The sequence below is a fragment of the Herbaspirillum sp. SJZ107 genome (assembly GCF_006715485.1).
Taxonomy (GTDB): domain Bacteria; phylum Pseudomonadota; class Gammaproteobacteria; order Burkholderiales; family Burkholderiaceae_D; genus Telluria.
Window position 1 is genome coordinate 576,715 of the sequence record NZ_VFNH01000004.1, and the last position, 87,603, is coordinate 664,317.

Below are 87,603 nucleotides of genomic sequence, written 5' to 3' on the forward strand. Positions count from 1 at the left end.
GCCCAGTATCGGCGCGCCAGTGCGCATCTGGGTTGCCTTATGCGCGCAAATTGTTCGAAAATACTTATCGGGTGTTCCGCGTACGGACGGAACCGCTATCCTCCCTGTCCATGCCGGCCATTCAACTTCATCATCTGCGCGCATTCCAGCTCGTGGCCGCCACCGGCGGCATCCGCCGTTCTGCCGACGTGCTGTACCGGGCGTCGAGCGCCGTCACGCGTTCCGTCGCCACGCTGGAAGCATCTCTGGGTACCCAACTATTTGAACGCAAGGGCAGAGGCATGCTGCTGACCGCGGCCGGCGAGGTGGTGCGCCTGCGCACCCAGATCATCGAGGCCGAGTTGCGCGAGGTGCGCGACGACGCCGCCCGGCTCGGCGCGCGCGAAGGCTACCTGGTCAGCGGCATGGATGCGCTGTTCAACGAACGCCGCCTGCAAGTGGCGACGATGCTGGCCGACGTGCACCACATGCCGACCGTGGCGCAGGGGATGGGCATGTCGCAGTCCGCGGTCAGCCAGGCGTTGGCCAAGCTGGAGGAGGGCCTCGGCCAGAGCCTGTTCCGCCGCACCGCACGCGGCATGCTGCCCTCGGATGCGGGCAGCCGCTGGATCGTGCGCTTCAACCGGGTGCTGGTCGAACTCGATCACATCCTGGCCGACCTGGCGGCGCTGAACGGCGTGCTCGAAGGCGTGGTCACGGTCGGCGCGTTGCCGCTGGCGCGCACCCTGGTGCTGCCGGCGGCGATTGCCTCCCTGGTGAAAAAGTACCCGCGCGTGCGCGTGCGCTCGCTCGAAAGCCCGTACGAGGAACTGGCGGCCGGCCTCCTGAGCGGCAGGGTCGACTTCGTCATCGGCGCGCTGCGCGAGTCGGCGGGGCGGGAGCTGGAACGCACGGTGCTGATGCAGGACTCGAGCGCGGTGATCGCCCGCGCCGACCATCCGCTGGCGCGCAAGCGCGCGCTGTCGTTCGACGACTTCGATCCCTATCCGTGGGTGCTGTCGCGTGCCGATGCGCCGCTGCGCAAGTCGCTCGACCAGTTCTACCGCGAGCATGGACGGACCCCGCCGCAGGCGGCTGTCGAAACCGGCGACCTGGCGCTGCTGCGCGGCTTGCTGCTGTCGTCGGACATGCTGACGGTGCTGTCGCCGCATCAGCTGCATTATGAAATCGCGGCAGGGCAGCTTGCTGTGCTGCCGTTTCACGCGCCCGGCCTCTCGCGCCAGATCGGCGTGACCACCCGCGCGGGGGCGCACCTGTCGCCGGCTGCCAAGGCCTTGTTGGCCGAACTGAAAGATGTGGCGGCCGCCGTACAGACAGCCCATAAGTAAATTCGAGCGCGTTCGGTGGCCGAGAGTGTCCGGACCTTGGTTGAAAAGTGGAGTTCAGGTCAAAGTCTGCTGTAGGTGGGAAGCGGACGCTACAATACGTCGGCAAGCGGCCGAAACCGGACATTGCCAGGTACTCATCCCCAGGACCACAGACAAAACGTTACAGGAGTTCTGAATAAAGGATAAATGATCAAGCACATCGTTTTACTCATTGTTTTGCCTGTGCTATTTCAGAGCGTTTCATGGGCTGACAGCAGTCCAGTGTGCGGTGCCAGAAGCAACCAGGTGGCGCTGAATGCATGTGCAGACGCCGAACTCGCCAAAGCAGACAAGGCTCTCGACCTTGCCTACCGATCAGTCGTAACTCGAATGGCGGACGACCCTTTATTTTTGAAAAACCTTGGCGCTGCCCAGGCAGCCTGGCTGGCATTTCGCGATGCAGAGCTGAAAGCACGTTTCTCATGCTCTGAAGAGAGCGTTCAACAATGCTGGGGAAGTATGTATCCCATGCTGTGGAGCGCCCGCAAGGCTGAGCTAACAAAAGAAAGAACGCGACAACTTCGCCAAATTCTGAAAGACGGACCTGGGCAGTAGTCGAGCCTGAACGGCCTGGAATGGCCAGAAGCAGGCCGTCTGGTTGTCATTGCCGAGAATTGGATAATTGCTGTTCCGTAGTCGGTCTATCCAGGCAGCTGGCCGCGCTGCATCTTGACTTCCTGCATGAATCCTTCGAATTCAGCAGTCGTCTCGATGCGGCGCACGGCCTGGTCATTGCTGTCCTCGATGGTAAAAGTACCGTTCCGCTCCAGAACGCCCAGGATGGTAGCCCGAACATTCGCAAGCGACGTATCGCTCCCAGTCGTGACTAAAGCGGTCCAGGTGTCCTCGGCAATCGAGACGTCGTGTTCCAGAAAATTCAGTTCGAAGTTCATCGTAAATCTCCTTTGAATAAAACTTGTTACCAAGTTGGTGCACTGCTCATGGTTGTCGGGCAATGTCTGGCGTCGGCCAGTTCAACAAGGCCGCGACGCGCTGGATTACCCACCGTAATAATGGTGGTTCGCCCCATCCAAGCGCCTCGACCAGACGACACGATTTCAACAGGATGTCGATCGGCCTGACAGACCGGTCCGACTCCATCTGCACTTGAGCACACTCGCTTGCGAGTTGCAGTGCAAGTTCCTCGCATATATTCCAGGTCATGCAGCGATTCCAGTGCGACCCACCGGGTTCGTATGGAAAATCGAATGGAACAGCGGTGTCATCAGTTTTGGCTGCGCGCTGTTGCGTCATGCTGCTTCTCTTCAATAACCGAACACGGCCCGTGATACTGTATAAATGTACAGTGCCGGCGTATGCTAGCAATCTTGTCGCAGCGCTACCCCTCGCGCGAGGTCTTATGACGCTTTACGTACTTTGCGCGGCGATGCACCGAGAATGCGTTTGAACGCTGCACCGAAGGCACTGTCCGACGCGTAGCCGAGCGATGTTGCGACGCGGCTGATGGTGGCGCCTTCGACGGCCAGGCGCTCATAGGCCAGCAGCATGCGCCATCGTGTGACGTAAGCCATCGGTGCCTCACCCACCGTCGCGGCAAAGTGCGCGGCGAATGCCGAGCGCGACATGCCGGCGGCGGCGGCAAGCAGTGCGACGGTCCAGGGGCGTCCCGGTTCGGCATGCAGGGCGCTGAGCGCGGTGCTCAGCTTCCTGTCCTGCAGCGCATATAACCAGTTGCCCCGGCCCTGCGCGGCGCCGTCGAGGTGATGGCGCAGGGCTTCGATGAGCAGGGCCTGCGCCAAATGGCTGGCCATCAATTGTCCGCCCGGCCTCGGGCAGCGCAGTTCTTCCATCAGCCGTGCAATCGATAGTCGCAAGGCTTCACCTGCGCTAGAGGCGACGTGCAACACCTCCGGCAACATGGCGAGCAAGATACCGGCATGGGTATTGGCAAAGCCAAAGTAGCCGCCCAGCCCGGCGCAGTCGATGCCGGTCCCGATCCGCGCTACATTCCCGGGGCCGACTACCGTCAATGCCTCGGCAACATCGACCGGCTGTTGTTCCAGGTCGCTGCATAAACGGAAGGCAGTGCTGCCCGACATCATCACCACATCGCCTTGGCGCAACCGGCGCCGGCCGATCGGCGCATCGCCGTACAACCAGCAACTGCCCAGGCTGATGGCGAAGCACTTCAGCGAGCCGTCGGCGGGGTAATGGAGCGACCAGCTTCCGCCCGCTTCCAGGCCGCGAAAGGCGTAGTCGGTAGGACGCAACATCGACAACACATCGGACAAGGGATCCATCGATCAGGCCAGCGCGAGCATGCAAACCACCCATGATATCCGCTCGCGATGGCGTCCGGCGATTGTCACCAGCGTACTCGGCAAATAATTCTCAAGATGCTATTTCTGGACGAATGCGACGAACTCAGCGAGTTTTGCGCATTCTCATCCATTCATCTCTCCATAAAATGTGCGTTCTTCATCTCGGAGCGCATTATGCAAGAGACTGTCAACGACGCCCGGCACAGCGCGTCAAGGAACTGGACTGGTGGCACTCAGCCACGCCCGATGGGCTGGTTACCTTGGAGGGCGAAATAAGATGAGCGCGACAGCAGGCGCATTCAACAGGAAACCGGGATCGGCGTTATCGAAAGCGGTGCGATACGGCGGCGCGCTGCTCGGCGTGTGTGTTGGATTGCTTTCCTATCGCTATATCGTGCAAGTCGGACCAGTGCCGGCCAATGTGCTCGCCAACCGGTTCTTCGACCACTGGATCGTCGTGCATGCCGGTGCGGCGTCGACCGCCCTGATACTGGGCGCCATGCAACTGTCGAGCGTCGTGCGGCAGCGCTGGCGTGGACTGCATCGCGCGAGCGGGCGGGTGTATGTGGCGTCTTGCATCGCCGGCGGTGCCTCGGCAATGGTCCTGGCGGCGGGCGTGTCCACCGGCCCGGTAGCGGCGTGGGGTTTCGGCGCGCTCGGTACGCTGTGGCTCTACGCCACGATGCAGGGCTTGCGCAGCGCGCGCGCACGCGATTTTTCGCGACACCGGGCCTGGATGATCCGTTCCTACGCGCTGACGTTTGCGGCGGTCACGCTCAGGATCTACCTGCCGCTGTCCCAGATTATCGGTATCGATTTCGCCTTTGCCTACCGCTGCATCGCATGGCTGGCGTGGGTGCCGAATATGGTCATTGCCGAAATCTATCTCCGGCAACGTGGGCCGGGGCTGCGTGCTGGCAGTCAGCCCTTGCCCGCGCCCAGTTGTTCGAGCCACACGGACCGCATGTTGTAGCAGTGGAAGGCCTTGACCTTTCCTCCCTCCATGACGAACACGTCGCAGCACGGTACATCGAACCGTTTGCCGGTGGCACGCAGCACGCCGCCCGGGATCGGGAAATCGCCCGCATGGGTGCCTTGCAATCTGAGTTCAACAATGATGACGCCATCTGCTGCGGAATACACCTTCAGCAGTTCACGGTGAAAATCCGGAAAGGTCGATGCCAGACCTTCGAGCGGCTGACGAACCTCGGCCCCGGTCCATTTCTGGCCCGAAGACATATCCAGAAAATACCCGTCTTCGGCGAAAAGGGCGACGAACCTTTCCAGGTTCAGGCTCGCACCTTCTGCGACCGCATAAAGCTCCCTGATGATTTCTTCGTTGGTTGACATACTGGTTCCCGGTGAGGTCGCAAGGAATGCGAGAGATAAACAAGACGCCATGACGATATTGGGCGTGCCATCGCCGTGTTCGCCGTCGGCGCAAGAGCAGACGAAATGATTGTAGGGTCGTAGTTTCATCTACACTAGTACCTACCAAAAGGTAAGTATGGAGAAAGTATGGAACCGGTGTGCGGCCTCGATGTGGCACTGCACTACATCGGAGGGAAATGGAAGCCGCTATTACTGTTCTATTTGCAGGGGTCGCCGCGGCGTTTCGGCGAACTCAAGCGCCTGGTAAGCGGCATCAGCGAGAAAGTCCTGATCCAGCAGTTGCGCAGCCTGACTGAAGACGGAATCATCACGCGCCATGACTTCATGGAGGTCCCGCCGAGGGTGGAGTACACGATCACCGATTTTGGACGGACGCTCGCGCTTGCGTTGCAGCCCTTGTGTGAGTGGGGGAATCGCAACCGTGCGCACATCCACGCGCCGGCAGTTTCCGCAATGGACGATGAAACATCCGCGGGTAAAGCAGGCTGACCCCGGCACAGGTCTCCACGTCCACGCCCGAGCCTTCTTGATGGCCAGTCACCGTCCGCTATGCTGAGAGCATGTCATCGGCGCATGTCGTCGCCCTTGCATTGGGAGACAAATGATGAAACCTTCACTATGGCGGTATGCCGGACTGGCGCTGGCAGTCGCGCTGCCGGCGGCAGGCGCGCTGGCCCAGATCGACAGCCTGCTGGGCAAGGGCGAGCGCGGCGGTGACCTGAAAAGCATCGCCGGCATGGCGGGCGCCCCCATGACGTCCGGCAGCATCGGCAACGTCGCCGGCTTGCTGCAATACTGCATCGGCAACAATTATCTGAGCGGCGAGGGCGCGAGTTCGGTCAAGGACCAGTTGCTGGGCAAGCTGCCCGGCGGCGAGCGCACCCAGGACCGGGGCTACACCGACGGCATGAAGGGCTTGCTGCGGGGTAGTAACGGCAATGCGATGGACTTGCGCGGCGGTGGCGTGAAGGCCGAGCTCACCAGGAAAGCCTGCGACACGGTCCTGGCGCAGGCGAAATCCTTTCTCTGACATTCCGCGGCGGCGTGGCATGCATGGCCACGCGCCGCTTGTTGCGGCTGAGCGTGAAAGCGGACGCAGTATCGTTGTGCTATCTTGGCATGCCGGTTGCCCTGCCCGGGCGGCCATGCTTTGCAGCAGCAACGAATTCAACGTCAGGAAACTAATATGCGGCAACTTTCTCCCGCCGGACAGCAGCTCATCGACGACATCGCCAAGCGCTACGGCTACAGCACCGAGGCGGTCCTCGGGATGCTGCAAGCCGTCATCAACGGCAACGGCCGGATGGCCCAGTTCAACCATCCGGAGTTCTCGGGCTCGGGCCAATGGATGAGCGGCGGCATGACCATGGTGTCGGACATGTTCAACAACTCCCTCAAGGCCAGCATCGACAAGCTGTGCGCCGAACTGGCGCAACTGGTGGCAACCCAGCCCGACCTGCTCGGGAGCGGCAGTTTCCAGTCGCAGCAGCAGGGCGGCCAGCAGCAGGCCAGCCATGGCGCCGGCCGGGATGACGTGGCGTGGCACCAGGCGGCGGCCGGCAGCGGCGCCAGCCTGTTCGTCGCACCCGCGCCGGGCGGCGCGGCCGACTGGTGGGGACCTGGCCTGGGCCGCCCCGACAGCACCGGCGCCCAGAACGGCGTGCGCTACGCCTATTTCGCCCAGGCCCGCCGTTTGGCGATCGACGTCAACGGCAAGGTCACGGTCTACGACACCCAGGATCACCGGATCGGCGGCTTTTCGCAGCAACAGTCGCTTGGCGGCTCGCTCGGCTTCACCAGCCAGCACGGCCTGATCGACGTGGCGAAGCTCCCCGTGGTGTCGGTCGACGGCGCCGCGCCGGCGGTGCCACCAAGCCAGGCAGCGCCGGCAGCATCGCCAGCGCCGGCAGTATCGCCAGCGCCAGTAGCGTCGCCACCGTCAGCGGCGTCGCCGGCGCCCGCACCGTCCGCCGCGGCAGCGCAGCCTGCGAATGCCGTCAATGCGGCCGGCATGGACATCTTCGCGATGATCGACAGGCTCGCCGAACTGCGCAGCCGGAATATCCTGACCGAAGCGGAATTCAACGCCAAGAAGACGGAGCTGCTGGCGCGCCTGTAGCGCGCTTCAAGCTTCGCCCGACAGCGGCAGCGGCGTCACCGTGACTTCCACGGCCAGCGTCTGCATGCCGCCGCCGAGCACCACGCCGCGCATCGGGGTGACGTCGCTGAAGTCGCGGCCCCAGCCCAGCGTGATGTGTTCGTGCTGCACCAGGCAACGGTTGGTCGGATCGAAGTCGACCCATCCCAGCGCCGGGCAGAACACCGACACCCAGGCATGCGACGCGTCGGCGCCGACCAGGCGCGGCTTGCCGGGCGGCGGGTGGGTCAGGATGTAGCCGCTCATGTAGCGCGCCGGCAGGCCGATGCTGCGCAGGCAGCCGATCATGAGCTGGGCGAAGTCCTGGCAGACGCCGCGGCGGTTGCGCAGCACCTGTTCGAGCGGCGTCGAGATCTCGGTGGCCTTGCTGTCGAATTCGAAATCGTCGAAGATCCGCTGGGTCAGGTCGAGCGCCGCGTCGAGTTGCGGCCTGCCGGGCGTGTAGCTGTGGCGTGCATACGCTTCCAGCTCGGGGAACACGGTGACGTGCGGCGACGTGTACAGGTAGCGGCACGCCTCCAGCGTGGCGGCGCTTTTTTCCTTTCCCATCATGTCGCGCACGCTTTCCCAGGGCAGCGTCCCGGCGATCTGCGCCAGGGCGGGGCGCGGGCGCAGCGCGACCGTCGACTCGGCATGCACCAGCAGGCTGTCGTGCGGCTGGGTGAGCGCCACATGGCGGGTGTGGTTGCCGAAGTAATCGACGCCGTCCTGGCTGTCGCTGACGGGCGGGTCGAGCCAGATCAGGTGCGATTCAGTCTCCTGGAACGCAAACGAACGCGGCGTCATGTGCAGGTATTGCTGCGACAGGCTGACCGTGCTCTGGTAGGTATAGCGCGTTTCATGCACCACGCGGTAGCGCGCGCACACGTCGGCGCCCGGCCTCGGATCGTTCATGCGCGCTTCCTTTCCACGCCCTTGCTGCCGCCGTAATTGAAGAACTGGATGCCGAGCTGTTCGTACAAAGCCGCGCTGGCGGACTCGATCCGGGTCAACAGGTCGGTCAGCATCGCATTCCCATGGTTCAGGTCGGCGTCCGGCCGCAGCGCGACCAGTTCCTGCTTCAGGGGCAGCAGCAGGTGGGCGCCGCAGGGGCCATGGGTGTGCGCGATCTTGTCGAGGGTGCCCAGGATGCCGTTGATCTGGAACAGCACCGAGCGCGGATTGGTCTCGTCGCACAGCAGCAGGTCGAGCACCGGCAGCCATTCGGGCTGGGTCCGGTAACGCACGCGATAGGTGATGCTGCTGTCGGACAGCTCCAGCAGCCAGTCGAGGTTGCCGTTCTCGTCCATGGCCAGCGCACGCTGCAGCACCAGGCTCTGGAATTGCAGCCGCTCCAGGCGGCGCCCGAGCGACATGAAGCGCCAGCCGAGGTCGCGCGTCATGCCGTCGAGGGCGAAGCCGGCCAGCGTCATCAGTGCAGTAGCTGCTTCGTCCAGGATGGTCATCACTTCCGACTGCGACGGCCGCTCGCCGCTGACGGCGGCCGGTTGCGCCATCCGGCTCAGGGCGCGCCAGTTGTCGGCCGAGAAGCGTTCGTGCAGCTGGTCCGCGAGCCGGTGCAGCTCCTGCTGCTGGCGCGCCAGTCCCGGGACCGCCGGCGAGACCACCGCCTGCAGCAGGGCCGCTTCGATCGCGGCATCGGTGAAGATGCCGGCGCGGCGCACGCCCGGCGCCGGCATGATGGTCTGCACGTCGATCAGCTGGAACCAGATGCACAGCGCCTCGACGGTCGGCCATTCGGCGCCGCGCTCGTCGACGCGCACGTTGAACAGGATATTCAGGGCGACGCGCAGCAGGCGGCCGATATTGTCGCAGCGTTCCGCATGGCGCCCGAACCACAGCAGGTTTTCCGCCGTGCGGCTGGACAGGCTGGTGTCTTCGCGCACCAGGTCTTCACCGCGCACGCGGCGTTTGTGCATGCGGTGCGGCTCGGCGCGGGCGCGCGCCTGTACCCAGGTGTCCTTGCTGGCGCCGCCCTTCTGGATCGTCAGCACGCGCGCATCCGGCCCGGTGGCGACGCGGGTCAGGCCGCCGGGCATCACCACGTAGCCTTTCGGGGTGGCGCAGGCATACACGCGCAGGCCGACGGCGCGCGGCCTCAGGCTGGGCGAGGCGCCCGGCGCCGCGCCGTCGGTCCACACCGGCGCCAGCGACAGCCGCACCACTTCCTGGGCCACGTAGTTGTCCGGATTGGCGCGCAGCCTGGCGATGAAGCCGGCGCGCCCGGCGTCGTCCAGGTCCTGGCCGAACACCGCGAACGGCGGCAGATGGGGAAAGGCCGGCTTGATCACCAGCCGGTCGAGCCCGGCGATCACGGCTTCCAGCGCGGCCGGCTCGCCGCACCACCAGGTCGCCACCGAGGGCATCTTCAGCGGTTCGCCCAGCAGCCGCTTCGACAGCGCCGGCAGGAAGCCGAGCAGGGCGCCCGAGTCGAGCAGGCTCGAACCGAGGCTGTTGGCGACCAGCACATTGCCGCGCCGGGCGGCCTGGGTCAGCCCCGGCACGCCCAGCAGGGCGTCCTGGAGCGTGTTCTGCAGCTCCAGCGGATCGCAGGCCGCATCGTCGACCCGGCGCATGACCACGTGGACCCGGTGCAGGCCGTCCAGGGTCTTCAGGTAGACCACGCCGTCGCGCACGGTAAGGTCGTCGCCCTCGACCAGCGGCAAGCCGAGATAGCGCGCCAGGTAGGCCTGTTCATAATAGGTTTCGGCGGCCGGGCCCGGGGTCAGCAGCACGATCAGCGGCATTTCGCCTTCGCGCAGCGGCGCCGGTGCGTCGCCCTCGGCTGCGCACAGGCGGCCCCAGTGCACCAGGCTCTCGTGCATGCTGCGGAAGAACGCCGCCGGCGAGCGCACCTTCAGGTGGCGCAGCAGGTCGGGGAAGATGGGCGTCATGATGGCGCGGTTTTCCAGCGCATAGCCGGCGCCCGAGGGCGCCTGGGTGCGGTCGGCGATCACCCACCAGCGGCCGTCGGACGCGCGCGCCAGGTCGACCGCATAGAAATGCAGGGCGATGTCGTCATGGTGCCGCATGCCGTGGCAGGGGCGCAGGAAACCGCCATTGCCGTGCACCAGCGCCGGCGGCAGCAGGCCTTCGCGCAGCAGGTCCTCGTTGCCGTAGACGTCGCACAGGATCTTGTTGAGCAGCGTGGCGCGCTGGACCACGGCCGCTTCGATCGCGCTCCATTCCTCGTGCGGCAGGATCAGCGGCAGCGGGTTCAGGTCCCATGGCCGTTGCCGGCCGCCGGCGTCGCCCTGGACGTTGTAGGTGATGCCGTTTTCGCGCACCTGGCGCTGCACCGCTTCGCGGCGCTGGCGCATCAGGTCCGGCGCTTCGTTTTCCAGGCTGGCGAGCAGGGCGCGCCAGTGCGCGCGCGGCACCCCGGCCGCGTCGAGCATTTCATCAAAACCATCCGGTGCGCCCAGATAGTGGTCAAGTAGTCGATTCGGCATGGGCGCGGCTGCGGCTGCGGTAGAAGTGGAACATCATAACCGGTCAGTCCGGCTGCCAGCGCAGGTCGAGCGTCATCGGGAAGCCGGGGTTGAGCTCCTCCTTGCGTACCGTCATGGGTCCCGGCGTGTGGCCGTGCGGCCAGAAGCGCGCGACACGGCGTGCCTCGGCGGCGTTGGCATTCACCGGCGCACCCGTCTCGTTGCGTCCGCCGGGGTGCGCCACATGGTAGGTGCAGCCGCCGATCGCGCGCCCGCTCCAGGTGTCGACCAGGTCGAACACCAGCGGCGCCTGCACCCCGATGCTCGGGTGCAGGGCCGACCACGGGCTCCAGGCGCGGAAGCGCACGCCGGCCACGTATTCGCCCGGGATACCGGTCGGATGCAGCGGCAGCGGGCGTCCGTTGCAGGTGACCACGTGGCGGCCGTCGGTCAGGCCGCGCACCCGCAGCTGCATCCGCTCCACCGACGAATCGACATAGCGCGCCGTGCCCCCGGCGCCCACTTCCTCGCCGAGCACGTTCCAGGGCTCGATCGCCTGGCGCAGCTCCATCTCGACGCCTTCGTAGACGACGGTGCCGAAGCGCGGGAAGCGGAATTCGATGAAGGGATCGAACCAGTGGTCTTCGAAGGCGTAGCCGGCCGCGCGCAGGTCGCGGGCGACGTCGCGGATATCCTGGGCGACGAAATGCGGCAGCATCCAGCGGTCGTGCAGGGCGGTACCCCAGTGCACCAGCTTGGCCTGGAAGGGCTGCTGCCAGAAGCGCGCCACCAGGGCGCGCAGCAGCAGCATCTGCAGCAGGCTCATGCGTTCATGCGGCGGCATCTCGAAGGCGCGGAATTCGACCAGGCCGAGGCGGCCGGTCGGGCCGTCGGGCGAATACAGCTTGTCGATCGAGAATTCCGAGCGGTGCGTATTGCCGGTCAGGTCGACCAGCAGATTGCGCAGCAGGCGGTCCACCATCCATGGCTTGTCGCCAGGGTGCAGGGTCGGCAGCACCTTGTCCATTTGCTGGAATGCGATCGCCAGCTCGTACAGGTTGTCGTCGCGCGCTTCGTCCACCCGCGGCGCCTGGCTGGTCGGGCCAATGAAGGTGCCCGAGAACAGGTAGGACAGGGCCGGGTGCACCTGCCAGTAGGTGATCAGACTTTTCAGCAGGTCCGGCCGGCGCAGCATCGGGCTGTCTTCGGCGGTAGCGCCGCCCAGGGTAGCGTGGTTGCCGCCGCCGGTGCCGGTGTGGCGCCCGTCGTACATGAATTTCTCGGTGCCCAGGCGGGTCAGGCGCGCTTCCTGGTACAGGGTCGACATGTTGTAGACCAGTTCATTCCAGCTGGCGGCCGGATGGATGTTGACCTCGATCACGCCAGGGTCGGGCGTGACGCTGAGCAGCTTGATGCGCGGGTCGCGCGGCGGCGCATAGCCTTCGATGCGCAGCTTCATTTTCAGCCTGGCGGCGGTGTTCTCGACTGCCGTGACCAGTGCCAGGTAATCCTCGATCCGCTTCAGGGGCGGCATGAAGATGTACAGGCGGCCGGCGCGTACTTCGACGCACAGCGCGGTATGGATGACCTCGCGCGCGCTCGGGTCGGCCGGTTGGGCCGGTGCGGCTGGCTTGGCGGTCTTGTGCGCCGATCTGTTGCCCGGCTTGTGGGCGGATTTGTCCGCTGTCCTGTCCGCTGCTCTGTCTGCGGATTTGCCGGCAGAGAGGGCCAGGATTGGCCGCTTGTCCTTTTTCTCGACCGCCAGCGCGCCGCGCGGCGCAAACGGATCGACATCGAACTCGACCTCGCGCTCTTCCGGCAGCACCCACGGCAGCGTGGCCAACGGCAGCCGCAAGCCGATCGGCGAGTCGCCCTCGATCAGGTACAGGTGCTCGCGCCGGATCGGCCAGGCAGAGGTTTGCCAGGTGGTGCCGAGCATGACGGCCGGATCGTACTCCCTGGCCTTCAGGGGCAGCACGTAGCCGGCCACCTGTCCCAGGCCACGCTCCAGCAGGCGCGCCAGCCGGCGCCGCTCTTCCGGCGCCTTCAGGTCGGCCTGCAAGGGGTCGATGTTGCGCGGCAGCGCCTGCTCGCGCTGGGACTGCAGCAGCACGTCTTCATACGCCGGGATGGCACTGCCGGCAGGCAGACCGAGCGACTTGACCAGTTCCGCGATGAAGCGTCCGGCTTCGTCGCTGCCGTAGCCGTCGTCCACGTCTTCGTCCGAGAACAGGCTTGGATCGAACCACATGGGCTGGCCGTCGACGCGCCAGTAGATATTCAGCGCCCAGCGCGGCAACGGTTCGCCTGGATACCATTTGCCCTGGCCGTAGTGCAGCATGCCGCCCGGCGCAAAGTGGTTCTTCAGCCGGTGCATCAGCTGGCCCGCCAGTTCGCGCTTCTTGTCGCCATGTGCGAGGGTGTTCCATTCGGCCCCGTCCATGTCGTCGATCGAGACGAAGGTGGGTTCACCGCCCTGGGTCAGGCGCACGTCCTGGCGTTTCAGGTCGGCATCGACCTGCTGGCCCAGCTGGTCGATTTTCTGCCAGTCCGCTTCCGAGTACGGCTTGGTCACGCGCGGGTCCTCGTGGATGCGGGTGACGGTCATTTCGTGGAAGAATTCGACCTCGGCCGGGTCGGTGAAGCCGCTGACCGGCGCCGCCGATGACGGCATCGCCGTGCAGGCGAGCGGAATATGGCCTTCGCCGGCCATCATGCCTGAAGTGGGATCGAGCCCGATCCAGCCGGCGCCGGGAATGTACACCTCGGTCCATGCGTGCAGGTCGGTGAAGTCTTCGGCGGGGCCACTGGGTCCGTCCAGCGCCTCCTGGTCGGCGCGCAGCTGGATCAGGTAGCCGGACACGAAACGCGCCGCCAAACCCAGCTCGCGCAGGATGTGCACCAGCAGCCAGCCGCTGTCGCGGCAGGAGCCGGAGCACAGCTGCAGGGTGTCTTCCGGCGTCTGGACGCCGGGTTCCATCCGCAGCAGGTAGCCGATGCGGCCTTGCAGGCGCTGGTTGATGGCCACCAGGAAGTCGATCGTCGACATCGGATCGGCCAGCAGCTCGCGCCGGACGGCCGCCACGAATTCGGTCAGGAGCGGCCCCGCCGGGTCCTTGTGCAGATAGGCGCCCAGTTCGGTCTTCAGCTGCTCCGGATACGCGAACGGAAATTTTTCGGCATAGCTCTCGATGAAGAAATCGAATGGATTGATGACGGTCATGTCCGCCACCAGGTCGACCGTGAACTCGAGCTTGTCCGCTTTCTCCGGGAATACAAAACGGCCGATGTAATTACCGTAAGGGTCTTGCTGCCAGTTGATGAAATGCGTCTCCGGCTCGACCTTCAGCGAATACGACAGGATCGGCGTGCGCGCATGGGGCGCCGGCCGCAGGCGCACTTCATGCGGCGACAGGGCGACCGGCCGGTCGTAACGGTAACTGGTCTTGTGGTGGAGCGCGATACGGATTGCCATGCGGGGCTGCCTTTCGATGTGGACGCGTTCGACGTTGAATGTTCGTAATACTGACTATTTAATCATGTTTATCCGCGATCCGATTGAATTGCCATTCGTATCATAGTTTTGGGACGTTTCTTGTTACTATCCCGGCATAGGAGGAGACGATGCCGAATTTTTACGATGAGATGTATTCCACGACGGCGACCGTGCGGCCTCATTACACCGCGTTCGCCGAGTGGCTGGCGCAACAGGCGCCGCAAGTGATCGAACAAAAAAGAGCGGAAGCCGAGCTGAATTTCCAGCGCGTCGGGATCACGTTCGCGGTGTATGGCGACAACGCGGGCAAGGAGCGCCTGATCCCGTTCGATATCATTCCGCGCGTGATCAATGCCGCCGAGTGGAGCCGGCTGCAGGCTGGCCTGGTGCAGCGCGTGACAGCGCTGAACCTCTTCCTGCACGACGTCTACCACGACCAGGCGATCCTGAAGGCCGGTGTGATCCCGCGCGAGCAGGTGCTGAACAACGCCCAGTACCGCCCCGCCATGCAGGGCGTCAAGCTTCCTTCGGACATCTACGCGCACATTGCCGGGGTCGACATCGTGCGTGCAGGCGAGGGCGAGTTCTACGTACTCGAAGACAACCTGCGCGTGCCGTCCGGCGTCTCGTACATGCTGGAAAACCGCAAGATGATGATGCGCCTGTTCCCCGACCTGTTCGCGCGCAACCGCGTGGCCCCGGTCGACCACTATCCCGACCTGCTGCTCGACAACCTGCGCAGCGTGGCGCCCCCTGGCGTCGACGACCCCACCGTGGTCGTGCTCACGCCGGGCATGTACAACTCGGCCTACTTCGAGCACGCCTTCCTGGCCCAGCAGATGGGCGTGGCGCTGGTGCAGGGGCAGGACCTGTACGTGCGCGACAACACCGTCTGGATGCGTTCCACGCGCGGACCGCAGCGCGTCGACGTCATCTACCGCCGCATCGACGACGATTACCTGGACCCGCGCGCCTTCCGTCCGGAATCGACCCTCGGCGTGCCGGGCCTGCTCGACGCCGTACGCGCCGGCCGGGTCGGCCTGGCGAACGCGATCGGCACCGGGGTTGCCGACGACAAGTCGATCTACCCGTTCGTGCCCGACATGATCGAGTTCTACCTGGGCGAAAAGCCGATCCTGAACAACGTGCCGACTTACCAGTGCCGCAAAAAGGACGAGCTGCAGTACACCCTCGACAACCTGTCCGAGCTGGTGGTCAAGGAAGTGCACGGCGCCGGCGGCTACGGCATGCTGATCGGGCCGGCGTCGACCAAGGCCGAGATCGAAGCCTTCCGCCAGCGCTTGCTGGCCAAGCCGGAAGGCTATATCGCCCAGCCCACGCTGGCCCTGTCGGCTTGCCCCACCTTCGTCGAATCGGGCATCGCCCCGCGCCATATCGACCTGCGCCCCTTCGTCCTGTCCGGCAAGAACGTGACCATGGTCCCGGGCGGCCTGACGCGCGTGGCCCTGAAGGAAGGCTCGCTGGTGGTGAATTCGTCGCAGGGCGGCGGCACCAAAGATACCTGGATATTGGAGAATTAGTATGTTGAGCCGTACCGCAGATCATTTGTACTGGATGGCCCGTTATACCGAACGGGCCGAGAACACCGCGCGCATGCTCGACGTGCGCGTCCAGTACTCGCTGATGCCGCAATCCGAGCTCGCCGAGCAGCAGGGCTGGCGCACGATGCTGGGCGTGTCCGAGCTCCAGTCGCAGTTCGATGCCAAATACAGCACGCTGAGCCAGAAAGAGGTGATCGACTTCATGGTGCGCGACCCGGACAATCCGTCCTCGATCGCCAGCTGCCTGCGCGCCGCGCGCGAGAATGCACGGGCCGTGCGCGGCAGCCTGACCACGGAAGTCTGGGAAACCAAGAACACCACCTGGCTGACGCTGCAGCAGCACCTCAAGAGCCGCATGTTCGAAACCCATCCGGGCAAGTTCCTGGAGTGGGTGAAGTACCGCTCGCACATGTCGCGCGGGGTCACGCTGGGCACCATGTTCCAGGACGAGGCCTTCAACTTTATCCGCCTCGGCACCTTCCTGGAACGGGCCGACAACACGGCACGCATCCTCGACGTCAAGTTCCGCTTCCTGGATGCCGACGCGATCCGGGCCGATGCGCAGGTCGAATTCTATTACCTGGCCGCCTTGCTGCGTTCGGTGTCCGCCTTCGAGACCTACCGCAAGGTGTACCGCGACGCCATTACCCTGAACCGGGTGGCCGAGCTCCTGATCCTGCAGCCGAAGATGCCGCGTTCGCTGATCGCCTGCATGTGCGCCGTCGTCGCCAACCTGCAGGAAGTGCGCAATGACTTGTCAGCGGACACCGAGCGCCTGGCCGAAAAGCTGTACGGCGAGCTGCAAACGGCGCAGATCGGCGACATCCTGCAAGAAGGCCTGCACCCCTACCTGACGCGCTTCCTGGCGTCGATTGCGGAACTGGGCAACGGCATCGGCCGCGATTTCCTGCTGCCGGTGGCGCCGGAACTGCCGGAGGAAGCGCCGGCGCCGGTGCAGGGCCAGACGCAGACCCAGAGCCAGACGCAAACCCAGACGCAAACGCAGACGCAGACGGGTTGAACGCCCGGCGTAACAGATGGCGGCGCCCCGGCTGCATGGCCGGGGCGCCGTTTTTTTATGGCTGGACCAGGCCCGGCACCGCCACCGGCGCCTTGATCTGCGCGCGCACCACCTTGTGCACGAATCCGAGCTTCTCCAGCACCGGCGTGCTGAGCGTGAACGGGTACGAGTCCGGCATCCCGATGCTGCGGTTCAGGCTGTTGAGCACGTAGGTCAGCGCGAACCAGTCGCGCTGGATGTCGTCGAAGTCATCCGTCTTGCTGGGCAGGGTGATCTTTTCGATCTCCGGCTCGTCGGCCTTGACCGGATGGAGCGACAGGCCGCAGGCGTTCGCCGTTTCCAGCGTATCGAGCATGTGCAGGTAATGGGCCCAGGTCTCGGCCCAGTCTTCCCATGGGTGCGAACTGGCGTAGGTACTCACGAAGCGCGACGCCCAGTCGGCAGGCGGGCCTTCGTTATAGTGATGTTTCAGGGCCTCGCCGTAATCCTGGCGCTCGTCGCCGAACAGGGCACGGTATTCGTCGATCCACTCGCTGTCGGCGACCAACCGGTCGAAATAGTAGTGCCCGCTTTCGTGGCGGAAGTGTCCCAGCAGCGTGCGATAACGCTCGTGCATCTGTTCGCGCGTGCGTTCACGCTCGGCCGGATCGGCTTCGGCAATGTTCAGGGTAATCAGGCCGTTGTCGTGGCCGGTCATGACGTGCTGATCCGATACGCCGTCTTCCAGGAACTGGAAGGCGAGGCCGGTTTCAGGCTCGGTTTCTTTCGACGCCGGGGTCAGGTTGAGCGTTGCCAGCGAAAACAGCAGACGGCGCTTGGCCGCTTCGAGGCGCGACCAGAGGATGTGGTTTTTTTCCGACGTCAACGCCGGAATCACGACGGTCAGCTGGCACGACTCGCACAGATCGTGTTCGTCGTCGGCAGGCAGCATCCAGTTGCAAACATTGTGTTCGACATAATTCTGGCACTTTTTATAGAGCTTGCCCTCGTCCCTGCGGTGCAGGCTGCGCCACAAGCCATTTTCGGCCTCTGCGAAGGCGTTGATGCTGCGCGTCGCCGTCTGATAGCCGAGCGTGCTGTTGCAATGGAAGCAGAGCGTGTTTTCAAAAAATATTTGGTTTGAACACTTGTCGCAGTGAAACGTTTTCATGGTAGATGAGCGATGAATGGTTTAAGTTGTAATGACAATCTAACACTAAATCCAGTTGCGCTCCGCACGTGTCAGACAATGCCTCATATCGTGCTCGTGCATCGTGCTCGCAGGCCTGTGTTGAAGGGTTCTGAAAGGTATTGCGTGATTGTTTGACGATAAGGAAATGACTAACGGTCCCGATAAATTTCTTCATGGAAAAATCCTATAGGAAATTTTTAGTGAAATGTTATAAACTTTCGGCTCGTTCGCTGTACAACTTTTGAGGGCCGATGCCACTGCCATGAACAAGAAATACCTGAATGCAGCCGCCGCGTTGGGAGTCGCCACCGTAGGCGGTCCCCTGTTGGGTTTGTTTCCCATGCTTAGGCTGGCAGCAGCCACAGTAGACTGGTACGCCGAAAACTACGGCGATAGCGCCCGGCGCAAGCAGGAGCAGGACATCGAAAAGGCAAAGAGCAAAGCGCGCGAGGAGGGCCGTAACGAAGTCAAGGCGGAGTACGCCGTCAGGATGGAGGCCCTGAAGCGGACTGCCGAGCAGCGCGCCGCCTACGACGACCTGAATCTTGCCCTGTACACGGTCGGTATCGCTTGCCTGGCGCGCTGCGACGCCGCCCACGCGGCGAATGTCACGACGATCAAGGAAATCGTGTTCGGCATGAGCCACGGCGCGCTGCCGGCAAAGTTGCACAAGGCTGTCATGAAAGTCGACGGGGCACGGCCGAACCTGGCGACGGCCAAAGCGCGTGCGAGCAAGCTTGCACCCGGCAAGGAGGCGTTGTTCGAAGACATGGTCGCCTTGGCTGCCACCCTGGTCGACGACGACCGCGAACACGGCCTGGAAGCAGCATGGGCCGCGTGCCGCGCCGCGTGAGGAGACTGGCATGAACGATGCAGTCGCTCGATTCCAGCAGCGCCGCCAGCTGCAGCAAGCCGCCGCCAAGCGCAGCAGGCTGGTCGCGCTGCCGGCACTGGATGCAAAGCACCCACTGGCCCAATCCCTGGACCAGGCGTTCATCGACGCGCCGAGCCTGGCCGAACTGGAAGCGGCCGAACACGGTGCCGATGTCGGCGCGCAGGCCCGGGCACTGCTGGCCGAACTGGCTGATGGCCATCACCAGCAACGCTTCGACGCCATGCTGAACGACATGCGGGGCGCGGTCCTGCATACCGTCGCCGGCGCATTCGGCCTTGGCAAACTGGCCAGCGCCTACGACCGCGAGGGCGGCGCCGTCGACACGGTCCATAACGTGCGTCAGGGCGTATTTGCCACCGACGGCGAACGCCAACGGTTCGATGGCCGCGATGCATACGACACCACCGCGGCGCACTCGCACAAAACGTACAAGGACGCCAATGCGGCGATGAAGCGCCAACGCGATGCCGGTACGCTGGTCGACAGCTACACCGGGCAGGCGATCGGTGCGCACCACAAGAACGATGCGCAGCTGGGGGCGAGCCTGGACCACGTGGTCGCCGCGAAGAATGTCCACGACGATGCAGGCCGTGTCCTGGCTGGCCTCGACACGGCGAACCTTGCCAACGTCGAGGACAACCTGACGGCCACCACACGCACGGTCAATTCCAAGAAGCGGACCTTGCGCGCCGCCGAGCTGTCCGATCGGCTGGCGCACGAGACAGGCGTACGGCAGGCGCGGCTCGCCGAACTGGACGCGCGCAAGGCATCCTGGACCGACAAGGAGCGCAAGGAACACGCGAAGCTCAAGGCGCAGGATACAGTCGACGGCCAGCGTTTGCTGGACAAGGAACGCAAGGCGCAGGCTGCGATCGACGGCGAGGTCAATCGCGCTTACTACACCAGCGGCAAATTCGTGCGCGCCGCGGCCACGGCCGGCGTCACCGAGGGCGCCAGGATGGGCGTGCAGCAGGCGATCGGTGTTGTCGTGGTCGAGTTCCTTGCCGCTGCGCTCGCGGAAGTGAAAGACCTGTACCGCAATGGCCGCAGCGAAGCGACCTTCATGGCAGAAATCGGGGTGCGCCTGCGCCGTGTCGGGGAGCGTATTGCCGGCAAATGGAAAAACGCCCTGGCCGGGATGCGCGACGGTTTCATCGCCGGTCTGCTGTCGAGCATCGCGACGACCCTCATCAATACCTTCGTGACCACTGCACAGCGGGCCGGGCGCATGATCCGCGAGGGGCTGATGTCGCTGCTGCGCGCGGTGAAGCTGCTCCTGGTGCAACCCGAAGGCATGACCAGACAGGAAGCGATGCACGAAGCGTCGAAGATCCTGGTCGGCACGGCCATCCTGGTCGGTGGTCTCGCGCTGGAGGAGGTGGTCAGCAAGCAGCTGGCGCTGGTGCCGGGCCTGGGCGTCGTGGCCGAGGCAGGCGCGGCCGCCGTGGTTGGCGCGGTGACCGCGATCGCCACCGGTTTCGCGGTGTATCTGATCGACAAGGCTGACCTGTTCAACGTCAACGAGGCCAAGCGTACGGCTGCCATTGGACGCGCCCTCGACGAGCGGCTGGCAGCCTCCCTGCTGGCGCTGGAATCCGGCGCCGTGTCCTGGCCGCACGCCTGATTCCAATCCGTCTTTGAAATGCCGTCGATCGTCGTGTGAACGATCGACGGCTTTTTATCGTTCGGCGGAAAACGGGCCAGCGCACGCCGGCCGGACCCGGGCGCTGATGAATGTTGGCCATCCATTATAATTTTTCCATCAAGACCAACAAGGCACCGCCATGACCACCGCCCCATCCGCTATTTCCACACCCTGGTGGCGCGAAGCCATCATCTACCAGGTCTACCCGCGTAGCTACCTCGACACGGATGGCGACGGCGTCGGCGACCTGCCGGGCATCACGAATAAGCTCGACTACATCGCCAGCCTGGGCGTGGACATCGTCTGGCTGTCGCCGTTCTTCAAGTCGCCGATGAAGGATTTCGGCTACGACATCTCGGACTATTGCGACGTCGACCCGCTGTTCGGCACCCTGGACGACTTCGACAAGCTCATCGAAAAAGCCCACGGCCTCAAACTGAAGATCATGATCGACCAGGTCATGTCGCACACCTCCGACGCCCACCCGTGGTTTGTCGAGAGCCGCGCCAGCCGCGACAACCCGAAGGCCGACTGGTACGTCTGGGCCGACCCGCGTCCGGACGGGAATCCGCCCAACAACTGGCTGTCGGTGTTCGGCGGCTCGGCCTGGCAGTGGGATACGCGGCGGCGCCAGTACTACCTGCACAACTTCCTCACCAGCCAGCCGGACCTGAACTTCCACAACCCGGACGTGCAGCAGGCCGAGCTCGACGCGCTGCGCTTCTGGCTCGCGCGCGGCGTCGACGGCGTGCGCATGGATGCCTGCAATTTCCATTTCCACGACCGCCAGCTGCGCAGCAATCCGCCGGCGACCCGGGCCGACAACATGATGGCCACCGACGTGAACCCGTACGGCATGCAGTCGCACCGCTACGACAAGACCCAGCCCGAGAACCTGGCCTTCCTGCAGAAGATCAGGAAGCTGCTCGACGAATACGGCGCGATCTCGATCGGGGAAGTGGGCGCCGACGATTCGCTGGCGGTGATGGCCGACTACACCTCGGGCGGCGACAAGCTGCACATGGCCTACAGCTTCAACCTGCTGACGCCGGACTTTTCGGCGGCGCACATCCGCTCCCAGGTCGAGGAATTCGAGGCGCGCGTGCGCGGCGGCTGGGTCTCGTGGTCGGTCGGGAACCACGACAGCGTGCGCGTGATGACGCGCTGGGGCGGCGAGGATCCGCCGCGGGCACTGGCGAAGCTGGTGCTGGCGATGCAGCTGTCGCTGAAGGGCACCCCTTGCCTGTACCAGGGCGACGAGCTGGCGCTGACGGAAGCGGATGTGCCGTATGAGCTGCTGCAGGACCCCTACGGCATCGCCTTCTGGCCCGAGTTCAAGGGGCGCGACGGTTGCCGCACGCCGATGCCGTGGGCGTCGGATGCGCCGAATGCAGGGTTTACGACCGGCACGCCATGGCTGCCCGTGGTGGCGCCGCATGTCGAAGCGGCCGTGTCGGCGCAGGAAGAGAACGAGGATTCGCCGCTGAACTTTGCGCGGCGCTTTATCGCATGGCGCCGTAGCCAGCCGCAGCTCGTGCGCGGCGACATCGCATTCTTCGATGCGCCCGAAGCGGTGCTGGCATTGCGGCGCGACCTGGAAGGCGAGCCAGCCCTGCTGGCTGCATTCAACCTGTCGAATGAGGCGGTGGACTTCGACTGGCCCGAAGCGGGCCACGCCGATGACGTGCAAGGCCATGGCTTGCCGAGTACCCGTGCGCGCAGCAGGATACAGCTGCCGCCTTACGGTGCCTGGTACGGCACCGTCAAGGCGGGGTAGGACATCAAGCCACGGTGCTGCGCTGCGCCTGGGCGCGGCGGTCGGTACCGCGGCGCTCTTCCGGCTCCGCCAGGCTGACCGGCTGCGCCTGCCAGATCTCGTCGGCATATTCGCCGATCGCGCGGTCGGACGAGAAGGTGCCCATGCCGGCCACGTTCAGGATCGCCTTGCGGGTCCAGGCGTCGGGCTGGCGATAGAGTTCGTCGACCTCGTCCTGGGTGGCGACATAGCTGGCGTAGTCGGCCAGCAGCAGGTAATGGTCGCCCCAGGTGACCAGCGCATCGTAGATGCCGGAGAAGCGGCCCTTGTCGTCCGGCGAGAAGGCGCCGTCGCGGATCTGTTCGAGCACCTGCTTCAGTTCCGCATTCTGCTCGACGATCCGGCCCGGCTGGTAGCCCTGGGCACGCAAGGCATCGACCTCGGGGGTGGTGTTCCCGAAGATGAAGATGTTGTCCGGGCCGATGTGTTCGCGCATCTCGACGTTGGCGCCATCCAGCGTGCCGATGGTCAGCGCGCCGTTCAGGGCGAACTTCATGTTGCCGGTGCCCGAGGCTTCGGTGCCGGCGGTCGAGATCTGCTCCGACAGGTCGGCCGCCGGCATGATGATCTCCGCCAGGCTGACGCTGTAGTTCGGGATGAACACGACTTTCAGCTTGTCGCCGACGCGCGGATCGTTGTTGATCGTGGTGGCGACGTCGTTGATCAGCTTGATGATCTGCTTGGCCATGTGATAGGCCGATGCCGCCTTGCCGGCGAAGATCACGGTGCGCGGCACCCAGCCGGCATCCGGATTGGCCAGGATGCGGTTGTAGCGCGTGATCACGTGCAGCACGTTGAGCAGCTGGCGCTTGTATTCGTGGATGCGCTTGACCTGCACGTCGAACAGCGAGGTCGGGTCGATCACGATGCCGAGGTTGTCCGCGATCCAGCCGGCCAGGCGCTGCTTGTTGACCAGCTTGGCGGCGCGGAAGTGCAGGGCGAACACCGGGTCGTCGGCGGCCTCGCGCAGGTCCGAGATCTGGTCGAGGTGGCGGCGCCAGGTGCGGCCGATGCGCTCGTCGATCAGCGCGGACAGCGACGGGTTGGCCTGCGACAGCCAGCGGCGCGGCGTAATGCCGTTGGTCTTGTTGTTGAAGCGGTCCGGGAACAGGCGCGCGAAGTCGGCGAAGATCGATTGCTTCATCAGGTCCGAGTGCAGGGCCGAGACGCCGTTGACCTTGTGGCTGGCCACGACCGCCAGGTAGCCCATGCGCACGCGGCGCTCGCCGTTCTCGTCGATCAGCGACACGCGGCGCATCAGCTCGACGTCGGCGCCGAATTCGGCGGTGATGCTGTCGATGAAGATCTTGTTGATGTCGAAGATGATCTGCAGGTGGCGCGGCAGGATGTGGCCGAGCATGTCCACCGGCCAGGTTTCCAGCGCTTCCTGCATCAGCGTGTGGTTGGTGTACGAGAACACCTTTTGCGTGATCGCCCAGGCGCGCGGGAAGGCGATGCCGTGGTCGTCGATCAGGAGGCGCATCAGTTCGGGCACCGCCAGCACCGGGTGGGTGTCGTTCAGGTGGATCGCGACGTGCTGCGGCAGCTGGTCGAAATCGTCGTGCTTTTCCAGGAAGCGCCCGATGATGTCCTGCAGGCTGGCGGCGCAGAAGAAGTATTCCTGGCGCACGCGCAGTTCGCGCCCGGCCAGCGTCGAGTCGTCCGGGTACAGCACGCGCGACACGTTTTCGGACGCGTTCTTTTCCTCGACCGCACCGACGTAATTGCCCCCGTTGAAGGCGGACAGGTTGAATTCCTGGTCGGCCTTGGCCGACCACAGGCGCAGCAGATTGGTCGCTTCGGTGGCGTAGCCGGGCACGATGGTGTCGTAGGCCAGCGCCATCACGTCATGGGTGTCGACCCACTCGACCTTGTCGCCATGTTGTTCGATGCGGCCGCCGAAGCGCACGCGGTACTGCACGTCCGGGCGCGCGATTTCCCACGGATTGCCGCCAGCGAGCCAGTAGTCGGGCAGTTCGACCTGGCGGCCGTCGACGATCTGCTGCTTGAACATGCCGTAGTCGTAGCGGATGCCGTAGCCGACGCCGGACAGGGCCAGCGTGGCCATCGAATCGAGGAAGCAGGCGGCCAGGCGGCCCAGGCCGCCGTTGCCGAGGGCGGCATCCGGCTCGAGGTCGGGCAGCGCCTCGAGGTCGACGCCCAGCTCGGCCAGTGCCTGGCGCACGTCTTCATGGATGTCCAGCGCCAGCAGGGCGTTGGTGAAGGTGCGGCCGATCAGGAATTCGATCGACATGTAGTACACGCGCTTGGCATCCTGCTGGGACTGGGCGCGCTCGGTCTTCATGCGGCGCTCGACCAGGCGGTCGCGTACCGCCAGGGCGGAGGCATGCAGCCAGTCGCGCGGCTGCGCGGTCGAGGCATCCTTGCCCATCGTGTACATCAGTTTGTTGGCGATTGAACGCTTGAGGTCGGCGACGCCGCCGGATGGATCGTCTTGATTAAGGTCGGTAAGATTCATTGCTGTTGCGTTCAGTGATTTTGTTATTGGTCAGTGGCGATTTGCCGGTAAAGCGCGAGATAGTGAGCCGCGGCTGTATCCCAGCCAAATTGTTGCCGCATGCCATGTTCTTGTACCTGCTTCCAGTCAGCTTCACGTTGATACAGCGCGAAGGCGCGGCGCAGGGCGGCGTGGATGCCGGCGTCGTCGAAGCTGTCGAAGACGAGACCGGTGGCCAGTTCCTCGCCCAGGTTCTCGATCGAGGCATCGACCACGGTGTCGGCCAGTCCGCCAACCTTGCGCACCAGCGGCAGGGTGCCGTACTTGAGCCCGTAGAGCTGGGTCAGCCCGCAGGGTTCGAAACGGGATGGCACCAGGATCACGTCGGCGCCCGCGATCAGGCGGTGCGCAAGCTGCTCGTCGTAGCCGATGCGCACCGCCACCGACTGCGGATGGGCCGTGGCGGCGGCGCGGAAGGCGGCTTCCAGCGGCGCATCGCCGGCGCCCAGCAGCATGATCTGGCCGCCGCGCTGGACGATCAGGGGCAGGGCGGCCAGTACCAGGTGCAGGCCCTTCTGTTCGGTCAGGCGGCTGACGACGCAGAACAGCGGCGCCTCGTCCTGCACCGCGAGGCCCGCTTCCTGCTGCAGCGCCGTCTTGCACGCGCGTTTACCGCTGACGTTTCGCAGGTCGTAGTGCCTGGCGATCAGCGGGTCCGTCGACGGATTCCATACCGCATCGTCGACACCGTTGAGGATGCCGGCGAGATCGGCGGAACGGGTGCGCAGCAGGCCATCCAGGCCGCAGCCCTGTTCGCTGTCCTGGACTTCGCGCGCGTAGGTCGGGCTGACCGTCGAGATTTTGTCCGCGAAGAACAGCCCGGCTTTCAGGAAAGAGACCTGGCCGTGGAATTCGACACCGTTGATGTCGAAGAAATGGGCGGGCAAGCCCAGGTAGCCGAATACGTGGCTGGGGAAATTGCCCTGGTAAGCCAGGTTGTGGATGGTCTGCACGCTGGCGGCCAGCTTGCGGCCGGTCGACTGTTCGGCAGCCTTCAGGTAAGCCGGGGCCAGGCCGGCGTGCCAGTCGTGCGCATGCACGACCTGCGGCTGCCAGGACGGATCGAGGCCTTCGGCCAGGCGCGCCGCCATCCAGCCGAGCAGGGCGAAACGCTGGAAATTGTCGGGGTAGGCCTGGTTGCCGGCGTCGGCATACGGGTTGCCCGGGCGGTCGTACAGGTTCGGGGCATCGATGACGTAGGCGGCGACACCGCTGTCGGGCAGGGTGCCGCGATACAGGCGCAGCGTCTCGGCGCCGAAGGCCGGCGCCAGTTCGGTCACCAGTTCCTGGTTCAGGATGCCGGCGCGCAGGGCCGGAAAGCCCGGCACCAGCACGCGCGCATCGCAGCCGGTCTTGCTCTGCGCGGCCGGCAGGGCGCCCGCCACATCCGCGAGGCCCCCGGTTTTCAGCAGTGGATAGATTTCAGTACAAACGTGTAATACGCGCATCATGGTTCCTGTGTCCGTGCGTTCGCCAGCTTGCCGCACGGACGCGCCCGCGTCCGTGCGCCGTCTTACGTAACTCGAAGTTTATTTACAGCTTGTTCAGCATGTCGGTGGTGACCAGCACCACGCCGCTCTCGCTGCGGTGGAAGCGTTCCGCATCCAGTTCCGGATCTTCGCCGATCACCATCCCGGCCGGGATCTTGCAGCCGCGGTCGATGACGACCTTGGTCAGGCGGCAGCCTTCGCCGATCTCGCAGTGCGGCAGGATCACCGCCTGGTCGATATGGCAGAACGAATCGACCCGCACGTTGGAGAACAGCACCGAGGCCGCGACGTGCGAACCCGACACGATGCAGCCACCCGACACCAGCACGTTGACCGCCATGCCATGGTCGCCGTTACGGTCGTGCACGAACTTGGCCGGCGGCAGCTGTTCCTGGTGGGTCCAGATCGGCCAGTCGGCGTCGTAGATATTGAGTTCCGGCGAAATCGAGGCCAGGTCGAGATTGGCGGACCAGAAGGCGTCGACGGTACCGACGTCGCGCCAATAGGCCGGGACGCCGTCGCCGTTCGGGATGCACGACATGCCGAACGGATGCGCCACCGCGCCGCCTTCGCTCACCACGCGCGGGATGATGTCCTTGCCGAAGTCGTGGGTGGAGGCGGCATTCGCGACGTCGTCGTTCAGCAGCTGGTACAGATAGTCGGCATTGAAGATGTAGATGCCCATGCTGGCCAGCGTGGTGTCCGGCTTGCCGGGCATGGTCGGCGGATCGGCCGGCTTTTCGACGAAGTCGGTGATGCGGCGCTCTTCGTCGACCGCCATCACGCCGAATGCCGAGGCCTCCGCCTTCGGCACCTCGATGCAGCCGATGGTGCAGGTGGCGCCGGTCGCCACGTGGTCCTGCAGCATCAGCGAATAATCCATCTTGTAGATATGGTCGCCGGCCAGCACGACCACGAACTCCGGATGATAGGAGCTCAGGATATCGATGTTCTGGTACACCGCGTCGGCGGTGCCGCGGTACCAGTGATCCTCGTTGACGCGCTGCTGGGCCGGCAGCAGGTCGATGAATTCGTTCTGGTCGCCGCGCAGGAAGCTCCAGCCGCGCTGCAGGTGGCGCAGCAGCGAGTGCGATTTGTACTGCGTCACCACACCGATGCGGCGGAAGCCGGAGTTGATGCAGTTGGACAGGACGAAATCGATGATACGGAACTTGCCGCCGAAATAGACCGCCGGCTTGGCGCGCTTGTCGGTCAGCTGCTGCAGGCGCGACCCGCGGCCGCCGGCCAGTACCAGCGCGACGGCGCGTTCCGGCAAGCGGTGGGTGAGCTGGTTCTTCCTTCGTTCAGGTTGCCGATGGATCAGCGTTTTCATGTTGCCTCCACTATTTTTATGGTCGATGACCTAACTAACAAGCTTGGGTTGGATGCTCAGTTCCACGGCAAGGCCAGCAGCAGCACCGCGTGCGCCGGGACCTCCACCGTGCCGTCGGCATCATGCGGCGGCAATTCGGGAAACGCACTGTTCGTCAGCGCACGCCAGGTGCCCGGCGGCAGCGTGAAATCGGCCGGCTGCGCCTGGGCATTCACCAGCAGCAGGCAGGTTTCGTCGGCGTCCTGGCCGTCGGCCGGCGCGCACATCCGGATGCCGATGCAATGGCTGCCCCCGTTCCAGGCCGCGTCATCCATCACGGCACCGTCCGGCTTGAGCCAGGCGATGTCTGCGTGGCCATCCGCCCCCACCGCACCGGTGTACCAGTCCGCACGGCGCAGGGCGCGGTAGCGCCGCCGCAGCCCGGTCAGCGCGCCGACGAAGCCGGCCAGCGCATCGTCGGCGCGGCGCCAGTCCAGCCAGCATACGGCATTGTCCTGGCAGTAGGCGTTATTGTTGCCCTGCTGGGAATGACCGATGTCGTCGCCGGCCAGCAGCATCGGCGTGCCCTGCGAGAAGAACAGCGTCGCCAGCAGGGCGCGCTGCAGGCGTGCCCGCAGTTGCAGCACGGCGCGGTCGTCGGTGGCGCCTTCCACGCCGCAGTTCCAGCTGAGGTTATGGGCATGGCCGTCGCGGTTCTGCTCGCCGTTGGCCTCGTTGTGCTTGTCGTTGTAGCTCACCAGGTCGCGCAGCGTGAAACCATCGTGGGCGGTGATGAAATTCACGCTGGCGGTGGGTTGGCGGCCGTCGTGATGGAAGACGTCGCTGGAACCGGCGAAGCGGCGTGCGAATTCGCCCAGCGCTCCGGCCGGCTCATGTGACTGCAGCCAGAATGCACGCATGGTGTCGCGGTACTTGTCGTTCCATTCGAACCAGCCTGGTGGGAACTGGCCGAGGCGGTAGCCGCCCGGACCGATGTCCCATGGTTCGGCGATCAGCTTGACCCGCGCCAGCACCGGATCCTGGCGCAGCGCCGCCAGGAAGGTGGCGGCGCCGGAAAACCCATCGGCACTGCGCGCCAGGACCGGTGCCAGGTCGAAGCGGAAGCCGTCGACGTGCATCGCTTCGACCCAGTAGCGCAGCGAATCCATCACCAGCTGCAGCACGCGCGGCTCGGCCAGGTTCAGGCAGTTGCCGCAGCCGGTCCAGTTTTCGTACAGGGCCGGATTGTCTTTCCGCAGGTGGTAGTAGAGCTGGTTGTCGATGCCCCGGAAGCTCAGCGTCGGCCCGAATTCGTCGGTCTCGGCGGTATGGTTGTAGACCACGTCGAGCACGACCTCGATGCCGCGGCCGTGGACCGCCTTGACCATGTCGCGGAACTCGGAAATCGGCGTGCTGCCGGGCTGCCCCGACCAGTAGCGGCGCTCGGGCGCGAAGAAGCCGATGCTCGAATACCCCCAGTAATTCGACAGGCCCATCTTCTGCAGGCGCATCTCGTCGGCGCGCGCATGCGCCGGCAGCAGGCTGAGCGTGGTGACGCCGAGCCGCTGCAGGGTGTCCAGCACGGCGGGCTGCGCCAGCCCGGCGTAGGTGCCGCGCAGCGCCTCGGGCACGTCGGGGTGCAGCCGGGTGTAGCCCTTGACGTGGACTTCGTACAGGATGGTGTCGGCTGCCGGCACCCGCGGCGGCTGGTCGCCGCCCCAGTCGTAGGCGTCGTCGATCACCTGCGCCTTGAGCGCGATCGCGGCATTGTCGGCCGGGTCGGGCTGGTCCGCGGCGCCGGCGGCATGGCCGTCGAAGCCCGGCTGCGCCAGGTACTCGCCCACGACCGCGCGCGCGTAGGGGTCGAGCAGGACCTTGTTCGGGTTGAAGCGCTGGCCCTGCTGCGGCGCATACGGTCCGGCGACCCGGTAGCCGTAGACCTGGCCCGTCGCCGCACCCTCGAGGTAGCCGTGCCAGACGCCGTCCTCGCAGGCCGGCATGCGCAGGCGCGCCAGTTCCTGTTTGCCCTCGGGATCGAACAGGCACAGCTCCACCGATGCCGCATGCGGCGCCACCAGCGCGAAATTCACGCCATCGCCGTCCGTGTGCGCGCCCAGCGGGTAGGGGCGGCCTGCATGCAATGCATCTGCCACCGTCATTGTGTAGGCTCCAGCTTCAGCATGATGGTCGCCAGCGGCGGCACGGTCAGGCTCAGCGACTGGTCGCGACCATGCAGCGCGGCCGGCTCGGTGTGCAGTTCACCGTTGCCCATTCCGCTGCCGCCATACTGCGTGGCGTCGGTATTCAGGATTTCGACATAGCGTCCGGGCTGGCCGACGCCGATGCGATAGCCGTGCCGCGGCACCGGCGTGAAATTCGACACCACCACCACCGTATCGCCATTGCCCGCCTTGCGGATGAACGAAAACACGGAATTGTCGCGGTCTTCGTGCGTGATCCATTCGAACCCGCGCGCCTCGACGTCGAGCTGGTGCAAGGCCGGGTAACGCTGCTGGACCGCATTCAGGTCGCGTATCAGCTGCTGGATGCCCTGGTGGCGCGGGTTGTCGAGCAGGTGCCAGTCGAGGCTGCGGTCGACATTCCATTCGCGCTCCTGCGCAAACTCGCCACCCATGAACAACAGCTTCTTGCCGGGATGGCCCCACATGAAACCGTAATACGCGCGCAGGTTGGCGAAGCGCTGCCAGTCGTCGCCGGGCATGCGGTCCAGCAGCGACCCCTTGCCGTGCACTACCTCGTCGTGCGACAGCGGCAGCACGAAGTTTTCGGTAAAGGCATACACCAGCCCGAAGGTCATCTTGTCGTGATGGTAGCGACGGTTGATCGGGTCTTCCTGCATGTAGCGCAGCGTGTCGTTCATCCAGCCCATGTTCCATTTATAGTGGAAGCCCAGGCCGCCCATTTCGAGCGGACGCGACACGTTCGGAAAACTGGTCGATTCTTCCGCAGCCATGACGGCTTCGGGGCGCTCGGCGCACACCACCCCATTGGCGCGGCGCAGGAAGTCGATCGCCTCCAGGTTTTCGCGACCGCCGAACTGGTTCGGAATCCATTCGCCTTCCTTGCGGCTGTAATCGCGATACAGCATCGACGCCACCGCATCGACGCGCAAGCCGTCGATCCCGAAACGCTCGATCCAGTACAGCGCATTGCCGACCAGGTAATTCAGGACTTCCTTGCGCCCGTAGTTATAGATCAGGGTGTTCCAGTCCTGGTGAAATCCTTCGCGCGGATCGGCATGCTCGTACAGGTGGCTGCCGTCGAAACGCGCCAGTCCGTGCGGATCGGAGGGGAAATGCCCCGGCACCCAGTCCAGCAGCACGCCGATGCCGTTGGCATGCGCGGTTTCGACGAAATAGCGGAAATCTTCCGGCGTGCCGAAACGCGAGGTTGGCGCATACATCCCGACCGGCTGGTAACCCCAGGAGCCATCGAACGGGTGCTCGCTGACCGGCATCAGTTCGATGTGCGTGAAGCCGAGGTCTTTCGCATACGGAATCAGCTGGTCCGCGAGTTCGCGGTAGCTCAGCCAGCGGTTGCCGTCTTCGGGCACGCGGCGCCAGGACCCCAGATGCACCTCGTAGATGCTGACCGGCGCGCCGAGCGCATTGGCCGCCTGGCGCGCGCTCGACGATGGAAACACCGGCGGCAAGGCATTCACCACCGAGGCCGTGTCCGGGCGCAGTTCGGCGCGGAAGGCGAACGGATCGGCTTTCAGCAGGATCTCGCCGCTCTGCGCCTTGATTTCGAATTTGTACAGGTCGCCGGTGGCCAGCTGCGGAATGAAGATTTCCCACACGCCGGATGCGCCGCGCGACCGCATCGCATGGCGCCGGCCGTCCCAGTTATTGAAACTGCCGACCACCGAGACCCGGCGCGCATTCGGCGCCCACACCGCGAAGGCAACGCCGGGGACACCGGCGATCTCGGTCGGATGGGCACCCAGTTTTTCGTAGGGCCGGTGGTGCGTCCCCTCCGACAGCAGCCAGACATCCATGTCGCCGAGGATGGGCGGGAAGCGGTAGGCGTCCTCCATCTCCTGGCGGTGCGTGCCCCAGTCGACCCGCAGGCGGTAGGGGAACGGGTTCTTGCGCCGGGGGATGGCGGCGTAAAACACGTCGCTGTCTTCGACCCGCTTGAGACTGGCCAGCTTGCGGCCGGTCTTGGTGTCGATCAGCTCGACCGCGGCTGCACCAGGCAGCAGGGCGCGTACCACCAGTTCGCCATGGTGGCGATGCATGCCGAGAACGGAAAACGGGTCGTGATGGTCGCCGTGCATCAGCGTGGCGACGCTTGCCTGGTCAAATGTCATACGTATTTTTATCTTGGTTGCCGGCGGCGGAACGTAGCCTGGCGTGGGCTGGCGTTTGCGGCGCGAGGGGGGAGTGTGTGACGAACGACACGATCCGGGCGGGGTGACTGCACGACGACATGGCCAACATATTTCTTCCGGATCGAGAACCGAGGCCGCCCTTGGAACAAGTTTGCCGCTCCGGGAGCGGCAGGCGCCTGCCGGGATCGGCTTCGGTGGTGCCTTGTTGTTTTCGCAATGACTCTATTTTAACGATTAAGCGTACTGGATGGTAAAAATTTGATATCAATTGTGCGGCACGCTCGTATGGGATAACTTAGCCGATCTCCGGCAACGCTCGCGATTAATACCATTATCTGGACAATGTTGAGTTCATGAGCGCACTTGCGGAGTTTGACGAGGCGTGGAGTCAGGCAGGAATGGCAGCAAGATACGATGATGCGGCGGCGTGAGATTGGCGCTCTAAGAGTCTCTGCTCGGAATCTAAAGCCCTGTTTTTACAGGGCTTTTTTATTTTCACCTAGGCGATGAGGCGGAAACCACGGATAATGGCGGCCAACTCATTTTTGCGCATCAATCTGGAATTCTCATGGAAATCAAGGTCAACTTCCTCGACAAGCTTCGCCTCGAAGCCAAGTTCGACGACTTCACGGTCATCGCCGACCAGCCGATCCGCTACAAGGGCGACGGCTCGGCGCCGGGGCCGTTCGATTACTTCCTGGCCTCGTCGGCCCTGTGTGCGGCCTACTTCGTGAAGCTGTACTGTGACACCCGCAACATCCCGACCGAAAACATCCGCCTGTCGCAGAATAATATCGTCGATCCGGAAAACCGCTACCAGCAGATCTTCAAGATCCAGGTCGAACTGCCGGCGGATATCTCGGACAAGGACCGCCAAGGCATCCTGCGTTCGATCGACCGCTGCACCGTCAAGAAGGTCGTGCAGCAGGGTCCCGAATTCGTCATCGAGGAAGTCGAGAACCTGGACGCCGACGCCCAGGCGCTGCTGACCGTGCAGCCATCGAGCGAATCGGCCACCTATATCCCGGGCAAGGACCTGCCGCTGGAGCAGACCATCGCCAACATGTCCGGCCTGCTGGCCAACCTGGGCATCAAGATCGAAATCGCGTCGTGGCGCAACATCGTGCCGAACGTGTGGTCGCTGCACATCCGCGACGCGCATTCGCCGATGTGCTTCACCAACGGCAAGGGCGCAACCAAGGAAAGCGCGCTGGCCTCGGCGCTGGGCGAATACATCGAACGCCTGAGCAACAACCACTTTTATGCGGGCAGCTACTGGGGCGAGGACATCGCCAACGCCGACTTCGTGCATTACCCGAACGAGCGCTGGTTCCAGCCCGGCCCGGACGATGCAGTGCCGAGCGAAATCCTCGACGAGTACAGCCTCGGCATCTACGATCCGGACGGCGAGCTGCGTGGCTCGCACCTGGTCGACACCAATTCCGGCAACGTCGAACGCGGCATCGTGTCGTTCCCGTATATCCGCCAGTCGGACGGCGCGACCGTGTACTTCCCGTCCAACCTGATCGAGAACCTGTATGCCAGCAACGGCATGAGTGCCGGTAACACGCTGGCCGAAGCCCAGGTGCAGTGCCTGTCCGAGATTTTCGAGCGCGCGGTCAAGCGCGAGATCCTGGAAGGCGAACTCGCACTGCCGGACGTGCCGGCCGAGGTGCTGGCGAAATACCCCGGCATCGTCGCCGGCATCAAGGGCCTGGAAGAGCAGGGCTTCCCGGTGCTGGTCAAGGATGCGTCGCTGGGCGGCCTGTACCCGGTGATGTGCGTCACCCTGATGAACCCGAAGACCGGCGGCGTGTTCGCTTCGTTCGGCGCGCACCCGAGTTTCGAGGTGGCGCTGGAACGCAGCCTGACCGAACTGCTGCAGGGCCGCAGCTTCGAAGGCCTGAACGACCTGCCGCCGCCGACCTTCACCAGCGAAGCGGTCACGGAACCGAACAACTTCGTCGAGCACTTCATCGATTCGAGCGGCATCGTGTCGTGGCGCTTCTTCAGCGCCAAGGCCGATTACGATTTCGTCGAGTGGGACTTCACGGGCCAGGGCGAGAATTCGAATGCCGACGAAGCCGCAACCCTGCTCGGGATTCTCGAAGAGCTGGGCAAGGAAGTGTACATCGCGGTGTACGACGAACTGGGCGCCACCGCCTGCCGCATCCTGGTGCCCGGCTATTCGGAAATCTACCCGGTCGAAGACCTGGTCTGGGACAACACCAACAAGGCGCTGCTGTTCCGCGAAGCTATCCTGAACCTGCACCGCCTCGACGACGATGCGCTGGCCGACCTGCTGGACCGCCTGGAAAACAACGAGCTCGATGAGTACTCGGACATCGCCACCCTGATCGGCATCGAATTCGACGAGAACACGGACTGGGGCCAGCTGACGGTGCTCGAGCTGAAGCTGCTGATCCACCTGGCCCTGCAGGACTTCGAAGCCGCCCACGAACTGGTCGGTGCCTTCCTGCAGTACAACGACAACACCGTCGAACGCCGCCTGTTCTACCAGGCGATGAACGTGGTGCTGGAAGTGGTGCTGGACGAAGAGCTGGAACTCGACGATTACGTCGTCAATTTCCGCCGCATGTACGGCGACGCCCGCATGGACGCCGTGCTGGGATCGGTGGACGGCAGCGTGCGTTTCTTCGGCTTGACGCCGACCAGCATGGGGCTGGAAGGACTGGACCGCCACCAGCGCCTGCTGGATAGCTACAAGAAGCTGCACAAGGCGCGTGCCAGGGCGGCTGCAGCGCGCTGACCCTCAGGAAAGCCTGGCCGGTCGCTGTGCAATGCAGCGATCGGGTCCGATGCTGGGGTTCAGCGCGCGCCGTCGGCAGGTGCGCCCGCCACCCGCATCGGGCTGTCCAGCAGCGCAGCCGTCTCGGCATCCGGCTCGCCGTCGATCTTCGACGGCCGGTAGTGGGTCTGGAAGGCGATCAGCACGTTGCGCGTTGCCTGGCTTGGCTGGCCATCGCGCGGCACCACGTAGCCGATCGCGGCCAGCTTGCGCTGGAACCAGGCGATGTTCGGCAATGCCGCCTTGTAGCGGGCGCGCTTGACGGCCGCCACGCTTTCGTCGGGCCAGGGCACGATGCCTTCGGCCGCCAGGCGCTTCCACGGGAACAGGGCGCCCGGGTCCTGCTTGCGCTGCGGCGCGACGTCGGCGTGGCCGAGCACATTATCCGGCGCGATGTGATGGCGCGCCATGATGTCCTTGATCAGCGGGATCAGCGTATCGATCTGCTTTTCCGGGTAGGGCGTCCAAGTGCGCCCGTTCGGGCCGTCGACCCAGCCGGGATTCACGATCTCGATGCCGATCGAGATATTGTTCAGGTTACGGTCGGTCTTCCAGCCCGAGTCGCCACCGGCCTGGTAAGCGGCCCGGCTTTCGTCCACGATGCCGTAGATGACCGGCTTGTCGTCGTTGCTCAGCAAATAATGGATGCTGGCTTCGACCCCGGTCCGGTGCGTCAAGATGCGGACCGATTGCGGCGTGTCGGTGACAGTGTAGTGCAGTACCAGGTATTTCACCCGGCTGCGCTGGTCGGGCGTGGAAAGCCAACGATCGATCCCCGGGCCGCTGACACAGCCCACCAGCAGACCGAGGGCGAACATGCCGGCCACCAGGCAATTCAGAAGCAAATTCATGGATGTTACTTATTAGTACTTAATCGACTGCTATTATCTTTTGAATGGCTGGGCAGTGCCAACGCGGGGGTTTCGGTAAGGCTGCTCGATAACGGCGGCAGCCTGTCAGCTTTGCGCCGGATGAGCGCGGCGCCTTGCCCGCTGCGTTGCAGGTAAGATGCGCTGGCCCTGCCGGATGCATCGATCCCTCTACATAAAACCTTTAGGAAAACCGGATGTCCGCATCGCCCATCACCGTCGAACAAGCCATCGAACTCGCCGGCGTCGGCAAATTCCAGCGCCGCCTGTTCCTGATTTTCGGCCTGGTCTGGATGGCCGATGCCATGCAGGTGCTGTCGATCGGCTTCAGCGCGCCGACCATCGCGAAAACCTTCGGCATCCCGGTGCCGCAGGCGCTGCAGAGTGGCACCAGCTTCTTCGTCGGCATGCTGATCGGGGCCTTCGTGTTCGGGCGCCTGGCGGACCGCTTCGGACGGCGGCCGGTGCTGATGGCGACGGTGGCGATCGATGCCTGCTTCGGGGTGGCGTCGAGTTTCGCGCCGGATTTCACCTGGCTGCTGGCGCTGCGCTTCCTCACCGGGATCGGCGTCGGCGGTACGCTGCCGGTCGATTACACGATGATGGCGGAGTTCCTGCCCAGCGACCGGCGCGGGCGCTGGCTGGTGATGCTCGAATCGTTCTGGGCGGTCGGCACCGTGCTGCTGGCGCTGCTGGCCTGGGTGGCCGGAGGGTGGGGGCCGGACGCCTGGCGCGTGATCTTCCTGGTCACCGGCCTGCCGGCCCTGGTGGGCATCGTACTGCGCCTGGCGCTGCCCGAATCGCCGCTCTTTCTCAGCCGCAGCGGCAAGGCGGCGCAGGCGAACGCGGTGCTGGAGCGGGTCGCGCGGGTGAATGGCCGCACGGCGTCGATGCCGCCGCTCGGCGCGGAGATCGCGCAGCGGCCACCGGTGTCGGCATTGTTCTCGCAGAACCTGCGGCGGCGCACCGCGGCCCTGCTGGCCGCGTGGCTGCTGGTCTCGATCGCCTATTACGGCGTGTTCGTCTATTTGCCGTTGAAACTGGGCGCGGAGGGCTTCGGCTTCATGCGCGGCCAGGCCTTCCTGGTCTTGCTGGCCGTGGTGCAGTTGCCGGGTTACGCGCTCGCGGCATATGGCGTGGAGCGCTGGGGCCGCAAGCCGACCCTGATCGGTTTCCTGCTGCTGAGCGCCGTCGGCTGCATGCTCTACAGTCTCGGCAATACGACTGTGCTGGTGGTGGGCTCGACCCTGTTGATGAGTTTTGCACTGCTGGGCACCTGGGCCGGACTGTACGCGTTCACGCCCGAAGTCTATCCGACCGGCTTGCGCGCCAGCGGCATGGGCCTGGCAGGGGCGCTCGCGCGCTTCGGCGGCCTGCTGGCGCCGGCCATTGTGGCGCCGGTGATGGTCGCGCATTTCACGCTGGCGCTGGCCATGCTGGCCGCCTTCCTTGCGCTGGGCGCGCTTGCCGTGCTGTGCGTCGACGTCGAGTCGCGCCGGCGCGCGCTGGAGTGAGGGCGCCCCCAGCCCGCTGAGGAACTTCCGCAGGGATGCGCGGGTCTATCCTGGTGATCCGTGTGCCTTGCCGGGGGGAGCCTGACCGTGTGGACCCGCGTAAGTCCGACAAGCGCCAGGCTGGCGGGCCTGGCGGGCTTGGTATTACTGGGCGCCCTGGGCGCCTGTCAGCGCAGCGACCCGCCTGCGCCGCCATCGCCGCCGCCCCCGGCCGTCACGGTGGCGCAGGCGCGCCCGGCCCGCGTGCCCGTCACCCTCGAATTGCCCGGCCGCGTGAATCCCGTGCGGGTGGCCCAGGTGCGGGCGCGGGTCGATGGCGTCGTGCTCAAGCGCGAGTTCCGCGAGGGCGGCGACGTGCAGGCCGGGCAGCGCCTGTTCAAGATCGATCCGGCACCCTATGTCACCGACCTGCAGAGCGCCCAGGCCACGCTCGGCAGGGCGCAGGCGAACGTCGCCGCCCAGGCTGCGCAGGCCGCGCGCTTCGGCAAGCTGGTCGGCAGCGATGCGGTCAGCCGGCAGGAATTCGACAATGCGGTCGCCTCGCAGGGCCAGGCGGTGGCCGACGTCGCTTCCGGGCGGGCGTCGGTGCGTTCGGCCCGGATCAACCTGGGTTACACCGACGTGGTTTCGCCGATCACCGGGCGCGCCGGCATTTCGGCAGTCACCGAGGGCGCTTACGTGCAGGGCAACAGCGCGACCCTCATGACGACCATCCAGCAGATCGATCCGATCTACGTCGACCTGACCCAGTCGAGCGTGCAGGGCCTGCGCCTGCGCCAGGACCTCGCCAGCGGCAAGGTGCACAGCGCCGGACCGAACCGCGCCCGGGTGACCGTGCTGCTGGAAGATGGCACCCGCTACCCGATCCCGGGCACCGTGCAGTTTTCCGACGTCAACGTCGATCCGGGCACCGGGTCGGTGACGATCCGGACCCTGGTGCCGAACCCGCAGCACCTGTTATTGCCCGGCATGTTCGTGCGCGGGCAGGTCGAGGCCGGCGTGCTCGAGGATGCGCTGCTGGTGCCGCAGGCCGGCGTCGCCCACGATGCGCAGGGGCAGGCCACGGCGCTCGTGGTCGGGCGCGACGGCAAGGTGCTGCAGAAGACGATCCAGGCGCCGCGCACCTACGGCGCCGACTGGGTCGTCACTGGCGGGCTGGACGCGGGCGAGCGCGTCATCGTCTCCGGGCTGCAGAAAGCCAGGCCGGGGAGGCCGGTCCGGATCGCCGGCGACAGCGGGGCATCGCCCAGGCCTGCGTCCGCCACGGCCAGCCGCTAGGCGCGCGAGCGAGCCCGCCATGTCCGCCTTCTTCATCGCCCGCCCGATCTTTGCGATCGTCATCGCGATCCTGATGTCGCTGCTGGGCGCGCTGTCGATCCTGCGCATGCCGATCGAGCAATACCCGTCGACGGCGCCGCCGTCGATCCAGGTCACGGCCACCTACCCGGGCGCCTCTGCCGAGACGGTGGAATCGACCGTGGTGCAGGTCGTCGAACAGCAGATGAGCGGCCTCGACCACCTGATCTACCTGTCGGCCACCAGCGACGACAGCGGCCAGGGCGTGATCACGCTGACCTTCGCCCCCGGCACCGACCCCGACATCGCCCAGGTGCAGGTCCAGAACAAGCTGCAGCTGGCCACCCCGCAGCTGCCCAGCGCAGTCCAGCTGCAGGGTATCCGGGTGACCAAATCGAGCGCCTCCTTCCTGATGGTGGTCGGCTTCGTCTCGGAAAACGGCAGCATGAGCCGGGAAGACATCGCCAACTACATCGTCTCGCGCATCCAGGACCCGGTCAGCCGCGTCAGCGGGGTCGGCAACTTCACCGTGTTCGGCACCCAGTATGCGATGCGCATCTGGCTCGATCCGAACAAGCTGAACAACTATGGCCTGACGCCTGTCGACGTCGGCAATGCGTTGCAGGCCCAGAACGTGCAGATCGCCGGCGGCCAGCTCGGCGGCGCGCCGGCGGCCGGTCCGCAGCAGTTCAGCGCGACGATCCGTGCCGCCACGCTGCTGCGCACGCCGCGCCAGTTCGAGGACGTGCTGCTGAAAGTGCTGCCGGACGGCGCCCAGGTGCGTCTGCGCGACGTCGCGCGGGTGGTGCGCGGCGCCGAAAACTACAATATCGACAGCAAGTACAACGGGCGTCCGTCCTCGGGCATCGGCATCTACCTGGCGCCGGGCGCCAACGCGCTCGATACCAGCGCCGAGATCCACGCCCTGGTCGACCGCCTGCGGCCGTACTTCCCGCCGGGCCTGAAGGCGGTGTATCCGCTGGACGCCGCGCCCTTCATCCGCGAGTCGATGATCGAGGTGGTGAAAACCCTGTTCGAGGGCATCGCGCTGGTGTTCCTGGTGATGTACCTGTTCCTGCAGAACATCCGCGCGACCCTGGTGCCGACCATCGCGGTACCGGTGGTGCTGCTCGGTACCTTCGGCATCATGGCGGCGGCCGGCTTCACGATCAACATCCTGTCGATGTTCGGCCTGGTGCTGGCGATCGGCTTGCTGGTCGACGATGCCATCGTGGTGGTCGAGAACGTCGAGCGCATCATGGAAGAGGAGTGCTTGCCGCCCGTGGAGGCCACGCGCAAGGCGATGAGCCAGATCGGCGGCGCGCTGGTCGGCGTGGCCACCGTGCTGTCGGCGGTGTTCGTGCCGGTGGCGTTTTCGAGCGGCTCGGTGGGCGCCATCTACCGCCAGTTTTCGCTGACGATCGTGTCGGCGATGCTGCTGTCGGTGTTCGTCGCGCTGTCGCTCAGTCCGGCGCTGTGCGCCACCATCCTGAAACCGCCGGGGCCGAAGGAGGGCGGAGAAGAGAAGGCGGAGAAGCACGGCTTCTTCCGCTGGTTCAACCGCGGCTTCGAGCGCGTGCGCGGCCGCTACATGGGCGGCGTGCGCGCCATCATCGCGCGCTACCGGCGCTGGCTGCTGGTCTACCTCGGCGTGGTGGCGGCCGTGGTGCTGCTGTTCTGGCGCCTGCCCTCGTCCTTCCTGCCGGACGAAGACCAGGGCTACATGTTCGTGCTGGCGCAATTGCCGGCCAATGCCAACCAGGGGCGCACCGCGGCCGTGCTGAGCGAGATCAACCACTACCTGCTGAACGAGGAGGGCCGCATCGTCGACGCCGCCTTCGAGGTCAGCGGCTTCAACTTTGCCGGCCGCGGGCAGAACCAGGGGCTGCTGTTCGTGCACTTCCGGCCCTTCGACGAGCGCGCCGGCAGCGCACTGCGGGTGCAGGCGCTGATGGGCCGGATCGCGCGCCGCTTCGGCGGCTACCAGGGCGCGATGGTAATCCCGGTCAATCCGCCGCCGATCCCCGAGCTGGGCACCGCATCCGGCTTCGACTTCGAACTGATGGACCGCGGCGGACTCGGGCACGAAGGCTTGCTGCAGGCGCGCAACCAGCTGCTCGGCATGGCGCGCCAGCATCCGGTGCTGGCCGGCGTGCGTCCCAACGGCCTCGAGGACAATCCGATGTTCGCGATCGAGGTCGACCGCGAAAAAGCCAGCGCGCTGGGACTGGTGCTGAGCCAGGTCGACCAGAGCTTCTCGGCGGCCTGGGCCTCGAGCTTCGTCAACTTCTTCCTCGACGTCGACGGCCGCCTGAAGCGGGTCTTCATGCAGGCCGACGCGCCTTTCCGCATGGGGCCGCAGGACCTGGACGCGATCTACGTGCGCAACGCCGCCGGGACCATGGTGCCGTTCACGGCCTTCGCCAGCGGCCGCTGGATCTACGGCTCGCCCAAGCGCGAACGCTACAACGGCGTGTCCTCGTTCGAGATCCAGGGCGCCGGCGCGCCCGGACACAGCACCGGCGAAGCGATCGAGGTCATGGAAACGCTGGCCGGGCGGCTGCCGCCCGGCACCGGCTTCGAGTGGACCGGCATCTCGCGCCAGCAGGTCGAGGCCGGCCAGCAGGCGCCCCTTTTATATGCACTGTCTGTGCTGGTCGTGTTCCTGAGCCTGGCCGCGCTGTACGAAAGCTGGTCGATCCCGGTGTCGGTGATCATGGTGGTGCCGATCGGCGTGCTGGGCGCGCTGCTGATGGCGTCCGGCTTCGGCATGGCGAACGACGTGTATTTCCAGATCGGCCTCTTGACCACGGTCGGGCTGTCGGCCAAGAACGCGATCCTGATCGTCGAATTCGCGCGCGAATTGTCGGCGCAAGGGCGCAGTGCCGCCGAGGCCGCCCTGGAGGCGGCCCACATCCGCTTGCGCCCGATCCTGATGACTTCGCTCGCCTTCGGGCTGGGCGTGCTGCCGCTGGCGCTGGCGCGCGGCGCCGGCTCCGCCAGCCAGAACGCGGTCGGGCGCGGCGTGCTGGGTGGGATGCTGGCGGCGACCTTCGTGGCCACCTTCCTGATCCCGATGTTTTATGTGTTCATTGCCGAGAAATTGCGGGTGCGGCGCAAGGAGCCTGTGCGTTCGGATGCGCCGCCGGCGCCGCCGCGCCCTGTCACATGAATACAGACTTGCTTGACACACGGCCGTCATTCGGTATTGTCGAACGAGTCGGCCCACTCGTAGTCCAGCCAGAATACGTCAGGGTCAGCAAGTGTTGTGGGGTGATACAGACGGGACATCTCTCAATCTCTCCTAGCTCCAACGCAGACTTTACCAATGTCCGCTTCTGGCCGACTGCAGACCTATTGCAGCGTCTGCTACCGCAGTCTGGAGCCGTTTGGATTGACCTTCAAATCTGGAGCAAATTAGGAAGCATAGCGTTGGTACTCCCGCCACAGTGACTGCATACGTTTATTCCCCGCTAGTTGTAGGTGCCTCCCTTTCGTAAGCATAATTGCGAGTCCATGCCGCTCGACGCCAATCTCATATCGGCCTTTGGTGAACGGAAACTCTTTAATCACCCACTGAAACTGCCGACTCCGGCAAAAAAACTCGCCTAAATAGACCGCGATAGCATGGGCAAGCGCGTAGCCTGACTCAGTTGCAGCAGGTTGCCCATTTTCGAAGAACCAGCTTTCAAGCGATTTGAGGCTCTCCGGCGAGTAGTCCAGCAATGGAGCCAAACCGCTCAGCAAGTACAGTTCTTGGAGGCCCTTGTCACGCCAAGCCAAAAGGGCTTCTTTAGCGGCCAACTGCTCCGGAAATTCAGGGAGGTCCTGTGCAAATTGACGTGCAACGAGCATTCCATATTGCGACATTCTTTCAGCACCCTTGACGTAAATTTGAACGACCGCTTCTGGCCGGTTGTAGACGTATTGTAGCGTCCGCTATCGAACCATTGCCGACATTCACAATTATTGGATTTATGCGTCCTTCTTCTGCCACCACCTGTCTGACAAGGGGAGCTCAGCGTCTTCTGGCCCGGATTCCTTCCATCGCGCTGCTTCTTGTACAGACAGCAAGCGGAGACCGCAATGCCTTATATTGCAGCAATGAATACCTCCGTCGACTAGGGAGACGCCTTCGATCTGGCGTCCAGTCGAGTCGACACTTGAAACACGACATGGATGAAAAGAGCAACTTTCGAAAAAATCGCCAACGTTAAGTTGCCCAGGTTCGGTAACACGTATCGGCAACGATATTTCCTTTAATGTTGGTCGGCTTCTGGCCGGTTTCAGTCGTTCACTCGCGACCGCTTCCGACCTGAAGCGGACCCTCACAGCCAGCTCAAGTACAGCGTTCAAAGACCTGTAAGGCAGTCTGGCCGCAAACTTCATGAGTCGTAGGGTCTACCTGCTCCGCGCACGCAGCAATTGGCAAGAAACCCTTGTCGGGTCCATTTGTTCCCCCGTTTCGGTGTGGCGCGAAGGTCGCCGTCCTCCCGTCGGTAACCACGGATACTAGCGAAGCCTGTTTCTGAAATATCGCCTCACTTTTGACAGCAGCGGACGCCAACCTTCGGGCAGCTAATCCCTTCCAGCTTACGGGATGGGCGACGCCATCATGTGAACTATCCAAAGCTTGGTTGATAGCCTTGCTCAGTTCAAGGGCAGACACTGGAGTGGGTAGCGCGATATACGGTTCGGACGTGAGGCCGATTCCTGAAGTTGTCGTGCTGACTGGGCAGACAATGAGCCGTGACGGGAGCTTGTAAATGAATGCTGTTTTCACTAGAACAGGTTCTTGTCTATCGAATGGAGTGAAGGTCTAGCCAGGGTCCGCTTCTGGCCGGGTGCGGAAGTTCATCAAAGACTCAATATACGATTCCTGTTGTTTATTGGCAAATACGACCTTAATGAGGCTGACGGTCAGACATGCAAGGCCATGCGCAAGCAACGTAGAGCGGCAAATTCTTCTTGATGCTCGAGTCCGCCCGGGGTAACGTAGAATTTTCTCTAGAGAAAAGCATGCGTTTTGCCCGTTCGTTCATCGCCATCGTTAGCGCAGCCTTTGGCGCGGCCTGCATGTCGGCTGCACTGGCCGGCACCTCTACTACCGAGCCAATCGACGCGCCGCCGGCGAAGCCGCTCTACCAGATGCAGCCGGTCGAGGTCGGACGCTACCTCGCCTGGGAGCACGGCCACGAACCCGACCTGCGCAAGCGCATCGCCGCGATCGCCCGCAAGAACATCGGCCAGCCGTACCGCCTGAATTTGCTGGGCGAATTTCCGTACCAGGTGCATGACGAGCTGCCGATGTTCAGTCTCGATCACAGCGATTGCACGGTCTTCGTCGAACACACCTACGCGATGGCGCTGTCGAAATCGTGGGACGAGTTCTTCTGGATGCTGCAGCGCATCCGCTACCGTGACGGGATCATCGGCGTCGCGACGCGCAACCATTACACCGAGCTGGACTGGAACGTTGCCAACAGCTGGTTGGTGACCGACGTCAGCGCCCAACTCGTCGGCGCTGAAGGCCCGAGCTACACCATGACGGTGGACCGCGCGACTTTTCTGAGAACGCGCCATCACACCGAGGCCGACATCCCGGTCGAAACCAGCCGCCAGGCCTACGTGCCGAAAGCGCGCGCCGTCGCGCTGGCTGGCCAGCTGCGCGAAGGCGACTACGCCAACGTGGTCTCGCTCCTCGCCGACGGCAAGACCATGGTCACCCACGTCGGTCTGGTGGTGCTCGGTCCGGACGGCGAGCGGCACTTCCTGCATTCGTCCGACCCGGCGGTGCGCGAAGAAACCTTCGCCAGCTTCATCGCCCGCACCGAAGCGCGCGAGGGACGCAACCGGCAAACGGGCAAGAAGGGGTCGACGCTGCTCGGCTTCAAGTTCCTGCGCCTGAACGACAACATCGTCGTGCCGCCGATGGCGCCGCAACCGCGGCCTTCGTGAACCCTCAATAGCGGGCTGACCGATCACGATCATGCCCGGAGTCCATGGCTTCTCGTATTGCGGCCGCTGCCTCCTGGGCGTTTTCCATCGTCAGGAGGACTGGTACGCCCTGCATGCCCCGGCGCTTCAACGTGAGCACGAGTCCCCTGAAGTCATCGCCTGACGTCGAAGCCTCGGCACTTTCGATTTCATGCCACGCGAAATGCGCAGTCCGGTCGGTCGGGCTGTTGCCTTCGATATGGTAAATACCATCCCGGTCCAGCCAGAAGTAGCGGAAGTAATGCAGCTTCGGTGCCTTCCGCAAGAGATGGACATAGCCGAGAACCGCCATGGCGAGGAGGACGCCGCCGGCAACAGATGCGCCCGTTCCTGTGGCTGTAAAAAAGAGCAGTACGCCACCGAGCAACGCAAGAGCGCTCATGACGTATCCAGCGTCCTGCCTTCCGCTCGTGGAACCGTCGATCTTTTCGAACGCAATGTCGTTCAATTCGTGGCGCTCCGGACAATTATTCTGTATCGCAGACTGCGGCTGCCGGACTTATTAGAACTCAGTCTGCGATCCCGTACAAGGTAGTGATCACACCGGCACCGCAGCGCCGAACTCGACCAGTCCGGACCGCGCCGCCAGGTGCATCAACTTGAAATCGTTCTCGGCATGCAGCTTCTGCCGGATCGAGGTCAGGCAATTCAGCACCGTCTTCGGACTCAGGTGCATGGCGGCTGCGATGTCCTGCACCGATTCGCCGTGCACCAGCAGGCGCAGCAGCTCGAACTCGCGCGGCTTCAGTTCGTGCAGCGCGCTGTCGCCCTCGGGCGCCGCCAGTGCCTGCATGTCGCGCGACAGCACGCGCCGGCCGCGCATCACGCCGCGGATGCCGTCGATGACTTCCTCGGGTTCGCTGCATTTGGTCAGATACCCGTGGGCGCCGGCCTTCAGCGCCTGGGCCAGGTGCCCGGCGCCGTCGTGCATCGACAGTACCAGCACGCGCAGCTGCGGCAGGCGCGCCAGCATGCCGGCGATGGCTTCCAGGCCGCTGCTGCCTTTCAGGCTCAGGTCGACCACGGCGACGTCGGGCTGCACCCGTCCCACCAGCGCATTCGCTTCCTGCACGGTGGCGGCTTCGCCGACCACCTCGAAGTCCGGTTCGGCGGACAGCAGGCGGCGGTAGCCGCTGCGAACGATGGCATGGTCGTCGACCAGCACGATGCGGATCATGGCAGTGCTCCTTCGGTGGGGGCGGCCGGCTGTGTGGCCGCAGCCGCCAGCGGAAAACGGGCGCGCAGGCACAGGCCGCCGCCCGGATTCGGCAGGATGTCGAGCTGGCCGCCGGCCATGTCGACCCGCTCGCGCATGCCGAGCAGGCCGCCGTGCCAGTGCGGCGCCGCCGGCAGGCCGCGGCCGTCGTCGCTGACCTCGAGCGCGAGCAGGCCCGGGCTGGCGGCGATCCGCACCGTGCAGTGGCGCGCGCCGCTGTGGCGCACGGCATTGGTCAGCGCTTCCTGCACCACACGGTAGACCGTCAGCGCCAGCGCGTCGTCGATGCCGGACAGCGGCTGTGCCAGGTCGAGCGAGAAATCGATCTCGGTTTGGCGGCCGCGCCAGCCCTGCACCAGCTCGCGCAGCGTGTGCGCCAGGCCGCTGGCATGCAGCCCGTGCGGGCGCAGCGTCTTGAGCATCGCGCGCAGCTGCTCGCTGCAGGTGCGCAGGTCGCGCCGCAGGTCGTTGGCGCACTCGGCCACCGCCGGCGGCGGCAGCCGGGCGGCGTTGCGCGCCAGGTGGGCCGCGGTGACGCTCAGCGCGGTCATGGTCTGGCCCATCTCGTCGTGCAGTTCGCGCGCCAGCGCACGGCGCTCGTCTTCCTGCACCGCGATCAGCTGGCGTGCCAGGTCGCGCTGGGCGGCGCGGGCATCGGCCAGGGCGCCGGCCAGGTGCTCGATGGCGCGCGCCACGCGGCCGAATTCGCGCAGCGCAAAGGCGGGCAGGGCGGGATCGGGTTCGCCGCGCGCCAGGCGCTGCAGGCTGGCTTCGAGTTCGCGCACCGGCGCCAGCGCGCGGTCGGCGCACCACCAGGTCACCAGCAGGGTTGTTCCGAAAAAGAACAGCAGAGTGCTCCATATTTGAACAGTGTCCGCCAGGCGTTCATCGATTTCCGAACGCGGCTTGGGGGCGATGTACAGCATCTGGTCGCCAATGCGGATGGCCTGCTCGCCGCGCTCGGGCGGCGCCAGGCCGAGCGCGGCGAGCAGTGGATGCGGCTGGTAGACCGGTGGCGGCTGCTCCGGCGTGCGGATGCTCAGGTGGCGCAAGCCGCCGGCGGCCAGGCGCTGCGCCAGCGATGGCCCGGGCGCGGCGGCGGACGGCGGATCGGTCGCCGCCAGCAGCACGTTCACCAGGCGTGTCGAGGCCTCGACTTCGGCGTCGATATCGCTGCGCAGCGATACCAGCTGGATGATGGCGATGATCGCAAGCAGGCTCCCCAGCAGCAGGCCGAGCGAGCCGATCAGGCGGCGGCGCAGGTCCATGGTCTCCTCGTTTCGACTTGTTTGCCACTATTCATGCAAGTGGCGTGCCACGCATACGTGGCGCATGTCGGGAAATTTTCCCTAGCGGCACCGCGCTGCGGCTTGGAATAATGACAACTGAAGAACCCGAGGAGATTCCATGGCACAGCACACGGCAGCACGTCGTCCCATTGCGCGAAAACGCCTGTGCCTGGCCATCGCCTCGGCCCTCGCGGCCGGCTGGCCCGGGCCGGCGGCCTCACAACCGGCACCGGCGGCGCAGCGAGCGCCGGCGATTGCCACCGTCGAAGTGGTCGGCGTCACGCCGCTGCCGGGCCTCGACCTGCCGCGCGACCAGGTGCCGGCCAACGTGCAGACCCTGGGCAGCCGCGCCGCCGCCGGCCCCGACAGCGCCAACCTGCCGGACGCCCTCAACCGGCACCTGGGCAGCGTGTACGTCAACGAGATCCAGGGCAACCCGTTCCAGCCGGACCTCAATTTCCGCGGCTTCACCGCCTCGCCGCTGCTCGGCACGCCGCAGGGCCTGTCGGTCTACCTGGACGGGGTGCGCATCAACCAGCCGTTCGGCGACGTGGTCAGCTGGGACCTGATCCCGCGCTCGGCGATCGCCTCGGTGACGCTGATGCCCGGCTCGAATCCGCTGTTCGGCCTGAACACGCTGGGTGGCGCGCTGGCGATCCGCACCAAGGACGGCCTGCATGACCCCGGCACGGCGGTGCAGGCGCTGGCCGGCAGCCATGGCCGCACCGAACTGGCATTCGAGCACGGCGGCCACGACGCCCGCGGCTGGCACTGGTACCTCAGCGGCAGCGGTTTCCGCGACAACGGCTGGCGCGACGCCTCGCCGACCCGGCTCGGCCAGCTGTTCGGCAAGGCCGGCTGGACCGACAGCCGCACCGAGGTCGCGCTGAGCGCCGCGCTGGCGCCGAGCCGCCTGACCGGCAACGGCCTGCAGGAAGGGCGCCTGCTGGCGCGCGACTACGCCAGCGTGTACACCCTGCCGGACCAGACCCGCAACCGTTCGCTGCTGTTCAACCTGGCGGCCAGCCAGGCGGTCGGCGACCACCTGCGCCTGTCCGGCAACGCCTACTACCGGCGCATCCGTACCGCCACCTTGAACGGCGACCTCAACGACGACACGCTCGACCAGTCGATGTACCAGCCCGGCGCCGCCGAGCGGGCGGCGCTGGCGGCGGCCGGCTACAGCGGCTTTCCGGTGGGCGGCGCAAACGCGGCCAACACGCCGTTCCCCTCCTGGCGCTGCATCGCCAACGTGTTGCTCGGCGATGAACCGGCCGAGAAATGCAACGGCCTGCTGAACCGCAGCGACAGCCGCCAGCAGAACGGCGGCATCAGTGTCCAGGCCACCTGGGATGGGCAGCTCCAGGGACGGCGCAACCTGTTCAGCGCCGGCGCCGCCGTCGACGCCAGCCGGGTCGACTTCCGCCAGTCGGCGCAATTCGGCTACCTGAATCCCGACCGCAGCATCACGCCGGTCGACTTCTTTGCCGACGGCAGCGCGCTCGGCGACGACGGCACCCCGGTCGATGCCCGCGTCGACCTGCGCGGACGCACCCGCACCGCCAGCGTGTTCGCCACCGATACGCTGGACCTGGGCGAGGCGCTGCATCTGACGCTGTCCGGCCGCTACAACCGCACGATCGTGCACAACCGCGACCGCATCACGCCCGGCGGCGGGCCCGGCTCGCTCGACGGCGACCACCGCTTCAGCCGCTTCAATCCGGCCATCGGCGCCAGCTGGACGCCGGCACGCGCGCTCACCGTGTATGGCGGCTACAACCAGGGCAGCCGCACCCCGACCGCGGTGGAGCTGGGCTGCGCCGACCCCGAGAATCCCTGCAAGCTGCCCAACGCGATGGCCGGCGATCCGCCGCTGCGCCAGGTCGTCACCAAGACCTGGGAGGCGGGCCTGCGCGGCAATACCAGGTCGATGCGCTGGAATGCCGGGTTGTTCCGGGCCGACAATGTCGATGACATCCTGTTCGTGGCCGACAACGCGGCCGGCTTCGGCTATTTCCGCAACGTCGGCAAGACCCGGCGCCAGGGCCTGGAACTGGGCGCCGAAGGCCGGGTGGGCGCGCTCGACTGGTCGCTGCACTACACCTGGCTGGACGCGACCTTCCGCAGCCCCGAACTGCTCAACGGCGAGGCCAACAGCAGCGCGAACGAGGACGGCAACATCGCCATCGCGCCGGGTGACCGCATTCCGCTGGCGCCGCGCCAGGTGTTCAAGGCCCGCGCCGGCTGGCGCATCACGCCGGCATGGTCGGTCGAAGCCGGCGTGCTGGCGGTGTCGGGTGCCAATGCGCGGGGCAACGAGAACGGCCTGCACCAGCCGGACGGCACCTATTTCATCGGCAGCGGCCGGACAGCCGGGTATGCGGTGTTCGACCTCGGCAGTACCTGGGAGGTGCAGCCGCGCCTGCGTCTGTTCGTGCAGGTGAACAACCTGTTCGACCGGCGCTATGCGACGGCAGCGCAGCTGAACGCGACCGGGTTCACCCCGGACGGCAATTTCATCGCGCGGCCGTTCACGGCGCAGGGGGACAATGCGAGCGTGGTTCACTCTACCTTTTATGCGCCGGGGGCGCCGCGCACGGTGTGGGCCGGGCTGCGCTATGCCTTCGGCGGTCCGGCGCAGGCAGCGCGAGCCGAATGACGGCGGGTGGCGCTAAGGCTTGACCATGCCGCCACCGCCCTTCGACTCCTGGTAGGCGCGTTGCATCATGGACGCGTAGTCGCTGCGCCAGTTGAGCGGCATCAGCCTGTCGATTTTGTCGAACAACAACTTGTTGATCTCGTCATTGACGGGCTTGGCCGCAGTGAAATCATTGGCGATCGGACTGGGGGCAAGAATCATGTAGAAGCCCGCGACCCAAGCGCCGTTGACGACGCCGAGCAAGGCCGCCAGCGTGGGCAGGTAGCTCTCCAGCGCCATCTCCAGGGCGAGTCCCGCCGGGTCCAGGTACTTGCCGATGGCTTCATCGAACAGCCGTTCTCCGGCGTCCCGCAGGCGCTGCTGGTCGGACGCCGTCCAGCCGTCGGCCGGATGCGCGGCGTACAGCCGTTCATAACGCTCGGCCCAGACCTGGGCGGCGGCCAAGGCTTCCTGTGGCGTATCGGCCTTGGCGATGGCGGCTTTTACCTTGGCGGAACAGGCGGCCCATCCGTCGGCGGCGTCGCAGATCATGATTTTCCCCAGGCAGGTATGGGACACGTTTGTAAATACATTCTCGCATGCCGGGAAGTGTCGAGCCAGCTAGCAGGTTTGACAGGCCACTGCATGCGATGGGAAGCGTAGATTGAATGCCTGACAACGCCGATGCGATCGGCGGATCGACGCATTTCCCGCGTCCAGGGGGACACATGTTTGGCTCAGGCATACTCGATACGGTGATCGGTCTGATTTTCGTCTTCCTGCTGGTCAGCCTGTTCGTCACGATTATCAACGAACTCATCGCGTCGGTCTTGAAGTCGCGGGCGAAATGGCTGCGGCGGGGGATCGAGCGCCTGATCGGTGCCAAGTGGATGAAGGACGTGTACGACCACCCCCTGATCAAGGGCTCGGGGCTCAAGGACAAGGGCTGGTTCCTCGACCCGGGGCCATCGTACATACCATCCCGTTCCTTCGCCAACGTGCTGATGAGCGTTGTCCAGCAGAATGCGTCCGAGCTCGCAAAATGCCAGGAGGAGTTGAGAAACATCCTCGACCAGGCTGCCGGCGTCGGCGCCACGGTGGACAGCCTAGTCACGCAGTTGTCGGCGCAGGCCGCCACGCTGGCACAAGGCAGCAATGCACAGAAGAAAGTTGCCGCCGACCTGGTGCGCCATCTGGACGCGCGCCCCAACCCGGACATGCGTGGCTGGCTGGATGAAGTGAACGCCAGGGTCGACGAACTGCGCAGATCCGGCAGGCAAGGCCTCACTCCCTTGCTCGACGGCCTGAACAAGCTCGTGGTGGACGGCAGGAATGCCACGCTCGCGATCGACGTGCTGCGCCAACGTTTCGATGCGGCCGTGACGACGCTGGGCACGTCGCCGGACGTCCAGGTGCTGAAGGACCAGCTGGTCGCCATGGGCAAGCGGCTGCAGGGGCCTTATACCGTGGGTGACGCCTATACCGACATTCGCTGGTTCATCGACGGCCTCTCGGCGCGCTACGTGCGCGAGATGATCGAGGCCGTGCCCGACGGACAGCTCAAGAAGAGCCTCCTGACCCTGTACCAGGATGCCGGTAACGACATCGAAAAGTTCAAGGAGAACATCGAGGTCTGGTTCAACAACGGCATGGACCGCGTCAACGGCTGGTACAAGCGCCGTGTGCAATGGGTGAGCCTGGCGGTGGCCATGGTCACCGTGGTCGCGATGAACGTCGATGCCATCCTCGTCTTCCGGCACCTGCAAACCTATAGCGGCGTTCGTGAAGGCATCGTGGCCCAGGCAACGCAGTTTGCGCAAAAGAATCCTGCGCCGACGCCGGGACCCTTGACCGTTGCCAACGGCGAGTCCTTCAGCGGGAAAGTGACGCTGAAAACGCCGGGGAAGCCGCAGCCGCCGAGGGTCGCGATCACGACGAGCAACCCCAAGGCCACCACGGTGACGCCGGAGTCCGTCCCGCTCAACCAGGACAGCCGCGAAATCGAATACCGCGTGGATGTGCATACGGTTGACGACGGTCTCCCCGCCACGGCCACGATCGACTTCGGCGGCGCCGCCGACCCGGTCACGCTGACCCTCGTGCCCAGCCTGCTGCGTCAAATGGATACGGTGGAGGACAAACTGATGAACCTGGCGCTTCCGATCGGCTGGGTAAGGGCGGCCGGGACGGATGCCGAAAAGGCCGGCGATTCCAAAAAGCCGGCCGCTCCCGTAAAGCCCACCAGCTCCGCAAAGCCGGCGGCCAGCTCCGCAAAGCCGGCGGCCAGTTCCGAAAAGCTTGCTGCCGAAAAGGCGAATGGCCAGGTCCTGCCGCGGTGGGGCAGTCTTAAAGAGGATGGCTTGCCGCTGCTCGCTCAGCACGGGCTCGGCTGGCTGCTGACCGCGCTCGCCGCCACGCTGGGCGCGCCGTTCTGGTTCGACCTGCTGAACCGTATCATCTCGATCCGCGCCGCGGGCAAGCCGCCCGAGGAAGAACCGAAACCGCCGAAGACGGTCTCGGTACCGGTCGAACCCGGCCAGTCGAAGCGCGAGGCCGACTGGATCCGGCAGGGCGAGCCGCGCACGCGCTGAGCACGACATTTTTCCGGCGAGGTAACCATGACCCAAAGGATCCTGGCAGTCCTGCCCGAGCCGATCGGCCCGGCCAACCTGTTTCCCGGGCAGGCGCTCGACATCGTCGATGGCCAGCTCGGCGTCACGGAACTGATCGGCCCGGACTTCCGCCTGGCCCTGGCGGCACAGCAGGTCACGCTCGATGCCGGCCAGGCGCTGCTGGCGGCGCAGCTGATGCTGCCGGCAGTGGCCGCGCTCGGGGGCTGGCAACCGGTCCTCGACGTCAAGCTGCCGCTGCTGCCCGACCTGCCTGACGGCTACCGGCTGCCGGGCCTGGACAAGCTGCAGGCCAGGCTGCCGGCCTTGCCGTTGCTGCCCGGCCTCGCCATCGGGCCCGCCGACGCCACGCTCAGGCTCGGCCTCGAACCCTGGCAGCTTGCGCTGGACAATCCGGACAAGTCGCCCATTGCCGTTTTCAAGGTGCCGGGACTGGAGGGCATCGCGTTCGACATCACCCGCCTCGTGATCGATGCGTCCGGCGTGACTGAATGCCGGGCGACGCTGAAGCCGGGGACGACCCGGATCGGCGACCTGGCGCTGGAGGTCGGCGAGGGCACCCTGGTGCTGCGGGGCAAGCGGCTCGACGCGCGGCTGCAGGCCCGCTTCGAGCTGGCCTATTTCCGCGGCGCCAGCGTCGACCTGCAGCTCGCCGTCGGCGCCGACCTGCCGAATGGAGAAACGACCATCTCGGGCCTGACCCGGGTCGCGAACAACGTCCCGTGGAGCGACCCCAGCGGCATGCTGCGCTTCGACCAGATGGCGGTCACGGTCGATGTCCAGAACAAGGACGGCAAGGTCGATGCGAAGGTCCGCCTCGGCGGGCGCGTCACCTTCCAGCCATGCGCGCTGGGGGCCGACGCCGACGCCTGGTTCGGCCGCCTGTTCAGCGGGCTGGCGGTCAGTTTCGAGCATGCCGACCTGGCGCTGGGCGACCTTGGCCTGCCGGCGTTCAGTTTCTCGCCGCCCGAAGCCCTGCGCCTGCGGGCCTTCGAGATCTTCGACATGCGGGTACCGACGCTGGCCTTCGAGCCATCCGGCGTCAGGCTGATCGGCGCCACGCTGCGCTTCGAGGCTGGCGGCGCGGTCGTGAGCGGCACGGTGGGAAGCATCGCGATCCGGCTCGCGGGCGGGCCGGCGATCGACTTCAGCAACGGCACGCCGTCGATCGCGATCGAACTCGCCGCACCGGGCGGCTTCAAGGGCCAGGCAAGCCTGGCACAGATCGACGGGCCGAACGTGCAGGCGGTGCGCGGCTACGGCCGGATTTCGTCGCCGGCGCTGCCACAGGTCGAGGCCAGCTTCCAGATCGGCCGCTTCCGCGAAGACGCGAATGGCCCCTGGCTGCCGTCGGTCTCGGTGGTGGCGGCCCAGGACGATGTGAACGTAACGATGTTCCCCGGGGTCGTCGCGACCCGGGTCGAGCTGGGCGCCGGCATCAATCGGCGGGTGGCCGGCGTCACCGGGCTGTCACTGGCGCAGGCCCGCGCGCGCCTGCGGGACGGCTTGCCGGATGTGTTCCTGCAGGAGAGCTGGAGCGACGAAAAGACCGACCTGTGCGTGGTCGCGCGCATCTTCGCCGAGTCGTCCCCGACCAAGGGCGCCGAGACGATGTCGCTGTACGTGGCCGACATGACGCTCCTCATGACCTCCGACCTGCAATTCGCCGCCTTCGGCAATCTGTGGCTGTACACGCGCCGGTCGGACGCCAGGTCGGCGGACTTCCAGAAGCAGCCGGCCGCCGTCGGCCTTGCGTTGTTCGATGCGCGCCAGCCGTCCCTGCGTGTGGTGGCGATGACGCGTCCGGACGGGCGTTCGAGCCTGGCCGCATCGATCCCGGCGGGGCCGCTGCTCGGGTTGCAGATGCCCCGTTCCCAGCTCGCCTTCGAGGCGGCGCCGGCCGGGACCATGCTGGCGCTCGGACCGGTGGAGGTCGACACCACGCTCGGACCGCTGCGCGTGGCCGGGTCCACGTCGTTCGTGCTGCGCTCGGCCGGCGGCAGGCTGTATGCGATCTCGCGCTCCGCGCTGTCGGCGGCGTTCAGCGCTTCCACCGGCAGCGTGGGCATCGGTCCCGCCACCTTCAGCGGGAGCGTCAGCGCCGCCTTTGCCGCATCGCTGGCACTGCTCGGCGATTTCCAGGACGGCCGCCTCACCGTGTATGGCCTGGCCCACGCCAGCTGCAGCATCGAACTGGCGTTGCATGTGCAGATCGGCTTCCGCATCGAGATCAGCGTCGGCTTCGGCAGCGTCACGATTTCGTGGCACGAGGACTGGGATTTCAGGATGGGCATGCACGTCGACCTGGACCTGGAGGCGGCGCTCGACAGCGGCGGCGGCATCGGCATCGACGGCCGTGCGCGGCTGTCGGTGAACGTGCTCGGCATCAGCGCGGGCCTGGCGCTGCATATCGCTGCCGGCGAAGAGCAGGTGCAGCGCGGCCGGGCGATTTACCAGGCCGCCGTCACGGAGGTCGATAACCTGCTGGGAGAGCACGCATGACCGACCGCTATTTTTTCAAGAAGATCCGCAAGACGCAGTGGCTGGGCCTGCGCGTCCCGGCCACGCTGGCGCTGGACATGGGGAACGACGGTATCCTCAAGCCGGTCGGGGAGTGGAAGTACGACGACGCCTCGCCGGTACCGCCGTGGGCGGGCACGCCGCGGCTGCTGGTATTGCAGGCAAACGGGCCTGGCTTCGAGCCGGTTCTGGCGCCGGCTGCGGGCGCCGGCTGGGCGCCTTTCCAGCAGAGCCGGCAGGCGCTGGCGGGGGCGGCGCCCGTGGACCAGGACAAGGCGGGCCGGCTGGCGGCCGCCATGGAGCAGGCGGCCGCCAATCCGCTGCTGCCATTGCGTCTCTACCAGGCCTACCGTGATTTTCCCGCCGAGCCGAAGGCCGACAATTACGCGGACGATGCAATCCGGCTGGCCCTGATCGGTGCGCTGGGCGGCAATGCCGTCGAGCAGACGATCGAAGCCTACAGCGAACTGCTGTTCATCACCGATGCTGCCGCCGGACCGCCGGCGCCGGCGCCGGAGGTCGATGACGGCGACGGCGATCCCGCCAGGCTGCGCGTGACCGCGTCGCAGTCGGCAGCGGGTGTGACGCTGCAGCTCGAAGCCGATGGCCGGCGCATTACCAACGGCAACCTGGCGGCGACGATCGCGGGCGTCGCGGGCGGTGCGGGCGAACCGGGCTTCTCGCCGTTCTACCGCTGGCGCCGTACACTCGGCATCGCGCGGCGGCCGTCCGCCGATTCGGGCGCGGTGCTGGTTCCCGCCGACCTCGCGACGATGCGCCCCGGCCTGCCGGACGGCGTGCCTTGGACCGAGCGGCCATTCCGCGTGAGCGACCGGCTCGGCGCGCAGCAGCTTACCGGCGAGCTGTTGAACTACGAACTCGGGCTGTTCAATGCCCACGGCCGCTGCACCCACAGCGGCAGCGTGATGCTGAAACGCCAGCGCCTCGATCCGCCCGCGCCACCTCTGCGCGCGCTCGCCCAGCTGCTGCCGCCGCAGGACGGCACCCCGGCACGCTGCATCGTCACCTTCGTCCTCGCGGCCGACCAGGGCGATCCCGCTGCGCTCGAGGCGGTGGTCTACCGCCAGGACTACCCGGTCGTGCCGACCGGCTTCTACGGCGACGACGACGACGCCGCGCTCGCGGTGGCGGGCGCGCTCGGCGATCCGAGCGGCGAGGCCTTCGGCGCGGCCCAGCTCCCCACCGGCGGCGACGGCGACGCCGAGGCCCTGCCCAACCTCTCCAGCCATAACCTGGAAGCGCTGCCCCCGAAGGCGTTGGCGGCGACCGGGCACACCCTGGACGGGCAGGCTGGCCATCGCCTCGAATTCCCGCTTGACATCGACGCCGGCCGTGCCACCCGGCTGTTCCTGGGCGTGCGCCGCGCAGCGGCCGACGGTACGCCGCCGCCCGAGTCCCAGGTGGCGGCGCTGCGGCACGAGACCGGTCCCGATCCGGGATCGCTGCGCAGCGTGCCCCATTTCGAGCGATTCTGGGACCCGCTGCCGGCGCCGGCCTGGCTGGGCGAGGGCGATGCCAGGGTCATGCTGGTGGAGGACGATCCGGCAAAGCCGGCACCGGTCCGCATCGTGATCCAGCATGTCAGGCCGAAAGTACCCGCCGAGGACGGCCTGGTGGGCGGTTACCGGCTGTGGATGCGCGACATCGCCGCGCCCGGCGACGGCACGCCGTTCACGGCGGTCGCGCTGGTCCAGGCCGTGCCGCGCCTGGTCAAGCTGTACGCGCCGATCGAGAGCGGCCGTGGCTGGACCGTCAAGGCCGAGGCGGCGGCGATGAGCGCCGCCCGCCCGGAGACGCCGAAGGCGCCCGGCTTCGTCGTGCTGGGCGAGGCGGCGCCGGGGCCGGTCCAGATGCCGCAGGCCACGCCCCAGGCCGGGACCAGGCCGCTGGCCGACCTGCTGCGCGAACTGGCCGCAGCCCCTCTCGATGCCCAGCGGCTGCTGGCGGCCGTGCAGGGCTTGCGCGGCGCCGGCACCGCGCGCGACGTGCTGCTGTCGGTGGCGAAACGGCGCGCCGTCGGACAGGGGCTGGAGCAACTGGACGGCAATTGGGTATTGTTTTACGACCAGCTCGGCAACCTGCTGGGCCGCGCCGTCCAGTTCTGGCTTCCCGAGGGGCACGGGCTGCAGCCTGATGAAATGCCGCGCGCAGCGTACCGGCTGGCCGAGCTGCCCGGCGCCCAGGATACGGTGGCACTGGACGATTTCGGCCGTGCCGCCTGGACCTGGCGTGGCCTCGCCGACCTGTGGCGGCACGAGCTCGAGTGGCTGATCGAAGCGGTGCCGCGCTATGCGCCGATGCAGCGGCAGCGTGCCGGGCTCGGTGCCGACAGCGGCGAGCCGGCAGCCGCGCTGGCGATGGCGGTGCGCATGCGCGGCGACGGGCCATGGCACCGGCTGGTGGTGCCGCGGCGGCAGCCGTTCAAGGCCCGCTTCGGCCTGCGCCAGGTGCTGGATGCCGCCGACGACGCCTTCGTCATCGCCCTCGACGCGCCGCACGAATTCCGGCAGTCCCTCTACAACAGCGTGGCGCGTACCCGGCAAGGCGTGTTGCGCGTGCATGCCGGGCGCGCCGAGAAGCGCTTCCTGTTCAAGGGCGCGTACGCTGCGGATGGAAACATCCTGCAGGCGTGGCTCGGCAAGGATCCGGTGCAGCCTGTCCCGAGGCCGCCGCAGATGGCTGTCGCGCCGGCCCCGCGGGACGGCGCGCAGTCCGGTGTGTACGGCGAACTGGTCTACGATGAGCCGCCTTGCCTGGAGCTCACGGTCAGTGTCGGGGCCAGTGCGGACGACATGCACAGCGTGCCGCCGTCGACGATCGGTCCGCTGCGGCGCCGGCGTACCCGGTCCTATGCGAGGGAGGCCGGGCTCGCCGTCAGGAAGATGGGGCACGACGTGCTGCACATCGATATCCCGATGGCGCGCCTGGACTGGTTCTACGATGGCGGCAGCCGGCCACGCATCGGCGACCTGGACGCCGGCGGCGAGCTGGCGGCCTTTTCCGATTTTCCCTTGCTGCGCCTGCCCGACCCGGAGGCCGACATGCTGCTGTTCTTCCGGTTCGGCGACGACGAGCCGCTGGTGCAGGTGGGCCACTTCCGCGGTAGCGGCCTGGAGGAGCAGGACTGGCAGACCCCACCCGCGCTGAAGGATGTCGGCGGCCCAGGGTGGGGCGCCATGCGCTGCGACCTCGGTCTCGAGCCGTCGATCTCGGCAAGCGGCGACCTGCATCTCGAGATGACCAACCCGGTCAGCCTGCCGAAGGAGGTACTGGTGTGCTGGCGCTGCGCAGGACTGTCGCTGCCGCCCCTGGGGAGAAGAGTATGAAGATGGCTGAGGAGAGCCCGCTGCAATTGCCGGCCGGCGCCGGGGCGGCCGAAGGGCTGGGCCGCGGAGAACGCACGATCGCCTGGTTCGGCGACCAGCAACGCCAGGCCGACGTGGTCTACGTGGCGGACGGCCGCATCGTCGCGCTGCATGGCGGCACCGACGCTGCCATGGCGAGCGCGTACGGCGAATGGCAGGACGGCATCGTCGCGCGGACCACCCGCGCGGGCGACCCGGCCCGCTTCCTTGCCGGCCAGTGGCTGTCCAGCGGCGACCTGGTGGGTGGAAGCCTGCTCGCGCGCGCCCTGGAGCGTTTCTTTCCCGGCAGCGGCGACGACCTGCCGGCGCTGCAGATCGACGACCGCGCCGTGCTCGGGCTGGGCGGCGTGACGGGCGCTGCCACGCTCGACGCCCGCCACTGGGCGGCCGCGGTGGCCGGCGAGCTGACCCTGCCCGGATTGGCCGAACCCATCGCGCTGCGGCCGGCACTGGCCACCCTGCAGGACGATGTACTGGCACTCGAAGAACCCGGCATCGATCCCGGGCCGGGCGCGCCGGCATCGCTCCTGACGCTGACCCTGGCGCTCGGGCGCGACGGCCAGCCGGCCGGGCCGGCGCCGGACCGGGTACCGGCGATTGCGCTGGAATCGGCGGTTGCGCTCCTGCTCGACGAAAAGCTCGACGGCGCCTGGGAGCGGCCGTCGCCGCTGTGGCTGCCGACCAGCGGCGGGCTGTTGCGCATCGAGCAGGGCGACATGGAGCGCGCGCCCTACCTGTTTTCCAGCGAAAGCCGCAACATCGACGTGCGGCGCTGGTTCCCTGCGCTGCCGGCCGGCGCCCAGGCGCGGCTGATGCTCGACCGCAGCGGTCCGAAGAAGCTGAGCGCGGTCGACGAAGGCCACCGTATCGTGTTGACCCTGGAGGTACGCTGGCCTGCGCTGGTGCTGGTCCTGCCCGGCATGGCCATCGACGGCCGCGTCCTGCCGGCGCCGCGCCTGCCGCCCGGCGCGGCAGCGCTGGACCAGGCGCTGCCGCTGCAGCTGGTGCCGCCGCACCTGTGCGGCGGGCGCGCCAGTCCCTGGCAGCTCGCATGCGGCGCCGACATGCGCCTGCGCTGGCAGCGGCCGGACGATGGCGACGGGCCTCCGGGCCTGACCCACTTCATGGCGCACGACAACTGGGTGCTGCCCCCCGAAGCGGCGCGCAACGACGCGCCGGGGATCTCGGCGCTGCGGGTACTGGTGCCGATGCTGCCGGACGGCCGCGAGCAGGCGTTCGTGCTGCGCGCCGAGGCCGGGTCCGCCGGGGCGCCCGCCATGCTGCTCGAAGCGCTCGGCACCTTCGGCACGATGGCGCCGGAAGCGCTCGATTTCGGACCGCTGGCAGGGTTCGATGCCGCCGCCGGGCCATTCCGGGAGCTCTGGCCGGCGCTGCCGGCAGCGCCGGCGCCGGCTGCCGAGCCTGCCGTCCTGCGCAGCGTCTACCGGATGCTGCCGCCGGGTGTGGCGGCCGAGGGCGTGCCGGCTTCGTACGAGGCCACGCGCGTCCGCCCGGGTGCGCCTGTGCCGGCCGCCGAGCCGCCGGCATCCGCCGTGACGGCCGCGGAAAGGCCGCACCAGACCCGGGCTTACCGGCCCGGCAGCCAGCAGGCGGAAGTGCGCCACGAGGACGCCACGGCCTGGCCGGGCAAGCGCTTCGGCTGGGACGACCGGCAATTCCTGGAATCCGCGGGCTTTGCGGAAGCAGGCCTGCCGGCGCCCGACCCGGCGCTGGCGTGGGCCGAACTGCCCGCGCCGGGCAGTGCCGCCACGACCACGCGCTGGATCAGGCTCGGTGACGACTCGCTGACTCCGCTGGCGACGCCCGTGCCCGTGCCGGCGCCAGGGGAGGCTGCACCGGCGCTCTGGCCCGCGCTTTGGCCCGATATCGTGCTGGAGACGCCGAGCCTGGCCGACGACGACCCGGCGCAGGTGCGCTGGGGGCTGGCGCAGCTGGCGGTGACCGAGCGCATCGCCGGCGGTACCAGCGCCTTCACGCTGGCGGCCGGGACTGCGCGGGCGCAGGTTCCGGTCGAGGTCCAGCATTATGTGAACCGCGTCGTGGTGGCCGGTGCGCCGGCCACGTCGGTCGTGGCCGGCATCGCGCAGGCCGTCACGACCGCCAGCCTGAACCGTATCTACCTGGAACTGGAACGCCGCGGCGGCAGGCTGGTGGTGATGCGCGCGATGCTCGGCTGGAGTGCCAGCCGGGCCTTCGGCCTGCCCAGGAAGGATGCGGGCACCGGCCCGGACTTCCACGTCACCGAACGCTTCGAGCGCGTGGACGGCGTGCTGCGCCGCTCGGCCGAGTACAACGGCGTGCTGTCGCGCCAGGTCGACGTGCGCCATGCGGTGGACCTGTACTTCTGGGATGTGCTGCAGGAGGAGGCCACCGCCACGCTGCGCGTCATTTGCCATTACCGCATCAACCTCGGCGGCACCAGAGGGACGACGTCGATCTGCGCACTCCAGGATGCGGCGCTGGACGGCGACGCGCTCGACCTGGCGGCCGACATCGCGATCCTGCGCGCCCCCAACGAGGCCCAGGTGCGGCGCCTGTCCTATCCATGGGATCCGGACCGGCGCAAGCTGTTCCGGCTGCTGTTCGACACCGCACCGGTTGCCTACGAATTCGGCGGTTTCCTGCGGGTGCGCGCCGCTGCGGCTGACAATGTCCAGATGGTGCCGGTCGACCACAGCGCCGAGGCGCGCGTGGTGCCGGCCTGGTTCCTGTGCGACCGCGACCTGGTCCCGTGGTTCGACGGCAGCAACGCCTTGCCGGCGGCACAGCGCGACAGCTGGACCGCCGAAGGCCTGCTGCGCAGCGCGCCTCCGGGCGAGGGGCAGGGGAAGCTGGCTATCCAGTTGTACAGCGTCGGCAATTTCAACCTGTCGAAGTGGTATGCATCCACCCTGATCGGCACCTTGGGGGAAGCAGCCGGCATCCCGCTTTGGGTGCCCTCGCCGGTCAGGGTCCCGGAAGACGGCAAGCCGCCTGGCAAGGAAGCCGCGGCGGACGGTGTGCTGCGCCTGTGGCTGTTCAACCCCGGGCCGCGCATGGTTGCGCAGTGGCAGCTGCCCGCCGGCACCGAGGATGGCCAGCGCCTGGCGCAGGGACGACAGGATGCGGCGCAGCGCCTGTGGCGCATGGGCTGGACACGCGAGGCCGTGCTGGAGTTGCCGCGTCCCGGCGCCGCCGACCAGGTCGACTGGGTCGTGGTCGACTCGCCGCTGCTGAACCGGGGCGCCTCGCTGTCCTGGTTCGGATGGCCGCTCGCGCCCGGCGCGGAGCTGCCACAGGATGCGCTGCCGGCCACCCGCCAGGCGCCGCAGTCCAGCGCGGGCGGGCAGCACAGCTTTTCGGTGCAGGTCGAGTTCGAGAAGGATGGCGCGCCCGGCCCTGGCGGCGCGAACCTGGTCTACCGGAGCGCGTACCCGGACATCGCCGATGCCGTGCCTGAAGGGCTGACCTTCCGCTCGGCCGGCATACGGCTCGAAGTCGGGCACAAGCTGCTTGCCTACGGCACCCAGGCACCGCAGCCGCTGGTCACGCCGCCGCTCGCCATGCCGCCGCAGGTGCCGGGCGGCTCCCTGCGCGTGCAGGGCAGCCGGCTGGTCTGGCAGACCGAGAGCGTCGACCTGGCGCAGGCCGGGCTCCTTGCGCTGCCCGGCGGCGTGCTCCTGTACAGCGTGCCCGAGCAGTATGGCGAACTGCAGGCCGCGGGCTTCCCGCCGGGCCTGCAATGGCAGGATGGCGCCGGCACCTGGACCGGGGTCGCCGCCGGCGCATGGCTGCCCTTGGCACCGGCGGCGGCAGGAACCAGGGCCATTCGCCTGAAGTTGCCGGCGCCGGCGCGCTGGCACACCCTCACCGTTACCCTGCGCAAGGCGGGCGGTGACCCGGCGGGCGAGATCAGGACGCTGTTCCCCGCCGGCGGCACCCGGCTCGCCGGCGTGTTCGACGAAGCCGGCAAGCTGCTCGCCTTCGGCGAAGAATCGGCCGCCTACGCAGCGCCCGAGTTCGCGCCAGGCAGCCCGCCGGAACAGGGCTCGGGCCTGTGGACGCGCGAGACCGGCGTCACCCTCCCGCCGCGCCAGGCCGCGCGGGCGCGGCGGGTCGTCACGATCGACCTGGACGGGCGCTCGGTGGTGCACGCATGACCGGTGCCAGAGGAACCAATCCCCCGGCGGGATGTCCCACGCTTGACAGCGGAGGCATCGCGCCGGGGAGGCCCCATGGCCGGGATTGTGCGCATCGACGATGACGTGATCGACACCGGGTACTTCATTCGTACCCTGAAACTCGGCGGCCAGTTCGAAGGCCTGGTCGAGCAGATGGTGCGCGACCGGCTGACCGTGCTGGCGGCCCGCAGGCAGGGCCTGGCGCCGGCGCCGGCCGAGGTGCAGGAGCGTGCCGACCAGTTCCGCCGCATCCAGGGCCTGCACCGCGCCGCCGACATGAACCATTACCTCGATGCGCTCGGCGTCAGCCTCGACGAATTCGAGGCGTTCGTCACCGATGGCCTGCTTCTCGAAAAGATGCTGGCCCAGGTCTGCAGCGAGCGCGCCGTCGAGCAGTATTTCAAGCTGAATTCGCCGAAGTTCGACAGCGTCGAGATCAGCCACATCGTGCTCGACTCCGAAGGCAAGGCCAAGGAAATGATGGCGGCGCTGGCCGACGATCCGGAGAGCTTCGGCGAGATGGTGAGCGAACACTCGGTCGGCGAGGCGCGCGAGCACGGCGGGGCGATCGGCCGGGTGCCGCGCGGCGCGCTGCGGCCCGACCTCGAGGCGCGCATCTTCAATGCCGGCGCCGGCGACCTGCTCGGACCTTTTCCATCGCCGGACCGCACCCTGTTCGAGATCTTCGCCGTGAATGCCAAGCATCCGGCCACGCTGGACGAGGACACCGCGCTCGAGATACGGCGCCTGCTGCGCGAGGAATGGCTGGCGGCGCGCGCCCAGGAGCACATCATCGAAGCCTGTCCGCCGGGGCGTTGATCCACTAAATGGACTCTTCAGCAGAGCAACGGCAGTCTTCGGCGGCCTTTCTGGCGGGCGTCGAGATCCTGTCCGTGTTCACGCCGGACGAGCTGGAGGAACTGGCCGCGGCCGTCGAGGTGCGCACCTATGCCTTCGGCGACGCCATCTGCAGTGCCGGCGACCCGGCCGAGGGCCTGTACGTGATCAAGTCGGGCTCGGTGCGCGTGTTCAGCGAGGAGCACGGCAAGGAAACCAGCATGGGCGTGCGCAAGGCGGGCGAAGTGTTCGCCGAGATCGCCATCCTGCGCCCGCACCGCCACGAACTGTCGGCGCGCGCCGCGCTCAAGACCGAGCTGTGGTGCATCCCGCGCAGTGCCTTCGCGCCGGTCCTCGAACGCCATCCGGAAGCACTCGGCTTCATCAACGACACCGTGGCGCTCAGCTCCGCCGGCGGCCTGGTGGCGCGCCTGTTCGAGCTGCGCGGCAAGGTCAGCAAGCCCGAGCTGGACGAGTTCGTCCGCAGCGTCGGCGTCAAGCGCGTTGCGGCCGGCAAGGAAATCCTGAAACAGGATGCGCGCGACGACCGCCGCCTGTACGTGGTGCGCCAGGGCCAGGTGCGGGTGGTGGTGCGCGATGCGCTGGACGCCGGCAGCGAGTACGTGCTGGCCACGCTCGGCCCCGGCGAGATCTTCGGCGAAAAGGCCTGCCTGATGCGCCAGGAGCAGCCGGCCTCGGTGCTGGCCGGGACCGACGCAGTGCTGCTGGTGATCCCGGAAAAATCGGCGCACTTCATTTTGGAGCGCAACGAGAAGTTCCGCGAGGTGATCGAAGAGCGGGTGCGCTTCTTCGAGCGCGAACTGCAGCGCCAGAAGCGCCTGGCCGAGCGGCGCAAGCGCCCGGTCATCCTCGACCTGGCGTCGACGCCGAAGGCCGGCGAGAAGATCATCAAGCGTTTCGCCTGGGTCGAGCAGGCCGAGGAGATGGATTGCGGCGCCGCCTGCCTGGCCATGCTGTGCCGCCACTACGGCATCAACATGACGCTCGGGAAGCTGCGTGAACTGGCCAACGTCACCACCCAGGGCGCGACACTCGACAGCCTGGCGCGCGCCGGCGAAGCGCTCGGCTTCGGCACCCGCGGGGTGCAATGCACCTTCGATGCGCTGCAGGGGTTCGAATTGCCCTTCATCGTGCACTGGGAGGGTTACCACTACACGGTCGTGTACGGCATCTCGAACGAGCAGGTGTGGATGGCCGACCCTGCCACCGGGTTCCGCAGGCTGAGCGTGGCCGAGTTCGAACGCGGCTGGAGCGGCACCTGCCTGGTGTTCACGCCCGGCCAGCAACTGCTGCGCCAGGAGGCTGCGCGCTCGCCCTGGCTGCGCTTCGTCGGCTATCTGCACCCTTACCGCAGGATCCTGCTGCACCTGTTCCTGGCCACCTTCGTGATCCAGATGCTGGGCATCGTGCCGCCGATGATCATCCAGAACATCCTCGACGGCGTGCTGGTGCACCAGAACATCGGGCTGCTGCACCTCCTGATCATGGGCCTGGTGATCTCCACCGTGTTCAGCCAGGTGATGTCGACGCTGCGCGCGTATCTGTCCAACTACATGGTGCGCAACCTCGACTTTTCGATGATGGCGCAGTTCTTCAAGCACACGATGTCGCTGCCGTATTCCTTCTTCGCCAAGCGTAAGACCGGCGACATCATCGCGCGCTTTTCGGAAAACCAGACCATCCGCGCCTTCCTCACCGAATCGACGGTCACCACCTTGCTCAACCTGCTGATGGTGTTCATCTACTTCACCATCCTGTTCATGTACAACGTGATGCTGACGCTGCTGCTGATCGGCTTCGTGATTCCGATCGTCGCGCTGACCGTGCTGGTGACGCCGAAGGTGAAGGAGTACGCGCGCGAGGTGTTCGCGGCGTCGACCGATGCCCAGTCCTTCCTGATGGAAGCGCTGGGCGGCATCGAAACCGTCAAGGGCATGGGCAGCGAACGCCCGGTGCGCCTGAAATGGGAAAAGAAATACGTCAAGGCGCTGGAAACGCAGTACCGCGCGCAATCCTTCAACATCCTGGTCGGCCTGGCCAGCCAGGTGCTGAATGCCGCCACCACCATCGTGATCCTGTGGGCGGGCGCCAGCCTGGTGCTGAGCCGCGAACTCACGATCGGCCAGCTGATGGCGTTCAATGCCTTGATGGGCAGCGTGCTCGGGCCGCTCATGGGACTGGTCGGCCTGTGGAGCCGCATGGCCGATGCGACCGTCGCCATGGAGCGTCTCGGCGACGTGCTCGACATCGAACCGGAGCAGAAGCCGGCCGACCTGGCGTCGCGCGTGGTGCTGCCCGACCTGCAGGGTGAGATCAAGCTCGAGCGCCTGTATTTCCGCTACGGCGGCGAGGACACGCCCTGGGTGCTGGAAGACCTCAGCATCGACATCCGCCCCGGCGAACTGGTGGCGGTGGTGGGCCGCAGCGGCTCCGGCAAGACCACGCTGGCCAAGCTGCTGGTCGGCTTCTATCCGCCGAGCGAGGGCAAGATCCTGGTCGACGGCTACGAAATGCATACCATCGACAAGGATTACTACCGCGCCCAGGTCGGCTATGTCATGCAGAGCAACCTGCTGTTTTCCGGCACGGTGGCCGAGAACATCGCCAGCGGCGACGACAGCCCGGACCGGCGCCGCATCGAGGAAGTGGCCAAGATGGCGGACGCCCACGCCTTCATCAGCAAGCTGCCGCTCGGCTACGAGCAGGTGGTGGGCGAGCGCGGCGTCGGCCTGTCCGGCGGCCAGGTGCAGCGCCTGTGCATCGCGCGCGCGCTGTACCACGACCCGCGGCTGCTGGTGTTCGACGAGGCGACGTCGGCGCTCGACACCCAGTCCGAATCCAACATCATGGCCAACATGGAAGCGATCCTGGCCGGCCGCACGGCGGTGATCATCGCGCACCGGCTCAGCACCATCATGCGTGCCGACAAGATCGTGGTGCTGTATGAAGGGAAGGTCGTCGAGCAGGGGCGGCACGAGGACTTGCTGGCGCGGCGCGGCATGTATTACGAACTGGTGCAGAAGCAGCTCGGTTCCGGATAGGTAAAAATGAAACTCTACAACCCCGGAGGCGAGCGCGGTTCGGCGATGTCGTACGCGGCCCTGCTGGAAAAGATCGAGATCCTGCGCTCGACGCTGCGCTGGGCCGCGCGCATCGAGCGGCCCGACATCGAGAAACTGCTGCGCCAGGCGAACGGTCTGCGCGACGAGGTGATGCGGCTGTCGCACCAGACGCGTTTCGTGCAGGCGCTGGATGCCGGCGCGGCCATCGAACCGGTCGACGGGCTCGAACGCCGCACCGCTGCCGAGCCGCTGCCGGTCCCGGCGCCGGCGGATGCGCCGGCAGGCGAACGCCGCCAGGCCCTGTTGGCGCGCAGCTTCGTGTTCGAAGGCACCTTCGGCGACAATCCGCGCCTGCTGGATGCGCTGGAAATCGCGGAAAAGGCCGCGCCGACCGACCTGCCGGTGCTGGTCGACGGCGAGAGCGGCACCGGCAAGGAGCTGATGGCCAAGGTCATCCATGCCAATGGGTCGCGTGCCGACAAGCCGTACATATCCGTGAATTGCGGCGCGATTCCCGACAGCCTGCTCGAATCGGAACTGTTCGGCCACCGCAAGGGCGCCTTCACCGGCGCCGCCAACGACCGCAAGGGCAAGTTCGAAAGCGCGCACAAGGGCACCATCTTTCTCGACGAGATCGGCGAGCTGCCGCTGCCCGGCCAGGTGAAACTGCTGCGGGTGCTGCAGTCGCACGAGATCCAGCGCGTCGGCTCGGACGAGACCATCGCGGTCGATGCGCGCATCGTCGCCGCCACCAACAAGAATTTGCGCAAGCTGATCGAGCAGGGGACCTTCCGCGAAGACCTGTTCTACCGCCTCAGCGTGATCCACGTGACGCTGCCGCCGCTGCGCGAACGCCGCGACGAGATCCCGCTGCTGCTGGCGTATTACGGCGACGAATCGGCGGAAGCCCTAAAGCGGCGGCCTGTGGCCCTCAGCCCGCGCCTGCGCGACTTCCTGCTGCAGTACGCCTACCCGGGCAACATCCGCGAATTGCGCAACCTGATGTACCGGCTGGCCTGCCTGGCCGGCGATACCGCCGACCTGGCGCACCTGCCCGAGGATATCCGTCCCGGGGCGTCGACGGCGGCTGCGGCCGCGCCGCTACCTGTGGCGGCCGTCCCGAACCACGCCTCGCTGGCCGAAGCCAAGCGCGCCGCCAGCGACGAGGCCGAGCGCAGTTGCCTGGAGCGCGGCCTGCAGGAGACCGGCGGCACCGTCACCGAACTGGCGCGGCGCTGGGACATGAACCGCTCGCACCTGCAAATCCTGCTCAAGAAGCACGGCCTGCATTCGAAGGATTTCCGCAAGGGTCACTGAAGCACCGCCGCGCCGGCTCATAGTGCCGGATTCAGCACGGTCTTGTCGCCGGACGGATCGTCGGCACGTACCACCACCACCGTCACGTTGTCGCGCCCACCGTGGGCCAGCGCCAGCGCCACCAGGTCGCGGGCGGCGCGCTCGCAATCGCCGGGCGCCAATGCGGTGGCGATCGCCGCTTCATCGACCGGCGTGCTGAGGCCGTCGCTGCACAGCAGGAAGACGTCGCCGTCGCGCACCGGCAGCGTGGTCACGTCGAACTCGATGGCGTCGGCGGCGCCGACCGCGCGCGTGATCATGTTGGGGCTGGCCGTGGCGGCGGCCAGGTCGCCGCCGCTGTCCCGCCAGGCTTCGGCCTGGCTGTGGTCGCGCGTGAGCTGCTGCAGGCGGCCCTGGCGCAGCAGGTAGAGGCGGCTGTCGCCGGCCCACAGGCAGGCCGCCTCGCGGCCCCGGGCGAACAGGGCGACGACGGTACTGCCGATCACCGGCACCCCGCGCGCACGCGCGTCCGCGCGCAAGGCCCCGTTCACCGCGCCCAGGCGCGCGCGCGCAGCCTCGACGCAGGCAGGCAGGCCCGCCGGGTCGGGCAAGCCGTCGAGCGCGGCCACCACGGCGCCGCTGGCGAGGTCGCCGAAGGCGTGGCCGCCCATGCCGTCCGCTACCGCCCACAGGCCGCGTGCCGGCTGGTCGAGGCAGGCATCCTCGTTGCGGATGCGCACCCGGCCGACGTCGGTGCGGGCCGCGGAGGTCCAGCGCAGGTCGGTATCGCAGGCCATGGCATGCTCCTGGCCGGTCAGGCGTTGCGCAGCGGATGCAGGGCGTTGTTGACGCTGCGCTCGTCGACCTTGACGTCCAGCGTCGCGTTGGCACCGCTGTTATTGACCGACACCGTCTGGAACTGGTTGATCATCTGGTCGGCGTAGTTGTTGATCTGGTAGAAGTTGATCGCCGGGGAACGCTCGGCGGAAGCGTCGGTGTACGGGCGGATCCAGCCGAACACCCAGGGCGCGCCGCCGCCGCGGATGGCCGACATCGCGCGCCGGTCGAGCAGGGCGCTGGCAGGCAGGTCGCCGATGGTAATGCTGGCCATGGTCACCTCCGAAACGTGAGGAGAGAGCGGTTGCCGCTCTCCCCAGTGTAGATCAAGGCCGGCGACATTACGCAAAATCGGGGCGCCGCACGATCTTGTTGTTGCCGTCCTGGTTCACGTGGCTGTCGACGTGCACGCCGTCGACGAAGGCCGAGCCGTTGGCGGTGCCGAGCAGGACCTGCTGCATCTGGCCCAGGTTCTGGGTGGCGTCGATCGCGCTGTCGTGGCGCCCGCCGATCTTTACGTCGCCCGGCATGGGCATGCCCATTTTCCAGCCGCCGCGCACGGCGGCCATGGTCGGACGGTCGAGTTGCTCGCTGCGGGCGAGGTCGAGGATGGTCAAGGTTTTCATGGCAGTTCTCCTGAATGATCGAATGACTGAAGGCGAGGCTCAGAACGTGGCGTGGTTCTCGGCCCAGAGGTGGGCCGGGACCTTGATGTCCGGCCCGCCGATCGGGGCGCCGATCACGCCGTTGTTGTTGAGGACGTTGATGCCGATCTGCTGGAACTGGCCGATCTGCTGGTTGACGTTGATGTCGACGTTGACGTCCTTGCCGAGGAATTTGCCGGTGTCCCTGGCGATGCCGGTGCCGCCCCGCACGGACGTCATGGCACGCTGGTCGAGTGCGGCGCTGTGCGCCAGGTCTTGCACGACGATGGAAGACATGTTGGTTCTCCTTGATGGGTAATCGGTCGCGCTGCGCGGCGGGACGGACATCGCACCGCCGCGCAGCCGGCGTCGTTCAGCCGACGATCTTGTTCTTGCCGTCCTGGTTCACGTGGCTGTCGACGTGGACGCCATCCAGGAAGGCCGAGCCGTTGGCGGTGGACAGCAGGACTTCCTGCGCCTGGTCCAGGTTCTGGCGCCCGGTGATCGACGAATCGAAGCTCGGTGCGTAGCTCAGGTCGCCGTGCTTGGGGACGGACGGCGAACGCATGGTCCAGCCGCCGCGGACGGCGCCCATGGCGCTGCGGTCCAGGTCTTCGGTACGGGCCAGGTCGGTGATGGTCAGGGTTTTCATGATGATGCTCCTTTAAGTTCAATGTGAATGCAGAATGGATGCGGATGGATTTAGTTGCGGACGATCTTGTTTTCTCCGTGCTGGTTGACGTCGCTGTCGACGTGCACCCCGCCCAGGAAGGCCGAGCCGTTGGCGGTAGCCAGCATGACCTCCTGCGCCTGGGACAGGTTCTGGGTCGCGTCGAGCGACGAATCGAAGCGCGGCGTGTAGCTCACGTTGCCGAGCGGGTAGTGGGCGCTGCCCATCTTGTAGCTGCCGAAGCCGCCGCGCACGGTGCGCATGGCGCCGCTGTCCAGTTGTTCGGTACGGGCCAGGTCGGTGATGATCAGGGTTTTCATGGTGTTTCTCCTTGAGTGATAACGAGTGAGTGGTTTCAGGTTTGAGGCATTTGGTTTGCGCTCGATGGACATTCAGCGAGAAGCGTGCCAGCGTCTCTCGAAGCCCGATCTGAGATCGCAAGTCATTGAAAAAAAAGGGATTGTTCGAGGTGGTGACGGTGGCGTGAACAGCCTGGCAAGACCGGCGTGGCGGCGGGGTGACGGGTCGGCGCCAACACGTGGGCACAAGCCTGTTCGGTGCGGCCCGACAGGCCTGGTGCACGTGTGCCGCGGCGCGCGTAAACGTAAAAATGCCCGAAGCCGGACTGCGCTTCGGGCATTGCTGCGGACGACGGGAAACGGCGTCTGCCTTGCAGCGGTAACCCCACTCAGGGACGCGGCGCCGGCTTGTGCCCGCGCACGATGACGACCGCCATGCTGCCGGCCGTCGCGATGTTGCGCGCCACCGGCGCCGCGGGCCGGGCTTCGGCGCGCGGCAGGCTGTCGATCGCGACCGCGGCGAGGCCGACGACGGCGAGCGTGCCGACGAAGATGGCTTCCATGTGCTTGTGGATGTTCATGAGCTTCCCCTTTGGATGGTGACTGGCGACTGGTTGCGGAACGTGGGCGCGGAAGTCCGCGCCCACGGTCTGGGGACAGCATCAGGCGTGCCAGTACCAAGCCAGGACGGGGCCAGGGCGGCGTCGAAGGGGAAGGGCGTCGATCGGGGCGTGCGGTGTCGGGACCGCAGCAACAGGCGAAGCTGCAGATGTCGGCTTCAGGCCGACATCTTCGTGCTCGGCTTACTTGTGCGTTTTACTTCAGCGGCCTGCCGGCTTGGCTGTGCCCGGCCGCACTGCCACGGCGGGCACCGGATCGAACAGCCTGGTGCGCTGCAAAGATGAACGCACGGGCAGGCGTGCGGTCAGGCCGAGGGCGGCGCGGTAGCGCGAACCGCCGGCAATCGCCAGCATGGCCTGGCGATCGAGCTCGGTATTTTCCTGCAAGTCCTTGATGACGATGGTGGCCATGATGTCCTCCTCGGGTGTGCTGCTGAAAGTATAGTCCCTTGGCCCGATTGATGCGTCACAAAGGCTTGATCATCCGCGGCCGCATGCTAGTCTCAACTCAATGTGGCCGCCTGTACACGACCTCATCGACATCATGGAAAGTTTCGCTCACGCGATACATCAGTTGCAGAGCGGCGCCTTGCAGCAACCCGATTTCTTCGCGCAGCTCGATCGCGTGCTGGCGGGCGCGCCCGAGAGCGCCGGCCTCCTGCTGGAGATGCTGAGCGAGGCGCACGCGCGCAAGCCGCTGCCGCGCGAGGTCTACACCGAGGTGCAGCAGCGCATCGAACGCCTGGTCGCCGCGCGCCGGCAGCAGGGCGGCGACGACACCTTCGTCCAGACCCGCCCCGGCGCGCATCATGGGCATACGATGCGCGATCCATCCCTGGAGCGGTCCGGTGGCGAGGGCCCCTTCGGCGCCGAGCCCGAGCGCATGAAGGGCGTCGGCGAGACCTTGAACGGCCGCTTCGTGCTGGAGGAATGCATCGGCTTCGGCGGCATGGGCACGGTGTACAAGGCGCTCGACCTGCGCAAGCTCGAGGCGGCGGACCGCAAGCCCTACATCGCCATCAAGGTCTTGAACGTGCAGTTCCGCGGCCATCCGAAGTCGCTGATCGCCCTGCAGCGCGAAGCACGCAAGGCGCAGGCGCTGGCCCATCCGAACATCGTGTCGGTCTACGATTTCGACCGCGACGGCCCGATGGTCTACCTGACCATGGAATACCTGCAGGGCAAGCCGCTGAGCCAGCTGCTGCGGGCGCCGGGCTTTGCCGGCATGCCTTACGCCGATACCCTGCGCATCGTCACCGGCATGGCGAATGCGCTGGCCTACGCGCACGGGCACGGCTTCGTCCACTGCGACTTCAAGCCGGGCAATGTGTTCCTGACCGACGCCGGCAACGTCAAGGTCATCGATTTCGGCATCGCGCGGGTGTTCCAGAAGGCCGAGGAAGACGTCGACGTGACCGTGTTCGACGCCGGCAGCCTGGGCGCACTGACGCCGGCCTATGCCAGCCCGGAAATGCTGGAAAACCGCGACCCCGACCCGCGCGACGACATCTTCGCGCTGGCCTGCATCACCTACGAACTCCTGACCGGGCACCATCCGTTCAACCGGCTGTCCTCGGTGCAGGCGCGCGGCGCCGGCATGCGGCCGCAACGGCCTTCGGGGCTGGGACGGTCGCAGTGGCAGGCGCTGAAGTGCGGGCTGGCGCTGGAACGCGAGGCGCGCACGCCGACGGTGGCGCGTTTCCTCGACGGCTTCGGCACCGGCGGCATGGTGTCGCGCCATGGCCTGGCTGCGGCGGCGGCCATCGGCGTGCTCGGGGTCGGCGTACTGGCCGCCGTGGCCTGGCATGTGCTGGGGCGGACGCCGGAAGCCGCGCCGCCGCTGGCTGCGTCGGCGCCGCCGGCCGCGACCGCGACGGTGGCTGCGCCGAGCGCGGCAGCCATCGATGCCGCACTGGCGGGCGTCCCTTGTTCGGCGCTGGTGGCTGCCGTGCGCGCGCATGCGGTCGAAGTGCAGGGCTTCCTGTCGAAGGAGGGCGACCGCGACGGCCTGAAGGACCGGCTGGCGGCGCTGCCCGGCGTGTCGACCGTGAGCTTCGAGCGGGTGCGGGAAGTCGATCCCGGCCAGTGCCCGGTGTTGTCGGTGTTCGGGCCGTACTGGACCGCCTATCGACAGAACGGCGGCCAGGCCGCTGGCGGCGTCGCGCTGCGCCTGGCCGGCACCGGTGCGGCGGCAAAGGGCGTGCTGACCGGGGGCGAGTCGCTGGTGCTCGACGTGAAGGCGCCGGCGAGCGCGTCCTTCCTCAGCATCGACGTCTACTCGCCCGACGCCGGCGTCGCCCACCTGCTGCCGAATGCGCTGGCGCTCGACAACCGGGCGGCGCCGCACGCGACCCGGTCGATCGGCGGCGGCGGCGAGTGGGCCATCGGCAAGCCCTTCGGCGCCGAACTGGCGGTGCTGGTGGCGACGCCGGCGCCGCTGTTCGACACGCTGCGGCCGGAAACGGAGCCGCGTGCCGGCTACCTGGTCGAGGCGGCGGCGCGGCTGGAGCGCATCCGCGCGCGCAGCGGCGCCGGCTCGGTGGCGGTCGAATTCCTGCCGTTCACGACCAAGGCCCGCTGACACTCACTTCAGGCCGCGCGCCACCCGGAACCCGTTCTGGGCATGGCGCACGCCGGCATCGTAGCGGAAGCGCGTCGACGCGACCATGTAGGCAGCCCCTTCGCGCCAGGAGCCGCCGCGGATCACGCGCAGCGTGCAGTCCGGCTGGTCCCAGGCGCGGCCGTCGCCGGGCGCATTCTTGTAGCTGGCGTGCCAGCAGTCGGCGACCCATTCCCACACGCTGCCGCTGGTGTCGTACAGGCCGTAGGGGTTGGCGGCGAAGCTGCCGGTGTCGGCGGGGCGGGTGTCGCTCCAGGGCGGACCGCATTCCTTGCAGTTGGCTTTGCCGGCCGCCATCTGCTCGCCCCACCAGAACGGCGTGGCGGTGCCGCCGCGCGCCGCGAATTCCCATTCGGCTTCGGTCGGCAGGCGGTAGGGCCTGGCACTCACACTGCCCAGCCACTTGACATACTGCTGCGCGTCTTCCCAGCTGACGTCGCGCATCGGCGCGTTGGCGCCGGTACCGGCCGGCTGCGGGATCTTCGGGCAGGCGCCGGCGTTGGCGCAGGCATTCCACTGCTGCACCGTGACTTCGTACTTGCCGATCGCGAACGGCGCGCCGATGGTGACCGGGTGCGCCGGCTTTTCGCTGGGGTCGCTGGTGTTGCTGCCCATCGTGAAGGTGCCGCCGGGCAGCGAGACCAGCGCCGGACAGGCCGGGCAATCCTTGATGTCGGCGATAACGGTGTTCGGCGTGGCAGGCGCTGGCGCGGGCAGTACAGGCACGGGCGCCGGCGCCGGTGCCGGCGGCTGGGGCGAACTCTGTAGCGTACCCGGCGGCGCGCCCAGCCGCGCGATCCGGGCCTGCGCCAGGGCCGCGAAACGTCCTTTCGGATACGCCTTCAGGTAGGCTGCGTAGTCGGCGGCATGGGTGCTGTCCTTGACAGAATTCCAGAACGCCAGCTCGAACTGCTCCGGGCTCGCCTTCGGCACCACGTCGGCATCCGCCGGCCTTGAAACGGCGGAGAGCGCCAGTACGCAAACCATCGTCAGCATGTGCCTCATGGACCTTCCTCCGCGTGCCCCGTGTGGACAGGAATGACTTGCGATCTGAATGAGAGTGTGCCAGATTTAGAAGTATCGATGCGCACTGCGCAAGGTACCTGGCTGGAGCTTTCGATATGCGCCATCCCTTCGTCCCGGTCCTGCTGCTGGCGGTTTTCCCGCACCCCGGCACGGCATCCGCGCAGCCCGCCAACGTGCCGGCGAATGCGCCCGCTGCTGCGCCCGCCAATGCCCAGGTCTATTTCATCTGGCCGCACGACGGCAGCGTGATCGACGGCGGCAAGTTCTGGGTGCGCATGGGCTTGCGCAACATGGGCATTGCGCCGAAGGGCACCGCGGTGCCGAACACCGGCCACCACCACCTGCTGATCGATACCGGCCTGCCGCCGATGACGGAACCGATTCCGAACGACCGCAACCACCTGCATTTCGGGGCCGGCGAGACCGAGGCCCGGGTCGAACTGCCACCCGGCACCCACACGCTGCAACTGCTGCTCGGGGACAAGGACCATGTGCCGCACAGGCCGCCGGTGGTGTCGAAACCGATCACCATCACGGTGCGCTGAGCGCGCCCGATTCACGGAGACGATCATGCGCCCACTGTTCGCCGCGCTGGCCATGACGGCCCTGCTTACCGGGGCGACGGCGTCCGCCACCGACGCACCTGCCAACGCCTACTGCTACATCGGCTGGCCGGCCGACGGCGCGGTGCTCCCGGCAGGCAAACCCTTCCGCGTCTGGTTCGGCCTGCGCAACATGGGCGTGGCGCCGAAGGGCGTCGCCTTCGAGAACACCGGCCACCACCACCTGTTGATCGATACCGGGCTGCCGCCGGCCGGCCAGGTGATCCCGTCCGACCGCAACCACCTGCATTTCGGCGCCGGCGAGACCGAGACCATGCTCGACCTGCCGCCCGGGACCCACACGCTGCAGCTGCTGATGGGCGACGACAAGCACATCCCGCACACGCCGCCGGTGGTGTCGAAGCGGATCACGGTCACGGTGAGGTGAGCCCGCATGGAACCCAGCCCGAGCCTGCCCGCCGCCGCCGATCCGGTCCGCGCCTACGTCGAATGGATGGGTGCGGGGCTGGCGCGGCCGGCCGTGTTCGCGCTGCACGACGAAGCCGTGCTCGGGCGCGACCGCCAGGATGCGCTGGCCTCCGATCAATACATCTGCATTCCCGAGCCGACGGTCAGCCGCCGCCATGCGCGCATCCGGCGCCGCGGCGCCAGCTATTTCGTCGAAGACCTGCATTCGCGTAACGGCACCTTCGTTGCCGGCGAACGGCTGGCGCCCGGCGCCTGGCACCTGCTGCGCGACGGCGACGAGCTGGTGCTGGCCTCGGCCCCGCTGGTGTTCCACTCGCTGATGCTGCCGGAACCGGGCAGCGCTCCGACCGTGATCCGGGGTTCGGTCGACGCCACGCATTTTGCGCCGGTGGTCGACACCCGCAACGCCGGCCGCAGCGACCTCGAAAACACGGTGCACCGGCTGCACGCGATGGCCCAGGTCAGCATCGCGCTGGGCGCCGTGACTGACCAGGCCACGCTGGTCGAAAAGATCATGAACCTGATCTTCGAGCTGTTTCCGGCGGCCGAGCGCGGCTTCATCATGCTGCGCGACGATGGGCCAATGAGTGAGCGCGATCCGCCGCGCCCGGTCGCCGCGCGCCGCCGCGACGGTGCCGTCGAGGATCCGGCGCGCATGCGCATCTCGCACACCATCGTCGACCAGGTGCTGGTGCACAAGCGCGCCATCCTCTCGGTCGACACGCTGGCCGACCGCCAGTTCGCCGGCCAGGCCTCGATCGTGGCCCAGGCCATCCTCAGCGTCATGTGCGTGCCGCTGATCCTGGGCGAGGACGTGCTGGGCCTGATCCAGGTCGACACCTCGTCCGATCCGCATGCCTTCCAGGAAGCCGACCTCGAAATCCTCAGCGGCGTGTGCGCCGAGACCGCGGTCGCGCTGAAGAACTTCCAGCTGTATTCCGACATCAAGGGTCTGCTGGACGGCTTCGTGTGCGCCTCGGTACAGGCGATCGAGGAGCGCGACCCGGTCACGGCGGGCCACTCGTTCCGCGTGGCCGGCTATGCCGAAAACCTGGCAATGGCCATCGAACGTGCCGGCGACCCGGCACTGCGGCGCGCCGCCTTCACGCCGGCCCAGCTGCGCGAGATCCGCTACGCGGCGCTGCTGCACGACTTCGGCAAGGTCGGCGTGCGCGAACACGTGCTGCGCAAGGAGAAGAAGCTGCACCACGCCGACATGCGCCTGCTGGAACAGCGCTTCCGCTACGCGCGCGCCTGCCTCGAGCGGCACGCCTGGCGCAGCCTGGCCGAGCGCCACCAGCGCGAAGAACTGAGCATGACCGAATTCCGCCGCGAGCGCGAGCGCATCGAGGCCGGGCTGGCCGCGGAAAGCGCGCGCCTGGACGAGTTCTTCGCCACCATCGTGCGCGCCAATGAGCCGTCGATCTCGCACACGGCGCCGCCGCCCGAGCTGGAGGCGATCCGCTGCCACGCCTGCCCGGGCGCCGACGATCCGGGCTTTCGCCTGCTCGGCGACGACGAGTTCGCGGCGCTGAACATCGGCAAGGGCTGCCTGACGCCGGACGAGCGGCGCCAGATCGAGGCCCACGTGGCCGATTCGTATTCCTTCCTGATCCTGATCCCATGGACCCGCGAACTGGCCGGCGTCCCGGCGATCGCCCATGGCCACCACGAAAAGCTGGACGGCTCCGGCTATCCGATGGGCCTGCGCGGCGCCGAGATCAGCCTGCAGACGCGGATCCTGACGATCAGCGACATCTTCGATGCGCTCACCGCGCGCGACCGTCCCTATAAACAGGCGCTGCCGGTAGAACGCGCGCTCGCCCTGATCGACGAGGAGTGCCGTGCCGGCCACCTGGATGGGCGGCTGTTCGAGGTGTTCGTGGCGTCGAAAGCGTGGGAGGCGAGGGGGAGCGCATGAGATGACGCTATATACAAGGGGCCAAGCGCTGGGCAGGGGGCGACGGGCGCTGGCCGCCGCCGCGGTGCTGCTGTGCGCTTGCGCCGACGTCAGCCAGAAGCCCTACGGCCGTCCCGACACGCCGGGCAAGGCCGCCTGGTCGAATCAGAAGGACTTGCCGGTGGCCGCCGGCGAGATGATCGCGCCGGACTGGTGGCGCCAGTTCCAGGACCCCTACCTGGACCGGCTGGTCGACCAGGCCGTGCGCGCCAACTTCGACCTCAAGGCGCTGGCCGCGCGCATCGGGGTGGCGCGCGCGGAAATCGACGAGGCGCGCGCCGGCGCCCTGCCGAGCCTGGACGCGGGCGCCGGGGCCAGCTTCGAAAAGAGCACCGGGCAGAAATTCTCGAAGCAGTTCAACCTGGCCACCCAGGTCAACTGGGACATCGACATCTGGGGCGCCACCGCCAAGGGCGTGCAGGCACAGAGCGCCGAGTTCAAGGCGACCGAGGCCGACTGGCGCGCCGGCTACCTGACCCTGGTCTCGGACGTGTCGACGACTTACTTCCAGATCCTGCAGTTCGACGAGCAGATCGCGCAGCAGCATCAGACGCTGGTAAAGAACCGCGCCATCCTGGCGACGCTGGAAGCGATGATGGGGCAGGGCCTGGTGCCGCAGACCCGCGTCCTGCAGCAGCGCGCCGAGATCAACCGCATGAGCAATGACCTGATCGAGCTGGGGCGGCTGCGGGCGCTGGCCGGGAATGCGCTGGCAACCCTGCTCGGCATCCCGGCCGGTGAATTCCGGGTGCCGCCCGGGACGCTGCAGGGGCGGGTGCGGCTGCCAGCCGTGCCCGAGGGATTGCCGTCGCAACTGCTCAAGCGGCGGCCGGACGTGGTCGCCGCCGAATACCGGGTGCTGGCGGCCTACGACGTGGTCGGGCAGGCCAAGCTGGCGCAGCTGCCGTCGATCAGCCTGACCGGGCGCGGCGGCACCTCCAGCCTGGCGCTGGGGGCGCTGATGAAGTCCTTCACCTTCGGCTTGCTGCCGAGCATTAACTTCCCGGTGTTCGATCCGGGCGTCAAGGCGCGCCTGAAGACCAGCGAAGCGCGCAGCGGGGTGGCCGAGCAGGAGTACCGGCGCGTGGTCATGGCGGCGTTCGAGGAAGTCGAGAACACGCTGGTCAACCTGGACGCGCACCGGCGCCAGCGGGTCGAACTGCAGCAGCAGGCGGACCAGTTGGGCGTGGTCGCGGCCCAGGTCGACGCCCAGCTGAAGGAGGGCATGGTGTCGCAGCTGGACGTGTTCGAGGCCGAGCGCTCGCTGCTGGCGGCGCAGCTGGCGCTGCTGGCCAACCAGCAGCAGATCCTGGCCGACACCGTGACGCTGTACAAGGCGCTGGGCGGCGGCTGGCCGGCGGCCGATGTGCGCAATGAGGTGCGCAACGATGTGCGCGATGAGCGCAGCGCCGAACGGAGCCGGCCGTGATCCCGTCGGATGCGATGCTGGCCAGCCTGCGTCCGGCTCCGGCCGGGCGGCTCCTGATCGTGCTCGAGCCGCTGTCGCACCCGGAACTGGCGCCGATCCGCATCCATGAGACATTATTCGCCATCGGCCGCACCGAAGCGCCGTTCGACGCCTACCCGGCGGCGCTGGCGGCCGACCTGTCGCGCCGCCACGCCCGTATCTTCTGCGAAGGGGGCGCCGTCTATTTTGCGGAACTGGGCAGCAAGAACGGCAGTAGCGTGAACGGCGTACCGGTACGCCAGGCGATCGCCATGCTGCGCGACGGCGACGTGCTCGGCCTCGGCAAGACACTGCGCTACCGCGTGCACCTGGAACCGGAGGCGCTGCAGCCGCCGCCGGCCCGGCTGGCCAGCCTGACGCTGGCGCCGGAACATCCGGAAGCGGAGCTGCAGCCGATCGTGGTCACCGAATTCCCCTTCCTGGTCAGCAAGGGCGACGACACCTTCGCACGCTACCGCGATGCCAACCCGGCCCAGGTGAACTACCTGTCGCGCCGCCACGCCCACATCTTCGTCAAGGGCGGCCGGCTGCACGTGGAAGACCTGGGCAGCACCAACGGCACCTTCGTCAACGGCACCCGTCTCGACGAACACGCGGTGGCGCTGCACGACGGCGACGTCCTCGCCTTTGGCGGACGCCACTTCGTCTACCGCGTCGGCATGCAGTGGGACGCCGCCGCGCAGGACCCGACGCTGACGCGCATCGGCGTGCAGGCCGCCGGCCGCACGCCTGGCGCGGAAGCCGACCGCACCACCTTCGTCGCGACCGCCGACTCCTTCCTCGATATCTTCTGCGTCGAGCCGCCTGCCGTGCCCGAAGGGGCGCCGGCGCCGGCGTCGGCGCCCGTGGACGACGCGCCGGCGCGCGCACGCGGGTGGCTGCGGCGGCTGCGCCGCCACCACTGGGCCATCGCCGCTGCGGTAGTGGTGGCCGTGCTGGCGGGCGCGCTGCTGCGCATCGGCAGTCCCGAGCGCCGCGTGGAAGACCTGCTGGCCGACGGCGCCTATGCGCAGGCGGCAACGGTGGCCGCCGAAGCGCTGGCGCATGACCCGGACAACGGCCGGCTGCAGGCGATGGGCAGCGAAGCGCTGCTCAAGGCACGCCTGCCGGCCTGGATGGCGCAACTGAAGGCCGGCCGGTTCGGGCCGGCGGCCGCCACCGTCGGCGCGATGCGGCGCCAGGCCGGCCGCAATCCGGAACTGGCGCCACTGCTCGACGAACTCGACTGGATAGTGGCCCTGCAAAGCTTCGTGGCAGTACGCGGGGGCGCCCAGGCGCCGGTGCGCGACGCGGCCGACGCTGCCCGCATCCGCCAGTTCCTGCAGCAGTGGGAAGCGCGCAACGAAGCCTACCAGCGCGGCTTCGTCACCATGGCGGCCCATGTGCCGGCCTTCCGCGACACCTATGCCGATGCGCTCAGCAACGTGCGCGGGCTGGCGCTGGCGGGGAGCGCAGCGTGAAGCGCGATACCCTGACACCGCTGACCGAGGCGCTCGAGGACCACAGCGCCGAAGGCATCTCGATCCTTACCGCGGAACCCTGGCGCTTCACCCGGGCGCTGGTCTACAGCATGGTCGGACTGGTCGCGGCGGGCCTGGTCTGGTCCTTCTTCGGCCACGCCGACGTGCTGGTGACGGCGGGCGGCACCTTGGTGCCGGCCTCCGAAGTGCGCCGCCTGTATGCGCCGATCGACGGCGAGTTGAGTAATATTTACATCGCCGAGGGCCAGCCGGTGAAGGCCGGTGACGTGGTGGCGCGTATTTATGCGCGCGGCGCCATCGAGGCGGCCCGCAACGCGCTCGAAGCCAGGCTCAAGCTGGAGGATGCGGAACGCCAGTGGAAGGAATTCCCGCAGCAGAAGGCGCTGCTGGAACGGCGCGCCAGCGCACTGCGCGAAGCGACCGAGGTCGAACAGCGCCAGCACCAGCGCCGGCTGGCCGAGGGCACCAGCCGCCTGTCCCAGGGCCAGCAGGCGCAGCAGCAGGAAGCGCGTACCGGCGTCGAGGATGCGCGGCGCGCGCGCGACGCCGCCCAGGTCGAAGCCGACAAATACGCGCGCCTGTTCGCCTTGCCCGGCGGCGGCGGGGTCTCGCAGCTGCAGGTCGACGCCAAGAAGAACGCGCTGCTGGCCGCCGACAATGCGCTGCGGGTGGCCCAGGCGCGCCTGGCCGAGCTGGCGGCGCGCCAGGGCCAGGAATCGATCCAGGCCCGGTCGGAACTGGAAACCAGCGGCCAGCAGCTGGCCACGCTGCGCCTGCAATCCGAGGCGGCCGACCGCGACGTCGCCAACGCCGAGGACAAGCTGCGCCTGCAGGTGCAGACCGCGCGCCTGGTGGCCGATGCCGCCGCCCGCATCCGCTTCGAGAACATCGACAAGGAGAACTTCCTGCGCATCGTGGCCCCGGTCGACGGCGTCATTACCGAAGTGACCTCGACCCAGCCCGGCGACAAGATCCAGGCCAATGCGCCGCTGGGCGGGATCGCACCGCGCAACGCCAGGCCGATCCTGAAAATCGACATTCCGGAGAACGACCGCGGCTTCCTGCGCGAGGGCTTGCCGGTGCAGATGAAGTTCAACGCCTTTCCCTACCAGCGCTACGGCATCATGCGCGGCACGCTGCAAACCATCTCGCCGGCTACCAAGCCATCGGCTGCTGGCCGCCAGCCGGTGTACGAAGGGCGGGTCACGCTGGAGCGGCTCGAATACAAGGTGGGCGAGACCAGCTACCCGCTGCGCTACGGGATGACGGCGGTGGCCGAGATCGTGGTGCGCGAGCGTCGCCTGATCGACCTGGCGCTGGACCCGTTCCGGAATATCGGTGGCTGAAAGAATCCGCCAAACGCTGTAAGATGCCGGCCTTTGGCATTCCTGGGACGCAACGTGAACGACTCGACTTATACCCCGGTCCTCTTTCAACTGCACGGGCGTATCGGACGGGTACGCTACCTGGCCTACAGCTTCGCGTTCGGCATGCTGGTGCTGCTGGCCACCTTGCTGCTGGCCAGCCTGGCCGGCGACACGGCCGCCACCTGGCTCTCGGCCGCCGCCTCGGCGGCAATCGGCGTCATCGTCGGCGGGCGCCGGCTGCACGATCTTGGCCGCAGCCGCTGGATCGCGCTCGGGCTGCTGGTCCCGGTCGTCAATCTCGCGATCGGCCTGTGGCTGCTGCTCGCGCCGGGCAATCCGGCTGAAAACCGCTTCGGGCCGGCGCCGGGACCGAACACGCGCGGCGTGACCGCGCTGGCCTGGGCGGTGCCGGTGGTGTTCGTGGCCGGCGTACTGGCCGCTGTCGCGCTGGCGCCGCACAAGTCGAATGCCCAGCGCGCGCATGACGAAATGGAACAGGCCATCTGACGCGCTGTCCTTACAAGCTTATGCGAAGCTGAAATCGTCCGCGCCTTCCTGGCAGCATGCTCTACAATAGGCCAAGCCGCGTCGGCGATGCATCAGGAATACGGATCACAATGCTTCACCTGCAGAATACATGGCGCCGCAGGGTGTCCACGATGGCCGCGCTGGCCGTGCCCGCGCTGGCCTCGGCCGGCGGCGCGCCCAGCGTCTATATGGAAGAGCTGACCTCGCCCGAACTGCAGGCCCGCATCGATGCCGGCGCCACCACGGTGCTGGTGCCGATCGGCGGCACCGAACAGAGCGGCCCCCACATCGTCCTCGGCAAGCACAACGTGCGTGCGCACATCCTGGCCGGCCGTATCGCCCAGCGCCTCGGCAACGCGACCGTGGCGCCGGTGATCGCCTATGTCCCCGAAGGCTCGATCGCGCCGCCGGCGGGGCACATGCGCTTCGCCGGCACCCTCTCGATTCCGGAAGCCGCCTTCGAATCCATTCTCGAATCCACCGCGCGCAGCCTGTGCCAGCACGGCGTGCGCGACGTGTTCTTCCTGGGCGACCATGGCGGCTACCAGAAAAGCGAAGAAAAGGCAGCCGCGCGGGTGAGCGCGAAAGGCAGTTGCCGCGCCCACGCCTTGCCCGATTATTACCAGGCCACCCAGGCCGGCTACGTGGCCGACCTGAAGCGCCGCGGCCACGGCGATGCCGAAATCGGCCTGCATGCCGGCCTGGCCGACACCAGCCTGTCGCTGGCGCTGGATCCGGCCGGCGTGCGCAGCGGATTGCTGGCCGCCGGTGCCAAGGCGGGGCCGAATGGCGGCGTGCGTGGCGACCCGTCCCGCGCGTCGGCCGAACTGGGCCAGCTCGGCGTGGCCCGCATCGTCGACGCGTCGGTGGCCGCCATCCGGGCCGCGACCGGCACCAAGAATCCATCCAAACAACCGTAGAGAAGTCCATCGTGCCCTTCAAGAGATCTGCCACTGCCTGCCTGGCCCTGACCATCCTGGCCGGCGGTGCCTTCGTCGCCACGCACGTCATTGGCGCGCCCAATCCGCAAGCGACGCCCCAGGCGACACCCCAGCCGGCACGCATCGTGACCGTGCCCGGCATGGCGCCCGTGGTCGACGCCCGCAACGTGTACAGCGAAATCGGACCGTCGCACCTGAGCCCCGCGGTGCGCGGCGACCTGCAGCGCATCTACGTGCCGAACCTGCGCAGCAACGACGTCAGCGTGATCGATCCGGCCACCATGAAGGTGGTCGACCGCTTCAAGGTCGGCACCAGTCCGCAGCACGTGATCCCGTCCTGGGACCTGCGCACGCTGTGGGTGGCCAATAATGCCGAACGCCGGAACACCGGCAGCCTGACCCCGATCGACCCGCGCACCGGCAAGCCGGGGGCGTCGGTGCCGGTCGACGATCCCTACAATATGTACTTCACGCCGGACGGCAAGTCGGCGATCGTGGTGGCCGAAGCGCGCCACCGCCTCGACTTCCGCGATCCGCACACGATGGCGATGCAGTACGCGATCGACGTCCCGCAGTGCGGCGGCATCAACCACGCCGAATTCTCGATCGACGGCCGCTACGCGCTGTTCACCTGCGAGTTCGACGGCAGCCTGGCCAAGATCGACATGGTGTCGCACAAGGTGGCCGGCTACCTGAAGCTGTCGATGCCGGCCACGCGCGTGCGCGAAGGCGCCGATCCGCGCATCCCGGGCGCCGACGAGGTCTGCAGCTCGCGCAAGGGCATGCCGCAGGACGTGCGCATCTCGCCGGACGGCAAGCGCTACTACGTGGCCGACATGGAGGCCGACGGCGTGCACGTGGTCGACGGCGACAACCTGAAGCAGATCGGCTTCATCCCGGCCGGCCTCGGTACCCACGGCCTGTACCCGAGCCGCGACGGCAAGCTGCTGTACATCGCCAACCGCGGCACCCACCGCATCCACGGCAAGCGCCACGGCGCCGGCAGCGTGGCGGTGCTGGACTTCGCCAGCGGCAAGATCGTCGCGCGCTGGACGGTTCCGGGCGGCGGCAGCCCTGACATGGGCAACGTCAGCGTCGACGGCAAGTGGCTGTGGCTGTCGGGCCGCTTCGACGATGTCGCCTACCGCTTCGACACCCAGAGCGGGGCCGTCACCCAGGTCAAGGTCGGCGGCGAGCCGCACGGCCTGACGGTGTGGCCGCAGCCGGGCCGTTACTCGCTGGGACATACCGGCAACCTGCGCTGATGCCGGGTTGCCGGTGGCGTGCCGTGCGCGGGCAGGGCACGCCAGCGGATAAGCTCTCTTCTTATTTGAAGGAGCATGCATGGAATCGAATATCGCAGGAAAAGTCGTCGTCGTCACCGGTGCCAGCAGCGGCATCGGCGAACTGACGGCGCGCCACCTGGCCGGTCTTGGGGCCCGCGTGGTGCTCGGCGCGCGGCGCCGGGACAGGCTGGATGCCATCGCGGCCGAGATCCGTGCCGGCGGCGGCAAGGCCGAGGTGGCGGCGGTCGACGTCGCCCGGCGCGAGCAGGTCGATGCGCTGGTGGCGACGGCCGTCAACGCGTTCGGACGGGTGGACGTGATGGTCAACAATGCCGGCCTGATGCCGCTGTCGCGCCTGGACCAGGCCCGGGTCGAGGACTGGGAGCGCATGATCGACATTAACCTGAAGGGCGTCCTGTACGGCATCGCCGCGGTGCTGCCGGTGATGCAGCGCCAGAACGGCGGCCATATCATCAACATCGCGTCGACCGCCGGGCTGCGCGTGCGTCCCAACATGGCCGTGTACTCGGCCACCAAGTTCGCGGTGCGCGCCATCTCGGAAGGCTTGCGCCAGGAGGGCACGGCCTACAACATCCGCAGCACGATCATTTCGCCGGGACCGACCGATACCGACCTGCCGTCGAGCGTGACCGATCCGGAGATGGCGAAATCGGTGCGGGAACAGCACAAGATCGCCATGCCGACGCTGTCGGTGGCCAAGGCGATTGCCTTCGCCATCGGCCAGCCGGACGAAGTCGACGTCAACGAGATCGTGTTGCGGCCGACCGCGCTGTCGTGACGCCGGCTTCTCATCGGCCGCTGGATGAGCGGGTGCGGCCGATGTAGACTTCTCGGCATGACGCCCAGCCCAAGCATCCTTCTCACTTTCGGTTTCCTGGCCCTGACGGTCGTGCTGCTGTGGGTGCCGGCCCCGCCCATCCGTGGACGGCGTGACTGGGCGTGGTGCGCCGGGCTGGCACTGGCCTGCGTTGCCGGTCTTGCCGGCGGACTGCTGGACTGGCGCGCGCCCATGTGGATACTGGCCTATGCGGCGCTGGCCTTCGGCGCACGCGGGGCCGCCCGCGCGTGGGTGCGCGTGCCGCTGCTGGTGCTGACCGGCCTTGCCGCCTTCCTGTTTGCCCTGCACCGGTTTCCCGGCTTTTACAATCCGGTGCTGGCCGAGGGCATCCGCTTCTCCGCCGACACGCCGCCGTTTTCCCTGCGCGCGAATGCCGACACCGCGGTGGCCGGGATCGTGCTGATGGGCGTGTTCTGCGAGCGCATTTCCAGCCTTGCGGACTGGCGGGCGATGCTGCGACGGGTGTGGCCGGTGGTGGTGTCCGTGCTGGCCGTCGTGCTGGGGCTGGGCTGGGCGCTGGGCTACGTGCGCCCCGACTGGAAGTGGACGCCATATTCGGCCTGGTTCCTGGCGTCCAACCTGCTGTTCACCTGCGTCACCGAAGAGGCCTTTTTCCGCGGCTTCATGCTCGAGCGGCTGGCGCGCGGCATGGCGCGGCGGCGCGGCGGGGTGCTCGTGGCCACGCTGCTGTCGTCGCTGCTGTTCGGGCTTGCCCATGCCCGCGGCGGCATGGTGCTGGTGGCGCTGGCGACCCTCGCCGGCGTCCACTATGCCGCCGCCTACCTGTGGTCGCGGAGGATCGAGGGCGCCATCCTGACGCACTTTGCCCTCAATGCCGTGCACTTCGTCTCGTTCAGCTATCCGAACCTGGCGCCCTGACGCCAGCCGGCCGCTCAGGCGATCATGCCGCCATCGATCACCAGTTCCGCACCTGCCACATAGCGGCTGTCGTCGCTGGCCAGGAACAGTGCCGCATCCGCGACTTCTTCCGGCCGGCCGAGGCGCTTGAAGGGGATGCGGCTGCTCAGCGCCTCGCGCACCTCGTCGCTGGCCTTGTCGAACATCGGCGTATCGATCGGACCCGGGCTGATGGTGTTGACACGGATGCCGCGCGGCGCCAGTTCGTGGGTCCAGGTGCGCGCGTAGGAGCGTACCGCCGCCTTGGTTGCCGAATAGGTGCCGTAGCCCGGGTTGGCGATCTGGCCCGCAATCGAACCCAGCAGCACGATGGCGCCGCCCTCGGTCATCCGGCGCACCGCGCGCTGGACCGTGAATACCATGCCGCGCACGTTCACGCCGAATGCGGCGTCCAGGTGCTCGGGCGTGGTCTCGTCCAGGGTCGAGACGTCCGACACGCCGGAGGAGGTGACGAGGATGTCGAGCTTTTTGCCGGTCGCATCGATCGTGTGGAACAGGCGGTCGAGGTCTTCCATGCGGCTGACGTCGCCCTGGATCGCCGTGGCCTGCGCACCGATCGATGCGGCCGCGGCGTCGAGCTGCGCCTGGCGCCGGCCGGTGATGAACACGTGCGCACCTTCGGCCACAAAACGATGGGCGATGGCCAGGCCGATACCGCTGTTGCCGCCGGTGACGAGCGCTGTTTTTCCTTCGAGTTTCAACATGGGAAGCCTCCTGAATGGTTGGGTAATCAATGATATATACCGTATATCTAGTGTCAATTACGCACTTGATTTACACTAGATATATGGGAGGAAACCACAATGACATCGACACTCGAGACTGTCCTCGAACAGATCAACGGTACCAAGCCGGTACTTGAGCAGATTGCCAACAAATGGTCGGTGCTGATCCTGGCCGTGGTCTGCACGCAGCCTTCACGCTTCAACGCGATCAAGCGGCGCCTCGATCCGATTACCCACAAGGCGCTCACCGAGGCCCTGCGCCGCCTCGAGCGGAACGGGCTGGTGGACCGGCGCGTGATTGCCTCGTCGCCGGTGGCGGTCGAGTATTCGATCACGCCCTTGGGCAGGACGCTGCAGGCACCTTTCACGGCACTGATCGCCTGGGTCCAGGAGCATGGCCCTGCGCTGGAAGCGGCGAGGGCGGCCGCCGAAGCGCGCGCGGAAGAGTAGGTGTCGCGGACGCAACGGGAGGATCTTGCAGAGCTCGCCCGGCTTTGCTATAGTTCGCCTCCTGCTTCTGAGGCGCAGCAAAAACTGAACAGAATCAATCAGTTGAGCAAGTAGTTGAGCTCGGTGTTTTGACAACACCGCTAGCGCTGAAGAAAAAGATGGGGTTGACGAGTTAAGCGATGTAGTGCATAATCTTCTTCCTCTGCTGCTGACGAACAAAACGATTCGCAGAACGCAGCAAGGCAGTACCGAATAAGTTCTTTAAAAATTAACAGTCGATAAGTGTGGGCGTTTGATGAAGGTGCCGGCTGACTAGTTCAGCTGATTACTTAAATTATCAAATGTTCACAAAAAGTATAACGTTGCTCAGCAATGAGTAACGGTCAGTATTTTGAGTGAGCG

General features: G+C 66.8%; 66 protein-coding genes. 37 read left to right on the forward strand and 29 right to left on the reverse strand.

Features of this window, described 5'->3' with window-relative positions:
- Positions 1-110: 110 nt before the first annotated feature.
- Positions 111-1,328 carry a LysR family transcriptional regulator gene (locus FBX97_RS25435; protein WP_141837965.1) on the forward strand — a complete coding sequence of 406 codons (1,218 nt, stop codon included), beginning with the start codon at positions 111-113 and terminating at the stop codon, positions 1,326-1,328.
- Positions 1,329-1,514: 186 nt separating this feature from the next.
- Positions 1,515-1,922, forward strand: coding sequence for a lysozyme inhibitor LprI family protein (locus FBX97_RS25440; protein WP_141837967.1), 408 nt, complete (start codon positions 1,515-1,517; stop codon positions 1,920-1,922).
- A gap of 86 nt (positions 1,923-2,008) precedes the next feature.
- Here FBX97_RS25440 and FBX97_RS25445 read toward each other — a convergent pair whose 3' ends face one another.
- From FBX97_RS25445 to FBX97_RS25450, 3 genes are all read right to left on the reverse strand, one after another.
- A complete protein-coding gene (locus tag FBX97_RS25445; protein WP_141837970.1) occupies positions 2,009-2,260 on the reverse strand; it encodes a hypothetical protein in 252 nt (83 codons plus the stop codon).
- A gap of 46 nt (positions 2,261-2,306) precedes the next feature.
- Entirely contained in the window at positions 2,307-2,621 is a 315-nt protein-coding gene (locus tag FBX97_RS29745; protein WP_185748749.1) for a hypothetical protein, read from the reverse strand.
- 104 nt (positions 2,622-2,725) lie between these two features.
- Positions 2,726-3,628 carry an AraC family transcriptional regulator gene (locus FBX97_RS25450; RefSeq protein ID WP_141837973.1) on the reverse strand — a complete coding sequence of 301 codons (903 nt, stop codon included), beginning with the start codon at positions 3,626-3,628 and terminating at the stop codon, positions 2,726-2,728.
- Between the two features lie 298 nt (positions 3,629-3,926).
- Between FBX97_RS25450 and FBX97_RS25455 the strand changes: the two genes are divergently transcribed.
- Positions 3,927-4,622 (forward strand): DUF2306 domain-containing protein, encoded by a 696-nt coding sequence (locus FBX97_RS25455; protein ID WP_141837976.1) that lies wholly within the window; start codon positions 3,927-3,929, stop codon positions 4,620-4,622.
- Here FBX97_RS25455 and FBX97_RS25460 read toward each other — a convergent pair.
- Positions 4,571-5,128 (reverse strand): nuclear transport factor 2 family protein, encoded by a 558-nt coding sequence (locus tag FBX97_RS25460; protein ID WP_255517631.1) that lies wholly within the window; start codon positions 5,126-5,128, stop codon positions 4,571-4,573. The genes FBX97_RS25455 and FBX97_RS25460 overlap by 52 nt on opposite strands.
- Before the next feature lie 39 nt (positions 5,129-5,167).
- On the opposite strand from FBX97_RS25460, the gene FBX97_RS25465 reads away from it, so the two are divergent.
- From FBX97_RS25465 to FBX97_RS25475, 3 genes are all read left to right on the forward strand, one after another.
- Positions 5,168-5,530, forward strand: coding sequence for a helix-turn-helix domain-containing protein (locus tag FBX97_RS25465; protein ID WP_141837979.1), 363 nt, complete (start codon positions 5,168-5,170; stop codon positions 5,528-5,530).
- A gap of 112 nt (positions 5,531-5,642) precedes the next feature.
- Positions 5,643-6,071, forward strand: coding sequence for a DUF2501 domain-containing protein (locus tag FBX97_RS25470; protein WP_141837982.1), 429 nt, complete (start codon positions 5,643-5,645; stop codon positions 6,069-6,071).
- A 156-nt stretch (positions 6,072-6,227) separates the two neighbouring features.
- The gene (locus FBX97_RS25475) at positions 6,228-7,160 is read left to right on the forward strand and encodes an SHOCT domain-containing protein (RefSeq protein WP_141837985.1); all 933 of its coding nucleotides are present in this window, start codon (positions 6,228-6,230) and stop codon (positions 7,158-7,160) included.
- A gap of 6 nt (positions 7,161-7,166) precedes the next feature.
- On the opposite strand, the gene FBX97_RS25480 is transcribed toward FBX97_RS25475, so the two are convergent.
- Genes FBX97_RS25480 through FBX97_RS25490 form a run of 3 tightly spaced genes read right to left on the reverse strand, consistent with a single transcriptional unit; the run spans position 7,167 to position 14,105 of the window.
- Entirely contained in the window at positions 7,167-8,093 is a 927-nt protein-coding gene (locus FBX97_RS25480; RefSeq protein ID WP_141837987.1) for a transglutaminase family protein, read from the reverse strand.
- Positions 8,090-10,651: a circularly permuted type 2 ATP-grasp protein gene (locus FBX97_RS25485; RefSeq protein WP_141837989.1), complete on the reverse strand. Its 2,562-nt coding sequence runs from the start codon at positions 10,649-10,651 to the stop codon at positions 8,090-8,092. Before FBX97_RS25485 ends, FBX97_RS25480 begins: the two co-directional genes overlap by 4 nt.
- A gap of 43 nt (positions 10,652-10,694) precedes the next feature.
- Positions 10,695-14,105, reverse strand: a complete 3,411-nt coding sequence (locus FBX97_RS25490) for a DUF2126 domain-containing protein (RefSeq protein ID WP_141837991.1) — start codon at positions 14,103-14,105, stop codon at positions 10,695-10,697.
- Positions 14,106-14,254: 149 nt separating this feature from the next.
- Here FBX97_RS25490 and FBX97_RS25495 point away from each other — a divergent pair, with 149 nt between their 5' ends.
- Complete coding sequence (locus FBX97_RS25495; protein ID WP_141837993.1) at positions 14,255-15,667, forward strand: circularly permuted type 2 ATP-grasp protein; 1,413 nt, start codon at positions 14,255-14,257, stop codon at positions 15,665-15,667.
- Position 15,668: 1 nt separating this feature from the next.
- Complete coding sequence (locus FBX97_RS25500; protein WP_141837994.1) at positions 15,669-16,709, forward strand: alpha-E domain-containing protein; 1,041 nt, start codon at positions 15,669-15,671, stop codon at positions 16,707-16,709.
- A 55-nt stretch (positions 16,710-16,764) separates the two neighbouring features.
- On the opposite strand, the gene FBX97_RS25505 is transcribed toward FBX97_RS25500, so the two are convergent.
- On the reverse strand, positions 16,765-17,859 hold the full coding sequence (locus tag FBX97_RS25505) for a putative zinc-binding metallopeptidase (RefSeq protein WP_141837996.1): 1,095 nt from the start codon (positions 17,857-17,859) through the stop codon (positions 16,765-16,767).
- A 283-nt stretch (positions 17,860-18,142) separates the two neighbouring features.
- Between FBX97_RS25505 and FBX97_RS25510 the strand changes: the two genes are divergently transcribed.
- The 3 genes from FBX97_RS25510 (at position 18,143) to FBX97_RS25520 (ending at position 22,197) form a co-directional block, all read left to right on the forward strand.
- Entirely contained in the window at positions 18,143-18,733 is a 591-nt protein-coding gene (locus FBX97_RS25510) for a hypothetical protein (protein WP_141837998.1), read from the forward strand.
- 10 nt (positions 18,734-18,743) lie between these two features.
- Complete coding sequence (locus FBX97_RS25515) at positions 18,744-20,399, forward strand: hypothetical protein (protein ID WP_141838000.1); 1,656 nt, start codon at positions 18,744-18,746, stop codon at positions 20,397-20,399.
- 160 nt (positions 20,400-20,559) lie between these two features.
- Complete coding sequence (locus tag FBX97_RS25520) at positions 20,560-22,197, forward strand: alpha-amylase family glycosyl hydrolase (RefSeq protein WP_141838002.1); 1,638 nt, start codon at positions 20,560-20,562, stop codon at positions 22,195-22,197.
- A gap of 4 nt (positions 22,198-22,201) precedes the next feature.
- Here FBX97_RS25520 and FBX97_RS25525 read toward each other — a convergent pair whose 3' ends face one another.
- The 5 genes from FBX97_RS25525 to glgB all read right to left on the reverse strand — a co-directional run bounded on the left by FBX97_RS25525 (position 22,202) and on the right by glgB (position 31,889).
- Positions 22,202-24,715: a glycogen/starch/alpha-glucan phosphorylase gene (locus FBX97_RS25525; protein ID WP_141838005.1), complete on the reverse strand. Its 2,514-nt coding sequence runs from the start codon at positions 24,713-24,715 to the stop codon at positions 22,202-22,204.
- A gap of 23 nt (positions 24,716-24,738) precedes the next feature.
- The gene (gene glgA, locus FBX97_RS25530; RefSeq protein WP_141838157.1) at positions 24,739-26,202 is read right to left on the reverse strand and encodes a glycogen synthase GlgA; all 1,464 of its coding nucleotides are present in this window, start codon (positions 26,200-26,202) and stop codon (positions 24,739-24,741) included.
- 85 nt (positions 26,203-26,287) lie between these two features.
- The gene (gene glgC, locus FBX97_RS25535; protein WP_141838007.1) at positions 26,288-27,577 is read right to left on the reverse strand and encodes a glucose-1-phosphate adenylyltransferase; all 1,290 of its coding nucleotides are present in this window, start codon (positions 27,575-27,577) and stop codon (positions 26,288-26,290) included.
- 56 nt (positions 27,578-27,633) lie between these two features.
- The gene (glgX, locus tag FBX97_RS25540; protein WP_141838009.1) at positions 27,634-29,715 is read right to left on the reverse strand and encodes a glycogen debranching protein GlgX; all 2,082 of its coding nucleotides are present in this window, start codon (positions 29,713-29,715) and stop codon (positions 27,634-27,636) included.
- Positions 29,712-31,889, reverse strand: coding sequence for a 1,4-alpha-glucan branching protein GlgB (glgB, locus tag FBX97_RS25545; protein ID WP_221631874.1), 2,178 nt, complete (start codon positions 31,887-31,889; stop codon positions 29,712-29,714). The genes glgX and glgB overlap by 4 nt, the downstream gene beginning before the upstream one ends.
- 589 nt (positions 31,890-32,478) lie before the next feature.
- On the opposite strand from glgB, the gene FBX97_RS25550 reads away from it, so the two are divergent.
- Positions 32,479-34,680, forward strand: a complete 2,202-nt coding sequence (locus tag FBX97_RS25550) for an OsmC domain/YcaO domain-containing protein (RefSeq protein WP_141838011.1) — start codon at positions 32,479-32,481, stop codon at positions 34,678-34,680.
- Between the two features lie 59 nt (positions 34,681-34,739).
- Here the strand turns inward: FBX97_RS25550 and FBX97_RS25555 are convergent, their stop codons facing one another.
- The gene (locus FBX97_RS25555) at positions 34,740-35,570 is read right to left on the reverse strand and encodes an N-acetylmuramoyl-L-alanine amidase (RefSeq protein ID WP_255517632.1); all 831 of its coding nucleotides are present in this window, start codon (positions 35,568-35,570) and stop codon (positions 34,740-34,742) included.
- A 215-nt stretch (positions 35,571-35,785) separates the two neighbouring features.
- Here FBX97_RS25555 and FBX97_RS25560 point away from each other — a divergent pair, with 215 nt between their 5' ends.
- From FBX97_RS25560 to FBX97_RS25570, 3 genes are all read left to right on the forward strand, one after another.
- The gene (locus FBX97_RS25560) at positions 35,786-37,102 is read left to right on the forward strand and encodes an MFS transporter (RefSeq protein ID WP_141838012.1); all 1,317 of its coding nucleotides are present in this window, start codon (positions 35,786-35,788) and stop codon (positions 37,100-37,102) included.
- 87 nt (positions 37,103-37,189) lie between these two features.
- The gene (locus tag FBX97_RS25565; protein WP_370457349.1) at positions 37,190-38,380 is read left to right on the forward strand and encodes an efflux RND transporter periplasmic adaptor subunit; all 1,191 of its coding nucleotides are present in this window, start codon (positions 37,190-37,192) and stop codon (positions 38,378-38,380) included.
- 19 nt (positions 38,381-38,399) lie between these two features.
- Positions 38,400-41,570 (forward strand): efflux RND transporter permease subunit, encoded by a 3,171-nt coding sequence (locus FBX97_RS25570; RefSeq protein WP_141838013.1) that lies wholly within the window; start codon positions 38,400-38,402, stop codon positions 41,568-41,570.
- Between the two features lie 245 nt (positions 41,571-41,815).
- Here the strand turns inward: FBX97_RS25570 and FBX97_RS25575 are convergent, their stop codons facing one another.
- Positions 41,816-42,253 (reverse strand): hypothetical protein, encoded by a 438-nt coding sequence (locus FBX97_RS25575; RefSeq protein ID WP_141838014.1) that lies wholly within the window; start codon positions 42,251-42,253, stop codon positions 41,816-41,818.
- A 1,164-nt stretch (positions 42,254-43,417) separates the two neighbouring features.
- On the opposite strand from FBX97_RS25575, the gene FBX97_RS25580 reads away from it, so the two are divergent.
- Positions 43,418-44,356, forward strand: coding sequence for an N-acetylmuramoyl-L-alanine amidase-like domain-containing protein (locus FBX97_RS25580; protein WP_255517633.1), 939 nt, complete (start codon positions 43,418-43,420; stop codon positions 44,354-44,356).
- Positions 44,357-44,360: 4 nt separating this feature from the next.
- Here FBX97_RS25580 and FBX97_RS25585 read toward each other — a convergent pair whose 3' ends face one another.
- The 3 genes from FBX97_RS25585 to FBX97_RS25595 form a co-directional block, all read right to left on the reverse strand.
- Positions 44,361-44,843: a hypothetical protein gene (locus FBX97_RS25585; protein WP_141838016.1), complete on the reverse strand. Its 483-nt coding sequence runs from the start codon at positions 44,841-44,843 to the stop codon at positions 44,361-44,363.
- Between the two features lie 90 nt (positions 44,844-44,933).
- On the reverse strand, positions 44,934-45,572 hold the full coding sequence (locus FBX97_RS25590; RefSeq protein WP_185748750.1) for a response regulator transcription factor: 639 nt from the start codon (positions 45,570-45,572) through the stop codon (positions 44,934-44,936).
- Positions 45,569-46,879 (reverse strand): sensor histidine kinase, encoded by a 1,311-nt coding sequence (locus tag FBX97_RS25595; RefSeq protein WP_255517634.1) that lies wholly within the window; start codon positions 46,877-46,879, stop codon positions 45,569-45,571. Before FBX97_RS25595 ends, FBX97_RS25590 begins: the two co-directional genes overlap by 4 nt.
- A gap of 139 nt (positions 46,880-47,018) precedes the next feature.
- Here FBX97_RS25595 and FBX97_RS25600 point away from each other — a divergent pair, with 139 nt between their 5' ends.
- Entirely contained in the window at positions 47,019-49,559 is a 2,541-nt protein-coding gene (locus FBX97_RS25600) for a TonB-dependent receptor (RefSeq protein ID WP_141838018.1), read from the forward strand.
- Between the two features lie 12 nt (positions 49,560-49,571).
- On the opposite strand, the gene FBX97_RS25605 is transcribed toward FBX97_RS25600, so the two are convergent.
- The gene (locus FBX97_RS25605; protein WP_141838020.1) at positions 49,572-50,090 is read right to left on the reverse strand and encodes a hypothetical protein; all 519 of its coding nucleotides are present in this window, start codon (positions 50,088-50,090) and stop codon (positions 49,572-49,574) included.
- Positions 50,091-50,206: 116 nt separating this feature from the next.
- Between FBX97_RS25605 and FBX97_RS25610 the strand changes: the two genes are divergently transcribed.
- From FBX97_RS25610 to FBX97_RS25640, 7 genes are all read left to right on the forward strand, one after another.
- The gene (locus FBX97_RS25610) at positions 50,207-52,129 is read left to right on the forward strand and encodes a hypothetical protein (protein WP_141838022.1); all 1,923 of its coding nucleotides are present in this window, start codon (positions 50,207-50,209) and stop codon (positions 52,127-52,129) included.
- 27 nt (positions 52,130-52,156) lie between these two features.
- Positions 52,157-54,670, forward strand: a complete 2,514-nt coding sequence (locus FBX97_RS25615) for a hypothetical protein (protein ID WP_141838024.1) — start codon at positions 52,157-52,159, stop codon at positions 54,668-54,670.
- Positions 54,667-58,035 carry a hypothetical protein gene (locus tag FBX97_RS25620; protein ID WP_141838026.1) on the forward strand — a complete coding sequence of 1,123 codons (3,369 nt, stop codon included), beginning with the start codon at positions 54,667-54,669 and terminating at the stop codon, positions 58,033-58,035. The genes FBX97_RS25615 and FBX97_RS25620 overlap by 4 nt, the downstream gene beginning before the upstream one ends.
- Positions 58,032-62,234, forward strand: a complete 4,203-nt coding sequence (locus tag FBX97_RS25625; protein ID WP_141838028.1) for a hypothetical protein — start codon at positions 58,032-58,034, stop codon at positions 62,232-62,234. The genes FBX97_RS25620 and FBX97_RS25625 overlap by 4 nt, the downstream gene beginning before the upstream one ends.
- Before the next feature lie 75 nt (positions 62,235-62,309).
- Entirely contained in the window at positions 62,310-63,074 is a 765-nt protein-coding gene (locus tag FBX97_RS25630; protein ID WP_141838030.1) for a peptidylprolyl isomerase, read from the forward strand.
- 8 nt (positions 63,075-63,082) lie between these two features.
- Positions 63,083-66,154 (forward strand): peptidase domain-containing ABC transporter, encoded by a 3,072-nt coding sequence (locus FBX97_RS25635; RefSeq protein WP_141838032.1) that lies wholly within the window; start codon positions 63,083-63,085, stop codon positions 66,152-66,154.
- A gap of 6 nt (positions 66,155-66,160) precedes the next feature.
- Positions 66,161-67,492: a sigma-54-dependent Fis family transcriptional regulator gene (locus FBX97_RS25640; RefSeq protein WP_141838034.1), complete on the forward strand. Its 1,332-nt coding sequence runs from the start codon at positions 66,161-66,163 to the stop codon at positions 67,490-67,492.
- Positions 67,493-67,509: 17 nt separating this feature from the next.
- On the opposite strand, the gene FBX97_RS25645 is transcribed toward FBX97_RS25640, so the two are convergent.
- The 8 genes from FBX97_RS25645 to FBX97_RS25680 form a co-directional block, all read right to left on the reverse strand.
- Positions 67,510-68,268: a PP2C family serine/threonine-protein phosphatase gene (locus FBX97_RS25645; RefSeq protein ID WP_141838036.1), complete on the reverse strand. Its 759-nt coding sequence runs from the start codon at positions 68,266-68,268 to the stop codon at positions 67,510-67,512.
- Between the two features lie 17 nt (positions 68,269-68,285).
- Positions 68,286-68,582: a hypothetical protein gene (locus FBX97_RS25650; RefSeq protein WP_141838038.1), complete on the reverse strand. Its 297-nt coding sequence runs from the start codon at positions 68,580-68,582 to the stop codon at positions 68,286-68,288.
- Between the two features lie 67 nt (positions 68,583-68,649).
- Positions 68,650-68,934 (reverse strand): hypothetical protein, encoded by a 285-nt coding sequence (locus FBX97_RS25655; protein WP_141838040.1) that lies wholly within the window; start codon positions 68,932-68,934, stop codon positions 68,650-68,652.
- 39 nt (positions 68,935-68,973) lie between these two features.
- Positions 68,974-69,249, reverse strand: coding sequence for a hypothetical protein (locus tag FBX97_RS25660; protein WP_141838042.1), 276 nt, complete (start codon positions 69,247-69,249; stop codon positions 68,974-68,976).
- Between the two features lie 76 nt (positions 69,250-69,325).
- Positions 69,326-69,604, reverse strand: a complete 279-nt coding sequence (locus FBX97_RS25665; RefSeq protein ID WP_141838044.1) for a hypothetical protein — start codon at positions 69,602-69,604, stop codon at positions 69,326-69,328.
- Between the two features lie 50 nt (positions 69,605-69,654).
- The gene (locus FBX97_RS25670; protein ID WP_141838046.1) at positions 69,655-69,942 is read right to left on the reverse strand and encodes a hypothetical protein; all 288 of its coding nucleotides are present in this window, start codon (positions 69,940-69,942) and stop codon (positions 69,655-69,657) included.
- A 368-nt stretch (positions 69,943-70,310) separates the two neighbouring features.
- Positions 70,311-70,502, reverse strand: coding sequence for a hypothetical protein (locus tag FBX97_RS25675; protein ID WP_141838048.1), 192 nt, complete (start codon positions 70,500-70,502; stop codon positions 70,311-70,313).
- Positions 70,503-70,742: 240 nt separating this feature from the next.
- The gene (locus FBX97_RS25680) at positions 70,743-70,952 is read right to left on the reverse strand and encodes a hypothetical protein (protein ID WP_141838050.1); all 210 of its coding nucleotides are present in this window, start codon (positions 70,950-70,952) and stop codon (positions 70,743-70,745) included.
- Between the two features lie 178 nt (positions 70,953-71,130).
- Between FBX97_RS25680 and FBX97_RS25685 the strand changes: the two genes are divergently transcribed.
- A complete protein-coding gene (locus FBX97_RS25685) occupies positions 71,131-73,122 on the forward strand; it encodes a serine/threonine-protein kinase (protein WP_370457351.1) in 1,992 nt (663 codons plus the stop codon).
- A 3-nt stretch (positions 73,123-73,125) separates the two neighbouring features.
- Here FBX97_RS25685 and FBX97_RS25690 read toward each other — a convergent pair whose 3' ends face one another.
- Positions 73,126-74,166, reverse strand: coding sequence for a formylglycine-generating enzyme family protein (locus tag FBX97_RS25690; RefSeq protein ID WP_141838054.1), 1,041 nt, complete (start codon positions 74,164-74,166; stop codon positions 73,126-73,128).
- A 116-nt stretch (positions 74,167-74,282) separates the two neighbouring features.
- Between FBX97_RS25690 and FBX97_RS25695 the strand changes: the two genes are divergently transcribed.
- The 11 genes from FBX97_RS25695 to FBX97_RS25745 all read left to right on the forward strand — a co-directional run bounded on the left by FBX97_RS25695 (position 74,283) and on the right by FBX97_RS25745 (position 85,987).
- Entirely contained in the window at positions 74,283-74,732 is a 450-nt protein-coding gene (locus FBX97_RS25695; RefSeq protein ID WP_141838055.1) for a DUF4399 domain-containing protein, read from the forward strand.
- Positions 74,733-74,757: 25 nt separating this feature from the next.
- Positions 74,758-75,177 carry a DUF4399 domain-containing protein gene (locus FBX97_RS25700; RefSeq protein ID WP_141838057.1) on the forward strand — a complete coding sequence of 140 codons (420 nt, stop codon included), beginning with the start codon at positions 74,758-74,760 and terminating at the stop codon, positions 75,175-75,177.
- 6 nt (positions 75,178-75,183) lie between these two features.
- Positions 75,184-77,139 (forward strand): HD domain-containing phosphohydrolase, encoded by a 1,956-nt coding sequence (locus tag FBX97_RS25705; RefSeq protein ID WP_255517635.1) that lies wholly within the window; start codon positions 75,184-75,186, stop codon positions 77,137-77,139.
- A gap of 1 nt (position 77,140) precedes the next feature.
- Complete coding sequence (locus FBX97_RS25710; RefSeq protein ID WP_141838059.1) at positions 77,141-78,607, forward strand: efflux transporter outer membrane subunit; 1,467 nt, start codon at positions 77,141-77,143, stop codon at positions 78,605-78,607.
- Positions 78,604-80,106, forward strand: coding sequence for an FHA domain-containing protein (locus FBX97_RS25715; RefSeq protein WP_141838061.1), 1,503 nt, complete (start codon positions 78,604-78,606; stop codon positions 80,104-80,106). Before FBX97_RS25710 ends, FBX97_RS25715 begins: the two co-directional genes overlap by 4 nt.
- Entirely contained in the window at positions 80,103-81,473 is a 1,371-nt protein-coding gene (locus FBX97_RS25720; RefSeq protein ID WP_141838063.1) for an HlyD family efflux transporter periplasmic adaptor subunit, read from the forward strand. The genes FBX97_RS25715 and FBX97_RS25720 overlap by 4 nt, the downstream gene beginning before the upstream one ends.
- 54 nt (positions 81,474-81,527) lie before the next feature.
- Positions 81,528-82,001, forward strand: a complete 474-nt coding sequence (locus FBX97_RS25725; protein WP_185748751.1) for a DUF805 domain-containing protein — start codon at positions 81,528-81,530, stop codon at positions 81,999-82,001.
- Positions 82,002-82,153: 152 nt separating this feature from the next.
- Entirely contained in the window at positions 82,154-82,942 is a 789-nt protein-coding gene (locus FBX97_RS25730; RefSeq protein ID WP_255517640.1) for a creatininase family protein, read from the forward strand.
- 161 nt (positions 82,943-83,103) lie between these two features.
- Positions 83,104-84,228, forward strand: a complete 1,125-nt coding sequence (locus tag FBX97_RS25735; protein WP_141838172.1) for a YncE family protein — start codon at positions 83,104-83,106, stop codon at positions 84,226-84,228.
- Positions 84,229-84,307: 79 nt separating this feature from the next.
- Positions 84,308-85,048, forward strand: a complete 741-nt coding sequence (locus FBX97_RS25740; RefSeq protein ID WP_141838069.1) for an SDR family oxidoreductase — start codon at positions 84,308-84,310, stop codon at positions 85,046-85,048.
- Positions 85,049-85,105: 57 nt separating this feature from the next.
- On the forward strand, positions 85,106-85,987 hold the full coding sequence (locus FBX97_RS25745; protein ID WP_185748752.1) for a CPBP family intramembrane glutamic endopeptidase: 882 nt from the start codon (positions 85,106-85,108) through the stop codon (positions 85,985-85,987).
- Between the two features lie 14 nt (positions 85,988-86,001).
- Here the strand turns inward: FBX97_RS25745 and FBX97_RS25750 are convergent, their stop codons facing one another.
- Positions 86,002-86,730: an SDR family NAD(P)-dependent oxidoreductase gene (locus FBX97_RS25750; protein ID WP_141838073.1), complete on the reverse strand. Its 729-nt coding sequence runs from the start codon at positions 86,728-86,730 to the stop codon at positions 86,002-86,004.
- Positions 86,731-86,829: 99 nt separating this feature from the next.
- Here FBX97_RS25750 and FBX97_RS25755 point away from each other — a divergent pair, with 99 nt between their 5' ends.
- Complete coding sequence (locus FBX97_RS25755) at positions 86,830-87,201, forward strand: helix-turn-helix domain-containing protein (protein WP_141838075.1); 372 nt, start codon at positions 86,830-86,832, stop codon at positions 87,199-87,201.
- The last annotated feature ends 402 nt before the right edge of the window (positions 87,202-87,603 follow it).

Bases quoted from the DNA above. Each gene is read 5' to 3' on its own strand.
- FBX97_RS25645 (WP_141838036.1), bottom strand. From the start codon at position 68,268: ATGGCCTGCGATACCGACCTGCGCTGGACCTCCGCGGCCCGCACCGAC.
- FBX97_RS25655 (WP_141838040.1), bottom strand. From the start codon at position 68,934: ATGAAAACCTTGACCATCCTCGACCTCGCCCGCAGCGAGCAACTCGAC.
- FBX97_RS25555 (WP_255517632.1), bottom strand. From the start codon at position 35,570: ATGAATTTGCTTCTGAATTGCCTGGTGGCCGGCATGTTCGCCCTCGGT.
- FBX97_RS25640 (WP_141838034.1), top strand. From the start codon at position 66,161: ATGAAACTCTACAACCCCGGAGGCGAGCGCGGTTCGGCGATGTCGTAC.
- FBX97_RS25635 (WP_141838032.1), top strand. From the start codon at position 63,083: ATGGACTCTTCAGCAGAGCAACGGCAGTCTTCGGCGGCCTTTCTGGCG.
- FBX97_RS29745 (WP_185748749.1), bottom strand. From the start codon at position 2,621: ATGACGCAACAGCGCGCAGCCAAAACTGATGACACCGCTGTTCCATTC.
- FBX97_RS25705 (WP_255517635.1), top strand. From the start codon at position 75,184: ATGGAACCCAGCCCGAGCCTGCCCGCCGCCGCCGATCCGGTCCGCGCC.
- FBX97_RS25610 (WP_141838022.1), top strand. From the start codon at position 50,207: ATGCCTGACAACGCCGATGCGATCGGCGGATCGACGCATTTCCCGCGT.
- FBX97_RS25600 (WP_141838018.1), top strand. From the start codon at position 47,019: ATGGCACAGCACACGGCAGCACGTCGTCCCATTGCGCGAAAACGCCTG.
- glgA (WP_141838157.1), bottom strand. From the start codon at position 26,202: ATGCGCGTATTACACGTTTGTACTGAAATCTATCCACTGCTGAAAACC.
- FBX97_RS25625 (WP_141838028.1), top strand. From the start codon at position 58,032: ATGAAGATGGCTGAGGAGAGCCCGCTGCAATTGCCGGCCGGCGCCGGG.
- FBX97_RS25575 (WP_141838014.1), bottom strand. From the start codon at position 42,253: ATGCTCGTTGCACGTCAATTTGCACAGGACCTCCCTGAATTTCCGGAG.
- FBX97_RS25680 (WP_141838050.1), bottom strand. From the start codon at position 70,952: ATGGCCACCATCGTCATCAAGGACTTGCAGGAAAATACCGAGCTCGAT.
- FBX97_RS25675 (WP_141838048.1), bottom strand. From the start codon at position 70,502: ATGAACATCCACAAGCACATGGAAGCCATCTTCGTCGGCACGCTCGCC.
- glgX (WP_141838009.1), bottom strand. From the start codon at position 29,715: ATGACGGTGGCAGATGCATTGCATGCAGGCCGCCCCTACCCGCTGGGC.
- FBX97_RS25740 (WP_141838069.1), top strand. From the start codon at position 84,308: ATGGAATCGAATATCGCAGGAAAAGTCGTCGTCGTCACCGGTGCCAGC.
- FBX97_RS25700 (WP_141838057.1), top strand. From the start codon at position 74,758: ATGCGCCCACTGTTCGCCGCGCTGGCCATGACGGCCCTGCTTACCGGG.
- FBX97_RS25755 (WP_141838075.1), top strand. From the start codon at position 86,830: ATGACATCGACACTCGAGACTGTCCTCGAACAGATCAACGGTACCAAG.
- FBX97_RS25450 (WP_141837973.1), bottom strand. From the start codon at position 3,628: ATGGATCCCTTGTCCGATGTGTTGTCGATGTTGCGTCCTACCGACTAC.
- glgB (WP_221631874.1), bottom strand. From the start codon at position 31,889: ATGACATTTGACCAGGCAAGCGTCGCCACGCTGATGCACGGCGACCAT.
- FBX97_RS25735 (WP_141838172.1), top strand. From the start codon at position 83,104: ATGGCGCCCGTGGTCGACGCCCGCAACGTGTACAGCGAAATCGGACCG.
- FBX97_RS25480 (WP_141837987.1), bottom strand. From the start codon at position 8,093: ATGAACGATCCGAGGCCGGGCGCCGACGTGTGCGCGCGCTACCGCGTG.
- FBX97_RS25590 (WP_185748750.1), bottom strand. From the start codon at position 45,572: ATGATCCGCATCGTGCTGGTCGACGACCATGCCATCGTTCGCAGCGGC.
- FBX97_RS25515 (WP_141838000.1), top strand. From the start codon at position 18,744: ATGAACGATGCAGTCGCTCGATTCCAGCAGCGCCGCCAGCTGCAGCAA.
- FBX97_RS25750 (WP_141838073.1), bottom strand. From the start codon at position 86,730: ATGTTGAAACTCGAAGGAAAAACAGCGCTCGTCACCGGCGGCAACAGC.
- FBX97_RS25560 (WP_141838012.1), top strand. From the start codon at position 35,786: ATGTCCGCATCGCCCATCACCGTCGAACAAGCCATCGAACTCGCCGGC.
- FBX97_RS25495 (WP_141837993.1), top strand. From the start codon at position 14,255: ATGCCGAATTTTTACGATGAGATGTATTCCACGACGGCGACCGTGCGG.
- FBX97_RS25500 (WP_141837994.1), top strand. From the start codon at position 15,669: ATGTTGAGCCGTACCGCAGATCATTTGTACTGGATGGCCCGTTATACC.
- FBX97_RS25510 (WP_141837998.1), top strand. From the start codon at position 18,143: ATGAACAAGAAATACCTGAATGCAGCCGCCGCGTTGGGAGTCGCCACC.
- FBX97_RS25465 (WP_141837979.1), top strand. From the start codon at position 5,168: ATGGAACCGGTGTGCGGCCTCGATGTGGCACTGCACTACATCGGAGGG.
- FBX97_RS25455 (WP_141837976.1), top strand. From the start codon at position 3,927: ATGAGCGCGACAGCAGGCGCATTCAACAGGAAACCGGGATCGGCGTTA.
- FBX97_RS25490 (WP_141837991.1), bottom strand. From the start codon at position 14,105: ATGGCAATCCGTATCGCGCTCCACCACAAGACCAGTTACCGTTACGAC.
- FBX97_RS25475 (WP_141837985.1), top strand. From the start codon at position 6,228: ATGCGGCAACTTTCTCCCGCCGGACAGCAGCTCATCGACGACATCGCC.
- FBX97_RS25525 (WP_141838005.1), bottom strand. From the start codon at position 24,715: ATGAATCTTACCGACCTTAATCAAGACGATCCATCCGGCGGCGTCGCC.
- FBX97_RS25660 (WP_141838042.1), bottom strand. From the start codon at position 69,249: ATGTCTTCCATCGTCGTGCAAGACCTGGCGCACAGCGCCGCACTCGAC.
- FBX97_RS25695 (WP_141838055.1), top strand. From the start codon at position 74,283: ATGCGCCATCCCTTCGTCCCGGTCCTGCTGCTGGCGGTTTTCCCGCAC.
- FBX97_RS25445 (WP_141837970.1), bottom strand. From the start codon at position 2,260: ATGAACTTCGAACTGAATTTTCTGGAACACGACGTCTCGATTGCCGAG.
- FBX97_RS25690 (WP_141838054.1), bottom strand. From the start codon at position 74,166: ATGAGGCACATGCTGACGATGGTTTGCGTACTGGCGCTCTCCGCCGTT.
- FBX97_RS25605 (WP_141838020.1), bottom strand. From the start codon at position 50,090: ATGATCTGCGACGCCGCCGACGGATGGGCCGCCTGTTCCGCCAAGGTA.
- FBX97_RS25745 (WP_185748752.1), top strand. From the start codon at position 85,106: ATGACGCCCAGCCCAAGCATCCTTCTCACTTTCGGTTTCCTGGCCCTG.
- FBX97_RS25460 (WP_255517631.1), bottom strand. From the start codon at position 5,128: ATGAAACTACGACCCTACAATCATTTCGTCTGCTCTTGCGCCGACGGC.
- FBX97_RS25580 (WP_255517633.1), top strand. From the start codon at position 43,418: ATGCGTTTTGCCCGTTCGTTCATCGCCATCGTTAGCGCAGCCTTTGGC.
- FBX97_RS25440 (WP_141837967.1), top strand. From the start codon at position 1,515: ATGATCAAGCACATCGTTTTACTCATTGTTTTGCCTGTGCTATTTCAG.
- FBX97_RS25630 (WP_141838030.1), top strand. From the start codon at position 62,310: ATGGCCGGGATTGTGCGCATCGACGATGACGTGATCGACACCGGGTAC.
- FBX97_RS25665 (WP_141838044.1), bottom strand. From the start codon at position 69,604: ATGAAAACCCTGACCATCACCGACCTGGCCCGTACCGAAGACCTGGAC.
- FBX97_RS25730 (WP_255517640.1), top strand. From the start codon at position 82,154: ATGGCCGCGCTGGCCGTGCCCGCGCTGGCCTCGGCCGGCGGCGCGCCC.
- FBX97_RS25485 (WP_141837989.1), bottom strand. From the start codon at position 10,651: ATGCCGAATCGACTACTTGACCACTATCTGGGCGCACCGGATGGTTTT.
- FBX97_RS25550 (WP_141838011.1), top strand. From the start codon at position 32,479: ATGGAAATCAAGGTCAACTTCCTCGACAAGCTTCGCCTCGAAGCCAAG.
- FBX97_RS25470 (WP_141837982.1), top strand. From the start codon at position 5,643: ATGATGAAACCTTCACTATGGCGGTATGCCGGACTGGCGCTGGCAGTC.
- glgC (WP_141838007.1), bottom strand. From the start codon at position 27,577: ATGAAAACGCTGATCCATCGGCAACCTGAACGAAGGAAGAACCAGCTC.
- FBX97_RS25570 (WP_141838013.1), top strand. From the start codon at position 38,400: ATGTCCGCCTTCTTCATCGCCCGCCCGATCTTTGCGATCGTCATCGCG.
- FBX97_RS25670 (WP_141838046.1), bottom strand. From the start codon at position 69,942: ATGAAAACCCTGATCATCACCGACCTGGCCCGTACCGAACAACTGGAC.
- FBX97_RS25710 (WP_141838059.1), top strand. From the start codon at position 77,141: ATGACGCTATATACAAGGGGCCAAGCGCTGGGCAGGGGGCGACGGGCG.
- FBX97_RS25650 (WP_141838038.1), bottom strand. From the start codon at position 68,582: ATGGCCAGCATTACCATCGGCGACCTGCCTGCCAGCGCCCTGCTCGAC.
- FBX97_RS25620 (WP_141838026.1), top strand. From the start codon at position 54,667: ATGACCGACCGCTATTTTTTCAAGAAGATCCGCAAGACGCAGTGGCTG.
- FBX97_RS25595 (WP_255517634.1), bottom strand. From the start codon at position 46,879: ATGGACCTGCGCCGCCGCCTGATCGGCTCGCTCGGCCTGCTGCTGGGG.
- FBX97_RS25435 (WP_141837965.1), top strand. From the start codon at position 111: ATGCCGGCCATTCAACTTCATCATCTGCGCGCATTCCAGCTCGTGGCC.
- FBX97_RS25520 (WP_141838002.1), top strand. From the start codon at position 20,560: ATGACCACCGCCCCATCCGCTATTTCCACACCCTGGTGGCGCGAAGCC.
- FBX97_RS25505 (WP_141837996.1), bottom strand. From the start codon at position 17,859: ATGAAAACGTTTCACTGCGACAAGTGTTCAAACCAAATATTTTTTGAA.
- FBX97_RS25615 (WP_141838024.1), top strand. From the start codon at position 52,157: ATGACCCAAAGGATCCTGGCAGTCCTGCCCGAGCCGATCGGCCCGGCC.